The following is a 98,530-nucleotide window of genomic DNA, read 5'->3' as shown; positions in this document are numbered from 1 at the left end:
AATTGCTGCAATGAATCAATTTAAACCTGGTTATGCTTCTGGATAATTTAACTTATTTACTACTTACTTATTCCGGAAAGTGACAGAAGAGGGATTACCTGTAACTCTAAAGTTTGGGTATCATTGTGTACTTCAATTCGGCTATCATCTGTGACAGCTTTGGCTTGTAAAAATTTGCGTTTTGTCCTACCCAACCAAGGGCGTTTTTGCCGCACCTTGAGGCATAAGTGCGTTAGTCCTCCCTCTTTGAGGTCTGCTTTTTCTGGCATCACCTCAAATTCAAGGCTAGAAATTTGGGGTTTGGAGTTTGGGATTGGCTCGTTTCCATTCTCTGACTGCCTGAGAAGACGGATTTTAGATTTAATTGAATCTACAATCACAAATATTAAATTTAAGGTCTTTTTTTCCTTCTCTACATAACTAACTTCAACACTTGCTTCCTGACGGAGATTACTTTGATTATCAAATTGAAGCGTATATTCCGCAGAATCAGCATTTCTATCACGCCACACATTTAGTTTCTCTGGTATTTTTTGGCGTAAAGGAATACATTCAAAATTTATAAATCCTTCAGGTAAAACAGTTAAATAGCCTTGGACATGAACCAAAGGCGCTTCTGGCTGATTTGCTTCAATAGTAAAGGCGTAGCGATCGCTCCTAATTGAGCAACCCCCGCAAATGCTCACGAGTACAGTTCTACTGACAGGGTTGTTTAGGTAATTTATTTTTTCTTTGAAAACCCTTGCTTACCTAGCCAAAAAAAGCTATCTCTGAATGCAAGTTGGTATCATTGTGCAAAACTACCCTAATCTGGTAGCGATCGAGTTACGATCTTGTCACACCCCTTTTTTGATTTGAGAAGTCCTATTCCAGAATTTTCTGGTTAAAATAGTATATCTGTTCTACTCAAACTCCGACACCAACACTCCTTAAAACCATATATTAAGAGGCATTAGAGGCAGGAATGGCTATCAACACCGATACTTCTGGCAAGCAAAAAGCACTGACTATGGTGCTAAACCAGATTGAGCGCAGCTTTGGTAAAGGAGCAATCATGCGCTTGGGCGATGCTACCCGGATGCGGGTGGAAACAATTTCCAGTGGAGCGCTTACCCTAGATTTAGCATTGGGTGGTGGTTTACCCAAGGGGCGGGTAATTGAAATTTATGGGCCGGAAAGTTCTGGTAAAACTACAGTAGCGCTACACGCGCTCGCCGAAGTGCAAAGAAATGGCGGTATTGCTGCCTTCGTTGATGCTGAACACGCCCTAGACCCTACTTATGCTGCTGCATTGGGTGTAGATATTGACAATTTGTTGATTTCCCAACCTGACACTGGCGAATCAGCTTTAGAAATTGTCGATCAACTTGTTCGCTCTGCTGCGGTTGATATTGTAGTCATTGACTCAGTAGCAGCGCTGGTTCCACGTGCTGAAATTGAAGGCGATATGGGTGATGCTCACGTTGGTCTACAAGCGCGGTTAATGAGCCAAGCTCTACGTAAAATTACTGGCAATATTGGTAAATCTGGTTGTACAGTAATTTTCATCAACCAGTTGCGACAAAAAATTGGTGTTACTTACGGTAGCCCAGAAACGACTACTGGCGGTAACGCATTGAAGTTTTACGCTTCGGTGCGCTTGGATATTCGCCGAATTCAAACCTTGAAAAAAGGTACTGATGAATTTGGTAATCGCGTTAAAGTCAAAGTCGCCAAAAATAAAGTAGCGCCGCCTTTCAGAATAGCGGAATTCGACATTATTTTTGGTAAAGGTATTTCTACCTTGGGTTGTCTTGTTGACTTAGCAGAAGAAACTGGCATCATTGTCCGCAAAGGAGCTTGGTATAGTTACAACGGCGATAATATCTCTCAAGGACGAGACAACGCCATTAAGTATCTAGAAGAAAAGCCTGAATTTGCTGAAGAAATTAAGAAACTGGTGCGTGAAAAGTTAGATAAAGGCGCTGTTGTTTCTGCTAACTCCGTAGCTAAAGCCAGTGACGAAGATGAAGAGGAAGAAGTTGATTTAGAGCCAGAAGAGTAAGAAATGTGGATTTATTGATCTACAATTGTTAATAGATGGTGCGTTATCAAGACAGCTAACGCACCTTATTTTTTCCAAAAATCGAGATTTTGGCATTGTTAAATACAAGCCAAAATCCAGATATTGAATAGATTTGGACTAATCTACGCATCCTAGTTGGTATTTGAGTGTGCGATCGCAGCTCATACTGTACTAGAGTCATTGCCTCCTAAAAAATTGCCTTCCCTGCTTCTAGTAGGGAAGGAGCAAAAAATACTGGATCGGAGTTTCAGCTTGAAGTTGACACTAATGACCAGCTATATGGTAATATTTCATAGCATTATGCTAAAAAACTTTGCCTAGAATCAAAGAGTAGCCAACCCATGAGTTTAGCTGTAATTAAGTTCTCTTCAGAAGAGTGCGGCATCTGCCACAAAATGTCTTTTTATGACAAAAAGGTGGCTGAAGAACTGGGTTTAGAATTTATTGATGTAAAAATGCAAGATACAACTGCTTACCGCAAGTATCGCAAAATTTTATTGACTCAATATCCCGATAAATCAGAAATGGGATGGCCTACTTACATACTCTGCAATTCTCCAGAAGGGGAGTTTCAGATTGTTGGTGAAGTAAAAGGAGGCCATCCCAAAGGGGAGTTTAGAAGCCGCCTCCAAGAGGTTCTAAATTCCACAGCTAATCAGAACTAATTACCTCAAAAGATTTGACCTCTAAGGCAGGGCCTATCATGGCAGTTGTCATGATATCTTCACGCACCTGCCCTTTAACTTTTGCTTTTTGTCCGGCTTTGAGTAAGTCTTTGTCAGCCCCTCTGAGGATTTCGTAAGTAACGCCCTCTTCTGTAACTAACGCCCATGCGCCTGTACCAATATCACGACGTTCGACTGTACCTGTAAGTGTAATGCTCATAACAGTGCTGAGTGCTGAGTGCTGAGTGTTGAGTGTTGAGTAAGGGGAGTAGGGAATTGGGAGTTAGGAGTCATAAAAATTGATTCTCCATGCGCTATGCCCCATTCCCTATTCCCCATTTATGCTATTTTTTCTTCGTTTTTCAATGCTAAACGAACAAGTCCATAACAGACTAAGGCATTAGCAATGAGGAAGAGACGTGCTAAGTTACCACTTCCCAATCCCCAAACTGTCGGCTCGAAAAACGCACTTGTAGTTAAGCACGCTGCGACACCTAAAGTTGAACCAATGGCAAACCATTTCCAACTAGGATGTCCCAGTAGCAATGCCATTAACGCAATGGGAATCAGTACGCTAGCAAATAGGGGATTTAATGCATCAGTTCCCTGAAGAGTATTGCCTAATTCGGGAATTGAACTGCCCAAAACCCGGAAAGGCCATTGGGGAAGATCAAAAATATAGATTCCTTTGAGGAAGAATAACCCAGAACTACCAGCAATTAGTCCACTGGATAAAGACCAACTCCAAGTGAAGGGGAAGTAAACGCGTAAAAACCAAGCCAGTAGATAGGAACCAACTACCATTAAAATCTTGGGTAACAGTGCTACCGCACCACCATCAATCCAAAAGCCGGGATTAAGATAGCCGCTATCCCGTAACCACCGAAAGAAATCTGGAAAACTGATTTGTCCGCTAAAGGCTAGTTTGACTGCTGCTTCAGCATTGAGTTGTCCAGCGCCATAATAGTTCAAACCATCATCCTGAATAACTCGTGCGGACTGCTTGAGGACTTTTAAGATTTCATCTGGTTCTTTGATGCCAGCAGCTTTGATTAATGCCGCAACACCAGCAACGTGGGGAGAAGCCATGCTTGTACCCTGGAAGCCCAGAAATACCCCTTCGCCTTTTTCGTCGATGGTTTCTTGGAGAATCTTGCCAGCTTCACTACCACCAGGAGCAGATATATCTACCCCTGCACCAAAGTTAGAATAGGGCGCTCTTTCGCCATCTGGGCCAATTGCCGAAACGCCGATGACGTGGGGATAGCGGGCTGGATAGCTAGCTCCATTGGCGTTTTCATTCCCGGCTGCGGCAATAATAACAACACCTTTTCTATGAGCATACTCGATCGCTTGTTTCATCAACTGGCTTTCACCGCCACCACCCAAGCTCATATTAATCACATCTGCGCCTTTATCAGCAGCAAATTTAATCGCTTCGGCAATATCGGCAACGGTACCACCGCCATAAGAACTGAGTACCTTCAGCGGCATCAGACTGGCTTCGTAGGCAATTCCAGCGACGCCGTATTTGTTATTTGTGGCTTGAGCAATAGTTCCGGCAACATGGGTACCGTGGCCGTTATCGTCTGTGGCTTCTTCTCGGTCGTTAACAAAATCATAGCCCTTGACGAATTTTGTCTCATACAAGTCGCGAACCTTGGTAATCCCGGTGTCTATCACTGCGACTGTGATGCCACTGCCTTTGGTTTGACTCCATGCGCCTTCAATACCGATTTTGTGCAAGTTCCACTGCTTGCTGTAATATTGGTCATTAGGACCAGTTAATGAAGGACTTGCTTCTTCATCTTCTTGGGGTGTTAAAAATTCACCTAGCCAAGCGGTTTTACCTGGTTGGGGAATCTTGTTGTAGATATAGTTTGGTTCAATGAATTCTGTCGCTTGGGCAAACTGAGATTTTTTCAGTTCTTGAAGCCGTTGGCGATCGCCTTTGATAATATACACATTATCTTTTTTGGAAAACTTGTTGTCTAATTGGGGTGTAACGTTGTATTGTTTGGCGATCGCTTGCAAATCCTGTTCCACTACAAGTGATGGAATATCTTCCCGAAAATCAAGCAAAATCGTCTCAAACTCTCCTTTAGCTGCCAATCCCTGAAAATTCAGGAACCCAAATATGGCAGATCCTAGCCCAATGACAAACAAGCACAATAATATAAGCTTTCTCATATTAACTCATCACCGCTTTTTGCCAGTTTGCTCACTACCATAACTTATCTGCATCCATTGTTGGTGGATTATTGCACTTTTAGTTACAAGTTTCACTCAGGACTCAGGATTTTTTAACGATGGAACGTGGTCTTTTGTGGTTGCCTTTATTAGTAATGTTTTTCTGGTTGGCTTGGCAAGGCTCGAAAGAGTATCAAAAAGTCGAAGCCTATCGCTCCTGGGCAGAGCAATTTGAACGAGCCAAGTACGATATTTATGCTGTATTAGGTCAAAAAGGCAACAATATAACTTGGGGAAAACCTACGCCTCAAGGGCCGATTAAACTAGAAACATTCTCTTTGCTTGATATTAAAAAAATCCAGCTTTTAGTAGATGACAAATCAGTAGATGTAAATAATATACCGGAAAAAGGTCGTTCTATAGAATTAGAATTTCTATTTTCCGACTCTACTGGCTCAGTGCGCGTTCCGTTTACAGAAATCCCTTTGGCAGCAGAATGGGGTAAGTTTTTGCAGGGGGCGTTAGAAAGTTTGCGATCGCAACCACAGCAGTAGTTAGATTAAAACTATAAGCTCCAAATAATACGGCTATTTCTGCTCAAAAAGTGAGATAGCTAGTGGTGATATGATTCATGGGCAGCGACGTTTTTATTGGAAAGATGTTTTTTGGAATGGCTTTTACTTGACTACCATTTATTAAACATCTCCATAAATTAAATATAAGTTATCCAAAACTCTTATAGAGACGTAGCACTGATACGTCTCTACATTCTTTTTCACTCTTATATTGCGCCTCTATGGGTGTGCTTTATCTAATTGAAAGCCGCCTTAAAACTCGATTCAAGTTTGGACTACACTTCCACTCAGTTGACCCGACGCAGCTATGCTTGAATGATGAAGTCAGAGGTAGTAAGAATGGGCGCACCAGTAAGTTGTGCGAATGAACCACCAGTGCCAAAACCAGCAGCGCTACCATTTTGATTGTATAATAGCTGCCCAGTCATCGAGTCGTAAACAATCACAGCATTGCTAAGTGCCCCTAAACTGCTGATTTGAAAATCGCTGGCGTTACTAAAACCCGTTCCCGCAACAGAAGTAATAGCAGTAAAGGTAGTCTTATCGAGGACAATCTTATCACCTTGAGAGCGATTGAAGTCAGCGATAGTATCAATACCCACAACAGCGCTATTAAAGGCAGCATTAGTGTCGTAGAGGAAAGAATCAGCACCTGCACCACCCACAAGAGTATCATTGCCTTGTCCACCAATTAGAAGATCGTTGCCAGTACCACCCCGCAGTAGGTCGTCACCACCGCTGCCGTTGATCGTATCGTTACCCCCTTGACCATTAATCACATCGTTGGAACTATAAAAACCGCTGATGTTATTGTTCAAATCATTGAGGAAGGTGACAGTGTTTGCTGTAGAAATATACGTTGCAGTGGAGTTGGCATTAATCACATCAAAGCTTTTGGTAACACTCGTTTCTCCGTCAAATATGATATTGCCGATGGCAGGTCTTGTTGTCGATGCAGCTAAGTTGTCTAGGTTTTCTAACTTAAAGTTTTGTAGACTGACTTTGGTATTAGCTACATTACCAAAGGTGACTTCTAAATTGCTGCCATTTTGAGTCAATTGCAGATTTCTCGCAGTCAACTCAGTCCCAATAAATTGCAAGGTGTCTATCTTGGCAAGCACCGTAGCCGGAGGGTTTGAGCCAATACCTACACCGCCAAAGTTGGTGATGCTGTAGTTACCATCACCTCGTTGGATAGTAAAGGTATCATTGCTGTCAGTGCCATTGAGAACTTGAATTTCCGGGACAGGAGCGGGTTTGACTGTGCCACTAATGGCAAAGTTAAAGGGGCTTTCATCAATATCATTGTTGTTTAAAATGAGGCTGCCACTATAAGTGCCGGCTGTAGTAGGCTTGAGTGCTACAGATATGGTGGTAGAAGCATTAACAGCCACACTCGTTGGAAGAGTTCCAACCAAACTAAATCCGTCTGGAAGTTTAAGACTACTCAGCTTGAGTGCGCCTGTACCAGTGTTCTTGATAGTAAAGGTTTTGGTCAAGGCGTCACCAACAGTCGTTTCACCAAAGTTCATGGCGGTGGTGTTGCCATCTGTAACGTCAACAGTGCCATTGAGAACTTGAATTTCTGGGGTAGTAACTGTGCCACTAATGGCAAAGTCAAAGGTGCTTTCATTAATATCGTTGTTGTTTAAACTGAGGCTGCCACTATAGATGCCGGGTGTAGTGGGGTTGAGTGCCACCACTATATTGGTGGAAGCATTGACAGCCAGGCTCGTTGGAAGAGTTCCGACCAAACTAAAGCCGTCGGGAAGTTTAAGATTACTCAGGTTAAGTACAGCTATACCGGTGTTCTTGATGGTAAAGGTTTTGCTTAAGGGTTCACCAACAAGGGTCTCGCCAAAGTTAATAGCGGTGTTGCCATCAATAATATTAACTGTGCCATTGAGAACTTGAATTTCTGGGGTTTTGGTAGGGTTGCGGGGAGCTTCGTATGCACCAATGTCAATGACTGTACTGCCATTCCCATCACCATCCTGAGGAGTCTTTTTAGTGATGCTATTAAAGGCATTAGAACCACCATCGATCGCAACACTTCCAGGTTTGAGTGCAAAATTCCCATTGTCTGCATCAACAAATTGAGGATCTTGACCCAAAAGATTCTGTAACTCTGTAGCGTTTAAATTATCTGAAGCTTGGAAGAGGTTCGAGTTATAAACAAGATTGCGATCGAAGGTGACATTTGTGTCATACTTAATTCTGTTAGCATATTGATTGTCGTTTGCATATAAAATGTTGTTGTAGACACGTACATTTTCCGAGTAAGTAACACCAATTTCTCCAGAATCTGGAAGGACTTGGGCATTTTTGTAAGCTGTGTTATTGATCACATCAACATTGTTAGCTTTGAAAACACTAATGCCTGCACCTCCATTGTTGTAAGTGATGTTATTTGCAATTAATGCCTTACCTGTATAAGCCACATTATCTTTGCTGATATCGGTAGTATCAAGCATGATCCCATGTCCCTCAGTGATTTTGTCAGTGCCTCCATTTTTCCACGGAATTAAACTTTGGTTATCGTAGACAATGTTGTCTCGAAAAATCATTCTGTAGTCAGTGGTATTGTTATCAAAATTAAAACTGTTGAGAGAGGTTATTCCCTGATTGCCGTGAGGCGAATACCAAGCGTTTCCAGACACAATATTTTTCTCAGCAGTTATATAGTCTGAATTACTGAATGCTATACCTCCACCTGGAAAGTTACGGATTGTGTTACCAGTAATGACAATATGATGAGGATTAGTACCACCTACACCATCAGCGTTTATCCATGCATTAACAGCAATACCATTACTATTGGTCAAGGGGTTATTCAGGTTATCCTTCTCTTGTAAGGCATATTCGAGAGTGATGTTTTCTCGATTGCCTTTTATATCAAGTCCTTCAATCCGCACGTAGGATGAACTGAATATATTAATGCCACTTCCCGTTGTTGTGATCTTAGGTGTTGCCCCTGGATAAGCTTTTATTGTTGTCCAGTTATCTGGTGAGCCATTCAAGTTAAAAAGTGTAATCCCTTTCATTTGATAATTTCCATTCATCACGTAAAGGGTGTCGCCTGCTTTCATCTCATACACGGCTCTACCTAAGCTGAGAAATGCAGATTCTTCGTTTAAGCCATTATTTTTATCACTGCCTGTTGCCGAAACGTAGTATGTTGTGCCAGCCATTTGTTTACTCCAAATATGTGTAAGGGAAATTGGTAGTACAATTTCAACAACTTTTTTCAGTTGCTAAGTAGTTATTTGAATGAGTCATCTATCTGCACTGTTAAGGACAGTCACAGTTATCCGATCGCGACTTAGAATCGCGTCGATTGTAGAAACGCTGTTATAAACTTGAAAAACTTTTCTCCTATCAACCGTTAATGGTTAAATCAGGAATATCAATACCGTCAATCGTCAGAGTTTTGTTGAGGGCAATTGGACGATTAGTGCGTAGATGCTTCTGCTCCAGACTTCATCTTTAACAGCCGCGTAGGTGTAGCCCGTCGTAGACATCGCTGCTCTTCGTAAACCAGCTTTAGCATCTGTTTTTTTCAATAAAACGATCGTATTTGGCATAGTAATTCCTCTGAACTTTATGCGTTGTTTTAGATCAGAAGGTTGCCAAATCTGCATGGTAAAATTCACCCTTAGCTGATAACTGGGGACTTAAAAAGCGATCGAAGTTAAATTGGTTGAAACTTTAGTTAGGTTGACCCTTTAACTTAAGGGGACTAATGTAACAACTTAGTTGAACCTGTTTTAAGCGGTGTAACTGAGCGTTGTGAACTTAATTAAAACTAACCTTTACAAATAGCACTTGATATCAGTAAAATTTCTGAACATGGTAAGTTTTTTTACAACAAAATTCAAAAACTTATGGATATGTCTGGTGGAGTTCTATTAATTTCTAGAGTGATATGAGAATAAAAAGCGCTTTGTGCAAGGATTTGATGAAGTTTCTCTAAATAATTCAGAACTCCCAAGTCAGGTTGTGGTGGCGATCGCGCAGGAAGAAAGAGGATTTTACCTTAGTTCATCAATCTTTGAGATAGTTTGGTTTGATGACGCCAACTTACTTAATCTTCGTAATATGAACACTGAAATAAACTCTAGAATACCTGTAGCTTTAACCATTGCTGGCTCAGATAGCGGTGGCGGTGCAGGAATTCAAGCTGATTTACGTACCTTTGCTTTTCACTGTGTCCACGGTACTAGTGCTATAACCTGCGTCACGGCACAAAACACTCTAGGAGTGAAGAGGGTCGATGCTATGCCAACAGAGGCTGTTGTGGCGCAAATTCAGGCAGTAGTTGAGGATATTGGCGTACAAGCTGCCAAAACTGGAATGTTGCTCAATCAGGAAATTATCTTTGCTGTTGCCCAGCAAGTGGAAGCTTTACAAATCAATAATCTAGTAGTCGATCCAGTAATGGTGTCACGTACAGGAGCACAATTGATTGATGATGATGCTGTAAAGACTTTATGCCATGCCTTGATTCCCAAAGCGGTTATGATCACGCCCAATCGCTATGAAGCCCAAATTTTGAGCGGTTTACAAATTAATTCTTTGGAGGATATGCAAGCTGCTGCTGAAATTATTTACAAGACTTTAAAGACAAAGGTTGTTTTAGTCAAAGGCGGAGGTATGCAGGGGGATTTGCGTGGCGTTGATATCTGGTTTGATGGGGACAAGTTGGAAGTTTTGACTTGCCAGCAAATAGAAACAAAAAATACCCACGGTACTGGTTGTACACTATCGGCTGCGATCGCTGCTAATCTAGCTAAAGGAAAAGATTTGTGGCAGGCAGTGCAACAGGCAAAGGAATATGTGACTACCGCACTCACTTACGCCCTAGATATTGGCGAAGGACAAGGCCCTGTGGGACACTTCTTCCCATTGTGGGGACTAGGGACTAGGGATTAGGGATTGGAGACTGGGCATTGGGGATGGGGACTAGAGAAAAGTTTTCTCAGTACCTCATCTCCAATGCCCAAATAAAAAATCTTTGCCCTTTCGGTATTTTTCTATTATTCTTGGGCATAGTTTCAGGGGTGACTATCTCTGTTAGCATCTCTGTACGATCTAATTACTTTGATTTTTAATACCAAGCCCCCGATGCGAACAACCATAGGTTCTGTTCACAGAAATTCGCCAACATCGAGTACTCAAGCCTACCCTCCCTCTGTACCACTATCTGTATACAGGGAATTGTCCACCGAGTTGCAAGCAGCACAGGCGAGGCTAAATGCACTCACCACCCAAAATCAGCAACTGATACAAGAAAATCAACTATTACGCCAAGAAATTACCAAAGTAGTTGAGTCTTTTTCTCGCTTGCAAAATTTTGTGGATTCCCATACTACAGCTAATTATCCCCAAGCTAACCAAGCTTCTAGTGAGGTTAAAAGTGCCGCCAAACAGCCAGTAACACCAGCGCGTTCACCTCAGCACGTTTCTCGTTCGCGTCCATCTGTTGTGTCCAAACAACCAGCTAAAAAAAGCCGCCGCCAAGACTTTTCTGCACCTGTAATGGAAATGAATTTTCCGGTATCAGAACCAGTTTTTATAGAAGAGCAACAAGTCAGTTATTATTCCACTACTGAGCCAGATGTCAAGGGACTCAATGGCTGGTGGTTAATTATTACCATCTTGTTAATCATGCTGACTGCCTTTAGTGCTGGATATTTCGTTGTGCGTCCCTTGTTTGAACATCAGAAACATTAGTTGATATTCCCACAGTCAGCAGCTGTAGCAGGCTTTCGGGCTAGCGTATAATAATTTGGCTGCAATCATTCTCTAAATATCGGAACAAATCTGCTAAATGGTGGAAACGATCTATTTTTAGGTTATAAAAGCTACATAAAATGCTAAATTGACAGCAACTTCTTTATGTTAGAACCTCAAAGATTATCCAATTAATAAATCCTCGCCGCTTGTTATGTCATAAACCCTCAAGTAAAGCACTTACACTTTAAAAAAGTTGTAATTATTACATATTTTTTAGGAAAAGCACCGCTAGTTACAGCTTCAGACAGCGGATCTGGTTAGATATATAAACGAAGCTAGTAGAAGTCAGGAGTAAAGAAGATGAAAAAAGTAGAAGCTATTATCCGCCCATTTAAGCTAGATGAGGTGAAAATTGCTTTAGTTAACGCTGGTATTGTTGGCATGACTGTTTCTGAAGTTCGGGGATTCGGACGACAGAAAGGTCAAACTGAACGGTATCGTGGTTCTGAGTACACCGTTGAGTTTCTGCAAAAACTTAAAGTGGAAATCGTAGTCGACGACAATCAGGTTGATATGGTGGTAGACAAAATTATTGCTGCTGCCCGCACTGGTGAAATCGGCGATGGGAAAATTTTCATCTCACCTGTTGAGCAAGTGATTCGGATTCGCACTGGCGAAAAGAACACAGAAGCAGTTTAAAAAAGTTATGAGTCAGGACTAATGAATGAAGATTTAGCAGAATTCATAACTCCTAACAGACGCGATTAATCGCGTCTCTGCTCTTAACTTTTGTACAGACGCGATTAATCGCGTCTCTTAATTCTCTCCAGTTGCGGAAGTAAAGCTGTAAAAGCCTTGCCTCGATGGCTAATTGACCTCTTCAACTCCCGTGTCATTTCAGCAAAGGTTAATTGCAACTCTTGTACATAAAAAATTGGATCGTAGCCGAAACCACTATCACCACGAGGTGCGTGCAGAATTTCGCCGCGACAAACACCTTCAGATTCTAATACGATCGCACCATCAGGACGAGCGATCGCTACTGCACAAACAAATTGAGCTTGCCGATTTACCTCATTGCCTAATTCTTTAAGTAGTTTAGCAATCCGTTCGGAGTCGGTTTTGGCGTAACGTGCAGAATAAACCCCTGGTGCGCCATTTAGGGCATCTACTTGCAAGCCTGAATCATCAGCAATTGCCCAGTTTCCCGTAGCTTTAGCAATTTGTGACGCTTTTAGACAAGCGTTAGCGGCAAAAGTTTCGCCCGTCTCTTCAATTTCCAATTCTTCAGGTTTAAGGGTTAATTCCCAACCAGAATTTTCCAGGTAAGCTTGCATTTCCCGCAACTTACCTGGATTTCCTGTGGCTACTACAAGTAATTTTGTCATTAGTCATTGGTCATTAGTCATTGGTCATTGGTCATTGGTCATTAGTCATTGATCGTTTACCAAGGACAAAGGATTAATGACTAATAATTAATTTTACTCCGCCCACTGTTTCGCCCAAGCAAGAGTTTGATGCACTTGCTCAATTGTTGAGGCTTCGCAGTATAGGCGTAAAACTGGCTCAGTCCCGCTAAACCGAATCATTAACCAGCTTTTATCAGCTAAACGATACTTGTAGCCGTCAATTGTTTGACAATCAATCACTGCTTTCCCTGCAATTTCTGTTAAGGGTTGGGTTTGCAGTTGTTGCAAAAGACGCGATCGCACTTCCATACTTGCTAAGGGTAAATCAATGCGATCGTATGCTGAGGTAAACCCTGTTTGTTTCTGCAAGTGGCGATAATATTCACCTAAATCCAAACCAGATTCTACAATCGCCTCTAGGACGTATAAAGCTGACAACAAGGCATCGCGTTCGGGAATATGGCTGCCATAGCCAATTCCCCCCGACTCCTCACCACCCAGTAACACTTTTGCTACTAACATTCTGTCGGCGATATATTTATAACCAACCGCTGTCTCAAAGACTGACAGATTGTGTAGTTCTGCGACAAGAGGCATCAAGTCGGAACCACTAACAGTTTTAACTATTTCACCCTTAAAGTCGCGCCGCAGAGTTAAGTGGTCGATTAATATCGGGATTAATACTTGGGAACTTAGGAAGTTGGCTTCTCCATCCACTGCTGCAATGCGATCGCAGTCTCCATCAAATACCAACCCCACCGTTAAACCTGATTTATTGGTTTCTCGGTGAGTCTTGATGACTTCAAATAGCTTTGAAAGGTATTTAGGTAAGGGTTCCGGCGCGCCGCCACCAAAGAGGGGATCGCGATCGCTGTTGATTTCTTTGACTTGATTGCCTAGTAGTCTCGCCAATCCGCCAGCCGCAGCGCCATGCATGACATCGGCAAATAACGTTAATTTACCAGAGGCGATCGCTTCTCGAAGTTTGGCAATATCAACTTTACCTTCTAGTGCTTGGGTATAACTGGGCCAAGGATCGAATTTCTCTTGCTTGCCTGGAGTAGCTGCTAGCGGTACTCCAACCGACAACTGCGCTTCTATCTCTTTTGTGACTTCTGGCGGTACTGACCCACCAAAATAGCCCTTGACTTTTAAACCCAAATATGAACCAGGGTTATGGCTGGCTGTAATTACCAGCGCCCCTAAAGCATTGAGTTGTTTTGCTGCCCAACTATAAGCTGGGGTTGGGGCATAAGTTTCGCTCAACAGCACATCAAAGCCGACAGCAGTGACAGTATCGGCGACAGCACGAGCAAAGTCTTCAGCCATGAATCGGCGATCGTAACCGACAATTATTGTCCGGCTACCTACCGTAGAAAAATACGTATCATATAATACTTTTGCGGCAACTGGCGCGACCAGGGCTAGACGTTCAAAGGTGAACTCATCACCGATAACGCCCCGCCAGCCGTCTGTACCAAACTTGATTGAGTTAGCTACAACTGGCATCTAGGTATCCTAACTGTCTACTTGAGGATTCTAGCATTTATACAGTGTGCAGAGTAAAAAAAGAATCTAGTAATAATATGTACTAATAATATTCAATACAAAGGCGAGCAAATTTGCGTCTTATAGCTGCTGGTGAAGCTTGGGCAGTGAGGAATTGTATTGTTTAACTTTTAAGAGAGTTTCTAACGGAGATTTGGCTTCGATCTGAAAAACATTTTGACTATTCACACTTTTAGTTTTTTTCAACATAGAGAGGGCGAATTCTGGTGTAAGCTCTTTCTCTCTCATGGGGGTAATAGCGCCTTTCTGAATATAAATATATCCTCCTACGCTCTCGGTTGCCCAGAAAAAAGGAATTTTAAGTGCCTTAATTAATTTCTTATGGCGTTCTGAGGAAAATAGATAAATTCCTTCTCCATGTTCTTCTAGAATTGCTTTAACCTTCTTAACAGCTTTTGTTACCTCGAAAGCGCTACAAAGTTTTTGTGCATTTCCTCCTTTTGGAATATCTTCAGCTTCCAAATCGTGAAATTTTGGATTAGAGATATACTGGTCTACTAACTTACCACATTCATATAGCTCATAATGAAAAACAGTTTCATCATGATTTAATACTGCTAAAGTATAGTTATTAAACTGACTTGATATTAGAGAAGCTAAACTAAAAAGTTCCTTAGAATCATTCTCTGCTATTTCAGCATAGACAATTGCGATATCCTTAATAAAAGGAGAAACATAAGCATTTATTCTTAACCTTTCAAGATAATTAAGTAAAACTTCTTGATTTTGCCCTTTGACAATAATATTAGTGTAAGAATTAGCCATGATGTTATCTAATTAAGAGTTAGCCAAAATTTGTTTGTAAATTAGGCTTTGACATCAAATAACAAGAATACCAGAACAGATAAACTGAGATTCCCATGATGACTCAATATTATGAGCGATCGCACCATCTACACAAATCTCTTTCCATATATAAACATTAATAATCCTTAATAGTGTTAACTATTAAGGATTGTTAATATGAGCAAAAACTGCTCACAAACCTGATTTTTCCTTAAAAATCATCGAGAAACTGACTAAGGCGACTGATTACGGGGTCAACCTCTTGAGGAGGGGTAGCAACAGTATAAGAAGTATTATTTACTACTTCTAATTGAGTTGGAGACGGAATGAACGATCGATCGTTGACTATAAGCGCCAGTTGTGCAACTTGTTGAGAAAGTTGCAGAAGATGATGTTCCATCGCCTCCAAACGATTAGATCCCTTGGCAAAAAAACGTTCCTCAAGTCCAGCCACTTGACGTTGCAGTTCACCGATTTGTTGATCGATCGGTGTGTTTACTGCCGTTTGTGGAGCAGGTTGTACAGTTTCCGGTACACATAAAGATTGCCACAAGGCTTCTTTACAGAGATCGCTGAAAGTCTTGTCTGGTTGTTTTTCCAAATAACTTTCTACTTGCGCTAACAAGCTTTCATCAGCAAGCTCTGGGTTGAACGTGACGGATTTAACTACCTTTTTTGACCATTGGAACATCAGCTTTATGCCCTAGCAGCGCGATTGGAGGATAATTGTGCCTCTCCATAAATATACTGCCCCAAAGCATTCGCCTGACGGGAAGGTGCTGCTAAATGAGCATTAATCTTTGCTTCCTTGAGCAGACGTTGAACGTCGTCCCAGAAGAACTCACCACCGCCGCCAGTAAGAATCACATCGGTGACGCGTTCTGGCAACCAGGCTAGCACACGGCTGCAAATTTCGCGAGAAAACATCTCTGTAAGGTTAGGAAGAAAATCATCTAGGTTGGTGGGCTTGCTAGCGCCTTTAGGACGGTAAAAGCGTTCACCTCTGGGTTTGTTGACAGCGGAAATCAACGCTAGAGATTGACTATCTGCTCCCTCGATTTCGGCGGACACCAATTCATAAAACTTATTCATTCCGAAGTCTTCGCTCTTAGAAGCACCTCTGGCAAAACGGAAGTTATCTACCATCAAAAGATCGACGGTTTGATGACCAATATCGACGATCGCCACCGATATTTTTGTAAAATCGGGACTACCAGGGTTTTTCTTGGGTTGAGCTTCAGACCATAACAGGCTGCCGTAGCCTTCTGGCATTACCCATACCTTACTGACGTTCAGCGACACAGATTCGCCTCGGAAGTTCAACACGTGAGGGCCACCTACTTGGCTAATCAATTGTGCTTTTTCTTTTTCAAATTGCTCTAAAGAAAGAAAAGGCAGACCAAGTACAACTGAGATATCGTCTCTAAGTTTGAAGTAGCCAGCACTTGCTAAAACTTTTACCAGTGCAGCTTCTACCTTAGATTGTCCGACTCCTAAATTCGCCCCAAAATCGGCTGCTAGTTGACCAACAGCATATCCATTTCCTTGATACTCCAGCCACAAATCCATTAAGGGGTCAGTAGCCCTGGCTTCAAAAACACCACCGCGTACTTGTTCGATTGACATCTGCTTGACGTTGGCAGGGACGAACACCACACTGCCGGGTTCACGACTCACACAAGTTTTTGTGGAAGTTCTGCCTAAATCAACACTGAGAATAGTTTTTCCCGGAACACCAGTTGGCTTGGGAGGATTATTATTAACAGCATTGATAGGAGTCGATGCTAACGGCTGCCTATTCATGGGTATAGCAGCAGCATTGATGGGGGTAGCGGCGGAAGGTTGGTCTGTCATGAAAGCTCCTAGTTCAAACTTAACTGTAAAAAGTTGTCATGCTCATCTTACAAAAATGCGAGCAACCAGAAATTCTAGGTTGCGTCAAGTGTAGCTAGAAATACGCCAAAAATTAATTCCGGCGATACCTCTGGTAAGCTCTGCCAACGCACATCTAGTATTATTTGGCATAGTGTAGGCGAATTTTGGCCAGATGTAACCCCTGCTTTCACTGCTTTCAAACCAAAAGCGTCCGTGTTTCATCTTCTAGTGCGTCTAGTCCGTCTTAACTGGCGCTTGAATATCCAGAAAACAAATGCTAGAACCAAACCGCCAAGTACGATTTTAGATACAGGAGCAAGGTACTTGTCCACAAGTTCATACTGACTACCCAATATGTATCCTGAGTATGTTAACAAACCTACCCAAGCAGCGCTACCTAATGTTGTGTAAAACAAAAATGGTAGCAGGGGCATATTGCTAATACCTGCGGGAACAGAAATCAAGGTGCGGATTCCTGGCACAAGACGACCAATTAATACTGCTGTTTTACCTTGTCGGTCAAACCACTCTTTGGCCTTGGTAATATCTTTACTGGATATAGCCAGCCATTTGCCATACTTGTCAGCCCAAGCTTTCAAACGGATTTCACCCAAAAACTTACCCGGATAGTACCAAATAAGTGCGCCCAATACAGAACCCAAAAGTCCTGCGAAAAATACACCAATGATATTTAGCTTTGCCCCTCCTGGTTGATATGGACTTGCTGTAAATCCAGCTAGTGGCATAATCAATTCTGAAGGAATGGGGGGAAAAAGGTTCTCTAAAAACATTAGTAGGGCGATTCCCCAATAGCCAAAATAATTGATAGTATTAGTTATCCATTCAAGCATTGAGTTAATTCCTGAAATTGCTGGACTAGTCTTGTTGCTAAATTCAGCTTTAGCTTTTTTAAAGGGTAATTATTCCCGCTTGCTAGAGTCAATCCGATTTTGGATTTTGGATTTTGGATTTTAGATTGATTCCGCCCCAAGGGACAAGAAATTTTGCACTTCGCTTACCTCGGCTTTGCTACCTCGACTTCGCTCGGCACAAGTCGGCACAAGTCGCTCAGTCAAGCGATTTTGGATTAAAAAATCCTCAATCTTCAATCTAAAATTGAAGCGGGGCGGGGCTTGAACCAAAAACAATCCAAAATCCAAAATTTAAAATCTAAAATTCGGAGGGTCAAGGGAATTTGGTTGCACTAAAAATTGGCATCACAACTGAAAAACAGAGTTAGACAAGTGGAAGCTAGGTTGTCTGTTTCATTAATGTTGAGAGTTATAAAAGTTCGTAAGTAGCTCTAGCCTTTGAGATTGAACGATTTATCGCTCACTACGAATCTCACAAAATTAATCAAACGAACCACTAGGTTTTGTTTTCTAATTTTTTAGATCCCCCCTAGCCTGCTTTTTTAAAGGGACTAGGAAGGATCTAAAGATTTGATGGCAAATTTAAAAACATATTCTAGGTTTTCTGCTGAAGTCGAACCTGTGGGGCAACACGGGGAGAAGAGGGAGAAAATTCTCCCTTGTCCCCCTTGTCTCCCTTGTCCCTTCTTCTAGACTGTGGGAGTCAAAGATTGTACCCTTGGTTCCGATTGCCAGTCTAAGGGATTCCAAACTCGATCTTCCAGCGCCATCTGCTCAATTAAACTTGCGAGTCTCAGGGCTTTGAGAGCTTGTTCGCCACCTACTGAAGGTTGATTGCCACCGTGTACGCAGTTGACAAAATGTTCTAATTCTGCACTTAGGGGTTGAATATTGCTGGTATAGACTTTTTCAATTACACCATCTTGCCTGTAAAGTACTTGTCGGTGGTCGGTGAGAGAATTGGCAGCCGTTTGTCGGTGAATCAAAATTTCATTCTTGAGAAAATCTGCCTCAGTAAATGAATTTTTGCAATGGGCGACAATTCGGCGAATTTTGCGGTGAGTGACTTTACTAGCAGTCAGAGTAGCAACAATACCATTGGCAAACCCCAAGGTGGCGGTTACGTAATCTAAATAACCAGAGTCTAGGGAGCGAGTACCGCTAGCAGTCAATTTTGTGACTGGGGAAGCAGCTAATTCCAAAAGTAGATCGATGTCATGGATCATTAAATCCAGCACAACTGAAACATCGTTTGCCCGATCTGAGTAAGGACTCATTCTGTGGGCTTCTAGCGCCAGCAATTCCTCTGTCTTTAGAACTTGGCTCAGTTCTTTAAAAGCTGGGTTAAAACGCTCAATATGACCTACTTGCAGGATACACCCAGACTCAGCTGCGGCATTTACTAAAGACTCTGCTTCAGAAATACTGGCTGCAATCGGTTTTTCAATTAAAACATGAATTCCCGCTAACAGACAGTTGATGCCCACGGCATAGTGCAGACGGGTGGGAACAGCTACACAAACTGCTTCCACAAGGGGTAGCAGATCGCAGTAATCTTCAAAAAAACGCACCTTGTACTTGCTGGCAGTTTCTAATCCTCGCTCGACGTTAATATCTGCCACTCCGACTAGTTCAACATCTTTCATTGAACTCAGCACGCGAGCGTGGTGTTGTCCCATGTTACCCACTCCAATCACGCCTATGCGGATTGGTCGTGGCTGGTTGCGCTGTGTATATGGATTCGGTTCTGCCACTAACATGCTATTTTGCACTATTATTCTCTCCTCAACCACCAAATTTAGAGACGCTACGGCCGTTGGCGTTTATACTCGAAAGCCGGTTACGATCCGTCTAAAACCATCCAGATGGTAACATAGAGCCTATGTTTATGAAGAATTTCAAAGTTTGCGATCGGTTCCCGTAATCTAAATATCTTTTGTATAGATATTTCGAGTTTGATTTGAATTTTGTCCTTTCCACAAAAATATATGTATTTTTATTAACTTTAAACCTTTCGGTAAGACCTAAGTATAAATTCTCCTTGGCATCGCTTTCTGGCGTCTTGTTAAGGTTTGATGCAGTGATTTTAAATCCAAAATTTGCAACCGAGATGAAAGCTGTAATTTTATTATCTGGGGGATTGGACTCTTCCACAATTCTGTACAAAGCTCAAGCTGATGGCTGTGAATGTCATGCTATTTCCTTTGATTACCAGCAGCGACATCGACGAGAGTTACAGTCAGCGCTCAGTGTCGCTCAAAAAGCTGCGATCGCAAAACATCAGGTAGTTAACTTTGACTTACGACAATGGGGCGGTTCGGCCCTTACCGATGATGCCATTGATTTACCCCAGGAGCGATCGCTAGATGAAATGTCTCAAAATATTCCTGTCACATACGTTCCGGCTCGTAATACCATCTTTTTAAGCTTTGCTCTTAGTTACGCCGAAGCGATCGCAGCAGAGCGTGTCTATATCGGCGTTAATGCCCTAGATTACTCAGGATATCCTGATTGTCGCCCCGATTATATCCAAGCAATGCAGGAAGTTTTTCGCCTGGGAACCAAACAAGGACGTGAGGGACAACCAATTAATATTGTTGCGCCCCTAATCAACTTGAAAAAAACCGAAATCATCCAACTAGGGAACCAATTGGGAGTTCCTTGGGAACTAACTTGGTCTTGCTATACTGGTGGAGATGTCGCCTGCGGCGTGTGTGATTCTTGTCTCTTAAGGCTAGCAGCTTTTACCGAATTGGGACTTGTCGATCCATTGGCCTATGCACAGTAGAGGCATTGGACAATTCAATTTTAGATTTTGGATTAAATTTCAATCTAAAATCCAAATTCTAAAATCTAAAATTCTTACTCCCCTGCTCCCCTGCTCCCCTGCTCCTCTGCTCTCCCCTCTTCCTCTAACCGCCGCAGTTGAATTTGATGCAGGCGTGGGCCAACAATCGATACCACCGTGAATTCGAGATTTTGATAACAAAAGATTTCGCCAATGGCCGGAATTTTCTGTAACTCATACAGCAAAAAGCCCCCTAGTGTTTGGTATTCTCTGGCCAGGGGCAAATTGAGATGCAAAACTTCGTTAAGGTCTTCAAGATTAATTTGGGCTTGTACCAAAAATTTTTGCTCATCTAACATCTGAATCAGCAAGTCGTCGTTGCTCTCAGGTTCGTTGGGATCGCCAATAATTTCGGCAATGACATCTTTGATTGTCACTAGTCCCACAGTACCGCCAAATTCATTCACTACCATCACCATAGCGGGTTTCTCTTGCTGCATCATGGGCAAAAGTTCACTCAAGGGCGTGTGTTCTGGAACAAACCGAGCGGGACGCATCCAAGGTTGGATCTGCGTCTCTAAACTGAGCTTTCCGACAGCCAAAGGTTGTGCCAAATCTTTAAAATAAACAATGCCGCGAACATCGTCCAAAGATTCACCAATCACAGGATAGCGAGAGTAACCAGTAGAAGCCATTTCCCTGAGTAATGTCTGGAAGGTAGCATCTTTTGGCAGCGTGATAATACTGGTGCGCGGGATCATCACATCTTGCGCCATGACATCCCCAAACTCGAAGACATTATTGAGCAATTCTCGCTCTGCACGCTGTAACCCAGTAGACCCCCATTCTGTAGAGATGATCAGTTGCAATTCTTCGGGAGTTACAGGCGGTCGCCAGCCTTGACCTGTGTATTGGATGCCAAAAATCCGTAATAAAAAACGAGTTGATTGGTTAAGAATCCAGATGAAGGGACCAAAAAAACGCACGATCGCTTTTACCGGAGGCCCCAAAAACCTTGCTAGCTGTTCTGAATACAGCATGGCTAAGGATTTGGGGCATAATTCTCCAATTACAATTTGCAAATAGGCAATTAAGAAAAAGGCGATAGGAATTGATAGGGAATGGGCGAGGAAGGTAGTCATCCCACTGGGTAAAGGCCAGGATCTTAACCAGGCATTCACCAGTACAACAATCGTACTTTCGCCAATCCATCCCAGTGCCAAACTAGAGAGGGTAATGCCTAACTGAGTGGTAGATAGCAGTCGGTCAATACTGCGTTGTAACATTTCTACAGCGATCGCTGGAATATCCCCAGCTTTAACTAGCTGGTGAATACGCGATCGCCGCACGCTCACCATCGAAAATTCCGCCGTCACAAAAAAGGCATTTATGGCAATCAGTAGTAGCACTGATAACAACCGCAGCGCCACTTCTATCAAACTTAAATTAGGAAAACCACTCACCGCCAAAGCTCGTGTAAAACTCACGCCCTCCATGTAGGGATTTTGGATTTTGGATTTTGGATTTTGGATTTTGGATTTTGGATTTTGGATTTTGGATTAAGTTTTGGGTATTAGGGATTAGCTAAATTACTTAGTACCAAATCTCCAATCTAAAATCTAAAATCTAAAATTGCCTCTTCTACCTTTCTACAGGAATATTCGATGCCTCTAGCTTCAATTGTTGAGCGGGATAATCAGTGAGAGCAAGTGATATTTTCTTGACATCATCAAGTAAAGCTGTAGGAATGCTCACTGTACCTGAAAATGCTGGCCCATTTACAGGCAATTCTGTTGGTAAACCCTCCGTACTAGCACTCAGGGTTCGTCCTTTGTCATCGGTAACATCTAAAAAACTATACAAGAAGCGCACAGAATCCTTACCTTTATTCTGCATTTTCACTTTCAGTAGTAAATCACCACCAGAGTAGCGAGCAGATTGCACAGTCATTGTTACACCTTGACTTTGGGCAGTAACTGGAAAACCTGGTAGGGGCTTTTCTTCAACTACTTCTGGGGGTTTTTCCTCTGGCTTCTGCTTGCTGCTATTGGTTTCTTCATCATCTTCTTCGGGCTTTTCCGATTTAGCGGCTTTGGTCTTACCCTCAATTCGCGCCTTGACTATTTTCAGAATTTCTTCCTCTTTTAATAGCACTAGCCCTCCCTGTTGAGAGCTATTTGCCTTATTGCTGGCAAATTTGGTTGTAGGACGCCCATCTGGTGTAGTCACGCCTTTAAGTGCTGAACTCCCCAGTTCAAAGCCCAAAAGTGCGCTCACAGAACCTGCTCCCATCATCAGAATTAACAAAATCAAAGTAAGAAGTACAGTAGAATTTATTTTCATCGCTGACAAGCTATCACAATAAGAATGCTGGTCTATTTAAGAATAGTGAAGCTTTTGACCTCAATCCTTAAAGGAACTTAATCAATATTAGTTTGCACTATATCTATGATCAAATTATGTAGTATAAAAATCTAATAAACTATTGTCCAGTATTCACACGTGGTAAATTTGTGCTATATTCATGGAATTGGCTAAACTCAGTGCGTGAGCTATTTTTCTCACTCTAAAATTTAGTAAATCAGGTTGACCTAAGAGTTGAAGTAATTTTCTCGTAGCAACCCACAAACCAAAAAACAAGCGCCTTTGGCCGATTGGGGAGGCAACGAACTCATAATTCGTCTTCAGGCTGGTTCGATTCCAGCAGGGCGCACTGAATCATCAAAAAATATTAATAGAAGGGCATGGGGGGTTAGGAGTGCTGAGTTAGGAGTTAGGAGTTTTATTTGTCCCCTTGTCTCCCTCATCTCCCTGCTCCCCTGCCCCTACTCCCCACTCCCCAATCTTACCGAGATGGTAAAGTTTCAAACCTGAATTCAGTTCCTACTTTGAGTTTGTTGCTATAGCGAGGAGACACGAGCAACGATGTGTCATAAGGATTTGGTAAATCAGGAGTACGGATATAAGGATCGTTGCCAACTTGCTGAGTCATGGCATCATGATATAAAGTATTAACTAAATTAGCGTCGTGGGCAATTTCATTTTCTGGGAAGGAACCACCGAAACCAGAACCAGATCCAAAAAATGAGTCTAGCTGACGCTTGAGGCTGCTACTATTTTCGTAGAAATTGCGATCGTGACGAAAATAAGCTCTTTCAAATACATCATTCAAAGTTTCAGAATTGGGTGTTGCCGTTTGGGCAGATGCAATAGAGGGAAAAGCAATACCAGCAGCAAGCAGCACCAATAAACCACCAAAGGTTTTAAATTTTATACGCACGTTTCTGACTCCTCAACTTTTGCTTTAGGCGAATCTTAATTTATGCTGAAGTTCAGAACTCTGATGAGTTCAACCTTTGGTGTAGCACAACTTTTAATGTTTTGTAATGACGTATCCTACTGAAACTCTTACCCACTCAGATATTTGGGCAACCACTTCTGATTTGACCACTTTACGCCACAAGCTACTAGATTTATTTTGCCAACTTGCTTATCAAGAGGGTGATTTTCTCCTATCTTCTGGGCTGCGTAGTTCTTATTACGTCAATAAGACACAGGTAACACTCCATCCCCAAGGCGCTTTAGCAGTCGGACGATTACTATTTCCTTTATTACCTGTAGATACACAGGCTGTAGGTGGTTTAACAATGGGAGCCGATCCAATTGTGACAGCAGTGAGTATAGTTTCTGTTTATGAAAACCGCCCAATACCAGCGCTGATTATTCGCAAGGAAGCCAAGGGTTATGGGACAAGAGCTTATATAGAAGGCCCCAGTTTACCAGAGGGCGCAAAAGTAGTAGTTTTGGAAGATGTGGTAACAACTGGGCAATCTGCTCTCAAAGCGGTTGAGCGTCTTAAAGATGCAGGTTATACCGTAAATCAAGTAATTTCACTGGTAGATCGACAACAAGGGGGAGGTAAGTTGTACCAGTCAGCGGGGTTGAAGTTTGAAACTTTGTTTTCAATTCAGGAAGTTCAAGAACGCTACCGACAACTTGCAAATTCATGAACAAAAGGAGAGAGATAAATATGCAAGCAACAGTATCTACAGAACTAACACAAGAAAAAGTCGATAAAGCTGTGAATGCAATTCTTGAAGTACTAGGAAAGCCAGAAAATGATTTACACCACAAAGCGTTAACAGCTTTTCAGAGTGGCGATTATCAAACTGTAAAAAGACTGGCATCTACCAACTTGACTGATGATTATTGCAAAGCTTTGGGATATCTGGGAGGAGCGCTGAAGCTGACTCCAAACACCGATACTATTTTGGCGGAATCGGCTCGTAGTGCAGCTGAATTTGTCAAAGAAAAAGCATTGCAGCACCTTGGTATTAAGATCGCTGATGCTTTGAATTAACCAATGCAATGAGCTTGCGCGATCGCTCTAAATAAATTACATATACCAATTCAATTAATGATTGCGACACACCCTTGGGTAAAGACGCGACGCCAGTCGCTACAACGGGGAGCCACTGCGGTCTTGGGGTTTCCCCAAGTGGAGCAAGTGGCGTGGGAACCCCCGCAACGCGCTGGCTCATGAATCGCGTCTCTACAAATGGTCTATTTGTCGCATTCTTTTTTCAAATTGGTATTACTTTTTCCGGCTTACTGTAGTAACAAAAGAGGAATTACTTCATCGGTAAGGTGAGGGTGAACGCTGTTTGACCAGAAGATGTTAAATCAAGGGTGAGGTCGCCACGATGTGCCCTAGCAATTTCCCGTGCTAGGCTCAGTCCTAGTCCGATTCCTTCTACCTTGCGGTTACGTGAGGGATCGCCGCGATAAAATCGGTCAAAAATGCGATCGCGATCGCTTAGGGGAATATCTTTTGATGCATTGACAATTGTAACGTGAAGAGTTGTTGGAGTTTGATGAGCGCGAATCTGTATCCAGCCGTTGGCGAGATTGTATTTAATTGCATTACTAAATAGGTTTTGCAAAATTTGAATTAAAAGATCGCGATCGCCTTTTACCCACAATCCATCAGTAAAGTCAGTTTGCACTGTCAAATGGGGAGCTAGCATTTCCACATCTTCTAGCATCTCCATCAGCAACTCAGACATATCCACTTCAACTAGATACAAGCTCATTTTTCCGGCATCTGCCAGAGACAGCAATAAGAGTTTTCGCATAATTCCACTCAGGCGGCGCACCTCATCTAACAAATTGCTTAAGCGCTGTTGTACTTCACTACCGGGATCGACTTGTTGGAGTGTTCGTTCTAGTTCGCCTTGCAAAATAGTTAGTGGGGTTTTTAGTTCATGAGCCGCGTCACCACTAAAGCGGGAAGCTTGGGTAAAACTACGTTCCAGGCGTGACAACATCAGGTTAAACACTTGAATCAGTTCGACAAATTCAACATCAGTTGTCCCAATGGGAATCCGCTGATCTAGTCCTTTGACAGTTACCTGTTGAATTACGCCCGTTAATTGCCGGATGGGACGTAAAGCACCACCAGAAACTAACCATGCTCCCACCGCAACAAGTAGCAGCGCTCCCGGAATTGAAACCAGGAAGATATTGCGAATGGTAGCCATATCTCGATCTACGGCTTGCAAGCTAACGGCAATAGCAACCTGAGCATTGGGAAATTTAGTTGCTCCAATCCGCCAGACTGCTGTTTTTGTCCGCTCTGTGACAAATTGAGGTGGGCGTGGACGAATCAGTGGTGGCCGCTCGAAGGATGGATTTGTATTGGAGGGTAAAGGTGGTGGTTCTCTCTTCGGGGGCGGTGGTTGAGGTGTCAATTGCAGACGCGCCAGCAACAGACGATTCACTTCAAGGTCGGCAGGTAGGGAGTTGGATTGATAAAGTATGTTGTTGTTTGCGTCCAGCACCACCAGGGCGACAGGGGTTTTTGTATTGCTTCCGAAGGAATAAGATAATGAATCTTCGTAAAATTGCCATCGCGATCGCTCGCCTGAGTTTTCTTTTCTGGGAAAGGCTGCGCTAGCGGGAGGTTCCTCTCGTGGAGGGAAGTTCGGGGTTGCCCGCATCAAGTGATTTAATAGTTCTGCATCTAGGCGGCTAATCTTGGCATTGTAAATCTGAAACCAGGAAACCGCGCCAAATCCGACTAATGTGCTTCCAGCTAGAGCCGCAGACAACAAAGCAATGCGGAGTCGAAAGGAAGGGAGTTTCATGATGAAGAATCTGGCTTGCGAAATCGATATCCAACCCCTCGAATGCTTTCAATCCAGACTGCTTCATCAAGGGGATCGATCTTTTTACGAATTCGCTGGATACAAACATCCACAACGTTGGTGTTGGGGTTAAAATCGTAGCCCCAAACGTGTTCCAAAATTTGAGTACGAGTGAAAACCCGTCCGGGAGAGCGCATGAGATATTCTAGAAGATTAAACTCGCGGCTGGTGAGTTCTATCGCTTGGCGATTGCAAGTTACTTCCCTAGTGATGCGATCGAGTTTGATCGGGCCAACGCAAAGTAGATTTTGGCGCTCGCTTATACTCCGGCGCACAACGGCATGAATTCTAGCCGCTAACTCTTCCACAAAAAACGGTTTAGCAATATAGTCATCCGCTCCTAAATTTAGCCCTTGCAAGCGATCGTCTAGTTCATTGCGAGCCGTCAACAAAATCACCGGAGCATTCCGACCTTTCTGCCGCAATAGTTTTAGAATCGATAGTCCATCTTTTCCCGGCATCATAATGTCGAGTATAATCGCATCATATTCGTTGTCTAATGCCCGCAGATATCCGTCATCACCGTTATCGCAGTAGTCTACAACAAATCCCTGCTCCTTTAATCCAGCTCGGACAAAGTTAGCAATTTTCGCTTCATCTTCAACCAACAGAACGTTCACAGTATTTATTAATTCATATATTCTTCTATTCTAAATTCATTATTTTTTATTCAAATTACAAAACTGTAATTTAGAAAATAGGAAAGCTGTAATTTTGAGGTGGCTCAATTAGAAATATGAACACCCTAGCTTTTGAAAGTTGATTTTTATGAATATCCGTCGAGTCTTAGCCGTAGCAGCAATTCCTTTTTTGATTGGTACATTCGGTTTTGTTGCACCCAATCAAGCAAATGCCGCTAATCCACCTCATCGAAACGCAGAGATTTCACAACAGCCCAACAAACCAGAAATATCTGAGAAAAAACCACAAGTTAGACATTCTAAACCCCGTCTACATCAAAAAAAGCGTACTCCCCAACGTCCCCAAGCTCATAATCAAGAAGCAGTTCAAAACCGAGGAGAACGCAATAACCGTTAATTGATGCACCTTTGTATTTCGCCTCCCCCTCAGAGGCGATCTCGTCAGAGTATTGTTGTTTCTAAATTACAAAACTGTAATTTAAAAACAAGGCAGACTGTTATTTTGAGAAGACTTAATTAGAAATATAAACCTTTGGAGATTTAATGATGAATATTCGTAGAGTACTAGTAGTAACAGCGATTCCTGTTCTGGTTGGCACATTTGGTTTTATTTCGCTCAATCAAGCAAATGCCGCTAATCAATTCGATCGAATTGCACAGGCGCAACAACCGCCCAACGAACCATCAAACGAACGGCCTCGTCCACCCAGACCGGATTTTGCAGCCGCAGCCACAAAATTAGGAGTTACAGAAGCACAGTTAAAGGCGGCGTTAGGAGTTCCTGTCAATCCGCCAAATCCAGGCGATCGCAATCAACGCCCACCCAGACCGGATTTTAAAGCTGCGGCGACAAAGTTAGGAGTTACAGAAGCCCAGTTAAAGGCGGCGTTAGGAGTTCCTGCCAATCCGCCAAATCCAGGCGATCGCAATCAACGCCCACCTCGACCGGATTTTAAAGCGGCGGCAACAAAGTTAGGAGTTACAGAAGCCCAGTTAAAGGCGGCGTTAGGAGTTCCTGCTAATCCACCAAATCCAGGCGATCGCAGTCAACGCCCACCCAGACCGGATTTTAAAGCCGCAGCAGCAAAGCTGGGTGTCACCGAACAACAGTTGATCGACGCATTAGGTGTTCCACCTCATCCTCCTGGCGATGGCGGAACCTCTCCTCAAGAAAATCCTCCTAATCAACCAAAATAGTAGACCTTTTTGCAAGAGGGGGAAAAGGGTAAAGGTTAAAGGGAAAGGGGAAAGGGAAAATACAGAACCTTTCCCCCAAAACCCGGCAAGTATTGGGTGTGGTTCAAATAGATGAAAGATGCTGTATATATAGTGTGAGATTATTTGATTTTTTCTTTCACCAGAACTACTACAATTACTATTGATGCTAGATAATGGGAAGGCTTTGACATTTTCTTGCCAATCTAGCCCGGAAACAATAACTAAGACTTATGCGAACTCACTATTGCGGCGAACTCCGAAAAGAACATATTGGAGAAACTGTTACCTTTTACGGATGGGTAGACCGTCGCCGCGATCATGGTGGTGTGATATTTTTAGATTTACGCGATCGCTCTGGAACTGTCCAAATCGTCAGCGATCCGCAACGCACCCCAGATTCTTACGAATATGCGAACGCCCTGCGAAATGAATATGTTGTCGAAATCACTGGTAGGGTAACACAACGTCCCGAAGAATCGTTGAATACCCGCATCCCCACAGGCGAGGTAGAAATCTACGCCGATAAAATTGAACTACTCAATGCTGTTCGCAAACAGTTACCTTTCCAAGTTTCTGTAGCTGACACCGAAACAGTACGAGAAGACTTACGGCTGAAATATCGTTATTTGGATTTGCGACGCGAACGTATGGCGCAAAATTTGCAACTGCGTCATCAAATTGTCAAAGCCATGCGTCGTTATTTAGAAGATTTGGAAGGTTTTATCGAAGTCGAAACCCCAATCCTTACCCGTTCTACGCCAGAAGGAGCGCGAGATTACGTTCTACCCAGTCGCGTCAATCCTGGTGAGTGGTATGCTTTGCCGCAATCACCCCAGCTATTTAAACAATTGCTGATGGTATCCGGCTTAGATAGATATTATCAAATTGCGCGTTGTTTTCGTGACGAAGACTTACGCGCCGATAGACAACCAGAATTCACGCAGTTGGACATGGAAATGAGCTTCATGTCCCAAGAAGAAATTATCGAACTAAATGAGAATTTAGTTTGCCATATCTACAAAACAGTTAAAGGCATTGAGTTACAGCGTCCTTTCCCCCGTCTGACTTATGCTGAGGGGATGGAACGTTATGGTAGTGATAAACCAGATACACGCTATGGTTTGGAATTAGTTGATGTCTCAGATATCGTCAAAGACTCTGGTTTTAAAGTCTTTCGGGACACTGTTACCAATGGTGGTATCGTCAAAATTCTGCCCATTCCCAACGGTAACGATGTAATTTCTAATGTCCGCATTAAACCAGGTGGCGATTTATTTAAAGAAGCCAGCGAAGCCGGTGCTAAAGGTTTAGCTTATATCCGCGTCAGGGATGATGGCGAAATTGACACCATTGGGGCGATTAAAGACAACTTAAGCGAAGAACAAAAACAAGAAATTTTGCGCCGTACAGGTGCAAAAGCTGGACATTTGCTGTTGTTTGGGGCAGGGGAAGCTGCTACAGTTAATAAAACATTAGATAGATTACGACAAGCGATCGCTAGAGAATTTAACTTAATCGATCCCGAAAAAATCAACTTGTTGTGGATTACAGATTTCCCGATGTTCGAGTGGAATGCTGACGAAAAACGTCTAGAAGCACTACACCACCCGTTCACAGCACCACATCCTGATGATTTGAGCGACTTAAAGACTGCACGCGCCCAAGCTTACGACTTGGTACTCAACGGCGTAGAAGTTGGCGGCGGAAGTCTGCGGATTTATCAGCGAGAAATTCAACAGCAAGTGTTTGAAGCGATTGGATTATCTCCTGAAGAAGCACAAAGTAAATTTGGCTTTCTTTTAGAAGCATTTGAATATGGTACACCGCCGCATGGTGGCATCGCCTACGGTTTAGATCGTTTGGTAATGTTGCTAGCTGGAGAAGAATCCATTCGGGATGTCATTGCTTTTCCGAAGACACAACAAGCACGTTGTTTGTTAACAGATGCGCCTTCGAGTGTGGATGCTAAACAGTTGAAAGAATTACACGTTGCTTCGACTTATAAACCAAAGTCTTAACTCGACTTTATCCAATTAGGCGGCATAAACAGCAATATTGTTTGTTTCGTTGCCGATACCAAACAAAGCCAACCCAAGGTGCGCTTTATCACCCGTTGTTTTGGAAACAAAACAAACCCTTTGCGCTCTTTGGGTTGGAGTACTACTTGTATAATCCAACGGCAATTTTGATTATTTTAATATTCAAAACTCAGTGACAATATTAACAATTTTATCTTCGGTGTCGTATCCAAAGTAGGTTGGGTAAATACCATCTCCATACCCTGATGAAAAGGCAATTATATTTAATTGGGTAGATTTATCTATACAAATATTTGCCCACTTCCATGAATTGTTCCTTAATTCATCTTGAATCAGGTCTATCAAGCTTTCTTCTTGGGGATTAGCAATGTATGCATAGTATATTGAATCGTCAAGAATTTTTACTGCATCAAAATCCATAAAGCAACCGACTCCAGAATCAACTGGATAACCCAAGGTGTCATTGTCTGTAAGCAAAGCTAGTTCTTCATCAGAGCAAATACCTAATTTCCAATTTACGGGAGTTTCTTCGCTAATACGAATTATGGCATAAGCCACTCTTTGATCATTATTTCTTGGATAATGCTCAACAATTAAGAAAACAGGATATTTACCAATTGGTAAAGACTTTTGAAAAGCTTCACTATCAGGAAAAGCAAGTGGATCGCAAGCTACTAATCTTCCTGAAGTTAAAATTAATTCTCCAACATAATGGGTTGTAAATGTAATATCTCCAATTGAACTAGATAGTTTCTCACCTCTTAAAGCTTTATAAAAATTAATAGTATCCATTTTTGTATAATGCTTGAAATAGACATTGTAGCATAAAATGCTTCAAACCCTTAGAATGCTTAAGTGCTTGATAGAACCTGTTATCTTTGATGAAGTTCAAAATGCAAATATTTTTTGCATTTAATCTGATTTATGCATTGGCTCTGAATGCAATTTGCTAGAATTACTATAGTTTTTGTTTCTGAAATCTGGAAGAAATCTAGCATTTTATTATTATGATTATGCGCCTTCCCACAATTGCTGCAACCTTTCTGGCCGCTAGTCTTGGTATCGGTACACTTTTGAGTATTGCTGCCCCAGCTTCGGCTCAAGAGATAATAACTTGTGCAAGCCAAAATAATCGAAGGAATACTTGTTCGGTAAATGCAAGAGGTCGAGTGAGGCTTGTTAGGCAATTGTCTAACACCAGTTGTAGAGGAAATTGGGGCTATCGGAGAAATCGTATTTGGGTGAAAAATGGTTGCCGAGCTGAGTTTTCAGTTGGCGATCGCAGAAACGACAGATATGACAGATACGATCGAAACGATAGATACGACAGATACGATCGAAACGATAGATACGACAGATACGATCGAAACGATAGATATGACAGATACGATCGAAACGATAGATATGACAGATAGGAGACTGGGTATTGCATCAATATAGATAGTTAAGCAGAACTTAAGAAACTTACTTCTGCTAACTTTTATAAGTAAAGCCCTTATCAACTCTAAGAGGGTATTGATTTCTATGTAGGTTAATCAGACATTGCTTTCGAGTGCGTGTCGAGTTGGCATTTATCCGGCGTTTCAAAACCTTTGGATAAATGTTTCTGGTATATACAGCGGATTTCAAGTTAATGAAGTACACAAGCTAGTCTAAAAGCCAAGTAAAAAGCTTGTTTTACTTCTGTTATTGCAGCGCGGCGTAGCCCATTCTGAATTCTGCTGTATTTTGACTTTTCAAACATCCTCTTGGGATTGACGAATAAAAAAATACTCAACTACTTCTTGTGAGGTGGGCTTCTCGCTATTAGCGTCAACTTAAGGCAGATGCCCTGTTAAGTCTTCTTTGCGTCTCTTGCTATTGCGATCGCTTCTTTTGTAGAAAAGCGATCGCAGTGCTTATTTTAAGTCGCGGATAAGATAAAAGAGTAACATCGCTCCTCACACACAAGTAGCAATGACCTCAACCCTGCGGAAACTTTCCCGTCTCAATGCTCCGACACTGCACCAGTTGCCCAATGGTTTGACAATCATTGCCGAGCAAATGCCAGTTGAAGCCGTAAACCTCAACTTATGGATTAAAGTTGGCTCTGCCGTAGAACCTGATGCCATTAACGGCATGGCTCACTTTTTAGAACACATGATTTTTAAAGGAACAGAACGACTGGCAAGCGGCGAGTTTGAACGTCGAATTGAAGAACGGGGTGCTGTCACCAATGCCGCTACTAGCCAAGACTATACTCATTACTATATAACTACTGCTCCCAAAGATTTTGCCGAGCTTGCGCCACTACAAATAGATGTAGTATCGAATGCGAGTATTCCCGATGATGCTTTTGAACGCGAACGATTGGTAGTTTTAGAAGAAATTAGGCGTTCAGAAGATAATCCCCAACGACGTACATATCGCCGGGCGATGGAAACAGCCTTTGATTATCTACCTTATCGCCGTGCGGTATTGGGGCCAGAATCGGTGATTGCCGGACTTAAACCCCAGCAGATGCGAGATTTTCATGCTAATTGGTATCAACCCCAGTCAATTACTGCTGTGGCTGTAGGCAATTTGCCCGTGGAAGAATTAATTGCAACTGTCGCTGAAGGATTTACAAAAGCCACTCGCAACTCCCCATTGCCCGGTACAGACGCGATTAATGGCGTATCTGCCCATTCTTCACTAAATCCTGAGTCCCCATTTACAGAAATTGTTCGTCAAGAATTTATCGATGAGAATCTGCAACAAGCAAGGCTAGTAATGGTTTGGCGAGTTCCCGGAATGACTCAGTTAGATCGTACCTATGGATTAGATGTTTTAGCCGGAATTTTGGGACACGGACGGACATCAAGACTAGTGAGAGATTTACGAGAAGAACGCGGATTAGTTTCTTCAATTTCTGTGAGCAACATGAGTAACGAGCTGCAAGGGATATTTTATATTTCAGCTAAATGTGCAGTAGAAAATTTAGCAGTTGTAGAAGATGCGATCGCTCAACACATTAGCAAACTACAAACAGAGTTGATAACAGAATCAGAAATTGCCCGTATACGGCAGCGAGTAGCTAACAGATTTATATTTGGCAACGAAACACCAAGCGATCGCTCTGGGTTGTATGGTTATTATCAATCTTTGGTGGGAGATTTGGAACCCGCCTTTAACTACCCAGCGATAATTCAGAGCCAAGACGCAACAGACTTGATGCAAGCAGCCAAAGAATATCTATCTCCTAGTGCTTATGGTGCAGTTTTTGTCAAGCCGTAAATTTAAAATTGGGAATAGGGCATGGGAAGGAGGTAGAGGGGCAGAGGGGCAGAGGGGAAAAACTTACTGCAACTTTCCCCTGCTCCCCTGCTCCCCTGCTCCCTTGCTCCCCTGCTCCCCCTGCTCCCTCATCCCTACTCCCCAATTTAATCATGTGGACTCAAATTGACACCCATATTAGCCAGGTGACTGGCGAAAAATTCCAGAGTCAGCAACGGCGATCGGTTGGTGGCGGGTGCATTAACCAAGGTTATGCTGTCTCTAATGGTGAGATAACATACTTCGTCAAACAAAACCTTGCATCCCAAATTGCCATGTTTGAAGCTGAGGCGTTAGGTTTAGAGGAAATGCTAGCAACAGCTAGTATTCGCGTTCCCAAACCAATTTGCTGGGGTACTGCTGATAATTCTAGTTACATCGTTCTGGAATGGTTGGAACTTGGCGGCGGTAACAGCAATTCATGGCAAGAAATGGGGCGCAAGTTAGCGGTAATGCATAAAGCTAGCAATAGTCAAGTTTTTGGTTGGAAAATTAACAATACCATTGGTTCCACACCTCAAATTAATACTTGGACAGCAGACTGGACAGAATTTTATATTAAACATCGCCTGGGTTATCAATTTCAGTTGGCAAGGCGACGGGGAGGTAATTTTGCCAAACAAGACAAGTTACTGGCAGCTATCCCTGAACTATTGGCGGATCATCAAGTGCAACCTTCCTTAGTACATGGCGATTTATGGGGCGGAAATGCTGGGTGTACTGCGTCGGGAGAACCAGTGATATTCGATCCGGCAACTTATTTTGCAGATAGAGAAGTTGATATCGCCATGACCGAATTATTTGGTGGTTTCCCCGCAGCGTTTTATAAGGGTTACAACGAAGTATTTCCTCTAGAGCCAGGCTATGAGCAGAGAAAAACGCTTTATAACCTGTATCACATTTTGAATCACTTCAATTTATTTGGGGGTAGTTACGATTCCCAAGCCAATAGGATGATTGACCAGATTTTACGATAACGGATGCGGATTAAATAAAGTGCAAAACTAGTGACACGGCGTTGCGGAAAGTGCCACGAGACACAAGGGAGCCAGTGCAGTCTTAGGGCAAAGCCCCAAGAGGAGCATCTAGCAGCGTCTTACTTCAATCGCACGTTTTTAAAGGTGGGTTCCCTTCTGCCTCCTGCCCCCTGCCTCCTGCCTTCTGAATTTGTCCTGGTGTCACAGACTCGATTGCGAGATTGATGGTATTTTACTTTTGCACAAACTCCTTTATCCCAATCGCATACAAGCTATGACACTCAATTTATATTTACTGCGACATGGAGAAACTACCTTTAGTCAAAGTGGTAATTTCTGCGGTGAAACTGATGCGGAGTTGACTTCTGAAGGGATGGAGATGGCATCCGCTTTTGCCGATATTTATCAACAATTGAAGTGGGAAGGAGTTTATGTTAGCCCGATGAAGCGTGCAATTGCAACTGCCAAGCCATTTTGTGATGCTATCGGTATGGATATGCAGTTGCGTGACGGACTTAGAGAAGGTAGTTACGGCGAATGGGAAAGGAAGAGTAAATCGTTTGCCCAAGAGAATTACGCAGAAAACTATCTAAAATGGGTGACAGAACCCGCTTGGAATGCACCACTAGGTGGAGAAACTGCGGTAGATATTGCTAACCGTTCTATGCCTGTAATTGCTGAAATTCAAGAAAAACATCCCCAAGGTAATGTTTTAGTAGTTTCCCATAAAGCCACGATTCGGATTATGCTTTGCAGTTTACTGGGAATTGATTTGGGACGCTATCGCTATCGGGTGAATATTTTGGTCGCGTCGGTAAGTATGGTTAAATTTGACGTTAATGGCCCTTTGTTAGAAATATTAGGCGATCGCCATCATATACCCGATAGTATTCGCTCTCGTCCGGGAACATAATAGTCTCTTAGAGACTTGCAAAAAATAAATTATCCCAAATTATTTCTAGATTTGTAGGGGCGCAAGGTCTTGCGCCCCTACAATTGGATATTTTTTTAACTGGAAGGCGCTACTTCGCCCGCCTTAATAGTGATCGCATGGGTTGACAAAGCCCTCAGTAAATAGGAAATTAATTTGATCGGGTATGAGAATTTCTGCCTTGCCGAACCGATTTATTTTCAGAGGTTCTAGCCTATATTATGCAAGATGCCTATCCCACAAGACTCAACTCCTGGTTTCGATATCGTATAACTGGCAAAGAGTGAGGAGTTTTTGTTTGAGGCGATCGCGCACATTCTCTGGTAATATCACTACACAATCTGGCGCATACTGCATGACTTCGCGCATAAACCAAAATGTACTAGATACTCGCCTGACAACTCGCCGGACTCGCGCTTTATCTGGTAGCCATTCATTAATGTTGTCTTCTGGTTTAGCTTGATAGGCAAAAGCCAAGCCAGCAAATAGATGCATTTCCACTTCTATCTCAGCTAAACTTCGCCAATTACCAGAAATTGGCATGACAGCAGCTTCTGTAATCCTGTCTAATCTTAAACTCCAGTTGTGAACCAGTTCTGGGATATCAAAGTTTCCTTCTGTCTCTTCGCACCAGCAATCAAGATATACCCGCTTTTCGTGGGGTGTAACTTTGGCATAGCGAACGGTAAAATTGAACACACGCTCTGCTGCATCTTGATAGGACAGCTGAAAAGGCTCTTCGCGCAAGATGTAGCGATCTATTTCTAAGCGCCAAGGTGGGGGCAAATTCTCTAGGAAACGTTCGATTTCGCCTCGCAACGGTAATGATAATTCGCTGCGTTCGAGAAGTAAGTTTGCAATGATTTGGGCTTGTTCAATTTGCCCGATGTCTGTCAATGCATTAATACATCTATGTAATGCCCTGATGCGTGGTTCTTTCCAATCGTTATTGTTACCGATGAGTAACTTACGTTGAGCGATCGCTTCTATCAGTTTAGAGATATTTGGGCGATCGCCCCACATCATACCGAATTCTAAGGCGATCGCTTCTAGCTCGGCTTTATCACGTTCTGATATCGACAGTGTAATAGATTGACCTTTTCGACTCATGTTTTATACGGACACTTTTATACGGATATATCTTGGCAACTTCTATTTTGCATGGCATTATAGGGAATAACAACGAGTTACGGACAGTTTTTAAGTAAATTGAAAAACTCGCACCATTGGTGCGAGAAATAGCCTGGAGATGTTTTATACCCATCTAAAAAACTGCAACCATTGGTTGCAGAAATTTGTGGGTGGTATTTAGCACATATATAAAAACTGCCACCATTAGTGGCAGAAATTGATTAGATTTACTAAATCTGTCATTCTTTTTGCATAAAAATTCCGATAAACCAGGCATTTACATAGCAATTTAAAGGATATGCCTGAAAATTACAGCATAAATCTCAAACCTGTTTATTCTAAAACCGTCCCTACTCCTGATGACGTGAAATTACCTAATGATTGGTCACTCTCTTGGCATCAAGTGGAAACTCTGAAGGCATTACGCAATCCAAGTATTGAGGTAATTTTCAACACTGCAATGACTGGAGATGGTAAAAGCTTGGCTGCTTATTTGCAGGCTATGACAAGTAGGACACCGACTCTAGCAATGTATCCAACAAACGAGTTAGCAAGAGATCAAGAAAAACAGGTTCAAGGATACAAAGATATTTTTAAACCTCAGAAAGATCCGCAAATAAGACGATTAACAGCAGCTATTTTGGAGAAAGATATAGCGACTGGTAAACTCTCTTCTAAACGAGATGGGATAGAAGACTTTTCTATTAACTATGAAATTTTGCTAACCAACCCTGACATTTTTCATTACATCCATAATTTTTACTATTTGAGAGAAAAAATAGATAACCCTGACAGGTTATTCAGACGTATAGACGAGAATTACAAATTATTTATATATGATGAATTTCATGTTTTTTCATCTCCGCAAATAGCTAGTGTAATCAATACAATACTTTTAATGAGACACACTGGGAGTCCAAACAAGAAATTTCTTTTTCTTTCTGCAACACCTAATGAATTGCTCAAGAGTTATTTTCAAAAAGCTGGAATAGAACCGAAGATTATCGATCCGGTTGATGTTGGAGCTTACAAATTTTCATCAGATGATTCAAACAATGGGTGGCGGCAGATTAGTCAACCTATTAACTTATGCTTTGCTCAAGGAATAGAGCCTAATCTGAGTTCTAGCTACAAATGGATAGAAGAAAATGCTGAAACGGTGATTTTAAAGTTTTTTCAAGACTATCCTAACAGCAAAGGTGCAATTATTCTCAATTCCATCGCAGCAGTTAAAAAGCTCATAGACAAGTTAAAACCTATTTTTGAACCGCGATGGAAGGTTAGAGAAAATACTGGCTTAACAGGAGAAACAGAAAAGTCTCAATCAGTTGCCGAAGCAGATTTACTTTTGGGTACATCTACAATTGATGTTGGCGTGGACTTTCGGATTAATTTTTTAGTTTTTGAAGCTGCTGATGCAGGAAATTTTATTCAACGATTTGGTAGACTTGGCAGACATAAAGGTTTTGAAACTTATCAAGCTTACGCATTAATACCTAACTTTCTTGTTGCAAGGCTATTTACAGATAAATCTCATCCTTTACAAGATCGTAAAACTTATGAGCGCGTTAATTTTAACAATGCCATTAATGAATTTTGGACATTTAAAAATCAGTTTGAGCGATATCCTCAACGATGGGGTGGTATTCAATCAGCTTATATCTATTCAAAGCTGCAAGGAAACCATCATATCAAAGAGAAATATCCAGAGGTAGCTAAGAAATTTGGTACTAGTGTACAAAATGCTTTAGGAATTAGCATTAAACAGATGAATGCACAGTTTTATCGCTGCCAGAGTGAAGGAAAAACAAAAATTATCGATGAGGCTAGGAGTTTTCGGGGAAGTAGCCAGTTAGATTGTGCAATTTATGACTGCACTAATCCAGATGAGCCAGAAGCAGAAAGATTTAAAATGTATAATCTTCCTGGCATTCTCAATAACTTTATTTTCGAGTTATGGGATAAAAATAGCTATATGGAAAAAGCCGAGAAAGCTGGAGTGATTACTACTCGCTTTGATAAAGCTTTGTGTTATTTAAAGTTCAAAGGCTATCGAGATGTGCGGGAAGATTGGCACTTTTATTATCCAGGGAATCTAAGAGAATTAGCTAAATCTGGTAAGGTGCAAGTTTTACCAGATAAAGAACACGAACTACAAGGTTTAGAGATTTCCCAACGACACGGCTACGGTATCAACCAAATTATTGATGCTGTGAGTAGACGTAAACTAGTGTGCTTCATTTCAGACCGCGATCGCAACTTTTTACGCGCCACTCTCGGATTACCTATGCACTTTCAAGCTTACCCCCTCACTAACGAGCCAGAGGATAAAAGTCCTCGCTACACCATTACTTTTGGACAAGATGCGCTGTTATTGGAAACCTTAACTTGGCATTGGAAACCAAAAGACTATGAAGGATGGATATGTTAGAACTAGAGGCTATTAGAGGTGAAGCTACATGACTAATAATGATTTGCTTTCTCGTATTTCCATCGATCCAAATATTTGTTTTGGTAAACCGTGCATTCGCGGACACCGGATTTGGGTATCACTAATTTTGGATTATTTAGCTGGTGGTACAACAATTGAAGAAGTTCTTGAAGCTTATCCAAGCATAGAAAGAGAAGATGTACTGGCTTGTATTGCTTACGGTGCAGAGATGGCGCGGGATGTTTTTGTGGAACTTCCTATAACAAAAAAGAAGGAAGCAAGTGCGTGAAATTAAAGCTAGATGAAAATATCGACTTGCGCGTTGTAACTTTATTGCAATTAGCAGGACACGATGTTGCAACAGTACCAGGACAAGGCTTAAGTTCTGCACCCGATCCCGAAATTATTGAGGTTTGTCGCCGTGAGGGTAGATGTTTAATCACTTGCGATCGCTCAATCATTCTTCCATCCTCAACACCTGCAAATATGCTAACAATAACTACCACGTTGAAATGGAGAAAACACAGAAAAATATCCCTAGTTTTGGCAGAGCAAAAGAAATAGCACCAGAAAGTCTATTTGAGTTTTTTGTCATTTCCCAAAAAGAACTCAAATTACCAAAGTGGATTCGCTTGGGTAAATGGATGAGCAAGGCTGAAGTAACGGTTGAACCATTACCGAAACCTAAAATTGCTGAAGGTATATTCACTTGTACACATCCATTAAATCCTTTAGATGTCATGTTCACGAATCAAGTGATTAGCTATGATGTTGTGAATATGCCTCCAGTTAGCTTAATTCAAAATGTGCAAATGCGAGGTCAATACTATCAATTTGATGGCATTGAAAACTTAAAAATTCCAGTTCAGATACAATATCGGTTTCGGAGTTAATTACTTCCCAAAACCTTTACTACGGCTTTTATTTTTTCGAGGCTCTATCGTCATTAACTCGGCTTTAAAACCTCTGGAATCTTGCAACATTAATTTACGTATTCGCTGGCGTTGGTAAGCCTGCACTTCAGCCGCTAGGGGATGATTAGAGTCAATTTTTAGGTGAGTAATAGAAGAAACATATTTTTCTTTACTTTCGGGATTATTTGGATCTTTTAGTCCGCACATAATCCCGCCTTCATCTCCTGAATAACCAACGAAATCAATTTCAAACTCTCTATCTGGATCGGCGTTTACTCCTTTTTGCTTTAATGTCTTCAAAAACTCCTTCCCTGCTCGTGCTTTAATGGGTAAGTTCTCTTTCAGTTTTTCAGTTAGTGCCTTTGCTGTATTGTAATCATCAATTCTCATTGGTCTTTCTCGCTATGTAGTTTTTCTCACTTAAAAGAATACTACTATCATCACTCAACAGTCTTTAAAATTTTAGATACCACACTCAGCGATCGCTCTTCTATCCCCAGTGAAACACTATCAACAACAAACCAACGCCTTCCCCAGCGATTATCTAAACAACTTGTGGGGAGAAATCCAAGCTTGTCCTTACTTTGCTATCAATAACCTCAACCGCGATTTTGTCGCCACTAAAGGATTTTCTGTAGTATTTCAGCGTTCTGGATTAGCAAAAGTAGAACAGCAGTTTCCCTACTTCAAACCTTACCTAGATTTAGCTCTCCAACCAAGTTGTAATGCTTTTTACCTCAATCCTTTACAGCTAAAGGAAGGCTCCCGCGTCGATCCGCATATCGATCGCTCCCTGCGTTCCTACTCCAAAACCATTGAACCGCCTGCGGTTGTCAGTGTCCTTTATGTGCGCGTACCTGCGGATATGGAAGGGGGAGAACTGGTATTGCGATCGCACAAACGCCAACTTGGGCAAATTAAGCCCCAATTCAATACTTTAGTTTATTTTCAAGGTGATTTAACCCATTCGGTTAACGCTGTCAAAACCCCAGGAAATCGCTTAAGTTTAGTTTGTGAACAGTATAGTTTGAGTGATGCTGAACTTCAGGAAATCCCTGAGTTTACTGTAGAGTCAAGAAGCACTCAGTCTACAACCAAAAAGAGAAAGTATGCCTCATAGTTTAGTGTTGAATTTGCTACCTCAATCGCCCATTCCACCACAATATCTTACAGGTAGACATCTCCACGCTTTATTTTTAACCCTCGTTAGTTCTGTAGATAGCACATTAGGCGATCGCTTGCATGATTCCACCGCAGATAAAGCTTTCACCCTCTCCCCTTTACAAATTAATAATACAAACTCTCCCCTTTTGAAAGGTGGTAAAGGGGGATCTAAATTGCAATATTCACATCAACAACCCATTCCCGCCGGAACTCCTTGTTGGTGGCGTATCTCTTTATTAGATGACACTCTATTTGGCAAACTTACCCAACTTTGGCTAAATCTTAATCCCAATCGCCCTTGGCATCTTGGCCCGGCTGACTTGTATATTACCAGCATTCAAGGCACACCCCAATCTATTCAACCTTGGGCGAATGCCAGTACTTACGCTCAATTATACGAAGAAGCTAACGAGCGCAATTCTTCCATTAATCTTACCTTTTCCACACCTACCGCCTTCCGTCAAGGACAGTATGATACTACCCTTCCTACCAGAGAATCTGTTTTCAATTCTCTACTTTCGCGGTGGAATAAGTACAGTGGCATAGAATTTACTCAGATTGCGATCGAGTCAATATTTCCCTCATTTGTCAATATTCACACAGAAATATTAGCTGATTCTCGCAGCAAATTTATCGGCATTATTGGCGAAGTTACTTATAAAATTTTAGGGGTAGTTGAACCAATACAAATTAAGCAAATTAACGCTTTAGCTGACTTTGCTTTATATACTGGTGTCGGCAGAAAAACAACAATGGGCATGGGAATGACGCGGCGGCTGTATTCTCCCTAATTTCAATAATCATTTAAAAACCACCTAAGTTATGAATCAAACTGAATATATTTCTATTGCGGCATTGAATCAATATGCCTATTGTCCGCATCGCTGAGGACAATAAGATTGCTATAATGTTTGAACATCAATTCATCAAAAAACTGACTTCCGTATTTTGAGCATTAAATGAGCATTATGACTAATAGCAGCAAAACACCAACTGGTAAGTCTAAAAAAGGTCAAGTAGCAGTCAGAGTAGATTCAGGAAGTATCAAGGCTTGTTTTCCTAGAAGCTACTGCAATAAAGGGCAAATAAAGATAGCTACGGGTATTTCACTGGTCGATGGTTGGGAGAGTAAAGCGAATCAGTTGCAGAGACGGCTACAGATTGAACTTGAGGACGGGAAGCTGGACGACGGTCAAGGGAATTTTGACCTGGGTCGGTATCAGGAGATTTTGAAGGAGTACGGGTTAAAAGCTAGCCTGAGGAAAACATCGTTAAGCGCTGTAGTATCAGACGACCAGTTACCGCCTAAACCCGATCTATCCCTAGTGGAAGTATGGGATATGTATTGTTCATTCAGGAGAGAGAGTCTATCTGAAACTGTATATCAATTAAAATTTAGGGGAGAATATTTACGCGCCATAAAAAAATCACTTGATGAAATCGGTGAACATCCTTTAGAGATGCGTAACTGGTTATTAAAAAATTACAGTCATCCAACAGTTAAGCGAATTCTGTCTTGTTTGTCAGAAGCTTATCGATTAGCTATTAAACAAAAAATGGTTAGTCAAAATCTCTTTGATGGAATGGCGGAAGATATCAATACCAAGACTAAGCGCAACCGCATCATTGACCAAAGTAAAGAGATAGAAAGTGATGACGATGTACTGGACAAGAGTAAAGCTTATACGTGGGATGAGGCACAAGAAATATTAAAATACATTCAAGATGATAGTAATAGGGTCAAACATTATTACTATCTTATTAAATTTAAGTTTCTTACTGGTTGCAGAACGGGTGAAGCGATTGCTCTTTGGTGGACAGACATTGAATGGGAGAGAGAAAGAATACTGTTGAGAAGAAATTACAACAATCGTCTTAAAATTTATAAGTCCACCAAAAACGACACAATACGTATGTTTCCCATGCCCAAGGATGGTGAATTGTGGAATCTTTTAAAATCCATTCCACAAGGTGAACCGAACGAAAATCTATTCAAAAACAAGGCAGGGAAACCAGTGAATGTTGACTCGCTACAACGTGTATGGCACGGATATGAGGTATCTCGCAACAAAGGCATTATTCCTGAGTTAATCAAACAAGGTAAGGTAAAAAAATACTTACCTTGCTACAACACGCGCCACACATTTATCACTCATCAAATATTTGACTTGGGACGGGATGCAGCAATAGTTAATACGTGGTGCGAACATAGTGAAGAGATGTCAAAGAAACATTACAGGGATATTGCAAAATATGCAACTCAAATCAACCCAGAGATACCCGCTAATCAGCAAGCCCAACAACAAACCGAACTCGACCTACTAAAAGAGGAATTCAGAAAACAGCAAGAGCTAATTGAACAACTTCTTAAGGACAAGTAATAGCAAACAAAGGGAAGGTACACTAGATACCCTCCCTTATTTTTTGTACGTCGTTAATAAACGTCGTTTTAAACGACCTGTGTAAACGTCGTTAATAGAATTACACTGGTACGAGCGCTGAATGTTTGTGTGTTGTGTCCAATAAAAACACATTCTGCTTACGACCGGGGATTTCAACGTAAGCGTAACGGAATCGTACCGTTTCAATCGGTCTATAGCGCTTCTTTTTCTCTGTTCTACCGTACACCGTATGCGTCCCCGGTGTCGTAGTATTGCTTTTCGTCGGTACGCTTTCCGTCAAATTATCTTCATTGTAGACCACGTCTTGACATTCCAGTAAACGACGTATCAAATCCACGCTATCGGTATCACTATTGCCGTACAATCGTAATTCGTACCCTTTAGACTTGTCTTTGTAATAGTAGATGTGCTTGCCCTTGACGAACGTAATCCCCTTACCTGCTTCGATAAAGTGTGTATGTATTTTCGTTGCTAGCGTCACGGCATTCGATTTCGTGAACGTTTCGGGCGTCTCGTTCATCAGTCTGAAAGAGCATTCCATGTCAACGAACGGTTCGTTAATTGTGACCGATGACCTGTCTTGCGAGAAGTAGAAACACACCTTTGGATGCCCTGTTACCGGTGCTTCAATATCATTGAGACTGCCATGATATACCGCCAGGTCGCTTCTATCAAATCCAAGGATGTCATATAAAAGCTTTATTCGTAGATTTGTATCAGCAGCACTGTCCCCTTCTTGCATATAACAAGCCGTTCTTAATGAGTAACGCCCTGTAGAAACGTTCGGTTCCCAGGTGTCTCCGAGGTCTTTGAAGTAATTCAACACGTTTTTGTTGTGCTGCTTTTTGATCGTGTCCTGTAAATGCTCTGTGGATGAAAAATCGTCTGGTAGTGTCATATGTTTTAAACGTCGTAAAACAACGTCGTTAAAAACGACGTTATAAAACGTCGTTGTGAAAATAAGGTATCGTCGTTATTCATTTGCATTCGCTTTATCGGCATCGGATAATTCCGGTGAGACGGACGCTGCCTTTACTGCGATCGCTTTTGCACTCTCAACCGCTGCTACTGGTGTTTCAATTCCCGGTACACCGTTAGGAGGTTGACCGAGGTTTGTTTTTAGTTCGTTTACCGCTTCAACGCCAGAATTCACCTGTTGAACAATATCTACCGGCACTTGTACGACGGCTTGTATAGTACTTGCGTCCTGTTGAACGTTCTCAAGGAACGTGAACAACTTACCAAATTTGTAATTCGGTTGTGGATTAAAGCGCTCATAGAATCCCTCTCCGATGGTACGGAATTGGAGTAAACCGTTTCCGATTTTACCGGTCATACTTCCGATCATCTCAAGTGCGTTTATCACCGTCTGACCAAGTGACGTAACGGCGTTAAATACGTTTGCAGTGCTCTGATATATCCTGTTCACTTTTGCCCAATCTTGCGTTAACGTCGTGTACTGTTCTGCTCCGATAGCGTCCTTGATAAGGTCTTCCGTCGTCTTGCCGATAATCGCTCCGAGGTCTATCGGTGTACCATCCACACCCTTTGGAAGGATGAAACCTACGACGGTATTAATGATTTGTCCGAGCGTCTGTCCGATATTGGCGGAAAGCATTAATGCGTTGTGTAACGTCGTAGCAAGGGTAAGTAAGCCAATTGCTTTGTCGATATATGTGTTTTCTGCAATTTGCTGCATGAAACCTGAAATGCCACCGGTCACTTGTGCCCCAAGTTTACCGTTGATAGTGTTCAGTAGCGCTAGCTGTGCAGCACTGCCAGCGGTGTTTAAACCCGACAGTGCAGCGTTAAGTTCATCGAGTTTATCACCGTTCGCTTTTGCGGCGTCTTCTGCTTTTTTGATTGGTGCACCAAGACATCCAGTAGGTTGAGATATTTCGCATACCGCACCCTGTACGTCGTCTCTATTTGCCTGTCGCACATTTGGATTACTTGCGATCGCGTTCGGTATACCCTGTATTGCCGGCGTTAACGCTGCTAATGCCGTGGCGATCGCAGTCAGTTGTCCCAATTGTGCTTTAATGTCGTCCTGTTGTTTCTCGTTCGCTGCCTGTTCCGGTGTTTTTGGTGTCGGTTGTGATTTCGATTTCGGTACGGGTGAATGAGCATCGGACAATGGTATCGGTTTAGCGGTATCTGGCACATACGCAGGGAACGCATAAATCCCAGGATTTAACGATGTCGTGGACGCCTCACCACTTGAAAGCATCGGTGTAATGCGTGGTACAGCGACATCTTCAGGTTCGGCAAACGGTAACGATTGTTTCTGCGGTAACGGTTGCATCCGTGGAAGCATGCCACCGAGATTTGACGTCTGTTGCGTTGGGTTCGGCAAGTACGACGGCACAAGTCCACCATGACCGACAAAACCACGCGCACCATTTGGCGTATTATTTGATGGCATTGACGGAGCGACAGAGTGTGTTTCCCCTTTGTTTTTTCCTGCGGATGGTTTACCGGATGGAATAGCATTATCGTCCCCGATCGGGGAAGAATCATACCTGTACGGAGAGTTGTCCGGTGGTGGCGACGGAGAACCGTTTTCGGGATATATGTCTATCGCTCCGTCTTTGCGGACTACGGATGCAATCTTCCATCGACTAGTAGAGTCTCCGAGATCGAAAACGACGTTACCATTCGAGCTTACGAATTTCGCATTATACCTGTTGGTATCTACTTGCGTTTCTTTTATGCCGATCAGCTGCCCGTACAATTCAAAGGTACGAACGTCTGTGACCTCCCCAAGAGAATTGAATTTCTGGAGGGAAACAATGTACAAAATTCCCGGCGATTGTCCGTATGCCGTTGTTGTATAGTTTGGGGTATAAGATTCAAGATGCGCAGTAGTAGATGGTAGTGGCTGTGGAAGTAATGCATTCGCAAGATATCCGCCAACGAAACCACCGACCATCGAACCGACGTATCCACCGATCACTCCACCAACAGCAGTACCGATTAAACCACCTGCAACACTCGCACCCGTTACGATCACTGTTGACGTTGCAGCCTGTTGTACGCTCTGCCCTGCGATTAACGCACCGGCGAATGTTAAGCCAGCACCAACGCCGGGAATAACGAGTCTACCTGCTGCTTGTGGTAACGATTTCGGTAGTGATTGTCCAATGCCGCCGACAGCATTACCAATTGATTCCCGTATCGCCGCCGATCGTGGTGTAGCGGTAGGTTCTACTAGAGAATCCCCACGAGCAGATGTACCGTTCGGCGTTGGCGGTGGACTGCCAGTAGACGGCGGTGGACTCCACTCTTCTATCGTTGATGGAGCCAGGAATTTCTTTTCGTAATCCCTCGATGATACTATCGGCTGCGCTATCTCGTTCGATCGTGTTTTTAGCAGAGAAAGATTACGTGCAATCTCACGTTCTCTCAATGCGTTCATTCTTGCGTTGTACGCTTCATTTTCTTCGCGAAATAGTGTTTGCCGCCTAGCTTCTTCACTGCGGTAGTGAGCTAATTCGCCCGGAGACAAAGCACCTGTTTTATCCTTGTCTACGAGTTGCCCTAACGGTAACTTTAATGGGGTCGCTGTTGTCGGACGCTCAGTCAATGCCCCGTACATATCGGCGTCAGCGTAATCGAGAGACGTAAATTGCCGGGGATTAAGAGCGTCACTCATGATTAATTCGCCTTAAAGCTTGCGGGAATAGGTGTATTACTCAATGGCTGTACAAACGTCCACGGTTTACCAGTTCCAGACAAATGATCTGCGGATACTTCGAGTGACAATCGCACAATCTTACGCGTCTTGCTGTCGGCTGCTACCCAGAAGTCACCCACCTGTGCTGCGCGTTCGGTATAGCCGACGCCCTCAATAACGGTAAGCGTGGGATTGGTGGCGAATAGGATACCAGCGCACCATGCAGCAAGTTTTTCTACGGTATCAATCTGGGATGGGATATCGGTAGCGGTATTCAAAGTAGTCATTATTTCAGAATCCTTTATGACGTGTAGTGTTTTTATAAACGACGTTTTACTGTGACCTAAAAAACGACGTTAATGAACGACGTTGTAAGAAGTAATATGTCTGTTCATGTAAAAGCATTGATAGCACCGTACCGAATGATGTGAAAGGCATTATCGACGAATGAAGAATTTCATGTACGCTGAAATGTATACCACGTAAGCGCTTTAGAAAATGTACATTAACGTCGCTACCCGTTTCCAAGGGTTTCCGTCGAAATGATGCCACCGAAAAACGAGACTGACAACGTAAGTTTATTTCATTCGGAACAGAAAACACGTCGTTCGACACGTCAGCACACTCTGGAAACGTATAGGTTCCCGGTTTGTCCGAACGTTGTACACAGCGCGTTTCAGTCTCCGAGAATAGACTCGTAAACACTCTCACAAGGTCACGTAATGGCAGTTAATCGCAAGTCTTACCTCTTTGGAGTTGCCCCCGACCAATTCATCATGATTTTACCCGATGAGTATGACGATATTGCATCATTTCTTGGCGCAACCGAACTTACCGGTGCTGCACCAGCGGGTGTGCAAAAAGAATCATTGAAATCCGTTCTAGCGTCTGGACGTGCCTTTCACATCAAGATTTCGTACCTAAACGGAACAAAACGCAAGACTGCAAAACTTGTGTGCGATCGCGCTCACATCGGTAGTGGTCTAGGGCTTGTTGGTAAGACTTTCAGGGGTTTCAAAATCCTCGGTGCCGTCATCCCACAGCATTTGACGTTCGGTTAGGCATCTCTCGTAATCCGTGGGCGGGTCGTACCGTCCACAATCTCAAATAAACATTCGCTAGGAATTTTAATCGATGGCTGGTTTATACGATATCTGTGTCATTACCGTAGACACCCAACAATACGCTTTCCGCGCTGCCAAAGGCTTTTACGTCGGTGCCGTTGCTACTGCTACCGGCATATCTGTCGCTGACTCAGACGCGGAGCTGAAGCTACCGCTCATCCCTGTCAAGGAATTAATGCGAGCTGGTGTTTTAAAGACATCTACTATTAACGCGAAATTAGGCACCAAGCGCTACAAGGCAAAAGTGCATTACACACTTGCCAAGGCTGCGACCGTAGAAACGGCATTAAAAGCGACCAAGATTCCTACCGTTGCAGGTAAGGCGTCTTCTGGGGCTGATATCGATGGATTCAGTGATTCATTACGCGTAACAGGTCGGAGCTAAGATATATGTCTTTATCGTTGGGAAATGCTGCAAATTGGTCACTCTATTATCACGAGACTTTCGCCAAACGGTACGACATTTCCGTACAGGATCCTGATTACGGTTTTATCGGTGAGTTGGTGATACCTGTACTTTTTGACAGTCCATACCTGACGGTAAAGGCAGTATCATCAACCGCTAAACCGACGTGGAAGCAATTAGGGTACGTCAAGCAAAAGATACGTGTTGGCATTGAAGCCGGCGGTACGGTAGACGCATTCCTGAACAGACGTTACCTGCTGTCACTGAATCAACCTACTTTATTGACGTTCGACCCGAACATCGCCTCCACGTATGCGCTATGGTTCAGACCTTTTAACTGGTTCGACGATGTGACACTTTCGATTTACACCTACACCGGTGATACGTCTACGGGTGGCAGTAGCGGCGGTAGCGTCGATTTGACGGGCATTCAATCTGATGTCACTGCTATCAAAACAGATGTATCAAACCTTGTAGAACTTATCGCAGGTGAGTAATGGCATTCAATGTAAACGACGATCTAGATCTTACCGTAAGCCAGAATTCCAACAGTATCATCCGTGCCATAAACATCCTAGCGTCACAAGTGAAACTGTTATCCGGCAAAACAAGCTGGAAAACGCCACCGACGACAAGTATCGAAGTAATTAGTACATCATCGGGTAGTGGCGCTGTTTATCCCACGAGTTTTACTCACTGGCACGACGAAAGCAACGTAGAGGTAGGCGGATCGATAAGGATTGACACTAACAGCAACGTCGCTTACGGAACTGAAATCTACCAAGATCCACCCGCCCTTAACGACAGTTTCAGTTTCAGTCGGAATTTGAAATCTGGTAACTACGTCCTGTCTATCTTGACCGTAGGGTATACGAACTCAGGGATTGTAAAACTAGAGATAGATGGAACGACATCCTTTGACGATCTTGACCTCTACAGCAGTTCAGCCATATTTAATAGGGTGCTTACGAGGAATATTACTATTTCCACTGACGAAACTCATAAGTTCAGGTTTACAGTGATCGGTAAGAATCCTTCCTCCAGTAACTACTATTTTTCGTGTCGCAAAATTTGGGCGAACAAAACTTAGTCCAGTAATAACATCAAACAAGGTGAAACGAAATGAGAATCAATTTATCGTCAATCTCGAATATCCTCGCTAACATTGCGGCGCTATTGCAGGGCATCGTTACCGTGGAACAGTCGGATAAGAACAATAAAAAAGCGCTACCGGATAACGATAACGCTAATAACAATCAATGAATAATTCGTTTTGGATTGGAATGATCGTACCGTGCCTAGCTGCGATCGCAATGAAGGTCTGGGATATGTCTCATACCAACGAGAAGGCAAACCGCGATCTGATGATAAAAATACTTCTGCAACTTGAGCGTCACGAATCACTGTTTTCGTCAATACAAGAGGATATCCACGAATTGAAAGAGAAGTTTTAAGTTTTCCCGTGTGTGTTTAAAGGGTAGCGTCCGAGATGGATACTACCCTTTTTCTTTGCACGTCGTTTTTATACGTCGTTTTATACGACGTATAAAACGTCGTTCGTAAGCGTCGTTATTTTTCAGAAGTATCTACCTGTGACTTGAAACCGATGATTTCGGTTTCGATTGAGCGTTGTCAATGCACCTTCGACGCTTTCCGTGATCCGTCAACTACTTTTATCCATTTTTCGTGTGGCTCGTTTAGTCCCTTGACCTTGATAATTTTTTCGATCTTCTTCTTAAACTCCGCTTTATCATCCCCTTGTCGTAGTGCTGCTATCATACGCAAACCATACGTATCATGAGTTTCGATACATTGCTCTATTATTTTCGTGTAGTCATCCTCGGTCACGAGAAAACGTCCAAAGTCTTGATAAGTGCCGTGTGCTTTTATTGCTAACCGTTTCGCTTCCCGCTTACCGCCGTGTATGATCATTTGCCATTTGACATTCATATCACTGAGATTTCCGAACCACTCATCTGTACCTCGGATCATCCAGCTTTCACCCTTTAGATGGTAAGTAATAACATACAAGTCACTACAGCAGTCCGCTATCCAAAAGTAATCTGTTGTTAGGTATATTTCCTTGATTGTCATTATCCGAGCTCCTATTTAGTACAAGCTGTATATTTAGGTGGAGTTGTGCGATACGTCGTTTTAGAACGTCGTTAAAAAGGACGTATATAAACGACGTATATAAAACAAGGGAATAGTCACCCTCGTTAAGGCTGCACTATTCTTTTAGTCTTAGCGTTTTCCTCTCCTTGGCAATATCCTTTAGTGCCCTGTTGATACGCTCATCAATACCACCTTTCCTGTATCTTGAAAAGTGATATTTTACGCTAGCTATTGTTGCTAGTTCCTCTGGCGATGATACGTGGTTCAATCCGATGTCGTTGCCACATCCGTGCAAAGTAATTGCACGTCGCTATTGAATTTAAATCAACCATAAACCCACGTAATTGCGTGTCCGTGAGCGTCGTCAATAATAGAATTAGTGCGCTCGATAATATCGCACGAAAAAGCCTTTGGCAAGCCTTCGACATCCATGTCCATGCCGAAACACGCGACAATGTTGTCAACTTGTTTGGATGTTGTAACGTCAATAGAACCGCAGGGAATGCCAGACAGATGCTCGTGATAAGGGTTGTACCAGATAGATATGCCGTAATATTCAAGTCCTTTCCGCTTAGATACTCTTAGATCGAACTCACCGCAATTGAATATTCGCACCACCTTACCAAGGTGTCGCTGATATATGCATCTCATATTCTCTCCCGTAAAATCTTCTGTCGTGTGTAGTTGTTTTTTTTTTATTAACGTCGTTTTAAAACGACGTTTACTGTTCATGGATATATGTCACTTATGGGAAGAATTTCTCATGAGCCGCTCATAGATATCCTCATCCCCACGTTCTTCCGTTTCGACTTCTGACACTACTTTTAGCGCCTCTGCGTTCTCTTTAACGGCATCCTTTGTCTTCTGGATAACCAATTGCGCTCTCTCTAGCCTGACAGAGTTATACTCGCTCTTGACGGCATTTAACTGTATTAGAAGCTTCGATTCTTTCTCTGTGAGCGCTTTTATCTGTACATCAATATCGGACAGTGTTGGCAGTGACAGGTATTGAACTGATGGGCAATCTCTTTTTTCTTTCGCGATCCGTTCACATTCAATAAAATACTTGCGGATGGTTTTACCTTGCTGAGTACCTGCTATCATGCCCAGCATTTTGAAGCATTCAACACTAAGTAGCAAAACCTCAGAAGGTCTGCCGCCCGTGCTTTTGATACCTGTCCGTAAAAAGTCTTCACCTTCTATAAAGTTAGATTTTAGAGTGTCACTAGCGGTCTGTTTTTTACTCCAGCCTATCCACTGCCAAGCGTCATCAAGGTCAATAGGGAATAGATCATCTGAGTCGTACAGCGAAACTGCTAACGTCTTATTGAACATCATGTTTGTCATTTTTTTTTTCATGTGCTTTGTAATGCAGTGATTTTCCTGGCGTCGTCTTGGAGCGTCGTTAAAAACGTCGTTCAAAAACGTCGTTGTATTTTTGGGATGCTAAACAGCGGGCTAAACGAGTCTTACGCAGATGCGCCAACCTAGCGCGGGCGATTGCGATCGCTCTATAAGCCTCGTCAACGGTTCTCACTCCTGCTAGCACCTTGTAGCTCTCCCTACATGCCCTCCGCTCCGCCTTCTGTTCCGCACGCCTCGCAATTGCAGCAGGACTGAACCTGGGTTCCATTATCAATGCGTAGAGTTCGTCCTCATCTTCGGAGTTCATCTCGCTTGCTATCACTGACTCAGGTTTGTTTAGTAGTACTTGCATTGTATTTTGCTCTATATAGTGTCTGAACCTGCCGTTACACCTCCCATTACTTTGTCGCTTGACTCATGTCACTCAGTACGTCGTCAGAAGCGTTTAACAGGTATCTGTATTCCGTCGTCAGCACTTGCAGTTAAGCGCTATGGGACTGATGTATCTCTAGACCCCTTGCTGTAACTGCCTTTGCTTTTACGTTTCCACCTTGGCTTAGTGGCATGTATTCAAAATAACTCAATGTGATGTCACTATGCAATCACCGATAATTATCGATTATGCCATGAGCATCACTAAAAGTGATAGCACTGTGACATCACCAGGATGTAAACTGAGGTCAGACTAGCAGCAAATAGAAGATAATATCGGGGAAGTGTATGAGCAATGAAGTGGTACGTCAGAAGAGATTTACATTCACTATCAATCCTGAACTGGCAGAGGCATTAAAAAAACAAGCGGACGCCGAGTATAGATCGGTAGCATCTCTTATTAATGCTGTTGTGGCTGAATACCTGAAAAGTAAGGGACATGACATAGGGCAAGAATAATACCAATCGCATTATCAAAAAAAAACAGCAAAGCAGGGTAGTGACACCCTGTTTTTTATACGACGTTTTAGAGCGTCGTTTTTTATGACGTTTTAAAACGTCGTTTTGCGAAAGCACCGTATATGCCTGCCCTCTCGATCGCATTTATGACACGTTGCTTGGTTTCGACAAATTAATCTGCGACTCGATCGAGATATTCATAAAAGATTCGGGTTGGCAAGACGTATACGCCATCCTCGGTTATAAACGACGTAAATAAACGACGTTTAAAACGTCATAGTAAAACGTCGTAATCAACACACACATACACCACGGGAATAAAATCGATGACAAATGCAATTACAACCGTTCAATCACTTGCCGCTAATGACGATATCTCTATGACTGACAACGGCATAGCAGTATTCAGCTTAAATGCGGTAGCACAAATGGCTGGTGTATCCAGGGCTGCAATATCCAAGGCATTCAAGAACGTCAACCAAAGTCCATCAAAACTAGCTGAAACGCTTATACAGCAAGGCATTAAGAGTGTCAACCTAGAACGCTATGGATTGACTGGAGTACCAGACACGGCTGTTGCTCATATCCTGTTTTACTATGCCGCTGAAGCTGGGAGGTACTGCACGGTAGACGCTCGCAATTGGGTTAAGACTTATACCTCCGTGGGACTGAGGGCGTACGTCCACAACGCTCTAGGCTATTCGTCACAAACTCAATCGTCTACCATCGTTCACCAATGCCCAATAGAACGCGAAATCAAAGCAATCGACGAGCATAAAATCGCGGTGCAACAGGAAATTGACGTTCACAAGCGTACAATCACGCGGTTAGAAGATGAATACGACGACTTGAATATCCGTCAAGCAGGTTTGTATATCCAAAAATACGAACCGATCGCAAAACGCATACAGGAATGCGAGGACGTTATCGCCAACGGTATCGGTAAGAACAGTAAGAAGCACCTCTCGTAATCGTCACACGTAAACACACACTATAGGAATCATCAAGATGTACAATGCACTTGTTTTGCTCGGTCAGTCTGGTGTCGGTAAGGATGCAATTGCGAACACGCTAGTGATAAAATTATTTGAGCATTCTTTGAGCGTAAATACTGTGTGCTAAAAACTACTAAAAAACGTCTATTTTGTACTTAAAAATAGTAGTTTGAGCATTGAATGAGCATTATTAAAAGAATGAAACTTGAAAGCATTGATAATACGTGGTTTTAAGTCACCATCGCTGTTGGCGGATGTTTTGTGCCGGGGAATTTACCGATAATCAATACACAATTGAAGGTACAACTTTACACGATCGCGTCCACACCACAAGCGATATACAGCGAGGAGAAACTTGGCAAGTTCGGGCAATTTGGCTCAAGTCTGAGCAATACAAACTCATCGGTAAATCTGATTTGATTGAAGCCGAATCTGGTCAAGTTTATCCAGTAGAATACAAACGAGGACGCAAAGGCGAATGGGATAACGATGAGTTGCAAGTTTGTGCCCAAGCCTTATGTTTAGAAGAGATGACAGGACAACCTGTTAATACTGGATATATCTATTATGCCCACTCCCATCAACGGCAATTAGTAGAGATTAATGCAGAGTTACGAGAAAGTGCGATCGCTACTATTGAATCTGTGACAAATCTCCTAGAAACAGGAGCAATGCCAAAACCAGTTTACAGCAAACGCTGCCAAGGATGCAGTCTTTATTCGCAATGTTTACCCAAAGCAATCGATAAAGTCAAAAGTTACCAAGAAGTAAATTAAATCATCCTCTGGTAACTTCTAGGTTGAGGACATATTCACTTTTAACACTGTTCAAAAATCTTGTATTTAGTCCTCTTGAGAGGACTTAACCTATTAGCCTCGGAATTTATTCCAAGGCGGGTTGGCAACGAAGCGAGAGATTAAAAAGATATGGGTAATGACAAGTTTAAAAAAGGGGGGTTGGGGGGATCTTCGCGCAGTAAACAAGCTAACCAAATCGTATTGTATTGAATTTGATAACTTTCAATTAATTAAGGATTAAATCATGGGAACACTTTACGTAACACAAGCCGATGCTTTCATTGGTAAAGTTGACGAACGTCTCACCGTCAAAGCTGAACAAAAAACAATCTTGGATATCCCTTTAATTAAAATAGAAGGAATTGTAGTAACCCAAGTTGCTAGTTATTGATTCAGGCGATCGCTTTGTGCAATAAAATCCCCTCCAGAGATGAAAAACGGAGGGGAATATGTTAAACGAAATAATTACTGTCTATGCTATGATCGATGATTTGTTAAAGGCGATTAGGCATAGTGAAGACTGTCGCCGAGAGATAAATGACGCAGAAATCATTACAACTGCCATCTGCGCGGCGATGTTCTTTAATGGTAATCATAGCAAGGCTTGTAGCTATTATGTTAGACCATAATTTGATATCTAATATGTTAGAAAAGTCACGATTTAATCGGAGATTACACAGTGTCTCAATGTTAATCAACGACTTGTTTCATCAAGTGGGAATGATACTGAAAGAAATTAGTGATTCCACTGAATATCTTTTAGACTCTTTTCCAGTGCCCATCTGTGACAACATCCGGATCTTTAATGTAAGAATAATCCAGTCTGAGCAGTATAGAGCGGAGTCGGAGATGCTCCGCCTCCGGGTTACATCGCATCCAAAAAACGATATTTTTAGGGCGTTCGAGTTCAGTTATTAACAACCAAAAATGGTATTCCCGTAGAATTTGTGTTTATGCCTGGTAGTGCTAACGATATACGTGCTTTAAATGCCTTACCTTTAAATCTCCCAGCTGGTAGTAAACTTTATGGTGACTCAGCTTACACGGATTACACCATTGAAGATGACTTGGAACAAACAAGTCAAATTTTTTTACAAGTCATGCGAAAAAAGAACTCCCAGCCTCAGGATCAGCCTTGGAATCAATATATTAAACAACATACTCGGCATTATATCGAAACTGTATTTAGTAGTATCACTTGTGTTTTCCCAAAATCAATACATGCAGTCACTTATGAAGGGTTTTTACTTAAGCTACAAGCATTCATTTTTTCTTTTACTCTTCAACAAGCTTTTATTGAATAAGTAATTTATATAACTTAAAATTATTTCAGTATCTGAATGCTGGCAACAACGGCATGGCAGGTTGGCGCTACCCACCAACCCCACTTTGCCCGCCGCAGGCATCGCATCAATTGAGCGATCACAAGTTCATATCAGTCGATAACCCGCAACTTGGGTTATTAGACTTATTGCATCAATCAATGAGCTTTCACCCTAAATCCCTCTCCCAAGTTGGGAGAGGGACTTTGAAATGTCTATTGTCTACAAATAGACATTTATATGAGATTACACTTGTATCAAGTTAGCTTAATCATTTATAATTCCAGCTATAACTCCGCTAAAGCTACGCTTTTGCTCCCCGAATAGCAAGTAAGGAAGGGCTGAGATAGGGTTTTTTGACGATCGCAATTAACCGAACTTGATATTAGATGTAAACCAAGCAGGTAAGGTAAGAAAAATGCTGAAAAACAAGAATCTACTGGTAGCAGCTATTATCTGCTTGTGTTTGAGTAATGGGAATACTGCCTTTGGTCAAAATGTTGGCGTTATTTCAGCAAAAATTCAAAATACTCAGTCCGCAGTTATTCGGAACAAAAACGCAGTTACTAACTTCGAGCAAGGAAGCAATCTCTATAAACAGGGAGATTTAAAAGGAGCGGAGGCGGCTTTTCGGAGGGCAATTGAACTAGAGCCCAATTTTGCACAAGCTTATATTGCCTTGGGAAATACTCTCGACGATCGAGGTAAACCACAAGAAGCGATCGCTCAATACAATAAAGCCATTAGTCTCGATCCTCAAGACTCTAGAGCATATTTTAATCTAGGTTTGACTTTAGCAAGACTGAATCAGTTAGAACCTGCGATCGCCCAATATCAGAAAGCCATCAGCCTTGAACCCAAGTATGCTGAAGCTCACTATAACTTAGGAAATGCTCTCTACGCTCAAGGCAAGCCTACAGAAGCAGTTACCGAATATACAACAGCAATTCGCCTCAAACCAGACTATGCACCGACTTACACCCGTTTAGGAAATGCTCTCTACGATCGAGGTGAGCTAGCAGAAGCAGTTACTCAGTATAAAAAATCTATTAGCTTCGATTCTAACTATGCAGACGCTTACTATTACTTAGGAAACGCTTTATACGCTCAAGGAAAGCCAGCAGAAGCAATCGCCAACTATACCGAAGCCATTCGCCTCGCTCCGAAAAATCCAGCAGGTTATAATGCTTTGGGAAATACTCTGTACGCTCAAGGAAAACTAGAAGAAGCGATCGCACATTACCAAAAAGCCATCAGCTTCGCTCCTAATTATGCAGACGCTCACTATAATTTAGCAAGTGCTTTTTACGCTCAAGGCAAGCTCACAGAAGCAATCGCGGGCTATACCGAAGTGATTCGCCTCGATCCCAAACACGCACAAGCTTACACAGGTTTGGGAAATGCGATGGACGATCGAGGTAAACCTCAAGAAGCGATCGCACATTACAAAAAAGCCATTAGCCTTGTACCTAACGATGCATTCACTTACTATAATTTGGGAATCACTTTAGGAAGACAACAACAGCCAAAAGAAGCGATCGTTAATCTCAAAAAAGCCAGAGAATTATTCCAAGCTGAGAAAAACAAGGAGATGGTTGAGCAAGTCGATCGGCTAATCCAGAAAATTAATATCCAGACGAATTGAATAAAGAGCAGGGGAGCAGGGGAGCAGCACTTCGGCTACGCTCAGTGACCGAGGGGCAGGGGAGCAGGGGAGCAGAGGAGCAGAGGAAGAAGAATTATTAATTATTGATCAATGCCCAATGACAAATGACAAATGACAAATGACAGAGGCAAAGTCTACCTCGTAGGTGCTGGGCCTGGAGATGTAGCATATCTGACAGTAAAAGCTTACAATCTTTTAGCTGCTGCTCAGGTGTTAGTTTACGATGCTTTAGTAGATGCTCAATTATTGCAGTGCGTACCAGATGATTGTCTGAAGTTGGATGTCGGTAAACGCGGTGGCAAACCCAGTACAAGCCAAGCACAGATTAACAAGTTACTGGTAAAGCACTGTCTCTTAGGAAAACAAGTTATACGGCTCAAATCAGGCGATCCGTTAATTTTTGGGCGTTGCACTTCCGAAATTGAAGCGTTGAAAGCATCCGGTTGTGATTTTGAACTAGTACCAGGAATTTCCTCAGCCCTTGCAGCACCTTTGTTAGCAGGAATTCCCCTAACAGATCCGGTGTTAAGCCGCACTTTTGCAGTGCTTACAGCTCACGAACCAGAGGTTTTAGACTGGGAGGCGCTGTCACGGTTAGAGACACTGGTAATTTTGATGGGAGGGCGACATCTACGAGAGATTGTAGATCGACTGGTGCAGCATGGGCGATCGCACTTAACACCCATTGCCATCATCCGTTGGGCAGGAACTCCCGATCAACAAATTTGGACGGCGCAACTGGGTAATATTCTAGAACTTACCGCCGGATTATCCCTTTCTCCGGCGGTAATTGTGATTGGCGAAGTTGTTGGGCTACGCAAGTACTTACAACCTGAGAAAATAGATTGTCAGGTTTCGACTACAGCCAAAACTTTTAGCCCCCCTGTTATGTCAAGCAATTTCCCCCTATCTCCCCTTACTGGTAAAATGATTTTGGTGACACGTTCAGTTGGCCAATCGAGTCAATTTAGCGATCGCCTCATTGCATCAGGTGCAACCGTCATCGAAATGCCTACCTTAGAAATCGGCCCCCCCTCCAGTTGGGAAGCTTTGGATAATGCGATCGCTCATTTATCTGACTTCGACTGGTTAATTCTTACTTCTACCAATGGCATAGACTACTTTTTTGAAAGGCTAACTACCCAAGGTAAAGATAGCCGTGCCTTAGCTGGCATCAAAATTGCCGTCGTTGGTGAGAAAACAGCCCAAAGTCTCAAACAACGCTCTCTGCAAGCAGATTTTATTCCCCCCAACTTTGTTGCCGATTCTTTAGTGGAAAATTTCCCAGATAAATTAGATGGTAAAAAAGTGTTATTTCCCAGAGTTGAAAGCGGCGGCAGAGAAGTTTTAGTTAAGGAATTAACTCTCAAGGGAGCAAAGGTGATAGAAGTTGCGGCATATCAATCTTGTTGTCCTAGTAGTATTCCACCTGCGGCAAAGTTAGCTCTCCAAAACCGCAAGGTAGATGCAATCACCTTTGCCAGTTCTAAAACTGTACAATTTTTCTGTCAACTTACTAATAGTATATTTTCCAACAACTCTAATCCTAGCCAATTATTAGAGGGAGTTTGTATTGCCTCTATCGGCCCCCAAACCTCTAAAACTTGCCATGATTTATTCGGACGTGTGGATGTAGAAGCCGAAGAATACACTTTAGATGGTTTAACCCAAGCACTGATCGTATGGGCGACAAATTCGTAGATGGGGAGCAGGGGAGCAGCACTTCGGCTACGCTCAGTGACCAAGGAGCAGGAGAGAATAATAATTCCTGACAAATGACTAATGACTAATGCAAAACGTATAATCGGCTTAACTGGAGGTATTGCCACAGGCAAAACCACTGTCACTAATTATTTAGCTAGCACTTATAACCTGCCGATTTTGGATGCAGATATTTATGCTAGAGAGGCAGTATCTTTAGGTTCGCCTATTTTGGGTGCGATCGCTCAACGTTATGGCGAACAAATTTTACTACCAGATGGCAGCCTTAACCGCCAAAAGTTAGGTGAAATTATCTTTAATCGTCAAGATGAACGCAACTGGATAGACAATTTGATTCATCCTGATGTGCGCGATCGCTTTCTCAAAGCAATTGCTCAGTCTTCGTCACAAATACTGGTGTTAGTAGTGCCTCTATTATTTGAAGCTGGGATGACTGATTTGGTAACAGAAATCTGGGTAGTGCGTTGTTCTCAAGAGCAACAACTACAAAGATTGATACAACGAAACCATTTAAATACAGAACAGGCACGAGCCAGGATTAACAGCCAATTATCCATTGAAGAAAAAGTGGCTCATGCAGATGTCGTTTTAGATAACTCTTCTACCCTAGAAATACTACTGAAGCAGATAGATGTAGCTCTAGCTACGACAAGTAGTGACTAAATTATATTGATATTAAAATATATACATATATGACATTTTCAAGACATAAAAAGCTTATTAATTAATACTAGATAGTTAAGCAAAAAACTTATATTTCACCAAATATTGTCCAACAGTTAGGTGATTTTACAGTTGAATTTGCGTTTAATAGTACTGTAAATTTAAAAGAATGACTTTTAAATAAATTATAAGTTCGATTTTTTAAATGTTTTTAAGTGCCTTCTCTTCAATCATAACAGGTATGAACTTAAGTTTTAGTTTTTTAAATAAATTAGCTCTGGTTATCTCTCCAGTAACAGAATTAAAACAAAAGAATAAAATCCATGATTACAGACAACAAGTTTTTGGAGGCGACTACATATTTGAGCGCCTCAATGAAGGAACAATCGGGTACATGACTGGAGTAGGTAAAAGCGTTAAAGCTTGCGATCGCATTATTTTACGAGAAGGTTGTGAATCTTATCAATATCAAGTTGAAGAAATTGATTATTACTCGGCTCCATCTGATATGTGGATAGCTTTACTCAAGCAAATACCGAATGACTAAATATTAAAATTAACCGATTGCTTCAATTCTAGAGTTCAATACAGTTCAGAATTTAGAGATATCGTCTTCTTGGCACAATCGCGATCGTCCAACAGTAATCAAATGTGACGTAGCTGGCTGCATTATCTACACAAGTTGTACGTTGAGCGATCGCTACGATCGCAGCATAAGTATATTTTGTATAGAAAAATACTTATCGTAAACTGGAAAGTAAATTTTTTTATTTTAACTAAAAATCTAAGTAAACATACTAATACACTGTGACAGAAATTTGCTTACCTTTAACAAGGGACTTGAGTAGGGGTAATTAATGAATTGCCCCTACTTGTCTGCTTGCTTAATTGAGATGGTAGCTGGATTTGCGCCGCACTCTATTAGGCTGTGATTGGTTTATTATTCTCAGCTTAATTTCGGTCTAATCATGATCAAAAACATTACTCTAGATCCTCTAGTAACTGATATTCGGTGTGAAGAAATTTGTCAGATTTTGGGAGAGACTTACAACCAAGAACACTGGAACGATTGGCGCTGGCAAATGCGGCATCGGTTGACTAAGCTGGAACACTTTCAGAAGTTATTAAGGCTTAGTGCTACCGAAGAACAGGGACTTTTAATTGCACCAGAGAAGTTTGCTGTAGCCGTAACTCCATACTTTGCATCGCTACTCGATCCAGAAGATCCCCTTTGCCCACTACGGTTACAAGTGATACCACGACAAGAAGAACTAATAGTTAGTCCAACAGACATGGTAGATCCATGCGGTGAGGATGGCGACACTCCAGTACCAGGACTCGTACACCGCTATCCTGACCGAGTGTTGCTGCTTGCCCTAGATAGTTGTGCCGCTTATTGTCGTTACTGCACCCGCTCTCGTTTGGTGAGCCAAGGTGAGATGTACCCAGTAACGCGACGGTTGGATGCGATCGCCGCTTACTTGGAGGAACACACCGAGATCCGTGATGTGCTAATTTCCGGTGGCGATCCTCTATTGATGGCTGATGAACCTTTAGACAATTTGCTTAGGCGGCTGCGTGCCATTAAGCATATTGAATTTATCCGTATTGGTTCCCGCGTGCCGAGTTTTTTACCGCAGCGAATTACACCAGAACTGGTTGCCTTGCTTCGTAAACATCGTGTCTGGCTATCTGTGCATTTTTGTCATGTGCGGGAACTGACCCCAGAAGTCGCACAAGCTTGCGATCGCCTAGCTGATGGCGGCATTCCTCTAGGCAGTCAAACCGTGCTGTTAAAAGGTGTGAATGATTCTGAAAAAGCCCTAAAGAATCTGTTTCACGGTCTTCTTAAGCTGCGTGTGCGACCTTATTATCTTTATCAATGCGACCCAGTTGTTGGGACTGCACATCTGCGAACAAGTGTGCAAACTGGGCTTGATTTAATTTCTAAATTACGCGGTCATACTACTGGCTACGCTGTACCAACCTATGTAATTGATGCCCCTGGCGGTGGTGGCAAAGTCCCAATTCAAGCTGAGACTCTAGTTGCTTATGAGAATGGTACAGCTACAGTACGAAATTGGGCAGGTCAGACGTACACCTATGTAGATCCGGTAGAGCAGGACTAACACTATACATTTGTACGCGAGTCGATCGCCATCATCAAAAAGGGCCAGTTGGAATAGTAGTCTGCCAACCCAAAAATGCTAAGTGAGGACTGGGGAAACGGAAAAGGAGAAAGGTTAAGGGATTTAAACCCTTTCCCCCTTCCCCCTTACCCTTTACCCCGCCAAGTTCACTTGGCGAACTAATAGGTTGTGTTGAGTTCTTGGCAAACCAAAAAACTAAGTAATCGCAGGAGATTAGTTGGAATGTTGATTGTTGGTAATACAAACCTAAAAGGTCGAGGTGTCTTCGCACAGAAGCATTTTTTGAAAGGAGAACTCATTGAGAGAGTGCCAGTCGTTGTTATACCCGCAGAACAAGTTGAATTCTTAGATAAAACGATTTTAGGCAACTATTACTACGATTGGGAAGATAAAGCTGCGGCGATCGCTCTAGGTTTATCTTCCTTAATCAACCATTCCTACCATCCCAATACTTATTATGTGAAAAAATTCGCTGACCGAGAGTTGGATCTGATTGCCTATCGAGATATAGAAGCGGGAGAAGAAATCACTGCCAACTACAACGGTTCTCCTGATGATAAATCTCCTATATGGTTTGATGTTGTTGATGAAATATTTTCACTTAATTAAGGATTTAATAATTGGAATTCCTTAATTAAGATATTTGATTTGTACGTTAAAGCTAACAGAGAAAGCTTTCTCACTGGGAATTATAGGGCTATGGGGTTATTTATTGGTCTATGTTATGACCTTAAGGTGGACTATCTTCAGGCTGGTTTCAGTGCCTCTGAGGTGATGGAGTTCGACGATGAAGAAACTATCATCGGGCTAGAAGATGCACTATTGCAGTTAGGTCATCAGGTTGAACGTGTCGGTAATGGTAGACAACTTGCTCTGCGTTTGGCAAAAGGCGATCGCTGGGATCTAGTTTTCAATATTGCTGAGGGTTTAAAGGGTCGCTCTCGTGAAGCTCAAGTCCCGGCAATTTGCGAATTATTCGCTCAAGCTTACACCTTTTCCGATGCGCTTACCTGCGCCCTGACATTAGATAAGGCACTAACTAAGAGAGTAGTGCGCGATCGCGGTTTGCCGACAGCTTCTTTCGAGGTTGTGAATACTACCGCAGAAGCAGCAGTTGTGTCGCTGCCAATGCCACTTTTTCTTAAGCCTATGGCGGAAGGCAGTTCTAAAGGGGTAACTGGGCGTTCTCTTGTCAAAGAACGCGAGGAGCTAGTAAATGCTTATCAAGCGTTACACGAACTTTTTCAGCAACCAATACTCGTGGAAACCTTCCTTCCTGGTAGAGAAGTGACAGTAGGCATTATTGGCAATGGTAGTAACTCACGCGTAGTAGGTGTAATGGAAGTAAGTTTTACAGGACAAGCAGAAGCTTTCGCCTACACCACCCTCAATAAAGATCAGTATTTGGAACGGGTATCTTATCGTTTGCTCATAGATCCCGAACCACTGGCAGCACAGGCAAGGCAACTGGCGCTGGATGCTTACCATACTCTTGGTTGCCGTGATGCTGCGCGCGTGGATCTACGCTGCGATCCTAGCGGTGTGTTGCAGTTTATGGAGGTTAACCCATTGCCAGGGTTACATCATATCCGCTCAGACTTGCCAATTATGGGACGTTTGGGTGGTGTGACATATACAGAAATCATTGCCGAAATAGTCGAGTCTGCATGGCAAAGATATAAATGCTGAACAAGAGGCAGTGGGGCAGGCTGACAAGTGCAACAAACCTACACCAGTCAGCGACTTCCCCCTCGCCTCTGCCCTTTTTTATGCAATATGAAGTTGCTCAAACTAAACTACAGAGGGATGTTAGGTGATACGCTCATCTTATAGGGTGTTCAATAGTGTTACCTAACTGTGGAGAATATACTCATGAATTTATTATTTATGCAAACAGCAGCACCAGCTATAGATGCTGGCCCTCATTTTCCTGTTGCTTTTACCTTGGTGTATGTCGTTGGTTTTGTTGCCGCTGTCACCATTGGGTCAATAGCTTGGTACAACTCGAAACGCCCCGCAGGTTGGGAAAGCAAAGAACGTCCTGATTTTGTGCCTAAAGTTGATAAAGAAGAAACTCCAGGTCTGGGTGAACCTAAATAATAAGCAGTGATGAGTGCTGAGTTTAATAATCAAACTTACAGCAGCTTTCATTTATTTTGAACCACATTTTACATTATCCAGAAGCCTTGTAGAGACGTAGCACTACTACGTCTCTATATTTGTATATTAACTCCGCAAAGAGGTTACATTCATATCGTCGTTCAATCTGCGAATTAGACGGGATAACTCACGAATGATATTCACCGCAATTTCGGGAGTTTCTTCGATCGCATCATATAGTTGCTCTTGCGTCAGTTCTAAAAATTCACAAGGTTCTAGAGTCGTGGCAGTAGCAGATCGAGGTTGAGTATCGAATACTGCCATCTCACCAAAATATTTTCCCTGTTCCACCTCTGCCAACTGTTTATTCCCAATGTGAACTTTAACTCGACCGGAGACGACAATATAGAGCGATCGCCCTTCTTCTCCCTGTCGAAAGATGGTGTAATTAGCTGGGAATGACAATTCGTTCATCACTGAAGTGAGCCGCACAATAAAATCATCCCGCAATTCCTTAAAAATCGGGACTCGCCGGACAAATAATAAACGGTCAACACTGGTTAGCATAATTACAAGTTACAAATCCAACATTACTGAACATCTCAAAACTGAAGTCAGAGGGCGATTAGTCATATTACCGATGTTGAATGCTAGCCGTCAAGGATATCCGAGCCTTTATTTACCATCTGACAAGGGTTCTCTTCAATCAGAGCGATGCCTACGGCGGTAAACTACGCCTAGAAGTTTCTCAAACAATAGCTCAGTATTCAATACTACTCGTTTTGTGGATTTTGAACTCAGAATTTAGTTTAGGGAAAAGGTTATACCATTTTAGATTTTGGACTTCGGCTCCTTTCGACTTCGCTCAAGGCAAGTCGCTCAGTCGAACGATTTTAGATTTTGGATTGGGAATTACCTTGGTACGTCTGGCTTGGTGTGAATCCATCTGTCGCAATCATTAGACTTCTTGCATAAGTCGGGAAAAGGGGAAAAAGTTCTGTATTGTCCCCTTCCCCTTTAACCTTTACCCTTTTCCCCAAGAATGCAAAAAGCACAAATGCCAAGAGGTCTATTTTTCAAATTGGTATTAGAGGTTTTTCTTTCCCTTTTCCGCTCATAAGTGTGAATGGGTGAAAGCCCAAAATATATAGTGAAATTGTCAATCACTTTTATTTATCATTTTAAAAAACAAGAGTATTTGCTCTTATTTGGCTGAAAGCCATAATATTGACTTCATGAGCTCCCAAGGTACCTTGCTGAGAAAACAATCACCAATTTGATTGGAGGCGATGCCTCTAAAAATTGGGTAATTGGCTGATAAATAACGAATATCGCTCGGTTGTCGTTAGAAAAACAGTCACAAAATCTCCTAACCTGCCCTCACATCGAGAAGCAGAAAGGACTAAGACAAACAGCATTGAATTACTGTGAGCAACAATTATGGCTTGGCTAATTAGTACAGTATTGATTGGAATCTCTGTCGCTTTTGCAACTACCTTTGACGACAACTTATATTTGACAGCTTTCTTCGGAAAAGTCAATCGTAGCTTTCGTCCTAAGCATATTGTTCTCGGTGAATTTCTGGGATTTACTACTTTAGTATGTGCTAGTCTCCCTGGTTTCTTCGGTGGTCTGATTATTCCCAGCACCTGGATTGGTTTACTAGGTTTACTTCCCATCACCATTGGTATCAGTAATCTCATCAGTCGAGAAGAAGAGGGAGAGACAGTGCAAGCGGTGTCAATTGACTTAACCTCTCCTGTAAAATCTGCACGCCAGAAGAAATCACTATTAGCAACCATCCGCGATCCGCAAACTTACCGTGTTTCTGCTGTCACCATTGCCAATGGAGGAAACAACATTGGAATTTATGTACCGTTGTTTGCCAGTAGCAATCTTCCAAGTTTGGGCGTAATCGTCTGTGTTTGCTATTGCACTGTTGGGATGTGGTGCTTACTCTCTTACAACCTGACTCGTAATCCTCTGATGACTCCGGTTTTAACTCGCTATGGTCGCAAAATCTTCCCCTTTATCTTAATTTACTTGGGACTCTCTATCTTAATTAAAAGTGAAACATATCGACTTTTACCTAGTCTGGCAATGCTTGGGAATTAGGTATGAGGCGATCGCAATTCTTGATGGGTGCTATGTCCCTGAGTGTAAGCAAAAAAATCAGCGATAGTTTCCCATCCCAAAAAATTTGTTAATCACTTAAATTTATCAATATGAATAACAATAATATTTGCTCTTATCAATCAACTTATCTAAAGTGAGAATAAAGCACATTATCGATGGCTCTTATAAAAGCAACTCTACCAATAGGAAGCAGATTATGAAGGAACTAATGAATCAATTAAACTCTAAAAAATTAACTCAGTGGCTCGTAAAAGCAGTATTTCTGGTAGTTGTCGCGGGATTTACTCTGCTTATCCAGCCCAGCGCTAGAGCGCAAACACTAACACCATCCATACCTACGGAATCTGAACTAGCTCCAGTTGAATCACCAATGGAGCCTGTAACAGCACCAGTAATATCTCCGGTTGTACCCCCAATAGTGTCTGTAGCAGATAACGTTAGACATTTATTACAAACCAATGAATGTGTTGGTTGTAATCTGGCTGGGGCAATCTTAAAGGATGTAAACCTGCAAGCAGCAAACTTGGAAGGTGCTAACTTACAAAATGCAGACTTAGAAAGGGCTAACCTACAACAAACAAACTTACAAGGGGCTAACTTTCAAGGAGCAGATTTAGGCAAGGTAAACCTTTGGGGAGCAAACCTAGTGGGAGCAAACCTATTTGATGCAGACTTAGAAAAAGCCAACCTTTTGGGAGCAAACCTGCAAACAGCTAACCTACAGAACGCAGACTTTGAGAAGACGAATCTGACAAATGCAAACATTCAGGGAGCTAACCTGATGGGCGTTGATTTGGAAGATGCAATCAGACCAGAGGGATTTGCTATTCGGTAATTAAACTGAAGTTCTCCGTACAAATTTCCTAAAAAACCTTAAAAGCCTGATTCAATAATGAATACAGGCTTTATTTTAATATTTATAAGGTCGCCGCGATCGCTTCCTTTGCCACTTAATGATATAAAGCGTGTTTTATATCATATCGCTTGTGATATCATGTCCGCATAATTAGTTATGCTAACCACAGTCATTGCACCCCACCCCCAGCCCCTCCCCGCTCTTCGGGAGGGGAGACAAAGCGTAGCTTTGGCGGGGGTGGGGTTCTTCGGGTTTAATAAGTAATCAAGCGGACATGATATTACTTCTGAATTCTGCTGTATTATCAGTCATTTAATTCCATCAATTCTTTTGTTTTCAAATTAGCCGCTACAGGTTGAGAACATGCAATCTGAGGAGAAATAGAGCAAATTGCCTCTGTAGTTGTTTCAAAACAATTTGATAACCCAATTGTTTCTAACAATCCTGTACGTTCTAGTAGTTGTTGGACTTCAGGTTGTAAACCTGTGAGAATTAAGCGGCAATTGTGCCGTTCCAAGTCATGATAAATATCTTCTAAAGCTACTAATCCAGTTGTGTCCATATTTGGTACAAACCGCAACCGGAGAATTAAATATTTTACTTCCGGTTCATCGCGGAGGAAGGTAGCAAATCGTTCAGCAGCACCAAAAAATACTGGGCCATCTACACGATAAACGGCAATTTCCTTACCTAATTCCAAAGGAGTACCAGGGGGAAATACTTCGGTTTCAGGTATTTTGGCTAGGCTCAATTCGCTCATGCGTTTGATGAACAATGCTCCGGCTGCAATCAATCCCACTTCGACAGCGAGAACTAAGTCAAACAAGATTGTCACTAGCCAAGTGAGAATCATCACCGCAAAGTCGGAGTAGGTAGCACGCATCAATAAACCAATGGCTTCCCACTCAACCATCCGTAGGCTAACCACCATCAGAATCCCAGCAAGTGCTGCTAAAGGTATCTGTGCTGCTAGGGGCGCTAAAGTTAAAACAATAATCGCTAAAGCAACACCGTGAATTACCCCAGATAGTCTAGTTTTACCGCCAGAACGGACATTTACAGCAGTCCGAGCGATCGCACCTGTGGCAGGAATACCACCAAAAAATGGCACAATCATATTAGCCAAACCTTGACCAATTAATTCGCGATCGCTATTATGTTTCTCGCTAACCGTCATCCCATCAGCCACTACCGCCGATAGCAACGATTCAATACTTCCCAGTGCAGCTAAAGCCAAAGCTGGATTAATTAATTCTCGAATCACACTAAAATCATTCCAGTGGGGAATACCTTGAGGCATCGGTAAAGATTGAGGAATTGTGCCAATTGTTGGTACATTCAGATGGAAAGCAGAAGCGATCGCAGTTGCTAACACCAGTCCCACTAAAGAACCTGGTATTGTGGTATTGATTCTGGGCCACAAAAGATTAGTTGCAATCACCACAACTGCTAAGGCAACTGCTGCCCAATTAAGAGCTTCTACATGAGTTAGACTTTGCCAAAGTCCCGGCAAAAAATGTTCGCTACGCGGTAATTTTAAACCAAAGAAATTATTTAACTGACCACAAAAAATAATTACGGCAATACCATTAGTAAAACCTGCCGTTACTGGATAGGGAATAAACTTGACTAACTGTCCCAGTTTGGCAACCCCCAAGGCAATTTGGATAATTCCAGCCATCACCCCAGCAATCCAAACTTTCTCAAGCCCGTACTTGGCGACAATTCCCACCAAAACTACAGCCATTGCACCTGTTGGCCCTGTAATCTGTACTGAGGAACCACCAAAAATTGCGGCGACAATTCCCGCCACAATCGCGGTGTAAAGTCCCGCCTTTGGTTCTACACCACTGGCTACCGCAAAGGCTAAAGCCAAAGGCAATGCCACCACTGCTGCTGTTAGCCCTCCCGTCAAATCGCCACGCAGTCCACTAAACAAGCTACCCAGCCGCAAAATCTGTGGTTCTTTGAGGATATTAGATGTTGCCATATCGTCATTTTCAACTCTTATACACAATTTGCTGAAGCACACACAAATGTTATTCCATCTTTTCGGTAGATTTCATCAGGATTGTCGAAAATTCCCTGATTGCGTATGGGTTTTGGTTCAAGTTCGCCTATTTACTGATTAATAAAAGCGCAGGTTTACTTGACATAATGGATATAGTAAGTGTATATAAAGATGGCGATCGCTACAGAGTTTCTTTAGCAGGGCGATGGCCGGTAGGTTTAAAGCTCTGCGTGTTTTGGCAGATAAGCTCGAACATGAGGAAGTAAGGCACGGTAGTAGCTAGCGTCAGTGCAGCCTAAAAATTTGATGTTTTTAAGCAAATCAGCATCTTTTTAGTATTAACTTTATAATTTACATGAGTACAAATTTGGTAAATACTAATGTTGCAATCGATTGAAGGAGTGTACAAGAACGGTAATATACAACTTTTAGAGTTACCATCTGATGTATCAGAAAGCCGTGTTATTGTAACTTTTTTAGAACCCGAAAAATATCAAATCCAAAAGCAGATAATGCGGTTTGGTATGTTTTTTGGGCATAAACAATCAACAGAAAACGATTTTAAAATTACTGAATTTCATAGAGATACCGAAGACAGCTTAGACTGGTTATAGTAATATATAACCGCATCAGGATTAGTTACGATTCTTTGGTAATGAGTTAACAAAGCTGTTTGTCGGAATCGCACAAAATCATCATGTCATAGAGAGTGCGATCGCACCAAAATAGCATCGATATTTCTGTGGAATAACTTGCTTGTTAAGCTTTTTTGGATCGCGTGTAAGTTTTTTGTTCAAGTTCGCCAATTTGCTAATTAATAAAAGCGCAGGCTTGCTTGACATAATGAATATAGTATATATAGACAGTCAGAGATCGCTACAGAGTTCTTTAGCAGGGCGACGGCTAGTAGCTTTTAAAGCTCTGGCTTTTTTGTGAGGATAAACTGAGGTCATGTTAAACGCAATTTGTTATCTCAAAACTTAAGATAGCAGAAGGCTGCACTTTACACAAAATTTAAGAACAGAAAGTAAGATTTCATTGATTATTACGAGGCAGCAAAAGCGTACTTTGTTTAAACTTGAACATAGTATAATTTACTACTTTAATCTAAGTAGTATCTAGAAGAGAGAAACATTATGGGACTAGGCGATCGCATCAGCCGCATAATCAGGGCAAACCTGAACGACATGGCAGGTAATTTCAATTACGGAGAAGGCGCAGTGTTTATTGCTGGAGGAACAGCGGCTGGTGCTGTCGTTTCTCAAACCGTTGGTGGCATGGGATTAGCAGCCGCAGGAACAGCTATTGGTATTGGTGCGCCTCACTTGATGGCTACAGGAGCAGTTGCTGGTATGGCTGCTTATGGGACTAAGAAGGGAATAGAAAACCGAGATCCCTTGGTTTTGGGTGCGGCAGGACTAGGAGCGGTTGGTGGTGCTGGAGTTTCTGCCACTGTTGGAAATATGGGGTTACTTGCAGCCGGAAGCGGCTTTAGCATTGGTATGGTTCCTGTTGCTGCGGCTGGTGCAGTAGTTGGACTTGGTGCTTATGGTTTATTGAGGCTTCTTGATGGAGGTCAAGATACTAATGACCCAAAGAAAGTTATTGAATCCCTCAACCAAACACGACTAAGCATAGTGCACAACATTCATTATGTTAAAGCTAGCAAAGAAAGGGTGCAAATAAATTACAAGCAAGCTCAAAAGGAAGTCCAAACTTGGTATCGAATAGCTGTATTAGCTATGAAAAAAGAACGTGAGGATTTGGCTCGTGAAGCCTTGACTCGTAAGTATACTCACCAGCAAACTGCTGATACCCTTGAAAATCAGCTTAATCAGCTAATAACAATAATAGATAATCTCAAAAGTGACTTAAGGTTTATAGAAAGAACAACTGCCCAAATTAAAACAGAAGCAAGCTCAAGCTATGGGTGGGTTTAACAATGGCAAAAAAGGCTCCTAATGAATTCCAAAAACTGGTACGAGGGATGATTCGGAATTTTGCCGTTCTAGTGAATGAGCCAAAGCCTGCGAAAGCCAAGAAGACAGAGATTAAAAAAACAGCTTTTACCAAATCCCAATCTCAACCCAAGCAGGAAGCAAAAAAGCGATCGCGTCATATTCCCCTATCAGTTCGTTTTACAGTTCTGCGAAGAGATGGTCATAAATGTGTTTCTTGTGGAAAAAGTCCACCAGAAGTCACGCTAGAAGTTGATCATAAAGAGCCATTTTCTAAAGGAGGCACTAACGACATTAGTAACTTGCAAACGCTGTGCTTCGAGTGCAATCGTGGCAAAGGTGCAAGTAGCTGAATATAAAGGATATAAATTTCCGTCAAAGATTATAGATAGCCCTTCAGTGAATTTACTGGAGGGTATTTGCTATTCTAAAAAGACTTTATCTCAACTCAGAAAGGATAAAAACCCGATCGTACTTTGCCTTCTTTCTTCTAATTTATTCCTCTTCAAAAACAAAAACCAGTGACACAAAACTCTAAAACAGGTGTAGCATTTATTGCAGGCGGAACTATAGCAGGTGCTGGTGTTTCCGCAACAGTAGGCGGGATGGGACTAGCAGGTGGATTTGGTGCAGTTGGCATTGGTGCAACTCCTGTAGTCGGTGCTGGTGCTGTGGCTGGTGCAGCTGCTTATGGCGCTTTTAAAGCCATAGCCGAAGGAGATGCAGTTGCCTTCGCTACAATGGGAATTGGCGCAGTCGGCGGTGCAGGTGTTTATAGCGTCGTCGGTGGTATGGGTTTAGTCGCACCGAAAGTAGGGCTAGCATTTGGTATTGGTGCAGTACCGATGGCAGGAATTGGTGCAGTAGTCGGACTCGCCGCCTATGGTATTGCCAAACTGTTAGACGAATCGGAAGTTAGCGAAACTCCAGCACAGCTTTTTGAGCGGATGGAAGAGAAAGTTTTACAGATGGGCTACTATTCCGAAGCAGTGATGGAATTAGAAGCATTTTTATCGGGTGATGATCTCAACCAAAAATTTGCTGTTTTGGAAGTTGAAAATGAGTTACAAGCACTTAAAGCTGAATTCAAAAAAAAATCAGAATTTGTTACGCCTAAAGCTTCTACTCCCAATATTGAACCAGAAAAAATATCTCTGACAACGCAGCTACCTGAAACCTGGAGATGTGTACGCATACTCAAAGGACACTTAGCGGCAGTTAATGCGATCGCAATCAGTCCTGATGGTACTACCTTAATCAGTGGCAGTGATGACAGACAAGTTAATTTGTGGAACTTGAAAACCGGAAAATGGTTTTATACATTCTCTGGACAAGCAGAAGCAGTTTTATCTGTTGCAATCAGTCCTGATGGACAGCAAATTGCAAGCGGTAGTGTAGATCGCAAAATCAGCAGTTGGCAGATAGACACAAAAAAATTTTTCCAAACATACTTTTATTTAAACTCTAGCTATAGTCATAATGGTTTTGTTAACTCAGTAGCCTACAGTCCTGATGGGGCAATTCTTGCAAGTGGTGCTGCCGATAAGACGATTAGAATTTGGGGACGCTACACGGGAACAGTAAAACGTACTTTGAATGGACACTCAGATGCAGTTTTATCTGTCGCCATTAGTCCTGATGGTAAAATTATTGCAAGTGGTAGCGCAGATCAAACTATTAAGCTTTGGGATACCAAAACTTGGGAACAATGCTACATTCTCAGCGAACATTTGGGTGCAGTAAATACAGTCGCCATCAGTTTTAATAGTCAAACTCTTATTAGTGGTAGTACAGACACCACAATTAAACTGTGGAATCTCCCAACTGGAGAATTAATTTCTACTCTGACTGGACACTCAACGGCGGTTTTGTCCGTTGCCATTAGCCCTGATGGAAAAACCCTCGCCAGTGCCAGCAGAGACGGTACAATCAAACTTTGGAAGCTCCCCACTGGGGAACTACTACAAAATCTTTCCGGGTGTAATCCCGTTGCTTTCAGCCCTGATGGTAAAACGCTAGTAAGCGGCGCTAATGGTGGAAGCATCAAGATTTGGAGTCAATTTACTCTCGACTCTAAATTATCCGGGGAATGGTGGGAAGTCTTAGGCGTAAATCAGAGCGATCGCCCCAATGTTGTTAAAATTGCCTACCGCCGATTAGCAAGATTGTATCATCCTGATGTTAATAGTTCTGCGATCGCAAAAGCCTCAATGCAAGCAATTAATCGAGCTTATAAAGAATTCCAACAGCAGGTAATATAAAGTTAGCAGTTTATCCATGCTAGTCAAAATATGAATAATCTTTGAGGAAATAGTGTCATGTTTCAACATTTAGTAGAGTCGATAAATTTTGAAGAATTCGTAGAATTCAAACCGGAAAAAGGCAGATATGAATTACATAAAAGAGCAATAGTTGAAATACAGCCGACAGGGGAACATGAGTTAGTTAGAGCATTTCTAATTAGAGAACTCAATTTTGAAATTCGCAGGTTTAACCTAGCTTATTCGATTCCTGCTCAAGCATTAATCAAATCTGTTGATAAAAAATCTGGTTATATTCCAGATGTGCTGGTATTGAATATCCCTAACTTAATTAATGAACCACTTTGGAAAAAATCATCAACAGTTACTCAAGCGGCATCAATTCCATTAGTAGTAGAAGTTGTGAGTACAAATTGGCGAGATGATTACTTTCTAAAATTTGCGGAATATGAGGAAATTGGGATTTTAGAATATTGGATTGTTGACTATGCTGCTCTTGGTGGAAAACGGTTTATTGGCAATCCCAAACAACCAGCAATATCAGTTTACAGATTAGTAGAAGGCGAGTACCAAGTAACTCGGTTTTGTGGTAATGATCAAATTCAATCACCAACTTTAACAGAGCTAAATCTAACTGCTGAACAAGTGTTTAAGGCTGCTTCGGGAGAACAGTAATGAACATTGTGCTAATACTGAGTACTTATGTACTGAGTATATTCTCTGCACATTATGGGCGGTATTGCGACTTAGCACTCTTGATTATTTTTGACGCACTCCGATAAACTTCCCGTATCATGTGTCAGCAGAGTAAGATATTTAACCCTTGAGAAGTATTGACATATTAAAAAATTTGAGAATTCATCTTGCATATTCTGAAAAAACATTATAAATTATTAGATAATAGGGGAATAACCTGACTTATTAGTGTCAAAAACTAATCCTGCTCAAGTAAATACACTGCAACCAGTTTGAACTTCACACAAAGCCTAAACAGCACTGAAGATATGTTTTTGTTTGGTAAAGCAAAGATTCTGGACAGACAAGGGAACAATAAATAATCTAAAAATATATCTTATGTGACTGTTTTTAGGAATCATGTTACTACTTGCGGTGGAGAGCAACAACTAGAATTCACCAAAATAGTAATAGATTACAAGCAATTAACTAACAATAAATCTGCTAATATTTATGCAAATTTATTTCTTGTTAGTTGATTATTTTTTTGCCCAATTATCTTTGCTATTCAAAGAATCGTTTTTGTTATGCTGAGAATAGCAAAAATAATAAATGAAGACACATCTACCACAAATTCACAATCCTTATGGAGTTATTCTGGCAATGTACATAAACGAATTGGAAACTACTGAGAATTTAAAAGAAGTCGAAGAAGCATGGCTAGCACTAGAAAAATCAATTCTCTATTATCAAGGTCGCCCTGTTGGAACAGTAGCGGCTTATGATGCTTCTGTAGAAGCGCTCAATTATGACCAGTGCTTTATCCGAGATTTTGTCTCTTCAGCTCTAATTTTTCTGATTAAAGGTAGAAGCGATATTGTTCGTAATTTCTTAGAAGAAACCTTAAAGTTACAGCCTAAAGAAAAGGCATTAGATGCCTATAAGCCAGGAAGAGGATTAATCCCAGCTAGCTTTAAAGTAGTATCAGAAAATGGGCAAGAATATTTAGAAGCCGACTTTGGAGAACATGCGATCGCTAGAGTTACACCTGTAGATTCTTGCCTATGGTGGATTATTTTATTGCGCGCTTATGTAGTCTCCACAAAAGATTTTTCTCTCGCCTATCAACCTGAATTCCAAAATGGGATCAGGTTAATCATGGAAATCTGTTTGGCGAATCGTTTTGATATGTACCCAACGCTGTTGGTTCCAGATGGCGCTTGTATGATTGACCGTCGTATGGGCATTTATGGACATCCTTTAGAATTACAAGTCCTCTTTTACACGGCATTGCGTGCATCTCGTGAACTGCTAATTTGTCAAGGTAATTCTGATATTGTTGAAGCCATTGATAACCGTTTGCCTCTTTTATGCGCTCATATTCGCCAGCATTATTGGATAGATATTAATCGTCTGAATGCAATTTATCGCTTTAAAAGTGAAGAATATGGCAAGGCTGCTGTTAATCTATTCAACATATATGTAGATTCTGTTCCTTATTATGAATTGGACAAGTGGCTACCAAAAAAAGGTGGTTATCTAGCAGGTAATGTTGGCCCATCGCAGCTAGATACTCGCTTCTTTTCACTCGGAAACTTAATGGCAATCATTTCCGACTTAGCCACCGAAGAACAATCACAAGCGATTATGACTCTCATTGAGGAACGATGGGATGATTTGGTGGGAGATATGCCAATGAAAATTTGTTTCCCAGCTTTGGAACATGAAGAATACAGAATTGTGACTGGATGTGACCCCAAAAATATACCTTGGTCGTATCATAATGCTGGTAGTTGGCCTGTTTTAATGTGGATGTTGGCGGCGGCGGCGGTAAAAACTAATAGAACAAATCTTGCACAAAAGGCGATTGAAACTGCCCAAGGACGCCTCAGTACAGATGAATGGCCAGAGTATTACGATGGGAAAAAAGGGCGACTGATTGGGAAACAAGCTCGGAAATATCAAACTTGGACAATCACTGGGTTCTTATTAGCAAAAGAACTGATGGCAAACCACACATATTTACCATTAATCAGCTTTGGAAAATTACCCGCAGAACAAGTTTCTAGAGCGTGTGAGTTTGAAATTGCCAGTGTAGACCCATATATGACTTGATAGGGAAGTTATTCAATTTTAGATTTTAGATTTTGGATTTTAGATTTTTACTTCAATCCAAATTCAAATCTAAAATTGATAGAGTTAGGAGTTATTCAATTTTGGATTTTAGATTTTAGATTTTTACTTCAATCCAAAATCCAAAATTCAAAATCTAAAATTGGCAGAGTTGGGAGTTAGAATACAAAAGCCTCCTGACTCCTGAATCGTGTTTTCATGACAAACCCCCGTCAATTAGCTTTTATCGCCCTGCGAGATGTTCACAAGGGGGCTTATGCTGATGTTGCTCTAGATAGAGTGCTGCAAAAAGTTAATTTGCCTGATTGCGATCGCCGCTTGGTGACAGAATTGGTTTATGGGAGCGTCAGAAGGCAGCGCACCCTGGATACTCTCATCGATCAATTCGCTAAAAAGAAATCTCATCAACAACCACAAGACCTCCGCACTATCTTACATCTGGGCTTCTACCAGCTGCGTTATCAAGAGCGTATTCCCGCCTCAGCTGCTGTTAATACCACAGTCCAACTCGCTAAAGAAAACGGTTTTTCTGGACTCACGGGTTTTGTTAACGGTCTATTACGCCAGTATTTAAGACAAGCGGGGGAGCAGGGGGGCAGCACTTCTCTACGAGAGGCTGCGCCAACGGCTACGCTCAGTGACCAAGGGGCAGGGGGGCAGAGGAGCAGGGGGGCAGAGGAGAAAGATTCTTTGTTAGTTCCCCAGTCCTCAGTTACCCATTTCGATCCGTTAGAACTTCCAGAAAACCCTGTGGAACGCTTGGGCATTTTACACAGTTTTCCTGACTGGATTATTCAAGTTTGGTTGGAACAACTGGGTTTGGCTGAGACAGAACAACTCTGTGAATGGATGAACCAATCACCAACTATTGACTTACGAATTAATCCACTTCGCACTTCCATTGAGGAAGTTGAGGCGGCTTTGCAATCTGTCGGTATTTTGGTGAGACGGATTCCTCATTTACCCCAAGCTTTACGATTTATTGGTAACACTGGATCAATTCAAAAACTACCTGGTTTTAAAGAAGGGTGGTGGACTGTACAAGATAGTAGCGCTCAATTAGTTGGTCATTTGCTCGACCCCCAACCAGGTGAGGTGGTAATTGATGCCTGTGCTGCACCAGGGGGGAAAACAACCCACATTGCTGAATTAATGGCAGATAAAGGTAAAATTTGGGCTTGCGATCGCACTCCTTCTCGTCTTCGCAAACTCCAAGAAAATTCTCAACGGCTAAATTTACAATCTATTCAAATTTACACTGGCGACAGCCGCCACTTTGCCCAATTTCAAAACACCGCAGACCGTGTATTACTTGATGCTCCATGTTCTGGTTTGGGAACTATGCACCGTCATGCTGATGCACGTTGGCGACAGACACCAGAATCCGTCCGAGAACTTTCGGTGCTGCAACGAGAATTACTAACACATACCTCAACTTTTGTCAAACCTGGTGGTGTATTAGTTTATGCCACCTGTACATTGCATCCGGCAGAAAATGAAGAAGTGATTTCGGCGTTTTTGTCTGAGTCGCCTGATTGGCAAATTGAGTCTCCTAGCGGCGTTGAGTTACCTGATTCTACCGAGAGGACACCTCAAGGTTGGTTTAAACTTTGGCCCCATCGACAGGACATGGATGGTTTTTTTATGGTGCGCTTAAGAAAAACCAATAATTCCGAGTGAATACTGCTTAGGATTGTACGATTTGGTGGAGGCCTGAATCTACCAGAGGAGGCAGCAATGGTTTCCCCTTCCAATGTGAAAAACTTAGTTAAAATCCTGATTGGAGCAGCCTGGATTGATGGCAGAATCCAGCCAGAAGAACGGCAATATCTCCGCGAAATAGCTCAAGCAAAAGGTTTAGCTAACGACCCAGAAATTAAGCCTTGGCTGTACGAATTAGTTCCTGTACAGCCAAAAGAATGCTATAACTGGGTGCGAGAGTATCTAGGCGATCGCCCCAGTCTTGAAGATTGCGAAAATCTGATTGAAGCCATCAGTGGTTTAATTTATAGCGATGGTGAAGTTGCCGTCGAAGAAGCCAGACTCCTGACAGAATTGCAGGATATAGCGAAGCCGAATGAGTCAAATCAACCAGCTCACACTGCGCTTCTCAAACAAATTCAAAAGCTTTACCGCCGTTGGGTTGAAGTCCAAAACTAACATGGAACTATGAGTTGATCCAAAAGGAGGCGGTGAATTATCTCACTGCCTTTTTGTGTATCTTTGTCCCCATACTCCGCGATAAATCAAATAAAAGGGAAAAGGTTAAAGGTTAAAGGGGAAAGGGGAAAGGGATGATGATTGTCGCGCCACAAGAGGCGAGGTTTTTACCTTCCCCATAAAATTTGGATTATTTCGCGCCACAAGAGGCGAGGTTTTTACCTTTCCCCCTTCCCCTTCTTTATAAATCAAGACGCGATAAATCGCGTCTCTACATGAGGGTTTTGCGGTTATCTGAACTGTGTTGGCTTAAATCCACGTTCCTGAAGATGCTACTTTTAGACATTCTTTAAGAAACTGCTGGGGAATTTCTCTACTTTCTCCCCAATGCTGATGAACATAAGAAGCATGAATATTTGCAGGTAAACCCCATCCTTCGCATCCCATATTTTCTTCACAATCGTAGCGAGAGGTTTTAAATAGGGGTTGAGTGGGAGTTAAGGTTAAATGGGAACGATGAAACTCATGTCCGTAAACAGTCGTATTTGCCTTAACTAACAAATTATCTTGCAAAGCGACTGCACGACGATAGCCCAAAGTTAAACGTCCACCCATCACAGCAGATGTCGGTAGCACTCCCGCCATTGACCAAGATTTACCTTCAAAATCGATAATTTGCTCGCACAAATACATTAATCCGCCACATTCGGCAACTGTAGGTATTCCTTGAAGTATTGCTGTTTTCACTGCATGACGAACGCGAGAATTTTCTGCTAATTGCTGGGCAAAAACTTCCGGGAAACCACCGCCAAAATACATTCCCTGGATATCTTTTGGTATGTCAGCATCTTCTAAGGGACTCCAGAAAACCAATTCTGCACCAAGCTGTTGCAGTAAATCAAGATTGTCTTGGTAATAAAAATTAAAAGCGCGATCGCGGGCTACTGCAATCCTAACTGGGGATAAGGGAGATAAGGAGGCTGAAACAGAGGGAAAAAGGGGTTCTGATTTTAACAAAGGTAATAAGCGTTGCCAATCAAAGCAACTATCTCCTAAATCCGCGAGGCGATCGATTAAAGCATTGAGTTCGGGAAGTTCGGCTGTGGGTACTAAACCCAAATGGCGATCGGGAATTGTAATGTTATCTTGACGGCGCATTACGCCGAGAATGGGTAATTGTAAGGGTTCTAGGGAATCTTTGAGAAGAGAGAGATGGCGATCGCTCCCGACGCGATTTAATACTACCCCAGCTATTTTAATTCGGGGATCAAAAGATCGATAGCCATGAGCGATCGCAGCCACAGAACCAGATAAACGACTGCAATCAATCACCAACACCACAGGTAAATTTAACAGCCGTGCAATGTGTGCCGTACTCGCAAAATCAGTAGGGGATTGGGCATGATTATTCTCCTTGTCCCCATGCCCCACGCCCACTTGCCCTGAGCGAAGTCGAAGGGATTCCCCATGCCCAATTCCATCAAACAACCCCATTACCCCTTCCACTAGGGCGTATTCACTCAGTTGGCCATGATGGGCGAAACATTGCTGAACGTAGGCTTCGGAAGTCAGTACGGGGTCTAAATTGCGACAGGCACGACCAGTTACGTGTTGATGAAACATTGGATCGATGTAGTCTGGCCCTACCTTAAAAGATTGCACCAGGCGATCGCGACGGCGTAAAGATGCTAAAAGGGTGAGCGTGACTGTTGTCTTACCCACCCCACTACGTTCCCCAGCAATGACTAAAGCCATAAATGAAACAAATTAGGTTTTTATGCAGCAACTATTTCGATTATTGGCTGTGTGTCTATCGTCACTTTTTGCAAAAGCAGATGCACCAGTTTATTAAACCGACTAACTCAAACTTATACCAATTAGAAACAAGAAAACCAGCCAATTAGGGGAGTTGGGCTGAAAAAGTCTAATAGTATAGTTGGAAATTAGCCGAGAGTCAGATAGCAATAAGCTACCAAAAAAGGAACGTTTTATGATAGTCGTGCATCATCTTAATAACTCGCGATCGCAGCGTGTGCTGTGGCTGCTTGAAGAATTAGGTATCGAATACGATATTAAATTCTATGAACGCGATGCCAAGACGATGATGGCACCGGAGTCGCTACGCCAAGTTCATCCCCTCGGAAAGTCACCAGTAATCACAGATGCAGACTTGGCGATCGCTGAGTCGGGTGCAATTATTGAATACCTAATCGAGCGCTATGGTAATGGTCGGCTAGTCCCAGCCTCCGGTACACCAGAGTATCTGCGCTATAAGTATTGGCTGCATTACGCTGAAGGTTCGGCAATGCCACCACTAGTAATGCGGCTGATATTGAACAATTTTGGAGCTGGCGACAGTAGCGTGGTTAGCGGATTTGTCGCGCCTCAAATTAAACTTCACTTTGACTACATAGAAGACGAACTCCGTAAAAATACGTGGTTTGTAGGCAATGAATTTACCGCCGCCGATATCCAAATGAGCTTTCCCCTAGAAGTAGTCGCTACGCTCCCCGAAGAAGTTGAGAATCGGCCAAAGCTGAAAGAATTTGTCGAGCGCATTCATGGACGACCTGCTTACAAACGCGCCCTGGAGCGTGGAGGTAAATACGAGTTATCCTTTCAATAGACTTCTTCCATGAATCGAAGCCCTCACCCTAAATCCCTCTCCCAAGCAAGGCTATGGTGTACACAAAAGTCTTTTAAAGCTGTCCCACGTCTTGACCTGCAATGCCAATGCATTGAGCTGTTATGCCAATACATCGACTTGTTATGCCAATGCATTGAGCTGTTATGCCAATACATCGACTTGTTATGCCAATACATCGAGCTGTTATGCCAATGCATTGAGCTGTTATGCCAATACATCGACTTGTTATGCCAATACATCGAGCTGTTATGCCAATGCATCGACCTGCAAAGATTAGCCCACCCTAAGTTATACCAGTTCGCAATTCGCAATTAAGAAACTTAGATGCAGCAAGACTTTCCTAATTTACATCTGTTGCTTCATTTTGGAGAATTGGTATTACACAGCAACTCTAAAAGACTTGTGTATACAGCGTAGCCCAAGCTTGGGAGCTACGCTGTATACACAAGTCAAATTACCCTCCTTAATCCCCCCTTAGAAAAGGGGGAAACAGGAAATTAGTTCCCTCCCCTTTCCAAGGGGAGGGTTAGGGTGGGGTAAAACTGACGCGAAAAATCAGATGAGTAAACTATTTCAGACTTGTGTATACACCGTAGAGCTTGGGAGAAAGCTGGGGCAATACGGTTCGGTTAAGATTTTTTGATGAAAATTATTGCTCGCCAAAAACGCGATACGCCGTCAAGACAAAAGATTGATTATTGTAGAGACGGCGATTCATCGCGTCTCTTGCCTCCAAGGAAAATAGAAAAACCCTCCAGATTATTGAAATATCCAAAAATCTGAAGAGTTTGTGTTTGATTTTCGCAATTTTGGTAACTTTTATTGTTTCCAGGCGAAACTAACTATTTGTTTCCAATTTGAAAATATTTGCTGTCACTCCCAGACTTTCTTCAAAAAGTGACTCACGACCCCAGCGTTGTACCTGCTGACTCAGCAATGCTTCCGCCTTTTGTTCAGAAAGTGAAGTCACCTGTTGAAACAGACCGGCAGATTGAGCGCCGCCGTGGGTTTCCATCCGCATACAACCACCAGTTTCCGAGCAAATTACTGTACCACAGTCTGCCTTCGGATTGGTCGAACTGAGGCGCAAAGCAATCAAGTCACCAGCAATCTCACCCACATCAGCCAGGGGAACGCCCGCTAATTCGGTTTCTATTTGCCGTTGGTCTTGAGCAATAAAGTTAATGCGAGTGATGTCATAATCTCCGGTTTCCTTTTTATAGGAAACTGGCTGCCATCCTAAACGACTTGCCAACCAACCCAAAAACAGCAATGCTTGTGCGGGGTTGCCTTTTTCGTAATCAATAGTTACTCGGTCAACTTCCCGAAGGGCAGCCCGACGATGAGGTGAGTCGTAAGCTTCAGCTGTCAATTCCTGCCATGCTGAGAGGCGACGCCAGTTGAGGTCAGCCAGGGGAACACCACTTTCCACCAATTCTTGGAGGTGGAGTAAGTCACTTTCTGGCTCGTTAAAGCGGCAAGAATCCACAATCACATTATTGCAGACGGCTGCCAAGCGCTTGAATAAAGTGTTATTGGGGTCTGGTGTTGCTTTCCACCAGAGAAACTTTGGTAAGCCGCCAATCAACAATGCTGGAAGCATACCACCGATGCGTTCTAAGGCAGCAGCAGTTCCACTGAGAGTGATGTATTCGCAGCAAATTAGTGTGCTTGACGATTGCTTTTGGATTGGGCAATAGGCAGAAACCTGAGCCTTAACCCCTTGATCTTCGCCAGTAATCGGAAATAGCGCGATGATCCGGCAGGGGTTGCGGAGGGCAATTTCATCAGCAATTCTGGGGCTTGGGGCATTTAAGCTGGGAAGTTCAATAGAACCATTGTCTCCCGCAGCGCCATTTCCTTGACGTTTGATGAATTCTTCTCTCAAGAGAGCCAGGGTTTCAGGTGTTGCTGTTCCAGTATCTGGCAGTGCATATTTTCTCTGCACTTGCCGCAAGGCAGCTACCATCTGAGGGCCTAAAATCCCGTCAAGCGGGCCGTTGTAAAATCCCAAAGTAGCCAAAAGATATTGGGTTTCTTCGGGTTCGTAAACTACTAAGGTAAATGTCGTGGCGCGAGTGGCAGCAGGAAGCCCACCGTCCTCGCCAGTAATGCCGTAACTTTGCCAAATTTGATTAAGTTCCGCTTCTATTTCGTTAAGCGAAATATCTTTTGGCGCCTGAAGTGAATAAATTGTAGAAGCTTGGGGAGCCATAGGAGATTTTGGATTTTGGATTTTGGATTTTGGATTTTGGATTTAAGATTTGAGATTTTGGATTAAGAACTAGTAATTTGGTAATTAGTAATAGTTTTTCATATTCCCTATTATCTATTTCCGATTTCGCCGTCCCCAATCTAAAATCTAAAATCTAAAATCTAAAATTGTTAGAGTCTGCGCCAGCGACGGCCATCCTGGTTAATTAAGAATTCTGCTTCTGTTGGTTCCCAGGTTCCAGCTTCATACTGGGGAATAGTATTGGCGTCGGCGGGTGCATCCCAAACGGAAAGGGCTGGCGTTACTACCTGCCAAGCGGCTTCTACTTCGTCCGCGCGGGTGAACAATGTTTGATCGCCCATCATACAATCAAGGAATAAGCGATCGTAGGCATCAGATGTTGCTTGGATGCCAAAGGAACCATAGCTAAAGTCCATGTCAACGGAACGGGTACGGAATTCTGCCCCCGGCATTTTCACATCAAAACGCAGGGAAATACCTTCATTCGGCTGAATCCGCATGGTCAAAATATTGGCGTTTGTTTGTTGGGCGGCAGATTGGAACATCCGAGATGGAACTTCGCGGAAGTGAATGGCAATCTCACTGACTTTTTTCGGCATCCGCTTCCCGGTACGCAAGTAGAAAGGAACACCTTTCCAGCGCCAGTTATCTACCAAAAACTTCATGGCGACATAGGTCGGTGTGGTGGAATTAGGAGCAACGCCTGGTTCTGTCCGATACCCTGGCACTGCTTGACCCTTCATCCAGCCAGCACTATACTGACCCCGTACTGCTGACCGCGACAGATTGTGAACATCAGCTAAACGAGTAGCTTGGAGTACCTTCACTTTTTCTGTGCGGATGCTGTCGGCATCCATTGCATTGGGTGCTTCCATTGCCGTTAGACAGTAAAGTTGCATTAAATGGTTTTGCAACATATCCCGTAGTGCGCCGGCGCTTTCATAGTAACCAGCCCGGTCTTCCACTCCCACGGTTTCTGCCACGGTAATTTGCACGTGGTCAACAAATTGACGATTCCACAACGGCTCAAAAATCGCATTAGCAAAGCGAAACACCAGCAAATTCTGGACTGTTTCTTTACCCAAGTAGTGGTCAATGCGGTATACTTGGTTTTCTTTACAAAATTTCTGTACCACTTGGTTAAGACTCTGAGCAGAAGCCAAGTCTCGACCAAAGGGTTTTTCAATTACTAGACGATGTTTGTAGGGATCTTCTAGCATCCCGGCGCTTCCTAGCTGCTTAATCGCTTCAGGAAAGAATGAAGGGGCAACCGAGAGGTAGAACATCCGATTTCCTCGCGTGCCCCGTTTTTCGTCTAATTCACTCAATAAGTTTTTCAGTTTCTGGTAGCCTTCGGGGTTGTCTATATCCCCAGGGCTATAGAACAGACCTTGAGAGAAATCTTGCCAGAGTTCCCCTAAATCGACATCGGCATGTGCTTCTTCCATGCCCTTTTGCATTTGTTCGCGGAAGTACTCATGGCTCCATTCTCGACGTGCCACACCGACAATGGTCGTTTCTGGGGGAATACGCCGTTCTCGCCGCAATTTGTAAAGTGCTGGCACTAGTTTGCGCCAGGTGAGATCGCCAGAAGCGCCAAAAATGACTATAATCTGGGGTTCGGGCATCCCTTGTTGTTGCAGACCAACGCGTAAGGGATTTTCTAGCAGACTAACCATAACAATTTTGGATTTTGGGTTTTGGTACTAGGATTGGGGAAAGGGAAAGGGGGAAAGGGGAAGGGGGAAAGGGGAAGAACTATACCTTTACCCTTTACCCTTTAACCTTTTCCCCTCTTCTGTTCCCTACACTGGTGACAATACCTTGATCTTGTCTTCTAAAGAGTTCATCAAGGACTGGAAGGGCTGGATAAACTTGTCAATACCATCGACTAACAGTTCATCCATGACGTTATCGAGATCGATGTTGATGTCGGGATCTTTGAGGTTTTCGATCAGCGTGTAAGCATTATCTAAATCTGTTTCTAAGCGATCGCCTACGTTACAATGATCGGCACAAGCTTTAATGGTCGCTGGTGGTACGGTGTTGACGGTATCATGACCAATCAACTCTTCGATATACATCACGTCTCTGTAGTTGGGGTCTTTGGTGCTGGTGCTAGCCCAAAGTAGCCGTTGTACTGTGGCCCCTTTTGCTGCCAACTCTTGCCAACGCTCGCTTCTAATGATTTTCTTGTATTCTTGATACGCAATCTTAGCGTTAGCGATCGCTACTTTTCCTTTGACAGCTCTTAGCTTTGCTTCCACGGAAATATCATCAACGCCTTTTTTCAACTTAGCATCAATCTTGCCGTCAATGTTGCTATCGATCCGGCTGAGGAAGAAGCTAGCGACTGAAGCAATTTTACTGATGTCCTTACCTTCAGCCAGCCGTTTTTCTAAGCCCCGAATGTAAGCCATTGCTGTGTTTACATAGCTTTCTACAGAAAACAGCAGCGTAATATTAACATTCATCCCTTCGGATATTACCTGTTCTACTGCTGGCAAACCAGGTTCTGTACCGGGAATTTTAATCATCAGATTTTCCCGACCAATTTCTTGGAAATAACGGCGGGCTTCGGCTATGGTTGCTTCAGTATCATGGGCAATGGTTGGTGGGACTTCAATACTCACATAACCATCTAGTCTATTCGAGGCTTCATAAACAGGGCGTAAAATATCACAGGCATTACGGATATCTGCAAAAACTAGGGATTCGTAAATTTTGTCTATGGGTAAGTTAGCCCGAACTCCGGCTTCGATATCGGCATCATAAATAACGTTACCAGCGATCGCTTTTTCAAAGATCGCTGGGTTAGAAGTAATCCCAGAGATTCCTTGATTTTCAACCATGTCTTTGAGTTCACCTGATTGAATAATGTCACGGGTCAAATTATCCATCCAGATACTTTGACCGTATTGGTTAATTTCTAGTAGATGATTGGTAGACATAGCTCTAATTTGTTTCACTCCTGTATAGTGATGATTCTAAGTAAATTGGCAAAACTCATCAAAATTTGATGCTTACTTTTGAATTGTGGCGTTGCCAATCACTTATTGCATCGGCCAGCTGAGATAATCTTTAATACATCTTCAAGAAGTGCTATTCTGCATCGCCAATCTTAAATCACCATGATTAACTTTTAATTAATGCCAGATGCTAGATGCATCCTCGATCCTTTTATTACCGTCTTCGAGCGCAGTATGGCAAAAATAACTATCCAGTTGAAAAAGTTTAAAAAGCTTTATTTGCAAGCTTTGTTCTCTTCTAACTAGTGTTTTTTTACACTAGTAAAAGTTGGCAGAAATAAACTTACCATTTCATTACAGCCAGAAAGCCGAAAATTAAAGCATGGGTGACTTTTGACTTCCGTCTTGCGGTGCTAGTGTCCGTTTTGAATAAAAGACTCCACCTTTGCGACATCCTCTTTGCTACCAATAATTAAAGGCGTGCGCTGATGCAGTTTTTTTGGCACCACATCCAAGATATTTACCAGTCCTGTAGTAGCACGGCCGCCTGCTTGCTCGATCAAAAAGGCGAGAGGAGCAGTTTCATAAAGCAAGCGTAATTTACCTTCAGGGTTTTGAATTGTGCCTGGGTAGAGAAACACGCCGCCTTGAACCAAAATTCTATGGATGTCGCTCACCATTGCGCCGCTATAACGAGCGCTGTAGCCTTCTGTGCGATGAACGTAGCGAATGTATTCTCGAATTGATTCTTCCCACTGCCAGAAGTTACCTTCGTTCACGCTGTAAACAGACCCGTGGTTAGGAATGCGAATATTTTCTTCTGTGAGAATAAACTCTCCTAAGCTGGGATCGAGAACAAAGGAATGAACCCCCTTACCTATAGTATAAACCAGCATCGTGCATGGCCCATACAGGATGTATCCGGCAGCGAGTTGCTTGCGTCCGTTGGCGAGCAGGTCAGTTGCTTTACCATCGCTATCAGTTCCTTCTTGTTGGCGAATGGCGAAAATGGAACCTAAGCTGAGATTATTATCAGTGTTGGATGAGCCATCAATTGGGTCATACAGCAGGGTATAGCGCCCAATGGGGCAATTTTCCGGGATATAGTAAGGATTTTCCATTTCCTCAGATGCGAGGCGGCAGACTAAGCCACTTTGCTTAAATACTGAGATAAATACATCATTGGCATAGACATCCATCTTTTTCACGGATTCGCCTTGGACATTAACTTCTCCAGTAAATCCAAGAACACCTTCCATTAAACCGGCGCGACTCATGCGACGAGCCACCAGTTTTCCAGCCAGGGCGATGCGATTCATCAGCGCACTCAAATCCTGTGCATCTGGCGAAAAACTCTGAAGTTGTTGGAGGACGTGACGGGATAAAGTTGTACAGTCACGATCTAAGGCTCTGTCTGTAGCATCGTAGGCAGATAAGTCTAAAGATTCCGGCGCTTTAGTCATTTTTATGTTCTCCGCAGCCACTAGCTGTTAATTGGGTTTTAGTCATCTATAGCAACTTATAGTTGCTGCTTCTATCTTAGAAAGGTAATTTGATAACTTAGATGCGACTTTAGATAAACTAAAGAAATGAATCTTCAGTGACCCCTGCACCTAGAACCTAGCCAATACTTGTCGGGTTTTGGGGAAAAGGGGAAAGGGAAAGGGGAAAGAAAAAACCTTCGACATTCTGAAGCGGGCGGGTATGGCTACACATCCTATTAACAAACTAAAATCCCCACATTTGCGGCAGGGACTATAGGTTTACTCTGAAACATTAATACGAAACTACTATTAGATTTGCCCAAGGCAAGCAATCTCCCTGGTTAACTAAGATACTTTAAGATACTTTTGGTTGCTGCCATAGGATAAGTTTCAATTCAGAGCAGTAGTAAGCCTCATCGCTGATTTGGTGTTCGTGGTCAGCTATCCAATCATAAATTTGTGTTGCTTTTGCTAATGCCACTTTTTCTGAACGATACAGCTGAGGAGTAGGGCAGTAAGCTTGGCCATTGATGTGTATAGCTGCAATCTGCCAATAATCGCTCTCTGGTACAACTTCTAAAAACCCGTTACTGTAAGGCTGGATTATTCCTATATTCATCTACAACCATCAAACTTTTTAACATTGGCCACAACAAAGCCGATACCAGCCCATTCTTCCGAGTCAAAGCTGGAATCACCAGGAAATGCGATCGCAACCCCTGCTAATGATTTTGGGTTCGTAGTCAATGGAAATCTGAATTATTGGTCACTTTTTAGGCTTGATTCCCTTATTGGCAGGAATAATGGCATAAGGCACTGGTCGGTGCGGCTACATTGCGATTGCCCAAACTCAGAGTGTGGCTGGATAAATGATAATCTGTAGAGCGAACCAGCAATTCGCAGTACTCATTCAAAATAACCACACAAAAGGAGTAAATTTATCATGTCCCGTTTGCCAACAGCATTCCGGCAGCGATTCTTGCGGAGTATCGCTTTTGCAATAGTTTTAACTTTGATTAGTAGTTTAATACTTCCTGGGGCTACTTGGGCCGCTTCTAGCTTGGGAGTTGAGAATGGTCATCTTAGTTCTTGTCCGGCTTCAGACAACTGTGTTGTCAGTCAAAACGCAGATGAAAAACACGCCATCGACCCGATTCCTTATCATGTAGACCGCAATGCAGCTAGAGAAATCTTACTAAAAGTTATCGGTGTTGTTCCGCGTACAGAAATTGTAGAACAAACAGATAATTACATCCACGCTCTTTCTAAAAGCCGCATCTTCCAATTTGTTGATGATGTAGAATTTTATTTACCTCCTAATGAGTCAGTAATTCATCTGCGATCGGCTTCTCGCGTGGGAGAGTCGGATCTTGGTGTCAACCGCAGACGAGTCGAGCAAATTCGTCTAGCTCTACGCGATTTAAACATTTGATTTTGGCGCTACTTGTTCTTGTTTAACTGATAGAAGTGCGATCGCAATACCATTTACAAATTTATACTTAGTGGATAAATGTCAGACTATCTGCAATGATTGTGCTTTCCATACCTTAGTAGAAGAAGCGATAACGTGCATTCATCCTGACGAATTTGGGGTTAATTGTTCTACCGTCATTTTCTGCGATTCATTTGAGCCAGCACTTATAATTGACAGTCCTTGCGTGACATACGGGAACGATGAAGAATAACGTCAGTTGCGTAGGCGCAGCAATTCAGCCTTTAGCATTTTAACTTACGTTGCTATTTAATAAGTTATGGTAATATAAAAGGTCTTGGGCGATTAGCACAGTGGTAGCGCACATCCTTCACACGGATGGGGTCACTGGTTCAAATCCAGTATCGCCCATTTTACACAGCAATAGTTTCAGCTAACTAGCTGTGATTTATTAAACGTAACTTATGCAAGTTTATGCAACTTTTGGTCAAGATGCCTCTTTGATGAAGGTGCAATCTTTAACAAAATTCGAGCGAAAAAATCTTAGAATTTCTATTATCTAATCATCTTCTCTAAAGCGATTTGCAAATCTTTTGTCAAATCGCTCACAGCTTGTTTAGACGCTTGGCGATCGCCCTGACAATTTTGGAAGCGTTCTGTCACTGAAATTGGCTCCCCCACAGTGATTTGTGCCTGTCGCAAACCTAACCGAGGTCGTCCAGGAAGTGTTGTATCCTGAATTCTAGAAAGCATATCGAATACAAGCAAAGCTGTTTCCGCAAACCGTTCCGCCGTCGGTTGTTCCTGAATATAAGTAGCTGTGACTGCAACAAAACTTTCCACTATCCGCATGTGCCGCATTCGCAAGTCGGCTTCTTCTGCAATCCAGTCAGCCAAACCGCGTTTGAAGGGTGCTAAAGCATTGATATCTGGCAAATCGTCTCGGTAAATATAACTCCAGCCAGCTTCTTCTAAACGGCGACAGCGGTCAATAAAATTACCCTGCGCTTGAACTTCAAAATATTGCTCGGCAACTTGTAATGCCTTATCTAGTAGGCGATGGAGTCGGGCAATTAATACCTGATTAGCACTCTTCAATTCATCAGTTGAGATGGTTTTTGGGATATCTTGATGATAGAAGCGACGATAAAACTCTTCCATCTCGGTAATCAGATATTCAGCCAACCTACAGAGGCGCTGATCATAAATCTCTTCGCGTAGGCGTAGCCCGCCGCAGGCATCGCCCGAATCAGTTTCCAAAACTTTCAAGCCACTATCAGCTTCTAACTTACTCAATAGCCAATCCAGTTTAGACCAAGGTGGCTCAACATAGCGATACTGGATGGCGATCGGCACAACAATTACAGTCTCAGAACGGTTAGCTTTTTGTAAGTCTTCTACACACCAAAAGCCCATTTGAGCAACACCAGGTTCTAAGGGGCTAACAATGCCACTATGACCATTAGTACCGCCTTCTGGGGCTACTGCGATCGGTAGTTCGCCATTAGCAAACAATTCCCGTGCATTTTGGATCGCTTGCCGATCTAGTCGCCTACCACGACGAACCGGCACACCCCCCAGCAGAGAGAACAGCCAACCTAGCCACTTTCCAGCCCAAACTGTCATACCTCGGTCATAAAGAAAATAGCTGTGAACCAGGGATTTTAATGTAATACCTTTTTGACGAGCAACCTGTGGCACAATCCGAGAAAGCAAATACAGCATACAGAGCGGATCTTCCACCTCTGGGTGGCGAAATGCCAACAAAAAGCGAATTTTTCCAGCCTGAAATTGTTGATAGAGTTCAGCTAATACTTCAACATTCGTCGCTTCAATCTTGACAATCCCAGCTGGTAGCCAAGGACGAGTGCGAAACCGTAATGCGATCGGCAGTAACCACCGAACAATCTGGAGTACCAAAAGATTCAACCGTTGGGGAATAAATTTTAGTGGTGGTTGTGTAGACTGAATCGATCTAGGCAAGTTGCTCTCCAGATTGTATTTCTAGCGATTGTACAACGTGGGGTCTTGGTTTTGCATAAACCCGTAGCCTCTTGTCGTCAAACATTTCAATCACCATGTTTAACTCTCTTGCTTACTCAGCACTCCTAAAGGTTTCAAGGATAGATTATTGGATTAAAAATTAGATTGGATGTTTAGGAAAATTTCGGAATAGATAGCCAAACACTGCTAAGTTCAACAAAAAAACGAATATTTTTATCAGAGATATTCCCTGAATCAATTCATAAATCTCTGGTGGAATACTGATACCGACAAGTCCCAATACTAAGACATGTGCCCAACGCTTTTCGTACCATAAACCAACGGCTTCAATGGCAGTAATGATAGCATAGATTCCGGTTCCGATGCCGCTAAATGCTAGAGTTCTAGGATTTAAGTTAACAACTTTCTTTAAAAGCCAATCAATAATTATCGATTTACCTTCTAAAACATAATTTTCTGAAAACGCCTCTAGAGTTTGATAATTTTTTAATGTCAATAATAAAGCGATCGAAGTAACCATAAGCAGCAAGGCGGCAAATGTTTTGTAAATAACAATTGCCACTAACCCCAATGGACGCTTTTCCAAATAACCCCCTAAGTTAAGTATAGATAAGTCAAATTTTGAACGAGCAAGATTACCTGAGTTCGTCAAGTCAGAGTTTACCTCCTTATCTAGAGATTCTTCTAACTTAGTACGGCTTTGAATCCGTGCAATGAATGCAATACCATAATTTCTTCTCCCCGAACCCCCTGCCTAACAAGGAAAAATAATCCCATTTTTTGATAATGAATAGGGTTTTAATTGATTTGAATGTGCGTAGACTAGCAAAAACAGCAGGCATCACACATTTCAATCAAAAATTTCCAATGGAGGTTAGCGGACTCGAACCGCTGACATCCTGCTTGCAAAGCAGGCGCTCTACCAACTGAGCTAAACCCCCATACTAAAATAGTAGATAACTTTGATTACCGTTGTTATTGTAACTTATATCGTTCTATTACCAAAGGAATGAAGCCAGAAAATATCCAAGTTGTCGCAACACTGTATAAATTTGTTAGGCTGCCAGATTTTGCCGAGAAACGAGAGCCTCTGCTGTCTTACTGCCAAACGCAAGGTGTCAAGGGGACTATTTTGCTGGCACTTGAAGGGATTAACGGTACAATTGCTGGTTCGCGTCAGGCAATTGACTCAGTTCTCTGGTTTCTGCGTTCTGACCCCCGTCTAGCAGACTTAGAATCCAAAGAGTCCGATACCGAAACCCCACCTTTTGAGCGGATGAAGGTGCGGTTAAAGCAAGAAATTGTCACTTTGGGGTTGCCAGAAATTGACCCAAACGAACAAGTTGGTATCTATGTCAACCCTGAAGAATGGAATGATTTAATTTCCAATCCAGAAGTGACTGTGATTGACACCCGCAATGATTATGAGGTGAACATCGGAACTTTCCAAGGGGCAGAAAATCCCCAAACCGAATCATTCCGCGAATTTCCCGATTATGTGCGCCACCATCTCGACCCAACTAAACACAAAAAGGTTGCTCTGTTTTGTACAGGCGGCATTCGCTGTGAAAAAGCTTCATCCTTCATGCTTGCACAAGGCTTTGCAGAAGTCTATCATCTCAAGGGCGGCATTCTTAAGTATTTGCAAGAAGTTCCAGTACAAGAAAGTTTATGGGAAGGAGAATGTTTTGTTTTTGATGAGAGGGTAGCCGTTAGTCATGGGTTGGAGAAAGGAAGTTATGAGTTGTGCCTCTGTTGTGGGCGTCCGATTTCTGAGGAAGATAAAGTGTCTTCTAAATATGAGCAAGGTATCTCCTGTCCTTATTGTTTTGATAGCCTCACCGAGGAGAAAAGAGCGCGTCAGCAGGAAAAATGGCGCCATTACCAAACCCAAGTTAGCAACAAAAATCAGGATGTGAGTTGAAGAAGAATTTATAACTCATGATTCAGAATTTAAGGGCAAAATTACTGTAAATGTAGTACCAATTCCAACTTCACTTGTGACACTGATTTGGCCTCTGTGAGCATCAACGCACCTTTTAACGATTACTAACCCCAATCCAGTACCCTGAATTGATTTGACATTTGAAGCTCGGTAGAATGATTCAAACAGTCGAGCTTGATCTGGTTCGGGAATACCCATACCCCGATCTTGAATGTAAAAAGTTGCTACTTTCTCAATTGGGTCACATATTAAATCAAACTGAATCTTGCCACCTTGGGGAGAATATTTAACCGCATTTGAGAGAAGATTTCCAAATAGGTAATGTAAAAGTCCTTCATCCATGACAGCCGATGTATTCTCACTATGACAGGTAAAAACAATTTCACACATACTGCTTTTAACCATCAAAAAATCTTCGAGTAACTCTCGACAAAATTGCTCTAAGTTAAGGGGAGCAGGGTTGAATATGAGTTTTTCTGCTTCTGCTCTACCCATAAACAGCACTTCTTCCATGAGTTGTTCCATAGATTGGACAGCACCTTGAATTCGTTTTAAATATATGCCTCTTTTTGTATCTGTCAAATTTGCTCCTTGCATTTCCATGAGTTCTACTGCGGTTTGAACAACAGTTAGAGGATTACGGAACTCATGAGATACGGTAGAGATAAATAGAGACTTGAGACGGTTAAGTTCTTGCTCCTTCTGTAATGCTTGCTCTAGCAATTTTGTTTGATATCGTTCGCTAAGATCCCAAAAAACAACTACTACACCATTTATCTGGTCAGTTCCTCGCTTCAGTGGTGAAGCGCTATCGCCAATGGGGACTCTTTTGCCGTTTTTTGTGATCAGAGATGTGAATTCCCCTAAATAAACAACCTGTTGCTCGCGCAGCACTTTTGTCACAGGATTTTCTAATGTAGCCTCTGTAACTTCATTGACAATATGAAAAATCTTCGCCGCCTCATTTCCTAAAGCATCTTTTTGCTGCCAACCAGTCAGCGTCTCAGCCGCAGGATTCATAAATGTTATTTTTCCCTGCTCGTTTGCGGCAATTACAGCATCACTCATTGAGTTTAAAAGGGTTGCTAACTGATCTCGATTCTCCCGCAGTTCGCGTTCTAACCGATGTTTTAACAGACCAATCTCGATCGCAATTTTTAAATCTTTTGTAGTAAATGGTTTAACGATGTATCCGAAAGGTTGGGTAATTTTGGCTCTTTCTAAAGTATGATCGTCGCCATAAGCGGTTAAATAAATTACAGGTACATCTAACTGCTCGCGAATCTGAGTGGCGGTAGCAATACCGTCCATATCACCTTTAAGAATAATATCCATTAATACTAGTTCTGGTTGAGTTTCCGATGCCTTGGCAATGGCAACTTTTCCAGATGAAGCTGTACCCGTAACAATGTATCCTAGTTGACTGAGTTGACTAGCAATAGTTCTAGCCACAATCACTTCATCTTCAACGACTAAAATCCTAGCTTGACCCATTGGATATTTACTGATGCAAAGTTAACTGCGTGAATTTGATTTTGAATACTGTTCCACGATCGCGTTCTAGAGTAATATCGCCTTCTAGTTGTTCTGTAACCAAGTCATGTACTAATGACAGACCTAAAGAATCAGTATTTCTCCAATCTAAATTATCTGGTAAACCAATCCCATTATCTCGGATAGTCATCTCGATACTGTTGCCAATATTGTGTAAATCAATACTGATTGTGCCTACTTGTTGATTGGGAAAAGCGTGTTTGAGGGCATTGGAGATTAATTCGTTAATCACCAATCCACAGGCAATAGCTTGATCGACATTCAAGCTCACTGAATCTATATCAGTTTCTAGAGAAATTTGACCAGGGCATATTTGATAGGAAATGAGCAAGCTGGCTGCTAAATTAGTGATATAGTCAGCGACATCAATTTGTCCGATATTGGCGGAAGTATATAAATTTTTGTGAATTAGAGATATTGACTCAATTCGATTTTGACTTTCTCGAAGAACTTTGATTATTTCTGGATCTTTGAGTGTCTGAGATTGAAGTTGTAATAAACTGGAGACAATTTGCAAATTATTTTTAACTCGATGATGAACTTCTTTTAAAAGAACTTCTTTTTCAGCTAAGGCTGTTTTTAACTTTATTTGCGCTTTTTGTCTTTGAACAAGTTCCGTTTGAGCTTGCGCTAAGATGTTGGATTGTTGAATTGCGATCGCTAATTGGACTGTCACTTGATCGAGCAAATCTAATTGATTTTCCTCCCACTCACGAAAATCAGAGCATTGGTGAGCGATCAGTAAACCCCAAATATAAGAGCCAGGGTTTTGAGAGCTTACTTCTAGTAAAATCGGCACAACTAAATTTGCTTTTACCTCAAATTGTTCTAACAGGCGAATATGGCAATCAGTAAGTCCAGCTTCATAAATATTAGCGATCGCTCGTTTGCGTCCCTGATAATATTCAACTCCTGAGCCTGTTTGAAAACACGTATCAGGAATCTCTACACCCAAAGAAACCGTCCATCCAGGTTCCACTGATTCTGCCATAATTGTGCCAATCATCTCCGAGTCAAACTGATAAACTACTACTCGATCAACCCCAAGTAAATCTCGTACTTCTTGAACTGTTGCATTCAAAATATCTTGAAGATTCAATGATTGACGAATCCGTTGAGCAACAGTTCGCATCAATTGCTCCCGTTCGGCTTGGGCTTTTAGAGCTAGTTCAGTTTGCTTACGTTCTGTGATATCTTGTCCAATACCGATAATTTGACCATTTGAAAGGTAAACATTAGTCCAAGATGTATCCAATAGACGACCATCACGCATCTGAGTTTTAAAGTCGCCCCAAATGCGTTGTGCAGACTGCATATAACTAATTACATACTGCCGATATTCAGGATTAGGGTATAGTGCTTCCAAGACATCACGAGTTTGGAAATCTTGAAATTTCCAACCGAGAATATTTTCCCATTCTTGGTTCACCCACTGGAGTTTACCATTGGTATTGATCAGAGCAATCATCAATGGTATATTCTCAAAAATTATCCGCAAAAACTCATTTTGTTCTTGAAGTTTTGTTTCGGCATTTTTGCGGTCATTAATATCATTAAATACTGTTAAAATGGCTGATTCATTGTTAAAAACTAAATATTGTAAAGAAGCGATCGCCCAAAAACGAGTTCCATCTGCTTTTTTTAATTGCAGTTCATAATTATGAATAAAACCTTGCTGATTAAGAACTTTTAACAGTACTTCTAAATCTGTAATATTATGATACAAGTCTACAATTTTTTTGCGATTAACTAAATACTCTGGAGAAAACTGAAATGTTTGAAGCAACTCTGTATTAGCGTATAAAATTAACCCATCAGACACACGCGAAATAATGAATGGAACAGGAATAGCTTCAGAAATAACTCGAAATCTAGCTTCACTTTGTTGAAGAGTTCTTTCTATTTGTTTGTGTTCTGTGATATCTCGTATATGAACTAAGCGAGCTGTATAACTGCTATAGTCTATTGTCTGTGTGAAAATTTCAACATCAATAATCTGTCCATCTTTTCGCTGATGTCGCCATCGCCCAGTAAAGTCTAAGCTAGAGTGCTTTTGTCCTAAATATTTAAGCAAGCTAGGCACATCTTCTGAAGGACGAATGTCAGTTATTCGCATTTGCAAGAACTCTTCTCGTGAGTAGCCGTAGTGAACAACAGCAGCTTCATTTACATCTAAAAATTGCAGATTATTCCGGTTATATACCCACATAGGATTGGGATTTTTAGAGAAAAGTAAATTAAAACTCCTTTGGCTTTCATTTTCAGGAAATAGCATTAGTGGTTGTGTTATAAAAGTTTTTATTATGTACTAAAATTTCATAAATTTGAATCTGAAACAATTATTAATGTTTTGCAAACTTTGTTTTTTATGATTTAATCTTCTACTGATTCAGAATTCCATACATAAGCTCTTTGATATTTAGGGATAAAAAAATCGGTCTGTACTCAAAGAGACTTCCTACACAGGTATATGTCGGTTCAATCTTCATGCGAATCTCGCAGTGTAAAATAATGTCTGATAGTTTACACTAAGGAAATATCACTTGCACAGCTTGTGGGAAGACAAAATAGCCTGAAATGCCTACATGCTAAAGAATGTGGCAATTTATGATGAAACAACAAATAGCCTTCATTGCCAATAAGCATTATTTAATGATAAAAAAGTGGGTTCACGCAACTTGTCAGAGCAACAAGCAGTACTTAATCAAGCATTACCACTGTTTAAAAATTATAAAATTGTAGTATTGGGAGAGCGCGAATTTTGTTGATAAAAATCGGCAAACTGACTCACAGGACAGAAAGTGTACTTTTGTTTACGTGTAAAAAAGGATGCCTTTATAGAAATAGAAAATATCGCAGGTAAATGGAAACGTAAGTATTTAAGAGTTGCACCATCGATATGGATGGTTTATCCTCACAAACTTAGATACTTTAGAATCTACTATCAAAGCCTATAAAGAACGGTTTGATATTTTGATATTGATTGAATAAATAAGATTACTTTTATAGCACCAGCCAAGGCGGCAGTACAAACTGAACTTGCAATTCCTATACATTTAAACAAAAAGCGCTCTCTGTAAAAAGAGAGCGCTTTTTGATTTAGCTAAACTTCAGAATTAACCGTTGATAGCAGGAGCGGTTAAAGCAACAGGAGCAGAATCGCCAGCAGCCAAATCCAGAGGGAAGTTGTGAGCGTTAC

93 protein-coding genes, 3 tRNA genes and 6 pseudogenes are annotated in these 98,530 nt (G+C 42.3%); 59 read left to right on the top strand and 43 right to left on the bottom strand.

The window, feature by feature from the left end:
- Positions 1–59 precede the first annotated feature (59 nt).
- Positions 60–686, bottom strand: coding sequence for a hypothetical protein (locus tag V7K45_RS15720; RefSeq protein WP_335004919.1), 627 nt, complete (start codon positions 684–686; stop codon positions 60–62).
- Positions 687–964: 278 nt separating this feature from the next.
- Here V7K45_RS15720 and recA point away from each other — a divergent pair, with 278 nt between their 5' ends.
- Both recA and V7K45_RS15710 read left to right on the top strand, forming a co-directional pair.
- The gene (recA, locus tag V7K45_RS15715) at positions 965–2,044 is read left to right on the top strand and encodes a recombinase RecA (protein ID WP_292865143.1); all 1,080 of its coding nucleotides are present in this window, start codon (positions 965–967) and stop codon (positions 2,042–2,044) included.
- Between the two features lie 362 nt (positions 2,045–2,406).
- Positions 2,407–2,730, top strand: a complete 324-nt coding sequence (locus V7K45_RS15710; protein WP_099103723.1) for a thioredoxin family protein — start codon at positions 2,407–2,409, stop codon at positions 2,728–2,730.
- On the opposite strand, the gene V7K45_RS15705 is transcribed toward V7K45_RS15710, so the two are convergent.
- Together V7K45_RS15705 and V7K45_RS15700 are read right to left on the bottom strand one after the other, a co-directional pair.
- Positions 2,717–2,950, bottom strand: a complete 234-nt coding sequence (locus V7K45_RS15705; protein ID WP_289796246.1) for a hypothetical protein — start codon at positions 2,948–2,950, stop codon at positions 2,717–2,719. The two genes, V7K45_RS15710 and V7K45_RS15705, sit on opposite strands and share 14 nt — an antisense overlap.
- A gap of 119 nt (positions 2,951–3,069) precedes the next feature.
- Positions 3,070–4,920, bottom strand: a complete 1,851-nt coding sequence (locus V7K45_RS15700) for a S8 family peptidase (protein WP_335004916.1) — start codon at positions 4,918–4,920, stop codon at positions 3,070–3,072.
- A 119-nt stretch (positions 4,921–5,039) separates the two neighbouring features.
- Between V7K45_RS15700 and V7K45_RS15695 the strand changes: the two genes are divergently transcribed.
- Positions 5,040–5,474, top strand: a complete 435-nt coding sequence (locus tag V7K45_RS15695) for a hypothetical protein (RefSeq protein WP_335004914.1) — start codon at positions 5,040–5,042, stop codon at positions 5,472–5,474.
- Positions 5,475–5,800: 326 nt separating this feature from the next.
- Here the strand turns inward: V7K45_RS15695 and V7K45_RS15690 are convergent, their stop codons facing one another.
- Together V7K45_RS15690 and V7K45_RS15685 are read right to left on the bottom strand one after the other, a co-directional pair.
- On the bottom strand, positions 5,801–8,686 hold the full coding sequence (locus tag V7K45_RS15690; RefSeq protein WP_335004912.1) for a choice-of-anchor D domain-containing protein: 2,886 nt from the start codon (positions 8,684–8,686) through the stop codon (positions 5,801–5,803).
- Between the two features lie 231 nt (positions 8,687–8,917).
- On the bottom strand, positions 8,918–9,079 hold the full coding sequence (locus V7K45_RS15685; protein WP_335004910.1) for a hypothetical protein: 162 nt from the start codon (positions 9,077–9,079) through the stop codon (positions 8,918–8,920).
- A 514-nt stretch (positions 9,080–9,593) separates the two neighbouring features.
- Between V7K45_RS15685 and thiD the strand changes: the two genes are divergently transcribed.
- The 3 genes from thiD to V7K45_RS15670 all read left to right on the top strand — a co-directional run bounded on the left by thiD (position 9,594) and on the right by V7K45_RS15670 (position 11,930).
- Positions 9,594–10,427 carry a bifunctional hydroxymethylpyrimidine kinase/phosphomethylpyrimidine kinase gene (thiD, locus tag V7K45_RS15680; RefSeq protein WP_335004923.1) on the top strand — a complete coding sequence of 278 codons (834 nt, stop codon included), beginning with the start codon at positions 9,594–9,596 and terminating at the stop codon, positions 10,425–10,427.
- Positions 10,428–10,619: 192 nt separating this feature from the next.
- On the top strand, positions 10,620–11,228 hold the full coding sequence (locus tag V7K45_RS15675; RefSeq protein WP_335004908.1) for a hypothetical protein: 609 nt from the start codon (positions 10,620–10,622) through the stop codon (positions 11,226–11,228).
- Positions 11,229–11,591: 363 nt separating this feature from the next.
- On the top strand, positions 11,592–11,930 hold the full coding sequence (locus tag V7K45_RS15670; protein WP_012410794.1) for a P-II family nitrogen regulator: 339 nt from the start codon (positions 11,592–11,594) through the stop codon (positions 11,928–11,930).
- A gap of 104 nt (positions 11,931–12,034) precedes the next feature.
- Here the strand turns inward: V7K45_RS15670 and rdgB are convergent, their stop codons facing one another.
- The 7 genes from rdgB to V7K45_RS15635 form a co-directional block, all read right to left on the bottom strand.
- Complete coding sequence (gene rdgB / locus V7K45_RS15665) at positions 12,035–12,619, bottom strand: RdgB/HAM1 family non-canonical purine NTP pyrophosphatase (RefSeq protein ID WP_322676999.1); 585 nt, start codon at positions 12,617–12,619, stop codon at positions 12,035–12,037.
- A gap of 93 nt (positions 12,620–12,712) precedes the next feature.
- Positions 12,713–14,149: a phosphoglucomutase/phosphomannomutase family protein gene (locus V7K45_RS15660; RefSeq protein WP_335004903.1), complete on the bottom strand. Its 1,437-nt coding sequence runs from the start codon at positions 14,147–14,149 to the stop codon at positions 12,713–12,715.
- Positions 14,150–14,269: 120 nt separating this feature from the next.
- The gene (locus V7K45_RS15655; protein WP_335004901.1) at positions 14,270–14,974 is read right to left on the bottom strand and encodes a hypothetical protein; all 705 of its coding nucleotides are present in this window, start codon (positions 14,972–14,974) and stop codon (positions 14,270–14,272) included.
- 232 nt (positions 14,975–15,206) lie between these two features.
- Positions 15,207–15,686 (bottom strand): plasmid segregation centromere-binding protein ParR, encoded by a 480-nt coding sequence (locus tag V7K45_RS15650; protein WP_322673704.1) that lies wholly within the window; start codon positions 15,684–15,686, stop codon positions 15,207–15,209.
- Positions 15,687–15,691: 5 nt separating this feature from the next.
- Positions 15,692–16,849: a ParM/StbA family protein gene (locus tag V7K45_RS15645; protein WP_335004897.1), complete on the bottom strand. Its 1,158-nt coding sequence runs from the start codon at positions 16,847–16,849 to the stop codon at positions 15,692–15,694.
- Positions 16,850–17,088: 239 nt separating this feature from the next.
- Entirely contained in the window at positions 17,089–17,721 is a 633-nt protein-coding gene (locus V7K45_RS15640; protein WP_335004895.1) for a DedA family protein, read from the bottom strand.
- Between the two features lie 710 nt (positions 17,722–18,431).
- The gene (locus V7K45_RS15635) at positions 18,432–19,514 is read right to left on the bottom strand and encodes a Gfo/Idh/MocA family oxidoreductase (RefSeq protein WP_335004893.1); all 1,083 of its coding nucleotides are present in this window, start codon (positions 19,512–19,514) and stop codon (positions 18,432–18,434) included.
- 338 nt (positions 19,515–19,852) lie between these two features.
- On the opposite strand from V7K45_RS15635, the gene queC reads away from it, so the two are divergent.
- Entirely contained in the window at positions 19,853–20,530 is a 678-nt protein-coding gene (queC, locus tag V7K45_RS15630; protein WP_335004891.1) for a 7-cyano-7-deazaguanine synthase QueC, read from the top strand.
- Positions 20,531–20,604: 74 nt separating this feature from the next.
- On the opposite strand, the gene V7K45_RS15625 is transcribed toward queC, so the two are convergent.
- Together V7K45_RS15625 and V7K45_RS15620 are read right to left on the bottom strand one after the other, a co-directional pair.
- Positions 20,605–22,026 carry a hemolysin family protein gene (locus V7K45_RS15625; RefSeq protein ID WP_335004889.1) on the bottom strand — a complete coding sequence of 474 codons (1,422 nt, stop codon included), beginning with the start codon at positions 22,024–22,026 and terminating at the stop codon, positions 20,605–20,607.
- A 145-nt stretch (positions 22,027–22,171) separates the two neighbouring features.
- Entirely contained in the window at positions 22,172–22,873 is a 702-nt protein-coding gene (locus V7K45_RS15620; RefSeq protein ID WP_322674734.1) for a hypothetical protein, read from the bottom strand.
- A 297-nt stretch (positions 22,874–23,170) separates the two neighbouring features.
- Here V7K45_RS15620 and V7K45_RS15615 point away from each other — a divergent pair.
- Positions 23,171–23,243, top strand: a tRNA-Ile gene (locus V7K45_RS15615).
- Positions 23,244–23,375: 132 nt separating this feature from the next.
- Here the strand turns inward: V7K45_RS15615 and V7K45_RS15610 are convergent.
- Positions 23,376–23,810, bottom strand: coding sequence for a hypothetical protein (locus V7K45_RS15610; RefSeq protein ID WP_335004887.1), 435 nt, complete (start codon positions 23,808–23,810; stop codon positions 23,376–23,378).
- A gap of 106 nt (positions 23,811–23,916) precedes the next feature.
- On the opposite strand from V7K45_RS15610, the gene pyrE reads away from it, so the two are divergent.
- The 3 genes from pyrE to V7K45_RS15595 are packed head-to-tail and all read left to right on the top strand — an operon-like array spanning position 23,917 to position 25,073.
- On the top strand, positions 23,917–24,540 hold the full coding sequence (gene pyrE / locus V7K45_RS15605) for an orotate phosphoribosyltransferase (protein WP_335004885.1): 624 nt from the start codon (positions 23,917–23,919) through the stop codon (positions 24,538–24,540).
- A 20-nt stretch (positions 24,541–24,560) separates the two neighbouring features.
- Complete coding sequence (locus V7K45_RS15600; protein WP_334720432.1) at positions 24,561–24,890, top strand: hypothetical protein; 330 nt, start codon at positions 24,561–24,563, stop codon at positions 24,888–24,890.
- 57 nt (positions 24,891–24,947) lie between these two features.
- Positions 24,948–25,073, top strand: coding sequence for a hypothetical protein (locus tag V7K45_RS15595; protein WP_335004879.1), 126 nt, complete (start codon positions 24,948–24,950; stop codon positions 25,071–25,073).
- Between the two features lie 88 nt (positions 25,074–25,161).
- On the opposite strand, the gene V7K45_RS15590 is transcribed toward V7K45_RS15595, so the two are convergent.
- Entirely contained in the window at positions 25,162–26,676 is a 1,515-nt protein-coding gene (locus tag V7K45_RS15590) for a sensor histidine kinase (protein WP_335004877.1), read from the bottom strand.
- Positions 26,673–27,356, bottom strand: coding sequence for a response regulator transcription factor (locus tag V7K45_RS15585; protein ID WP_335004875.1), 684 nt, complete (start codon positions 27,354–27,356; stop codon positions 26,673–26,675). The genes V7K45_RS15590 and V7K45_RS15585 overlap by 4 nt, the downstream gene beginning before the upstream one ends.
- A gap of 148 nt (positions 27,357–27,504) precedes the next feature.
- Between V7K45_RS15585 and V7K45_RS15580 the strand changes: the two genes are divergently transcribed.
- The 3 genes from V7K45_RS15580 (at position 27,505) to aspS (ending at position 30,613) form a co-directional block, all read left to right on the top strand.
- Positions 27,505–27,774, top strand: a complete 270-nt coding sequence (locus V7K45_RS15580; protein ID WP_335004872.1) for a hypothetical protein — start codon at positions 27,505–27,507, stop codon at positions 27,772–27,774.
- A gap of 146 nt (positions 27,775–27,920) precedes the next feature.
- The gene (locus tag V7K45_RS15575; protein ID WP_335004870.1) at positions 27,921–28,574 is read left to right on the top strand and encodes a hypothetical protein; all 654 of its coding nucleotides are present in this window, start codon (positions 27,921–27,923) and stop codon (positions 28,572–28,574) included.
- 251 nt (positions 28,575–28,825) lie between these two features.
- Positions 28,826–30,613, top strand: coding sequence for an aspartate--tRNA ligase (gene aspS / locus V7K45_RS15570; protein ID WP_335004868.1), 1,788 nt, complete (start codon positions 28,826–28,828; stop codon positions 30,611–30,613).
- A 183-nt stretch (positions 30,614–30,796) separates the two neighbouring features.
- On the opposite strand, the gene V7K45_RS15565 is transcribed toward aspS, so the two are convergent.
- Positions 30,797–31,426, bottom strand: a complete 630-nt coding sequence (locus tag V7K45_RS15565) for a DUF4241 domain-containing protein (protein WP_335004866.1) — start codon at positions 31,424–31,426, stop codon at positions 30,797–30,799.
- Positions 31,427–31,641: 215 nt separating this feature from the next.
- Here V7K45_RS15565 and V7K45_RS15560 point away from each other — a divergent pair, with 215 nt between their 5' ends.
- The 4 genes from V7K45_RS15560 (at position 31,642) to V7K45_RS15545 (ending at position 35,818) form a co-directional block, all read left to right on the top strand.
- Entirely contained in the window at positions 31,642–32,049 is a 408-nt protein-coding gene (locus V7K45_RS15560) for a DUF3011 domain-containing protein (protein ID WP_335004863.1), read from the top strand.
- Between the two features lie 541 nt (positions 32,050–32,590).
- On the top strand, positions 32,591–33,889 hold the full coding sequence (locus V7K45_RS15555) for a M16 family metallopeptidase (protein ID WP_335004861.1): 1,299 nt from the start codon (positions 32,591–32,593) through the stop codon (positions 33,887–33,889).
- A gap of 152 nt (positions 33,890–34,041) precedes the next feature.
- Complete coding sequence (locus V7K45_RS15550) at positions 34,042–34,905, top strand: fructosamine kinase family protein (RefSeq protein WP_335004859.1); 864 nt, start codon at positions 34,042–34,044, stop codon at positions 34,903–34,905.
- 274 nt (positions 34,906–35,179) lie between these two features.
- The gene (locus V7K45_RS15545; RefSeq protein ID WP_335004857.1) at positions 35,180–35,818 is read left to right on the top strand and encodes a histidine phosphatase family protein; all 639 of its coding nucleotides are present in this window, start codon (positions 35,180–35,182) and stop codon (positions 35,816–35,818) included.
- Positions 35,819–36,082: 264 nt separating this feature from the next.
- Here the strand turns inward: V7K45_RS15545 and V7K45_RS15540 are convergent, their stop codons facing one another.
- On the bottom strand, positions 36,083–36,946 hold the full coding sequence (locus V7K45_RS15540) for a WYL domain-containing protein (protein WP_335004855.1): 864 nt from the start codon (positions 36,944–36,946) through the stop codon (positions 36,083–36,085).
- A 319-nt stretch (positions 36,947–37,265) separates the two neighbouring features.
- On the opposite strand from V7K45_RS15540, the gene cas3 reads away from it, so the two are divergent.
- The 4 genes and pseudogenes from cas3 to cas5d all read left to right on the top strand — a co-directional run.
- A complete protein-coding gene (gene cas3 / locus V7K45_RS15535; RefSeq protein ID WP_335004853.1) occupies positions 37,266–39,398 on the top strand; it encodes a type I-D CRISPR-associated helicase Cas3' in 2,133 nt (710 codons plus the stop codon).
- A 28-nt stretch (positions 39,399–39,426) separates the two neighbouring features.
- The gene (locus V7K45_RS15530) at positions 39,427–39,687 is read left to right on the top strand and encodes a DUF433 domain-containing protein (RefSeq protein ID WP_335004851.1); all 261 of its coding nucleotides are present in this window, start codon (positions 39,427–39,429) and stop codon (positions 39,685–39,687) included.
- Positions 39,684–39,851, top strand: a pseudogene (locus tag V7K45_RS15525) (DUF5615 family PIN-like protein); the annotation flags it as partial. The gene V7K45_RS15530 and the pseudogene V7K45_RS15525, both read left to right, overlap by 4 nt.
- A pseudogene (gene cas5d / locus V7K45_RS15520) lies at positions 39,845–40,291 on the top strand (type I-D CRISPR-associated protein Cas5/Csc1); the annotation flags it as partial. The pseudogenes V7K45_RS15525 and cas5d, both read left to right, overlap by 7 nt.
- On the opposite strand, the gene V7K45_RS15515 reads toward cas5d, so the two are convergent.
- Complete coding sequence (locus V7K45_RS15515) at positions 40,292–40,702, bottom strand: hypothetical protein (protein WP_335004849.1); 411 nt, start codon at positions 40,700–40,702, stop codon at positions 40,292–40,294.
- A gap of 109 nt (positions 40,703–40,811) precedes the next feature.
- On the opposite strand from V7K45_RS15515, the gene V7K45_RS15510 reads away from it, so the two are divergent.
- The 3 genes from V7K45_RS15510 to V7K45_RS15500 all read left to right on the top strand — a co-directional run bounded on the left by V7K45_RS15510 (position 40,812) and on the right by V7K45_RS15500 (position 43,857).
- Positions 40,812–41,432 (top strand): 2OG-Fe(II) oxygenase, encoded by a 621-nt coding sequence (locus V7K45_RS15510; RefSeq protein ID WP_322713630.1) that lies wholly within the window; start codon positions 40,812–40,814, stop codon positions 41,430–41,432.
- Entirely contained in the window at positions 41,422–42,267 is an 846-nt protein-coding gene (gene cas6 / locus V7K45_RS15505; RefSeq protein ID WP_335004846.1) for a CRISPR-associated endoribonuclease Cas6, read from the top strand. The genes V7K45_RS15510 and cas6 overlap by 11 nt, the downstream gene beginning before the upstream one ends.
- Before the next feature lie 177 nt (positions 42,268–42,444).
- On the top strand, positions 42,445–43,857 hold the full coding sequence (locus V7K45_RS15500) for a tyrosine-type recombinase/integrase (RefSeq protein WP_335004844.1): 1,413 nt from the start codon (positions 42,445–42,447) through the stop codon (positions 43,855–43,857).
- Positions 43,858–43,957: 100 nt separating this feature from the next.
- Here the strand turns inward: V7K45_RS15500 and V7K45_RS15495 are convergent, their stop codons facing one another.
- The 3 genes from V7K45_RS15495 to V7K45_RS15485 form a co-directional block, all read right to left on the bottom strand.
- Complete coding sequence (locus V7K45_RS15495) at positions 43,958–44,776, bottom strand: hypothetical protein (RefSeq protein ID WP_335004842.1); 819 nt, start codon at positions 44,774–44,776, stop codon at positions 43,958–43,960.
- A gap of 75 nt (positions 44,777–44,851) precedes the next feature.
- Positions 44,852–47,533, bottom strand: a complete 2,682-nt coding sequence (locus V7K45_RS15490) for a hypothetical protein (protein WP_335004840.1) — start codon at positions 47,531–47,533, stop codon at positions 44,852–44,854.
- Between the two features lie 2 nt (positions 47,534–47,535).
- A complete protein-coding gene (locus V7K45_RS15485) occupies positions 47,536–47,841 on the bottom strand; it encodes a glucose-6-phosphate dehydrogenase (protein ID WP_335004838.1) in 306 nt (101 codons plus the stop codon).
- A gap of 435 nt (positions 47,842–48,276) precedes the next feature.
- Here V7K45_RS15485 and V7K45_RS15480 point away from each other — a divergent pair, with 435 nt between their 5' ends.
- The 5 genes from V7K45_RS15480 to V7K45_RS15460 all read left to right on the top strand — a co-directional run bounded on the left by V7K45_RS15480 (position 48,277) and on the right by V7K45_RS15460 (position 50,538).
- Positions 48,277–48,615 (top strand): hypothetical protein, encoded by a 339-nt coding sequence (locus V7K45_RS15480; protein ID WP_335004836.1) that lies wholly within the window; start codon positions 48,277–48,279, stop codon positions 48,613–48,615.
- A 73-nt stretch (positions 48,616–48,688) separates the two neighbouring features.
- Positions 48,689–49,063: a hypothetical protein gene (locus tag V7K45_RS15475; protein ID WP_335004834.1), complete on the top strand. Its 375-nt coding sequence runs from the start codon at positions 48,689–48,691 to the stop codon at positions 49,061–49,063.
- A 5-nt stretch (positions 49,064–49,068) separates the two neighbouring features.
- Positions 49,069–49,581: a hypothetical protein gene (locus tag V7K45_RS15470; RefSeq protein WP_335004832.1), complete on the top strand. Its 513-nt coding sequence runs from the start codon at positions 49,069–49,071 to the stop codon at positions 49,579–49,581.
- 89 nt (positions 49,582–49,670) lie between these two features.
- Complete coding sequence (locus V7K45_RS15465) at positions 49,671–50,174, top strand: hypothetical protein (protein ID WP_335004830.1); 504 nt, start codon at positions 49,671–49,673, stop codon at positions 50,172–50,174.
- A gap of 169 nt (positions 50,175–50,343) precedes the next feature.
- Positions 50,344–50,538, top strand: a complete 195-nt coding sequence (locus V7K45_RS15460) for a hypothetical protein (protein ID WP_335004828.1) — start codon at positions 50,344–50,346, stop codon at positions 50,536–50,538.
- Between the two features lie 178 nt (positions 50,539–50,716).
- Here the strand turns inward: V7K45_RS15460 and V7K45_RS15455 are convergent, their stop codons facing one another.
- The 4 genes from V7K45_RS15455 to V7K45_RS15440 form a co-directional block, all read right to left on the bottom strand.
- Complete coding sequence (locus V7K45_RS15455; RefSeq protein ID WP_335004826.1) at positions 50,717–51,178, bottom strand: hypothetical protein; 462 nt, start codon at positions 51,176–51,178, stop codon at positions 50,717–50,719.
- 345 nt (positions 51,179–51,523) lie between these two features.
- A complete protein-coding gene (locus V7K45_RS15450) occupies positions 51,524–51,850 on the bottom strand; it encodes a hypothetical protein (RefSeq protein WP_335004824.1) in 327 nt (108 codons plus the stop codon).
- Positions 51,851–51,940: 90 nt separating this feature from the next.
- Positions 51,941–52,546 (bottom strand): hypothetical protein, encoded by a 606-nt coding sequence (locus tag V7K45_RS15445; RefSeq protein ID WP_335004822.1) that lies wholly within the window; start codon positions 52,544–52,546, stop codon positions 51,941–51,943.
- Between the two features lie 58 nt (positions 52,547–52,604).
- Complete coding sequence (locus V7K45_RS15440; RefSeq protein WP_335004820.1) at positions 52,605–52,736, bottom strand: hypothetical protein; 132 nt, start codon at positions 52,734–52,736, stop codon at positions 52,605–52,607.
- Between the two features lie 198 nt (positions 52,737–52,934).
- Here V7K45_RS15440 and V7K45_RS15435 point away from each other — a divergent pair, with 198 nt between their 5' ends.
- From V7K45_RS15435 to psb35, 14 genes and pseudogenes are all read left to right on the top strand, one after another.
- Complete coding sequence (locus V7K45_RS15435; RefSeq protein WP_335004818.1) at positions 52,935–53,090, top strand: hypothetical protein; 156 nt, start codon at positions 52,935–52,937, stop codon at positions 53,088–53,090.
- 194 nt (positions 53,091–53,284) lie between these two features.
- The gene (locus V7K45_RS15430; RefSeq protein ID WP_335004816.1) at positions 53,285–53,455 is read left to right on the top strand and encodes a hypothetical protein; all 171 of its coding nucleotides are present in this window, start codon (positions 53,285–53,287) and stop codon (positions 53,453–53,455) included.
- Positions 53,456–53,835: 380 nt separating this feature from the next.
- Complete coding sequence (locus V7K45_RS15425; protein WP_335004814.1) at positions 53,836–54,426, top strand: hypothetical protein; 591 nt, start codon at positions 53,836–53,838, stop codon at positions 54,424–54,426.
- A 248-nt stretch (positions 54,427–54,674) separates the two neighbouring features.
- The gene (cas4, locus tag V7K45_RS15420) at positions 54,675–55,226 is read left to right on the top strand and encodes a CRISPR-associated protein Cas4 (RefSeq protein WP_335004812.1); all 552 of its coding nucleotides are present in this window, start codon (positions 54,675–54,677) and stop codon (positions 55,224–55,226) included.
- Positions 55,227–55,491: 265 nt separating this feature from the next.
- Positions 55,492–55,632, top strand: a pseudogene (locus V7K45_RS15415) (CRISPR-associated endonuclease Cas1); the annotation flags it as partial.
- A gap of 64 nt (positions 55,633–55,696) precedes the next feature.
- Positions 55,697–56,551, top strand: a pseudogene (locus tag V7K45_RS33000) (IS982 family transposase).
- A gap of 436 nt (positions 56,552–56,987) precedes the next feature.
- Entirely contained in the window at positions 56,988–58,214 is a 1,227-nt protein-coding gene (locus tag V7K45_RS15405; RefSeq protein WP_335004810.1) for a tetratricopeptide repeat protein, read from the top strand.
- A gap of 132 nt (positions 58,215–58,346) precedes the next feature.
- Positions 58,347–59,936, top strand: a complete 1,590-nt coding sequence (gene cobA, locus V7K45_RS15400) for a uroporphyrinogen-III C-methyltransferase (RefSeq protein WP_335004808.1) — start codon at positions 58,347–58,349, stop codon at positions 59,934–59,936.
- Between the two features lie 81 nt (positions 59,937–60,017).
- Positions 60,018–60,620, top strand: coding sequence for a dephospho-CoA kinase (gene coaE, locus V7K45_RS15395; protein ID WP_335004806.1), 603 nt, complete (start codon positions 60,018–60,020; stop codon positions 60,618–60,620).
- A 241-nt stretch (positions 60,621–60,861) separates the two neighbouring features.
- Positions 60,862–61,167, top strand: a complete 306-nt coding sequence (locus V7K45_RS15390) for a hypothetical protein (RefSeq protein ID WP_335004804.1) — start codon at positions 60,862–60,864, stop codon at positions 61,165–61,167.
- A gap of 421 nt (positions 61,168–61,588) precedes the next feature.
- Positions 61,589–62,749 carry a KamA family radical SAM protein gene (locus V7K45_RS15385; protein ID WP_335004802.1) on the top strand — a complete coding sequence of 387 codons (1,161 nt, stop codon included), beginning with the start codon at positions 61,589–61,591 and terminating at the stop codon, positions 62,747–62,749.
- Between the two features lie 243 nt (positions 62,750–62,992).
- Positions 62,993–63,379, top strand: coding sequence for an SET domain-containing protein (locus V7K45_RS15380; protein ID WP_335004800.1), 387 nt, complete (start codon positions 62,993–62,995; stop codon positions 63,377–63,379).
- Positions 63,380–63,469: 90 nt separating this feature from the next.
- A complete protein-coding gene (locus V7K45_RS15375; RefSeq protein WP_335004798.1) occupies positions 63,470–64,459 on the top strand; it encodes a D-alanine--D-alanine ligase family protein in 990 nt (329 codons plus the stop codon).
- A gap of 183 nt (positions 64,460–64,642) precedes the next feature.
- The gene (gene psb35 / locus V7K45_RS15370) at positions 64,643–64,870 is read left to right on the top strand and encodes a photosystem II assembly protein Psb35 (protein ID WP_335004796.1); all 228 of its coding nucleotides are present in this window, start codon (positions 64,643–64,645) and stop codon (positions 64,868–64,870) included.
- Positions 64,871–64,996: 126 nt separating this feature from the next.
- Here psb35 and V7K45_RS15365 read toward each other — a convergent pair whose 3' ends face one another.
- Positions 64,997–65,437: a Crp/Fnr family transcriptional regulator gene (locus V7K45_RS15365; protein WP_069074674.1), complete on the bottom strand. Its 441-nt coding sequence runs from the start codon at positions 65,435–65,437 to the stop codon at positions 64,997–64,999.
- Positions 65,438–65,517: 80 nt separating this feature from the next.
- On the opposite strand from V7K45_RS15365, the gene V7K45_RS15360 reads away from it, so the two are divergent.
- From V7K45_RS15360 to V7K45_RS15350, 3 genes are all read left to right on the top strand, one after another.
- Complete coding sequence (locus tag V7K45_RS15360; RefSeq protein WP_335004794.1) at positions 65,518–65,832, top strand: hypothetical protein; 315 nt, start codon at positions 65,518–65,520, stop codon at positions 65,830–65,832.
- A 478-nt stretch (positions 65,833–66,310) separates the two neighbouring features.
- Positions 66,311–66,985, top strand: coding sequence for a cadmium resistance transporter (locus tag V7K45_RS15355; protein WP_335004792.1), 675 nt, complete (start codon positions 66,311–66,313; stop codon positions 66,983–66,985).
- Between the two features lie 229 nt (positions 66,986–67,214).
- Positions 67,215–67,841, top strand: a complete 627-nt coding sequence (locus V7K45_RS15350) for a pentapeptide repeat-containing protein (protein ID WP_335004790.1) — start codon at positions 67,215–67,217, stop codon at positions 67,839–67,841.
- A 325-nt stretch (positions 67,842–68,166) separates the two neighbouring features.
- Here the strand turns inward: V7K45_RS15350 and V7K45_RS15345 are convergent, their stop codons facing one another.
- A complete protein-coding gene (locus V7K45_RS15345) occupies positions 68,167–69,852 on the bottom strand; it encodes a SulP family inorganic anion transporter (RefSeq protein ID WP_335004788.1) in 1,686 nt (561 codons plus the stop codon).
- 401 nt (positions 69,853–70,253) lie between these two features.
- Here V7K45_RS15345 and V7K45_RS15340 point away from each other — a divergent pair, with 401 nt between their 5' ends.
- Complete coding sequence (locus V7K45_RS15340; protein WP_335004786.1) at positions 70,254–70,487, top strand: hypothetical protein; 234 nt, start codon at positions 70,254–70,256, stop codon at positions 70,485–70,487.
- 199 nt (positions 70,488–70,686) lie between these two features.
- On the opposite strand, the pseudogene V7K45_RS32995 reads toward V7K45_RS15340, so the two are convergent.
- Positions 70,687–70,826: pseudogene (locus tag V7K45_RS32995) on the bottom strand (Coenzyme F420 hydrogenase/dehydrogenase, beta subunit C-terminal domain); the annotation flags it as partial.
- Positions 70,827–71,009: 183 nt separating this feature from the next.
- On the opposite strand from V7K45_RS32995, the gene V7K45_RS15335 reads away from it, so the two are divergent.
- The 7 genes from V7K45_RS15335 (at position 71,010) to V7K45_RS15305 (ending at position 79,060) form a co-directional block, all read left to right on the top strand.
- Positions 71,010–71,813: a PspA/IM30 family protein gene (locus V7K45_RS15335; protein WP_194046522.1), complete on the top strand. Its 804-nt coding sequence runs from the start codon at positions 71,010–71,012 to the stop codon at positions 71,811–71,813.
- A 2-nt stretch (positions 71,814–71,815) separates the two neighbouring features.
- Positions 71,816–72,184 (top strand): HNH endonuclease, encoded by a 369-nt coding sequence (locus tag V7K45_RS15330; protein WP_322744023.1) that lies wholly within the window; start codon positions 71,816–71,818, stop codon positions 72,182–72,184.
- A gap of 168 nt (positions 72,185–72,352) precedes the next feature.
- A complete protein-coding gene (locus tag V7K45_RS15325) occupies positions 72,353–74,092 on the top strand; it encodes a DnaJ domain-containing protein (RefSeq protein ID WP_335004783.1) in 1,740 nt (579 codons plus the stop codon).
- Between the two features lie 57 nt (positions 74,093–74,149).
- On the top strand, positions 74,150–74,767 hold the full coding sequence (locus V7K45_RS15320) for a Uma2 family endonuclease (protein WP_335004781.1): 618 nt from the start codon (positions 74,150–74,152) through the stop codon (positions 74,765–74,767).
- Positions 74,768–75,430: 663 nt separating this feature from the next.
- Entirely contained in the window at positions 75,431–76,882 is a 1,452-nt protein-coding gene (locus V7K45_RS15315) for a glycoside hydrolase 100 family protein (RefSeq protein WP_335004921.1), read from the top strand.
- A gap of 216 nt (positions 76,883–77,098) precedes the next feature.
- Positions 77,099–78,580: a 16S rRNA (cytosine(967)-C(5))-methyltransferase gene (locus V7K45_RS15310; RefSeq protein WP_335004779.1), complete on the top strand. Its 1,482-nt coding sequence runs from the start codon at positions 77,099–77,101 to the stop codon at positions 78,578–78,580.
- A 57-nt stretch (positions 78,581–78,637) separates the two neighbouring features.
- Complete coding sequence (locus V7K45_RS15305; protein WP_335004777.1) at positions 78,638–79,060, top strand: tellurite resistance TerB family protein; 423 nt, start codon at positions 78,638–78,640, stop codon at positions 79,058–79,060.
- 309 nt (positions 79,061–79,369) lie between these two features.
- Here the strand turns inward: V7K45_RS15305 and V7K45_RS15300 are convergent, their stop codons facing one another.
- Entirely contained in the window at positions 79,370–80,815 is a 1,446-nt protein-coding gene (locus tag V7K45_RS15300) for a cobyrinate a,c-diamide synthase (protein WP_335004775.1), read from the bottom strand.
- Between the two features lie 235 nt (positions 80,816–81,050).
- Here V7K45_RS15300 and V7K45_RS15295 point away from each other — a divergent pair, with 235 nt between their 5' ends.
- Complete coding sequence (locus V7K45_RS15295) at positions 81,051–81,686, top strand: glutathione S-transferase family protein (RefSeq protein ID WP_335004773.1); 636 nt, start codon at positions 81,051–81,053, stop codon at positions 81,684–81,686.
- 859 nt (positions 81,687–82,545) lie between these two features.
- Here V7K45_RS15295 and opcA read toward each other — a convergent pair.
- From opcA to V7K45_RS15265, 6 genes are all read right to left on the bottom strand, one after another.
- Complete coding sequence (opcA, locus tag V7K45_RS15290; protein WP_335004771.1) at positions 82,546–83,922, bottom strand: glucose-6-phosphate dehydrogenase assembly protein OpcA; 1,377 nt, start codon at positions 83,920–83,922, stop codon at positions 82,546–82,548.
- Between the two features lie 170 nt (positions 83,923–84,092).
- Positions 84,093–85,622: a glucose-6-phosphate dehydrogenase gene (gene zwf / locus V7K45_RS15285; protein WP_335004769.1), complete on the bottom strand. Its 1,530-nt coding sequence runs from the start codon at positions 85,620–85,622 to the stop codon at positions 84,093–84,095.
- Positions 85,623–85,748: 126 nt separating this feature from the next.
- Positions 85,749–86,894: a transaldolase gene (tal, locus tag V7K45_RS15280; protein WP_335004767.1), complete on the bottom strand. Its 1,146-nt coding sequence runs from the start codon at positions 86,892–86,894 to the stop codon at positions 85,749–85,751.
- Between the two features lie 431 nt (positions 86,895–87,325).
- Positions 87,326–88,375, bottom strand: coding sequence for a class 1 fructose-bisphosphatase (gene fbp / locus V7K45_RS15275; RefSeq protein ID WP_194043026.1), 1,050 nt, complete (start codon positions 88,373–88,375; stop codon positions 87,326–87,328).
- A gap of 376 nt (positions 88,376–88,751) precedes the next feature.
- The gene (locus V7K45_RS15270) at positions 88,752–89,015 is read right to left on the bottom strand and encodes a hypothetical protein (protein ID WP_322674816.1); all 264 of its coding nucleotides are present in this window, start codon (positions 89,013–89,015) and stop codon (positions 88,752–88,754) included.
- Complete coding sequence (locus tag V7K45_RS15265; RefSeq protein WP_335004765.1) at positions 89,012–89,143, bottom strand: hypothetical protein; 132 nt, start codon at positions 89,141–89,143, stop codon at positions 89,012–89,014. Before V7K45_RS15265 ends, V7K45_RS15270 begins: the two co-directional genes overlap by 4 nt.
- A gap of 196 nt (positions 89,144–89,339) precedes the next feature.
- On the opposite strand from V7K45_RS15265, the gene V7K45_RS15260 reads away from it, so the two are divergent.
- A complete protein-coding gene (locus V7K45_RS15260; protein WP_335004763.1) occupies positions 89,340–89,828 on the top strand; it encodes a DUF1499 domain-containing protein in 489 nt (162 codons plus the stop codon).
- Positions 89,829–90,167: 339 nt separating this feature from the next.
- Positions 90,168–90,239, top strand: a tRNA-Val gene (locus tag V7K45_RS15255).
- 144 nt (positions 90,240–90,383) lie between these two features.
- Here the strand turns inward: V7K45_RS15255 and V7K45_RS15250 are convergent.
- The 3 genes from V7K45_RS15250 to V7K45_RS15240 all read right to left on the bottom strand — a co-directional run bounded on the left by V7K45_RS15250 (position 90,384) and on the right by V7K45_RS15240 (position 92,773).
- On the bottom strand, positions 90,384–91,811 hold the full coding sequence (locus V7K45_RS15250) for a lysophospholipid acyltransferase family protein (RefSeq protein ID WP_335004761.1): 1,428 nt from the start codon (positions 91,809–91,811) through the stop codon (positions 90,384–90,386).
- 160 nt (positions 91,812–91,971) lie between these two features.
- Positions 91,972–92,418 (bottom strand): DUF2127 domain-containing protein, encoded by a 447-nt coding sequence (locus V7K45_RS15245; RefSeq protein ID WP_335004759.1) that lies wholly within the window; start codon positions 92,416–92,418, stop codon positions 91,972–91,974.
- A 282-nt stretch (positions 92,419–92,700) separates the two neighbouring features.
- Positions 92,701–92,773: transfer RNA gene (locus V7K45_RS15240), tRNA-Ala, on the bottom strand.
- Positions 92,774–92,841: 68 nt separating this feature from the next.
- On the opposite strand from V7K45_RS15240, the gene trhO reads away from it, so the two are divergent.
- Entirely contained in the window at positions 92,842–93,756 is a 915-nt protein-coding gene (gene trhO, locus V7K45_RS15235; protein ID WP_335004757.1) for an oxygen-dependent tRNA uridine(34) hydroxylase TrhO, read from the top strand.
- Positions 93,757–93,771: 15 nt separating this feature from the next.
- Here trhO and V7K45_RS15230 read toward each other — a convergent pair whose 3' ends face one another.
- From V7K45_RS15230 to V7K45_RS15220, 3 genes and pseudogenes are all read right to left on the bottom strand, one after another.
- Entirely contained in the window at positions 93,772–95,271 is a 1,500-nt protein-coding gene (locus tag V7K45_RS15230; protein WP_335004755.1) for a hybrid sensor histidine kinase/response regulator, read from the bottom strand.
- A gap of 7 nt (positions 95,272–95,278) precedes the next feature.
- On the bottom strand, positions 95,279–97,606 hold the full coding sequence (locus V7K45_RS15225; protein ID WP_442942001.1) for a PAS domain S-box protein: 2,328 nt from the start codon (positions 97,604–97,606) through the stop codon (positions 95,279–95,281).
- Positions 97,607–98,447: 841 nt separating this feature from the next.
- Positions 98,448–98,530, bottom strand: a pseudogene (locus tag V7K45_RS15220) (photosystem II protein D1); the annotation flags it as partial.

It is taken from the genome of Nostoc sp., from assembly GCF_036917375.1.
Classification (GTDB): domain Bacteria; phylum Cyanobacteriota; class Cyanobacteriia; order Cyanobacteriales; family Nostocaceae; genus Nostoc.
Note: the sequence above shows the minus strand (reverse complement) of the source record. Positions and strands in the feature narration are given on the sequence as shown.

What these genes read in the sequence shown, in the direction of transcription:
- recA (WP_292865143.1), top strand. Translation starts at nt 965, where the DNA reads ATGGCTATCAACACCGATACTTCTGGCAAGCAAAAAGCACTGACTATG.
- V7K45_RS15710 (WP_099103723.1), top strand. Translation starts at nt 2,407, where the DNA reads ATGAGTTTAGCTGTAATTAAGTTCTCTTCAGAAGAGTGCGGCATCTGC.
- V7K45_RS15705 (WP_289796246.1), bottom strand. Translation starts at nt 2,950, where the DNA reads ATGAGCATTACACTTACAGGTACAGTCGAACGTCGTGATATTGGTACA.
- V7K45_RS15700 (WP_335004916.1), bottom strand. Translation starts at nt 4,920, where the DNA reads ATGAGAAAGCTTATATTATTGTGCTTGTTTGTCATTGGGCTAGGATCT.
- V7K45_RS15695 (WP_335004914.1), top strand. Translation starts at nt 5,040, where the DNA reads ATGGAACGTGGTCTTTTGTGGTTGCCTTTATTAGTAATGTTTTTCTGG.
- V7K45_RS15690 (WP_335004912.1), bottom strand. Translation starts at nt 8,686, where the DNA reads ATGGCTGGCACAACATACTACGTTTCGGCAACAGGCAGTGATAAAAAT.
- V7K45_RS15685 (WP_335004910.1), bottom strand. Translation starts at nt 9,079, where the DNA reads ATGCCAAATACGATCGTTTTATTGAAAAAAACAGATGCTAAAGCTGGT.
- thiD (WP_335004923.1), top strand. Translation starts at nt 9,594, where the DNA reads ATGAACACTGAAATAAACTCTAGAATACCTGTAGCTTTAACCATTGCT.
- V7K45_RS15675 (WP_335004908.1), top strand. Translation starts at nt 10,620, where the DNA reads ATGCGAACAACCATAGGTTCTGTTCACAGAAATTCGCCAACATCGAGT.
- V7K45_RS15670 (WP_012410794.1), top strand. Translation starts at nt 11,592, where the DNA reads ATGAAAAAAGTAGAAGCTATTATCCGCCCATTTAAGCTAGATGAGGTG.
- rdgB (WP_322676999.1), bottom strand. Translation starts at nt 12,619, where the DNA reads ATGACAAAATTACTTGTAGTAGCCACAGGAAATCCAGGTAAGTTGCGG.
- V7K45_RS15660 (WP_335004903.1), bottom strand. Translation starts at nt 14,149, where the DNA reads ATGCCAGTTGTAGCTAACTCAATCAAGTTTGGTACAGACGGCTGGCGG.
- V7K45_RS15655 (WP_335004901.1), bottom strand. Translation starts at nt 14,974, where the DNA reads ATGGCTAATTCTTACACTAATATTATTGTCAAAGGGCAAAATCAAGAA.
- V7K45_RS15650 (WP_322673704.1), bottom strand. Translation starts at nt 15,686, where the DNA reads ATGTTCCAATGGTCAAAAAAGGTAGTTAAATCCGTCACGTTCAACCCA.
- V7K45_RS15645 (WP_335004897.1), bottom strand. Translation starts at nt 16,849, where the DNA reads ATGACAGACCAACCTTCCGCCGCTACCCCCATCAATGCTGCTGCTATA.
- V7K45_RS15640 (WP_335004895.1), bottom strand. Translation starts at nt 17,721, where the DNA reads ATGCTTGAATGGATAACTAATACTATCAATTATTTTGGCTATTGGGGA.
- queC (WP_335004891.1), top strand. Translation starts at nt 19,853, where the DNA reads ATGAAAGCTGTAATTTTATTATCTGGGGGATTGGACTCTTCCACAATT.
- V7K45_RS15625 (WP_335004889.1), bottom strand. Translation starts at nt 22,026, where the DNA reads ATGGAGGGCGTGAGTTTTACACGAGCTTTGGCGGTGAGTGGTTTTCCT.
- V7K45_RS15620 (WP_322674734.1), bottom strand. Translation starts at nt 22,873, where the DNA reads ATGAAAATAAATTCTACTGTACTTCTTACTTTGATTTTGTTAATTCTG.
- pyrE (WP_335004885.1), top strand. Translation starts at nt 23,917, where the DNA reads ATGACGTATCCTACTGAAACTCTTACCCACTCAGATATTTGGGCAACC.
- V7K45_RS15600 (WP_334720432.1), top strand. Translation starts at nt 24,561, where the DNA reads ATGCAAGCAACAGTATCTACAGAACTAACACAAGAAAAAGTCGATAAA.
- V7K45_RS15595 (WP_335004879.1), top strand. Translation starts at nt 24,948, where the DNA reads ATGATTGCGACACACCCTTGGGTAAAGACGCGACGCCAGTCGCTACAA.
- V7K45_RS15590 (WP_335004877.1), bottom strand. Translation starts at nt 26,676, where the DNA reads ATGAAACTCCCTTCCTTTCGACTCCGCATTGCTTTGTTGTCTGCGGCT.
- V7K45_RS15580 (WP_335004872.1), top strand. Translation starts at nt 27,505, where the DNA reads ATGAATATCCGTCGAGTCTTAGCCGTAGCAGCAATTCCTTTTTTGATT.
- V7K45_RS15575 (WP_335004870.1), top strand. Translation starts at nt 27,921, where the DNA reads ATGATGAATATTCGTAGAGTACTAGTAGTAACAGCGATTCCTGTTCTG.
- aspS (WP_335004868.1), top strand. Translation starts at nt 28,826, where the DNA reads ATGCGAACTCACTATTGCGGCGAACTCCGAAAAGAACATATTGGAGAA.
- V7K45_RS15565 (WP_335004866.1), bottom strand. Translation starts at nt 31,426, where the DNA reads ATGGATACTATTAATTTTTATAAAGCTTTAAGAGGTGAGAAACTATCT.
- V7K45_RS15560 (WP_335004863.1), top strand. Translation starts at nt 31,642, where the DNA reads ATGATTATGCGCCTTCCCACAATTGCTGCAACCTTTCTGGCCGCTAGT.
- V7K45_RS15555 (WP_335004861.1), top strand. Translation starts at nt 32,591, where the DNA reads ATGACCTCAACCCTGCGGAAACTTTCCCGTCTCAATGCTCCGACACTG.
- V7K45_RS15550 (WP_335004859.1), top strand. Translation starts at nt 34,042, where the DNA reads ATGTGGACTCAAATTGACACCCATATTAGCCAGGTGACTGGCGAAAAA.
- V7K45_RS15545 (WP_335004857.1), top strand. Translation starts at nt 35,180, where the DNA reads ATGACACTCAATTTATATTTACTGCGACATGGAGAAACTACCTTTAGT.
- V7K45_RS15540 (WP_335004855.1), bottom strand. Translation starts at nt 36,946, where the DNA reads ATGAGTCGAAAAGGTCAATCTATTACACTGTCGATATCAGAACGTGAT.
- cas3 (WP_335004853.1), top strand. Translation starts at nt 37,266, where the DNA reads ATGCCTGAAAATTACAGCATAAATCTCAAACCTGTTTATTCTAAAACC.
- V7K45_RS15530 (WP_335004851.1), top strand. Translation starts at nt 39,427, where the DNA reads ATGACTAATAATGATTTGCTTTCTCGTATTTCCATCGATCCAAATATT.
- V7K45_RS15515 (WP_335004849.1), bottom strand. Translation starts at nt 40,702, where the DNA reads ATGAGAATTGATGATTACAATACAGCAAAGGCACTAACTGAAAAACTG.
- cas6 (WP_335004846.1), top strand. Translation starts at nt 41,422, where the DNA reads ATGCCTCATAGTTTAGTGTTGAATTTGCTACCTCAATCGCCCATTCCA.
- V7K45_RS15500 (WP_335004844.1), top strand. Translation starts at nt 42,445, where the DNA reads ATGACTAATAGCAGCAAAACACCAACTGGTAAGTCTAAAAAAGGTCAA.
- V7K45_RS15495 (WP_335004842.1), bottom strand. Translation starts at nt 44,776, where the DNA reads ATGACACTACCAGACGATTTTTCATCCACAGAGCATTTACAGGACACG.
- V7K45_RS15490 (WP_335004840.1), bottom strand. Translation starts at nt 47,533, where the DNA reads ATGAGTGACGCTCTTAATCCCCGGCAATTTACGTCTCTCGATTACGCT.
- V7K45_RS15485 (WP_335004838.1), bottom strand. Translation starts at nt 47,841, where the DNA reads ATGACTACTTTGAATACCGCTACCGATATCCCATCCCAGATTGATACC.
- V7K45_RS15480 (WP_335004836.1), top strand. Translation starts at nt 48,277, where the DNA reads ATGGCAGTTAATCGCAAGTCTTACCTCTTTGGAGTTGCCCCCGACCAA.
- V7K45_RS15475 (WP_335004834.1), top strand. Translation starts at nt 48,689, where the DNA reads ATGGCTGGTTTATACGATATCTGTGTCATTACCGTAGACACCCAACAA.
- V7K45_RS15470 (WP_335004832.1), top strand. Translation starts at nt 49,069, where the DNA reads ATGTCTTTATCGTTGGGAAATGCTGCAAATTGGTCACTCTATTATCAC.
- V7K45_RS15460 (WP_335004828.1), top strand. Translation starts at nt 50,344, where the DNA reads ATGAATAATTCGTTTTGGATTGGAATGATCGTACCGTGCCTAGCTGCG.
- V7K45_RS15455 (WP_335004826.1), bottom strand. Translation starts at nt 51,178, where the DNA reads ATGACAATCAAGGAAATATACCTAACAACAGATTACTTTTGGATAGCG.
- V7K45_RS15450 (WP_335004824.1), bottom strand. Translation starts at nt 51,850, where the DNA reads ATGAGATGCATATATCAGCGACACCTTGGTAAGGTGGTGCGAATATTC.
- V7K45_RS15445 (WP_335004822.1), bottom strand. Translation starts at nt 52,546, where the DNA reads ATGACAAACATGATGTTCAATAAGACGTTAGCAGTTTCGCTGTACGAC.
- V7K45_RS15430 (WP_335004816.1), top strand. Translation starts at nt 53,285, where the DNA reads ATGAGCAATGAAGTGGTACGTCAGAAGAGATTTACATTCACTATCAAT.
- V7K45_RS15425 (WP_335004814.1), top strand. Translation starts at nt 53,836, where the DNA reads ATGACTGACAACGGCATAGCAGTATTCAGCTTAAATGCGGTAGCACAA.
- V7K45_RS15405 (WP_335004810.1), top strand. Translation starts at nt 56,988, where the DNA reads ATGCTGAAAAACAAGAATCTACTGGTAGCAGCTATTATCTGCTTGTGT.
- cobA (WP_335004808.1), top strand. Translation starts at nt 58,347, where the DNA reads ATGACAAATGACAGAGGCAAAGTCTACCTCGTAGGTGCTGGGCCTGGA.
- coaE (WP_335004806.1), top strand. Translation starts at nt 60,018, where the DNA reads ATGACTAATGCAAAACGTATAATCGGCTTAACTGGAGGTATTGCCACA.
- V7K45_RS15390 (WP_335004804.1), top strand. Translation starts at nt 60,862, where the DNA reads ATGAACTTAAGTTTTAGTTTTTTAAATAAATTAGCTCTGGTTATCTCT.
- V7K45_RS15385 (WP_335004802.1), top strand. Translation starts at nt 61,589, where the DNA reads ATGATCAAAAACATTACTCTAGATCCTCTAGTAACTGATATTCGGTGT.
- V7K45_RS15380 (WP_335004800.1), top strand. Translation starts at nt 62,993, where the DNA reads ATGTTGATTGTTGGTAATACAAACCTAAAAGGTCGAGGTGTCTTCGCA.
- V7K45_RS15375 (WP_335004798.1), top strand. Translation starts at nt 63,470, where the DNA reads ATGGGGTTATTTATTGGTCTATGTTATGACCTTAAGGTGGACTATCTT.
- psb35 (WP_335004796.1), top strand. Translation starts at nt 64,643, where the DNA reads ATGAATTTATTATTTATGCAAACAGCAGCACCAGCTATAGATGCTGGC.
- V7K45_RS15365 (WP_069074674.1), bottom strand. Translation starts at nt 65,437, where the DNA reads ATGCTAACCAGTGTTGACCGTTTATTATTTGTCCGGCGAGTCCCGATT.
- V7K45_RS15360 (WP_335004794.1), top strand. Translation starts at nt 65,518, where the DNA reads ATGCTAGCCGTCAAGGATATCCGAGCCTTTATTTACCATCTGACAAGG.
- V7K45_RS15355 (WP_335004792.1), top strand. Translation starts at nt 66,311, where the DNA reads ATGGCTTGGCTAATTAGTACAGTATTGATTGGAATCTCTGTCGCTTTT.
- V7K45_RS15350 (WP_335004790.1), top strand. Translation starts at nt 67,215, where the DNA reads ATGAATCAATTAAACTCTAAAAAATTAACTCAGTGGCTCGTAAAAGCA.
- V7K45_RS15345 (WP_335004788.1), bottom strand. Translation starts at nt 69,852, where the DNA reads ATGGCAACATCTAATATCCTCAAAGAACCACAGATTTTGCGGCTGGGT.
- V7K45_RS15340 (WP_335004786.1), top strand. Translation starts at nt 70,254, where the DNA reads ATGTTGCAATCGATTGAAGGAGTGTACAAGAACGGTAATATACAACTT.
- V7K45_RS15335 (WP_194046522.1), top strand. Translation starts at nt 71,010, where the DNA reads ATGGGACTAGGCGATCGCATCAGCCGCATAATCAGGGCAAACCTGAAC.
- V7K45_RS15330 (WP_322744023.1), top strand. Translation starts at nt 71,816, where the DNA reads ATGGCAAAAAAGGCTCCTAATGAATTCCAAAAACTGGTACGAGGGATG.
- V7K45_RS15320 (WP_335004781.1), top strand. Translation starts at nt 74,150, where the DNA reads ATGTTTCAACATTTAGTAGAGTCGATAAATTTTGAAGAATTCGTAGAA.
- V7K45_RS15315 (WP_335004921.1), top strand. Translation starts at nt 75,431, where the DNA reads ATGTACATAAACGAATTGGAAACTACTGAGAATTTAAAAGAAGTCGAA.
- V7K45_RS15310 (WP_335004779.1), top strand. Translation starts at nt 77,099, where the DNA reads ATGACAAACCCCCGTCAATTAGCTTTTATCGCCCTGCGAGATGTTCAC.
- V7K45_RS15305 (WP_335004777.1), top strand. Translation starts at nt 78,638, where the DNA reads ATGGTTTCCCCTTCCAATGTGAAAAACTTAGTTAAAATCCTGATTGGA.
- V7K45_RS15300 (WP_335004775.1), bottom strand. Translation starts at nt 80,815, where the DNA reads ATGGCTTTAGTCATTGCTGGGGAACGTAGTGGGGTGGGTAAGACAACA.
- V7K45_RS15295 (WP_335004773.1), top strand. Translation starts at nt 81,051, where the DNA reads ATGATAGTCGTGCATCATCTTAATAACTCGCGATCGCAGCGTGTGCTG.
- opcA (WP_335004771.1), bottom strand. Translation starts at nt 83,922, where the DNA reads ATGGCTCCCCAAGCTTCTACAATTTATTCACTTCAGGCGCCAAAAGAT.
- zwf (WP_335004769.1), bottom strand. Translation starts at nt 85,622, where the DNA reads ATGGTTAGTCTGCTAGAAAATCCCTTACGCGTTGGTCTGCAACAACAA.
- tal (WP_335004767.1), bottom strand. Translation starts at nt 86,894, where the DNA reads ATGTCTACCAATCATCTACTAGAAATTAACCAATACGGTCAAAGTATC.
- fbp (WP_194043026.1), bottom strand. Translation starts at nt 88,375, where the DNA reads ATGACTAAAGCGCCGGAATCTTTAGACTTATCTGCCTACGATGCTACA.
- V7K45_RS15270 (WP_322674816.1), bottom strand. Translation starts at nt 89,015, where the DNA reads ATGAATATAGGAATAATCCAGCCTTACAGTAACGGGTTTTTAGAAGTT.
- V7K45_RS15260 (WP_335004763.1), top strand. Translation starts at nt 89,340, where the DNA reads ATGTCCCGTTTGCCAACAGCATTCCGGCAGCGATTCTTGCGGAGTATC.
- trhO (WP_335004757.1), top strand. Translation starts at nt 92,842, where the DNA reads ATGAAGCCAGAAAATATCCAAGTTGTCGCAACACTGTATAAATTTGTT.
- V7K45_RS15230 (WP_335004755.1), bottom strand. Translation starts at nt 95,271, where the DNA reads ATGGGTCAAGCTAGGATTTTAGTCGTTGAAGATGAAGTGATTGTGGCT.
- V7K45_RS15225 (WP_442942001.1), bottom strand. Translation starts at nt 97,606, where the DNA reads ATGCTATTTCCTGAAAATGAAAGCCAAAGGAGTTTTAATTTACTTTTC.